The 110,927-nt window shown below is 66.8% G+C and carries 104 protein-coding genes and 1 riboswitch (2 of these 105 only partly in view); of the genes, 37 read left to right on the forward strand and 67 right to left on the reverse strand.

Annotated features, from left to right (window positions below; all coding sequences use genetic code 11):
* From QFZ83_RS28275 to QFZ83_RS28320, 10 genes are all read right to left on the reverse strand, one after another.
* Positions 1 to 785, reverse strand: the 5' portion of a protein-coding gene (locus QFZ83_RS28275) for an FAD-binding oxidoreductase (protein ID WP_307511697.1). 319 nt of this gene lie to the left of the window's left edge; only the first 785 of its 1,104 coding nucleotides appear in the window; it begins with the start codon at positions 783 to 785; its stop codon lies beyond the left edge, outside the window.
* Between the two features lie 10 nt (positions 786 to 795).
* A complete protein-coding gene (locus QFZ83_RS28280) occupies positions 796 to 1,731 on the reverse strand; it encodes a 4-hydroxyproline epimerase (protein WP_307511698.1) in 936 nt (311 codons plus the stop codon).
* Between the two features lie 17 nt (positions 1,732 to 1,748).
* Positions 1,749 to 2,891 (reverse strand): branched-chain amino acid ABC transporter substrate-binding protein, encoded by a 1,143-nt coding sequence (locus QFZ83_RS28285; RefSeq protein WP_013544294.1) that lies wholly within the window; start codon positions 2,889 to 2,891, stop codon positions 1,749 to 1,751.
* 37 nt (positions 2,892 to 2,928) lie between these two features.
* Complete coding sequence (locus QFZ83_RS28290) at positions 2,929 to 3,843, reverse strand: dihydrodipicolinate synthase family protein (protein ID WP_013544295.1); 915 nt, start codon at positions 3,841 to 3,843, stop codon at positions 2,929 to 2,931.
* Positions 3,844 to 3,971: 128 nt separating this feature from the next.
* Positions 3,972 to 5,300: a type II toxin-antitoxin system HipA family toxin gene (locus QFZ83_RS28295; RefSeq protein ID WP_307511699.1), complete on the reverse strand. Its 1,329-nt coding sequence runs from the start codon at positions 5,298 to 5,300 to the stop codon at positions 3,972 to 3,974.
* Entirely contained in the window at positions 5,300 to 5,827 is a 528-nt protein-coding gene (locus QFZ83_RS28300) for a helix-turn-helix domain-containing protein (protein ID WP_307511700.1), read from the reverse strand. Before QFZ83_RS28300 ends, QFZ83_RS28295 begins: the two co-directional genes overlap by 1 nt.
* A 120-nt stretch (positions 5,828 to 5,947) precedes the next feature.
* Positions 5,948 to 6,925, reverse strand: coding sequence for a tripartite tricarboxylate transporter substrate-binding protein (locus QFZ83_RS28305; RefSeq protein ID WP_307511701.1), 978 nt, complete (start codon positions 6,923 to 6,925; stop codon positions 5,948 to 5,950).
* Between the two features lie 41 nt (positions 6,926 to 6,966).
* Positions 6,967 to 8,172, reverse strand: a complete 1,206-nt coding sequence (locus QFZ83_RS28310; protein WP_307511702.1) for a M20 aminoacylase family protein — start codon at positions 8,170 to 8,172, stop codon at positions 6,967 to 6,969.
* A 97-nt stretch (positions 8,173 to 8,269) separates the two neighbouring features.
* Positions 8,270 to 9,115: a pirin family protein gene (locus tag QFZ83_RS28315; protein ID WP_307511703.1), complete on the reverse strand. Its 846-nt coding sequence runs from the start codon at positions 9,113 to 9,115 to the stop codon at positions 8,270 to 8,272.
* Complete coding sequence (locus QFZ83_RS28320; RefSeq protein ID WP_307511704.1) at positions 9,112 to 9,699, reverse strand: NADPH-dependent FMN reductase; 588 nt, start codon at positions 9,697 to 9,699, stop codon at positions 9,112 to 9,114. Before QFZ83_RS28320 ends, QFZ83_RS28315 begins: the two co-directional genes overlap by 4 nt.
* A gap of 126 nt (positions 9,700 to 9,825) precedes the next feature.
* Here QFZ83_RS28320 and QFZ83_RS28325 point away from each other — a divergent pair, with 126 nt between their 5' ends.
* On the forward strand, positions 9,826 to 10,755 hold the full coding sequence (locus QFZ83_RS28325) for a LysR family transcriptional regulator (protein WP_307511706.1): 930 nt from the start codon (positions 9,826 to 9,828) through the stop codon (positions 10,753 to 10,755).
* A gap of 37 nt (positions 10,756 to 10,792) precedes the next feature.
* On the forward strand, positions 10,793 to 11,269 hold the full coding sequence (locus tag QFZ83_RS28330; protein WP_280808967.1) for a peptidylprolyl isomerase: 477 nt from the start codon (positions 10,793 to 10,795) through the stop codon (positions 11,267 to 11,269).
* A 9-nt stretch (positions 11,270 to 11,278) separates the two neighbouring features.
* Here the strand turns inward: QFZ83_RS28330 and QFZ83_RS28335 are convergent, their stop codons facing one another.
* Complete coding sequence (locus QFZ83_RS28335; RefSeq protein ID WP_307511708.1) at positions 11,279 to 12,904, reverse strand: CYTH and CHAD domain-containing protein; 1,626 nt, start codon at positions 12,902 to 12,904, stop codon at positions 11,279 to 11,281.
* Positions 12,905 to 13,078: 174 nt separating this feature from the next.
* Here QFZ83_RS28335 and QFZ83_RS28340 point away from each other — a divergent pair, with 174 nt between their 5' ends.
* Complete coding sequence (locus QFZ83_RS28340; RefSeq protein ID WP_013544305.1) at positions 13,079 to 13,501, forward strand: VOC family protein; 423 nt, start codon at positions 13,079 to 13,081, stop codon at positions 13,499 to 13,501.
* 163 nt (positions 13,502 to 13,664) lie between these two features.
* Positions 13,665 to 14,726: a pirin family protein gene (locus tag QFZ83_RS28345; protein WP_307511709.1), complete on the forward strand. Its 1,062-nt coding sequence runs from the start codon at positions 13,665 to 13,667 to the stop codon at positions 14,724 to 14,726.
* Positions 14,727 to 14,850: 124 nt separating this feature from the next.
* On the opposite strand, the gene QFZ83_RS28350 is transcribed toward QFZ83_RS28345, so the two are convergent.
* The 3 genes from QFZ83_RS28350 to QFZ83_RS28360 form a co-directional block, all read right to left on the reverse strand.
* Positions 14,851 to 15,141, reverse strand: a complete 291-nt coding sequence (locus QFZ83_RS28350; RefSeq protein WP_306881284.1) for a YciI family protein — start codon at positions 15,139 to 15,141, stop codon at positions 14,851 to 14,853.
* Positions 15,142 to 15,240: 99 nt separating this feature from the next.
* Positions 15,241 to 16,251 (reverse strand): Bug family tripartite tricarboxylate transporter substrate binding protein, encoded by a 1,011-nt coding sequence (locus QFZ83_RS28355; RefSeq protein ID WP_373457516.1) that lies wholly within the window; start codon positions 16,249 to 16,251, stop codon positions 15,241 to 15,243.
* A 77-nt stretch (positions 16,252 to 16,328) separates the two neighbouring features.
* A complete protein-coding gene (locus QFZ83_RS28360; RefSeq protein WP_307511711.1) occupies positions 16,329 to 17,420 on the reverse strand; it encodes a tartrate dehydrogenase in 1,092 nt (363 codons plus the stop codon).
* A 116-nt stretch (positions 17,421 to 17,536) separates the two neighbouring features.
* Between QFZ83_RS28360 and QFZ83_RS28365 the strand changes: the two genes are divergently transcribed.
* The 3 genes from QFZ83_RS28365 (at position 17,537) to QFZ83_RS28375 (ending at position 19,943) form a co-directional block, all read left to right on the forward strand.
* Entirely contained in the window at positions 17,537 to 18,457 is a 921-nt protein-coding gene (locus tag QFZ83_RS28365; protein WP_013544310.1) for a LysR family transcriptional regulator, read from the forward strand.
* Positions 18,458 to 18,543: 86 nt separating this feature from the next.
* The gene (locus tag QFZ83_RS28370) at positions 18,544 to 19,611 is read left to right on the forward strand and encodes a M4 family metallopeptidase (RefSeq protein ID WP_307511713.1); all 1,068 of its coding nucleotides are present in this window, start codon (positions 18,544 to 18,546) and stop codon (positions 19,609 to 19,611) included.
* Positions 19,608 to 19,943 (forward strand): protealysin inhibitor emfourin, encoded by a 336-nt coding sequence (locus QFZ83_RS28375; protein ID WP_013544312.1) that lies wholly within the window; start codon positions 19,608 to 19,610, stop codon positions 19,941 to 19,943. The genes QFZ83_RS28370 and QFZ83_RS28375 overlap by 4 nt, the downstream gene beginning before the upstream one ends.
* A gap of 3 nt (positions 19,944 to 19,946) precedes the next feature.
* Here the strand turns inward: QFZ83_RS28375 and QFZ83_RS28380 are convergent, their stop codons facing one another.
* A complete protein-coding gene (locus tag QFZ83_RS28380) occupies positions 19,947 to 21,275 on the reverse strand; it encodes an Nramp family divalent metal transporter (protein ID WP_307512832.1) in 1,329 nt (442 codons plus the stop codon).
* 125 nt (positions 21,276 to 21,400) lie between these two features.
* Here QFZ83_RS28380 and QFZ83_RS28385 point away from each other — a divergent pair, with 125 nt between their 5' ends.
* From QFZ83_RS28385 to QFZ83_RS28395, 3 genes are all read left to right on the forward strand, one after another.
* Entirely contained in the window at positions 21,401 to 21,709 is a 309-nt protein-coding gene (locus QFZ83_RS28385) for a putative quinol monooxygenase (protein WP_013544314.1), read from the forward strand.
* A gap of 89 nt (positions 21,710 to 21,798) precedes the next feature.
* Positions 21,799 to 22,404 (forward strand): hypothetical protein, encoded by a 606-nt coding sequence (locus tag QFZ83_RS28390; protein ID WP_307511714.1) that lies wholly within the window; start codon positions 21,799 to 21,801, stop codon positions 22,402 to 22,404.
* A 14-nt stretch (positions 22,405 to 22,418) separates the two neighbouring features.
* A complete protein-coding gene (locus tag QFZ83_RS28395; protein WP_307511715.1) occupies positions 22,419 to 23,021 on the forward strand; it encodes a hypothetical protein in 603 nt (200 codons plus the stop codon).
* Between the two features lie 75 nt (positions 23,022 to 23,096).
* Here QFZ83_RS28395 and gap read toward each other — a convergent pair whose 3' ends face one another.
* Together gap and QFZ83_RS28405 are read right to left on the reverse strand one after the other, a co-directional pair.
* Positions 23,097 to 24,098 (reverse strand): type I glyceraldehyde-3-phosphate dehydrogenase, encoded by a 1,002-nt coding sequence (gene gap, locus QFZ83_RS28400; protein ID WP_307511716.1) that lies wholly within the window; start codon positions 24,096 to 24,098, stop codon positions 23,097 to 23,099.
* A 63-nt stretch (positions 24,099 to 24,161) separates the two neighbouring features.
* A complete protein-coding gene (locus tag QFZ83_RS28405; protein ID WP_307511717.1) occupies positions 24,162 to 26,264 on the reverse strand; it encodes a transketolase in 2,103 nt (700 codons plus the stop codon).
* Between the two features lie 147 nt (positions 26,265 to 26,411).
* On the opposite strand from QFZ83_RS28405, the gene speD reads away from it, so the two are divergent.
* The 3 genes from speD to QFZ83_RS28420 all read left to right on the forward strand — a co-directional run bounded on the left by speD (position 26,412) and on the right by QFZ83_RS28420 (position 29,046).
* The gene (speD, locus tag QFZ83_RS28410; protein ID WP_307511718.1) at positions 26,412 to 26,792 is read left to right on the forward strand and encodes an adenosylmethionine decarboxylase; all 381 of its coding nucleotides are present in this window, start codon (positions 26,412 to 26,414) and stop codon (positions 26,790 to 26,792) included.
* Positions 26,793 to 26,938: 146 nt separating this feature from the next.
* Entirely contained in the window at positions 26,939 to 27,652 is a 714-nt protein-coding gene (locus QFZ83_RS28415; RefSeq protein WP_307512834.1) for a nucleotidyltransferase family protein, read from the forward strand.
* Positions 27,649 to 29,046: an aminopeptidase P N-terminal domain-containing protein gene (locus QFZ83_RS28420; RefSeq protein WP_307511720.1), complete on the forward strand. Its 1,398-nt coding sequence runs from the start codon at positions 27,649 to 27,651 to the stop codon at positions 29,044 to 29,046. The genes QFZ83_RS28415 and QFZ83_RS28420 overlap by 4 nt, the downstream gene beginning before the upstream one ends.
* A 19-nt stretch (positions 29,047 to 29,065) precedes the next feature.
* On the opposite strand, the gene QFZ83_RS28425 is transcribed toward QFZ83_RS28420, so the two are convergent.
* From QFZ83_RS28425 to QFZ83_RS28490, 14 genes are all read right to left on the reverse strand, one after another.
* Entirely contained in the window at positions 29,066 to 29,431 is a 366-nt protein-coding gene (locus tag QFZ83_RS28425) for a DUF3325 domain-containing protein (RefSeq protein WP_306881296.1), read from the reverse strand.
* Between the two features lies 1 nt (position 29,432).
* Positions 29,433 to 31,082, reverse strand: a complete 1,650-nt coding sequence (locus QFZ83_RS28430) for a PepSY domain-containing protein (protein ID WP_307511722.1) — start codon at positions 31,080 to 31,082, stop codon at positions 29,433 to 29,435.
* Positions 31,079 to 31,477 carry a DUF3649 domain-containing protein gene (locus QFZ83_RS28435; protein ID WP_307511724.1) on the reverse strand — a complete coding sequence of 133 codons (399 nt, stop codon included), beginning with the start codon at positions 31,475 to 31,477 and terminating at the stop codon, positions 31,079 to 31,081. The genes QFZ83_RS28430 and QFZ83_RS28435 overlap by 4 nt, the downstream gene beginning before the upstream one ends.
* Positions 31,478 to 31,542: 65 nt before the next feature.
* A complete protein-coding gene (locus tag QFZ83_RS28440) occupies positions 31,543 to 32,895 on the reverse strand; it encodes an esterase-like activity of phytase family protein (protein ID WP_307511726.1) in 1,353 nt (450 codons plus the stop codon).
* A 75-nt stretch (positions 32,896 to 32,970) separates the two neighbouring features.
* Entirely contained in the window at positions 32,971 to 35,292 is a 2,322-nt protein-coding gene (gene pbpC, locus QFZ83_RS28445; protein WP_307511727.1) for a penicillin-binding protein 1C, read from the reverse strand.
* Between the two features lie 20 nt (positions 35,293 to 35,312).
* Positions 35,313 to 41,324 (reverse strand): alpha-2-macroglobulin, encoded by a 6,012-nt coding sequence (locus QFZ83_RS28450; RefSeq protein ID WP_307511730.1) that lies wholly within the window; start codon positions 41,322 to 41,324, stop codon positions 35,313 to 35,315.
* A gap of 121 nt (positions 41,325 to 41,445) precedes the next feature.
* Positions 41,446 to 41,922 carry a DUF2269 domain-containing protein gene (locus QFZ83_RS28455; protein ID WP_307511731.1) on the reverse strand — a complete coding sequence of 159 codons (477 nt, stop codon included), beginning with the start codon at positions 41,920 to 41,922 and terminating at the stop codon, positions 41,446 to 41,448.
* Positions 41,919 to 42,296, reverse strand: coding sequence for a DoxX-like family protein (locus tag QFZ83_RS28460; RefSeq protein WP_307511732.1), 378 nt, complete (start codon positions 42,294 to 42,296; stop codon positions 41,919 to 41,921). Before QFZ83_RS28460 ends, QFZ83_RS28455 begins: the two co-directional genes overlap by 4 nt.
* On the reverse strand, positions 42,293 to 43,411 hold the full coding sequence (locus QFZ83_RS28465; protein WP_307511735.1) for a saccharopine dehydrogenase family protein: 1,119 nt from the start codon (positions 43,409 to 43,411) through the stop codon (positions 42,293 to 42,295). Before QFZ83_RS28465 ends, QFZ83_RS28460 begins: the two co-directional genes overlap by 4 nt.
* Positions 43,408 to 45,039, reverse strand: coding sequence for an FAD-dependent oxidoreductase (locus tag QFZ83_RS28470; RefSeq protein ID WP_307511738.1), 1,632 nt, complete (start codon positions 45,037 to 45,039; stop codon positions 43,408 to 43,410). Before QFZ83_RS28470 ends, QFZ83_RS28465 begins: the two co-directional genes overlap by 4 nt.
* 8 nt (positions 45,040 to 45,047) lie before the next feature.
* The gene (locus QFZ83_RS28475; RefSeq protein ID WP_307512835.1) at positions 45,048 to 46,589 is read right to left on the reverse strand and encodes a polyamine aminopropyltransferase; all 1,542 of its coding nucleotides are present in this window, start codon (positions 46,587 to 46,589) and stop codon (positions 45,048 to 45,050) included.
* A gap of 14 nt (positions 46,590 to 46,603) precedes the next feature.
* Positions 46,604 to 46,822, reverse strand: coding sequence for a DUF350 domain-containing protein (locus tag QFZ83_RS28480; protein ID WP_013544332.1), 219 nt, complete (start codon positions 46,820 to 46,822; stop codon positions 46,604 to 46,606).
* Positions 46,823 to 46,867: 45 nt separating this feature from the next.
* Positions 46,868 to 48,355 (reverse strand): DUF4178 domain-containing protein, encoded by a 1,488-nt coding sequence (locus QFZ83_RS28485; RefSeq protein ID WP_307511740.1) that lies wholly within the window; start codon positions 48,353 to 48,355, stop codon positions 46,868 to 46,870.
* 127 nt (positions 48,356 to 48,482) lie between these two features.
* Positions 48,483 to 49,532 carry an SPFH domain-containing protein gene (locus QFZ83_RS28490; protein ID WP_013544334.1) on the reverse strand — a complete coding sequence of 350 codons (1,050 nt, stop codon included), beginning with the start codon at positions 49,530 to 49,532 and terminating at the stop codon, positions 48,483 to 48,485.
* A 171-nt stretch (positions 49,533 to 49,703) separates the two neighbouring features.
* On the opposite strand from QFZ83_RS28490, the gene QFZ83_RS28495 reads away from it, so the two are divergent.
* The 4 genes from QFZ83_RS28495 to QFZ83_RS28510 all read left to right on the forward strand — a co-directional run bounded on the left by QFZ83_RS28495 (position 49,704) and on the right by QFZ83_RS28510 (position 53,352).
* Positions 49,704 to 52,052 (forward strand): NADP-dependent malic enzyme, encoded by a 2,349-nt coding sequence (locus tag QFZ83_RS28495; RefSeq protein ID WP_013544335.1) that lies wholly within the window; start codon positions 49,704 to 49,706, stop codon positions 52,050 to 52,052.
* A gap of 183 nt (positions 52,053 to 52,235) precedes the next feature.
* On the forward strand, positions 52,236 to 52,649 hold the full coding sequence (locus tag QFZ83_RS28500) for a ribonuclease domain-containing protein (RefSeq protein ID WP_307511742.1): 414 nt from the start codon (positions 52,236 to 52,238) through the stop codon (positions 52,647 to 52,649).
* Positions 52,650 to 52,699: 50 nt separating this feature from the next.
* Positions 52,700 to 53,125: a barstar family protein gene (locus QFZ83_RS28505; RefSeq protein ID WP_086011111.1), complete on the forward strand. Its 426-nt coding sequence runs from the start codon at positions 52,700 to 52,702 to the stop codon at positions 53,123 to 53,125.
* 77 nt (positions 53,126 to 53,202) lie between these two features.
* Positions 53,203 to 53,352 carry a hypothetical protein gene (locus QFZ83_RS28510; protein WP_306881309.1) on the forward strand — a complete coding sequence of 50 codons (150 nt, stop codon included), beginning with the start codon at positions 53,203 to 53,205 and terminating at the stop codon, positions 53,350 to 53,352.
* Between the two features lie 48 nt (positions 53,353 to 53,400).
* On the opposite strand, the gene rsmA is transcribed toward QFZ83_RS28510, so the two are convergent.
* Genes rsmA through QFZ83_RS28525 form a run of 3 tightly spaced genes read right to left on the reverse strand, consistent with a single transcriptional unit; the run spans position 53,401 to position 58,215 of the window.
* A complete protein-coding gene (gene rsmA / locus QFZ83_RS28515) occupies positions 53,401 to 54,165 on the reverse strand; it encodes a 16S rRNA (adenine(1518)-N(6)/adenine(1519)-N(6))-dimethyltransferase RsmA (RefSeq protein WP_307511744.1) in 765 nt (254 codons plus the stop codon).
* A gap of 3 nt (positions 54,166 to 54,168) precedes the next feature.
* Positions 54,169 to 55,578 (reverse strand): peptidylprolyl isomerase, encoded by a 1,410-nt coding sequence (locus QFZ83_RS28520; RefSeq protein WP_307511746.1) that lies wholly within the window; start codon positions 55,576 to 55,578, stop codon positions 54,169 to 54,171.
* A gap of 21 nt (positions 55,579 to 55,599) precedes the next feature.
* Positions 55,600 to 58,215, reverse strand: coding sequence for an LPS-assembly protein LptD (locus tag QFZ83_RS28525; protein ID WP_306881311.1), 2,616 nt, complete (start codon positions 58,213 to 58,215; stop codon positions 55,600 to 55,602).
* A 237-nt stretch (positions 58,216 to 58,452) separates the two neighbouring features.
* Between QFZ83_RS28525 and QFZ83_RS28530 the strand changes: the two genes are divergently transcribed.
* The 5 genes from QFZ83_RS28530 (at position 58,453) to QFZ83_RS28550 (ending at position 63,631) form a co-directional block, all read left to right on the forward strand.
* On the forward strand, positions 58,453 to 59,550 hold the full coding sequence (locus QFZ83_RS28530) for an aminoglycoside phosphotransferase family protein (RefSeq protein ID WP_306881312.1): 1,098 nt from the start codon (positions 58,453 to 58,455) through the stop codon (positions 59,548 to 59,550).
* Between the two features lie 69 nt (positions 59,551 to 59,619).
* Positions 59,620 to 60,360, forward strand: coding sequence for a 16S rRNA (uracil(1498)-N(3))-methyltransferase (locus tag QFZ83_RS28535; protein WP_307511749.1), 741 nt, complete (start codon positions 59,620 to 59,622; stop codon positions 60,358 to 60,360).
* Between the two features lie 96 nt (positions 60,361 to 60,456).
* Positions 60,457 to 61,812, forward strand: a complete 1,356-nt coding sequence (locus QFZ83_RS28540; RefSeq protein WP_307511751.1) for a M20/M25/M40 family metallo-hydrolase — start codon at positions 60,457 to 60,459, stop codon at positions 61,810 to 61,812.
* Positions 61,813 to 61,910: 98 nt separating this feature from the next.
* Entirely contained in the window at positions 61,911 to 62,372 is a 462-nt protein-coding gene (locus QFZ83_RS28545) for a YidB family protein (RefSeq protein ID WP_198785438.1), read from the forward strand.
* Between the two features lie 89 nt (positions 62,373 to 62,461).
* A complete protein-coding gene (locus QFZ83_RS28550) occupies positions 62,462 to 63,631 on the forward strand; it encodes an MFS transporter (RefSeq protein ID WP_307511753.1) in 1,170 nt (389 codons plus the stop codon).
* Here QFZ83_RS28550 and QFZ83_RS28555 read toward each other — a convergent pair.
* Positions 63,617 to 64,495 (reverse strand): alpha/beta hydrolase, encoded by an 879-nt coding sequence (locus tag QFZ83_RS28555; protein ID WP_307511754.1) that lies wholly within the window; start codon positions 64,493 to 64,495, stop codon positions 63,617 to 63,619. The two genes, QFZ83_RS28550 and QFZ83_RS28555, sit on opposite strands and share 15 nt — an antisense overlap.
* Positions 64,496 to 64,568: 73 nt before the next feature.
* Positions 64,569 to 66,080, reverse strand: coding sequence for a M20 family metallopeptidase (locus QFZ83_RS28560; protein ID WP_307511755.1), 1,512 nt, complete (start codon positions 66,078 to 66,080; stop codon positions 64,569 to 64,571).
* Between the two features lie 90 nt (positions 66,081 to 66,170).
* On the opposite strand from QFZ83_RS28560, the gene QFZ83_RS28565 reads away from it, so the two are divergent.
* Positions 66,171 to 66,965, forward strand: a complete 795-nt coding sequence (locus tag QFZ83_RS28565; RefSeq protein ID WP_307511756.1) for a DUF72 domain-containing protein — start codon at positions 66,171 to 66,173, stop codon at positions 66,963 to 66,965.
* Here the strand turns inward: QFZ83_RS28565 and QFZ83_RS28570 are convergent.
* A complete protein-coding gene (locus QFZ83_RS28570) occupies positions 66,962 to 67,483 on the reverse strand; it encodes a polymer-forming cytoskeletal protein (protein WP_307511757.1) in 522 nt (173 codons plus the stop codon). The genes QFZ83_RS28565 and QFZ83_RS28570 overlap by 4 nt on opposite strands.
* Positions 67,484 to 67,617: 134 nt before the next feature.
* On the opposite strand from QFZ83_RS28570, the gene QFZ83_RS28575 reads away from it, so the two are divergent.
* A complete protein-coding gene (locus QFZ83_RS28575) occupies positions 67,618 to 68,541 on the forward strand; it encodes an ion transporter (protein ID WP_307511758.1) in 924 nt (307 codons plus the stop codon).
* On the opposite strand, the gene QFZ83_RS28580 is transcribed toward QFZ83_RS28575, so the two are convergent.
* The 4 genes from QFZ83_RS28580 to QFZ83_RS28595 all read right to left on the reverse strand — a co-directional run bounded on the left by QFZ83_RS28580 (position 68,486) and on the right by QFZ83_RS28595 (position 71,522).
* Positions 68,486 to 69,073: a YigZ family protein gene (locus QFZ83_RS28580; protein ID WP_307511759.1), complete on the reverse strand. Its 588-nt coding sequence runs from the start codon at positions 69,071 to 69,073 to the stop codon at positions 68,486 to 68,488. The genes QFZ83_RS28575 and QFZ83_RS28580 overlap by 56 nt on opposite strands.
* 22 nt (positions 69,074 to 69,095) lie before the next feature.
* Positions 69,096 to 69,683, reverse strand: a complete 588-nt coding sequence (gene metW, locus QFZ83_RS28585) for a methionine biosynthesis protein MetW (RefSeq protein WP_176661142.1) — start codon at positions 69,681 to 69,683, stop codon at positions 69,096 to 69,098.
* Complete coding sequence (locus QFZ83_RS28590) at positions 69,680 to 70,837, reverse strand: homoserine O-acetyltransferase (protein ID WP_307511763.1); 1,158 nt, start codon at positions 70,835 to 70,837, stop codon at positions 69,680 to 69,682. The genes metW and QFZ83_RS28590 overlap by 4 nt, the downstream gene beginning before the upstream one ends.
* A 121-nt stretch (positions 70,838 to 70,958) precedes the next feature.
* On the reverse strand, positions 70,959 to 71,522 hold the full coding sequence (locus QFZ83_RS28595; RefSeq protein WP_013544354.1) for a TMEM165/GDT1 family protein: 564 nt from the start codon (positions 71,520 to 71,522) through the stop codon (positions 70,959 to 70,961).
* Between the two features lie 17 nt (positions 71,523 to 71,539).
* Positions 71,540 to 71,717: riboswitch (yybP-ykoY riboswitch) on the reverse strand.
* 260 nt (positions 71,718 to 71,977) lie between these two features.
* Between QFZ83_RS28595 and QFZ83_RS28600 the strand changes: the two genes are divergently transcribed.
* Entirely contained in the window at positions 71,978 to 72,544 is a 567-nt protein-coding gene (locus QFZ83_RS28600; RefSeq protein WP_307511765.1) for an RNA-binding protein, read from the forward strand.
* Positions 72,545 to 72,612: 68 nt separating this feature from the next.
* Here QFZ83_RS28600 and QFZ83_RS28605 read toward each other — a convergent pair whose 3' ends face one another.
* From QFZ83_RS28605 to QFZ83_RS28620, 4 genes are read right to left on the reverse strand one after another with little or no spacing between them, the layout of a single operon-like run.
* Positions 72,613 to 73,401, reverse strand: a complete 789-nt coding sequence (locus QFZ83_RS28605) for an SDR family oxidoreductase (protein WP_307511767.1) — start codon at positions 73,399 to 73,401, stop codon at positions 72,613 to 72,615.
* 24 nt (positions 73,402 to 73,425) lie between these two features.
* Positions 73,426 to 74,079, reverse strand: a complete 654-nt coding sequence (lptC, locus tag QFZ83_RS28610; protein WP_306881325.1) for an LPS export ABC transporter periplasmic protein LptC — start codon at positions 74,077 to 74,079, stop codon at positions 73,426 to 73,428.
* Positions 74,076 to 74,624 carry an HAD family hydrolase gene (locus QFZ83_RS28615; RefSeq protein WP_013544358.1) on the reverse strand — a complete coding sequence of 183 codons (549 nt, stop codon included), beginning with the start codon at positions 74,622 to 74,624 and terminating at the stop codon, positions 74,076 to 74,078. The genes lptC and QFZ83_RS28615 overlap by 4 nt, the downstream gene beginning before the upstream one ends.
* A complete protein-coding gene (locus QFZ83_RS28620) occupies positions 74,624 to 75,625 on the reverse strand; it encodes an SIS domain-containing protein (protein WP_306881326.1) in 1,002 nt (333 codons plus the stop codon). Before QFZ83_RS28620 ends, QFZ83_RS28615 begins: the two co-directional genes overlap by 1 nt.
* 87 nt (positions 75,626 to 75,712) lie before the next feature.
* Here QFZ83_RS28620 and QFZ83_RS28625 point away from each other — a divergent pair, with 87 nt between their 5' ends.
* Complete coding sequence (locus QFZ83_RS28625; RefSeq protein ID WP_307511768.1) at positions 75,713 to 77,704, forward strand: monovalent cation:proton antiporter family protein; 1,992 nt, start codon at positions 75,713 to 75,715, stop codon at positions 77,702 to 77,704.
* 120 nt (positions 77,705 to 77,824) lie between these two features.
* On the opposite strand, the gene QFZ83_RS28630 is transcribed toward QFZ83_RS28625, so the two are convergent.
* From QFZ83_RS28630 to rpmH, 7 genes are all read right to left on the reverse strand, one after another.
* Positions 77,825 to 78,751: a zinc-ribbon domain-containing protein gene (locus QFZ83_RS28630; RefSeq protein WP_307511769.1), complete on the reverse strand. Its 927-nt coding sequence runs from the start codon at positions 78,749 to 78,751 to the stop codon at positions 77,825 to 77,827.
* A gap of 106 nt (positions 78,752 to 78,857) precedes the next feature.
* Positions 78,858 to 79,319, reverse strand: a complete 462-nt coding sequence (locus QFZ83_RS28635) for a Crp/Fnr family transcriptional regulator (RefSeq protein WP_013544362.1) — start codon at positions 79,317 to 79,319, stop codon at positions 78,858 to 78,860.
* A gap of 101 nt (positions 79,320 to 79,420) precedes the next feature.
* Positions 79,421 to 80,830, reverse strand: a complete 1,410-nt coding sequence (mnmE, locus tag QFZ83_RS28640; RefSeq protein ID WP_307511771.1) for a tRNA uridine-5-carboxymethylaminomethyl(34) synthesis GTPase MnmE — start codon at positions 80,828 to 80,830, stop codon at positions 79,421 to 79,423.
* Between the two features lie 77 nt (positions 80,831 to 80,907).
* Positions 80,908 to 82,599, reverse strand: a complete 1,692-nt coding sequence (gene yidC / locus QFZ83_RS28645; protein ID WP_307511772.1) for a membrane protein insertase YidC — start codon at positions 82,597 to 82,599, stop codon at positions 80,908 to 80,910.
* Positions 82,596 to 82,883 carry a membrane protein insertion efficiency factor YidD gene (gene yidD / locus QFZ83_RS28650; RefSeq protein WP_013544365.1) on the reverse strand — a complete coding sequence of 96 codons (288 nt, stop codon included), beginning with the start codon at positions 82,881 to 82,883 and terminating at the stop codon, positions 82,596 to 82,598. Before yidD ends, yidC begins: the two co-directional genes overlap by 4 nt.
* The gene (locus QFZ83_RS28655) at positions 82,880 to 83,299 is read right to left on the reverse strand and encodes a ribonuclease P protein component (protein ID WP_307511775.1); all 420 of its coding nucleotides are present in this window, start codon (positions 83,297 to 83,299) and stop codon (positions 82,880 to 82,882) included. Before QFZ83_RS28655 ends, yidD begins: the two co-directional genes overlap by 4 nt.
* 86 nt (positions 83,300 to 83,385) lie before the next feature.
* Positions 83,386 to 83,520 (reverse strand): 50S ribosomal protein L34, encoded by a 135-nt coding sequence (gene rpmH / locus QFZ83_RS28660; RefSeq protein WP_007834827.1) that lies wholly within the window; start codon positions 83,518 to 83,520, stop codon positions 83,386 to 83,388.
* Positions 83,521 to 83,807: 287 nt separating this feature from the next.
* Between rpmH and dnaA the strand changes: the two genes are divergently transcribed.
* The 4 genes from dnaA (at position 83,808) to QFZ83_RS28680 (ending at position 89,753) form a co-directional block, all read left to right on the forward strand.
* The gene (gene dnaA / locus QFZ83_RS28665) at positions 83,808 to 85,187 is read left to right on the forward strand and encodes a chromosomal replication initiator protein DnaA (RefSeq protein WP_013538471.1); all 1,380 of its coding nucleotides are present in this window, start codon (positions 83,808 to 83,810) and stop codon (positions 85,185 to 85,187) included.
* Positions 85,188 to 85,275: 88 nt separating this feature from the next.
* A complete protein-coding gene (dnaN, locus tag QFZ83_RS28670) occupies positions 85,276 to 86,382 on the forward strand; it encodes a DNA polymerase III subunit beta (RefSeq protein ID WP_013538472.1) in 1,107 nt (368 codons plus the stop codon).
* A gap of 135 nt (positions 86,383 to 86,517) precedes the next feature.
* Positions 86,518 to 89,139: a DNA topoisomerase (ATP-hydrolyzing) subunit B gene (gene gyrB, locus QFZ83_RS28675; protein ID WP_013538473.1), complete on the forward strand. Its 2,622-nt coding sequence runs from the start codon at positions 86,518 to 86,520 to the stop codon at positions 89,137 to 89,139.
* 182 nt (positions 89,140 to 89,321) lie between these two features.
* The gene (locus tag QFZ83_RS28680) at positions 89,322 to 89,753 is read left to right on the forward strand and encodes a hypothetical protein (RefSeq protein WP_307511777.1); all 432 of its coding nucleotides are present in this window, start codon (positions 89,322 to 89,324) and stop codon (positions 89,751 to 89,753) included.
* Positions 89,754 to 89,801: 48 nt separating this feature from the next.
* Here the strand turns inward: QFZ83_RS28680 and QFZ83_RS28685 are convergent, their stop codons facing one another.
* Both QFZ83_RS28685 and QFZ83_RS28690 read right to left on the reverse strand, forming a co-directional pair.
* Positions 89,802 to 90,452, reverse strand: a complete 651-nt coding sequence (locus QFZ83_RS28685; protein WP_307511778.1) for a hypothetical protein — start codon at positions 90,450 to 90,452, stop codon at positions 89,802 to 89,804.
* Between the two features lie 49 nt (positions 90,453 to 90,501).
* Positions 90,502 to 90,762: a hypothetical protein gene (locus tag QFZ83_RS28690; protein ID WP_307511779.1), complete on the reverse strand. Its 261-nt coding sequence runs from the start codon at positions 90,760 to 90,762 to the stop codon at positions 90,502 to 90,504.
* Between the two features lie 298 nt (positions 90,763 to 91,060).
* Here QFZ83_RS28690 and QFZ83_RS28695 point away from each other — a divergent pair, with 298 nt between their 5' ends.
* From QFZ83_RS28695 to QFZ83_RS28705, 3 genes are all read left to right on the forward strand, one after another.
* A complete protein-coding gene (locus tag QFZ83_RS28695) occupies positions 91,061 to 91,579 on the forward strand; it encodes a hypothetical protein (RefSeq protein ID WP_013538476.1) in 519 nt (172 codons plus the stop codon).
* A 136-nt stretch (positions 91,580 to 91,715) separates the two neighbouring features.
* Entirely contained in the window at positions 91,716 to 92,216 is a 501-nt protein-coding gene (locus QFZ83_RS28700) for a hypothetical protein (RefSeq protein ID WP_307511780.1), read from the forward strand.
* Positions 92,217 to 92,349: 133 nt separating this feature from the next.
* Positions 92,350 to 93,597 carry a metallophosphoesterase gene (locus tag QFZ83_RS28705; RefSeq protein WP_307511782.1) on the forward strand — a complete coding sequence of 416 codons (1,248 nt, stop codon included), beginning with the start codon at positions 92,350 to 92,352 and terminating at the stop codon, positions 93,595 to 93,597.
* Positions 93,598 to 93,615: 18 nt separating this feature from the next.
* Here QFZ83_RS28705 and QFZ83_RS28710 read toward each other — a convergent pair whose 3' ends face one another.
* Positions 93,616 to 94,113 carry a polyhydroxyalkanoate granule-associated phasin gene (locus QFZ83_RS28710; RefSeq protein ID WP_307511783.1) on the reverse strand — a complete coding sequence of 166 codons (498 nt, stop codon included), beginning with the start codon at positions 94,111 to 94,113 and terminating at the stop codon, positions 93,616 to 93,618.
* 201 nt (positions 94,114 to 94,314) lie between these two features.
* Here QFZ83_RS28710 and QFZ83_RS28715 point away from each other — a divergent pair, with 201 nt between their 5' ends.
* A complete protein-coding gene (locus tag QFZ83_RS28715; protein ID WP_306881337.1) occupies positions 94,315 to 94,890 on the forward strand; it encodes an acyloxyacyl hydrolase in 576 nt (191 codons plus the stop codon).
* Here the strand turns inward: QFZ83_RS28715 and QFZ83_RS28720 are convergent.
* The 3 genes from QFZ83_RS28720 to QFZ83_RS28730 are packed head-to-tail and all read right to left on the reverse strand — an operon-like array spanning position 94,887 to position 97,957.
* Complete coding sequence (locus QFZ83_RS28720) at positions 94,887 to 95,867, reverse strand: lysylphosphatidylglycerol synthase domain-containing protein (RefSeq protein WP_307511784.1); 981 nt, start codon at positions 95,865 to 95,867, stop codon at positions 94,887 to 94,889. The two genes, QFZ83_RS28715 and QFZ83_RS28720, sit on opposite strands and share 4 nt — an antisense overlap.
* A gap of 16 nt (positions 95,868 to 95,883) precedes the next feature.
* Entirely contained in the window at positions 95,884 to 97,155 is a 1,272-nt protein-coding gene (clsB, locus tag QFZ83_RS28725; protein ID WP_307511786.1) for a cardiolipin synthase ClsB, read from the reverse strand.
* Between the two features lie 13 nt (positions 97,156 to 97,168).
* Entirely contained in the window at positions 97,169 to 97,957 is a 789-nt protein-coding gene (locus tag QFZ83_RS28730) for an endonuclease/exonuclease/phosphatase family protein (RefSeq protein ID WP_307511787.1), read from the reverse strand.
* 220 nt (positions 97,958 to 98,177) lie between these two features.
* On the opposite strand from QFZ83_RS28730, the gene QFZ83_RS28735 reads away from it, so the two are divergent.
* Complete coding sequence (locus QFZ83_RS28735; protein WP_306881341.1) at positions 98,178 to 98,612, forward strand: serine/threonine protein kinase; 435 nt, start codon at positions 98,178 to 98,180, stop codon at positions 98,610 to 98,612.
* 90 nt (positions 98,613 to 98,702) lie between these two features.
* Here QFZ83_RS28735 and QFZ83_RS28740 read toward each other — a convergent pair whose 3' ends face one another.
* From QFZ83_RS28740 to QFZ83_RS28780, 9 genes are all read right to left on the reverse strand, one after another.
* On the reverse strand, positions 98,703 to 99,281 hold the full coding sequence (locus tag QFZ83_RS28740) for a Spy/CpxP family protein refolding chaperone (RefSeq protein WP_306881342.1): 579 nt from the start codon (positions 99,279 to 99,281) through the stop codon (positions 98,703 to 98,705).
* Positions 99,282 to 99,431: 150 nt separating this feature from the next.
* Complete coding sequence (locus tag QFZ83_RS28745) at positions 99,432 to 100,505, reverse strand: flavodoxin family protein (RefSeq protein WP_306881343.1); 1,074 nt, start codon at positions 100,503 to 100,505, stop codon at positions 99,432 to 99,434.
* A 91-nt stretch (positions 100,506 to 100,596) separates the two neighbouring features.
* Positions 100,597 to 101,493 (reverse strand): pirin family protein, encoded by an 897-nt coding sequence (locus tag QFZ83_RS28750; protein WP_307511788.1) that lies wholly within the window; start codon positions 101,491 to 101,493, stop codon positions 100,597 to 100,599.
* Positions 101,494 to 101,580: 87 nt separating this feature from the next.
* The gene (locus tag QFZ83_RS28755; RefSeq protein ID WP_307511789.1) at positions 101,581 to 102,999 is read right to left on the reverse strand and encodes a carotenoid oxygenase family protein; all 1,419 of its coding nucleotides are present in this window, start codon (positions 102,997 to 102,999) and stop codon (positions 101,581 to 101,583) included.
* A gap of 200 nt (positions 103,000 to 103,199) precedes the next feature.
* Complete coding sequence (locus QFZ83_RS28760; RefSeq protein WP_306881346.1) at positions 103,200 to 103,985, reverse strand: GNAT family N-acetyltransferase; 786 nt, start codon at positions 103,983 to 103,985, stop codon at positions 103,200 to 103,202.
* Positions 103,982 to 105,178 (reverse strand): biosynthetic peptidoglycan transglycosylase, encoded by a 1,197-nt coding sequence (locus QFZ83_RS28765; RefSeq protein ID WP_307511791.1) that lies wholly within the window; start codon positions 105,176 to 105,178, stop codon positions 103,982 to 103,984. The genes QFZ83_RS28760 and QFZ83_RS28765 overlap by 4 nt, the downstream gene beginning before the upstream one ends.
* An 82-nt stretch (positions 105,179 to 105,260) precedes the next feature.
* Positions 105,261 to 105,830, reverse strand: a complete 570-nt coding sequence (locus QFZ83_RS28770; RefSeq protein ID WP_307511793.1) for a hypothetical protein — start codon at positions 105,828 to 105,830, stop codon at positions 105,261 to 105,263.
* A complete protein-coding gene (gene xrtQ / locus QFZ83_RS28775; RefSeq protein WP_307511795.1) occupies positions 105,811 to 106,740 on the reverse strand; it encodes an exosortase Q in 930 nt (309 codons plus the stop codon). Before xrtQ ends, QFZ83_RS28770 begins: the two co-directional genes overlap by 20 nt.
* Before the next feature lie 18 nt (positions 106,741 to 106,758).
* Positions 106,759 to 108,819: a VIT and VWA domain-containing protein gene (locus tag QFZ83_RS28780; protein ID WP_307511797.1), complete on the reverse strand. Its 2,061-nt coding sequence runs from the start codon at positions 108,817 to 108,819 to the stop codon at positions 106,759 to 106,761.
* Between the two features lie 205 nt (positions 108,820 to 109,024).
* Between QFZ83_RS28780 and creD the strand changes: the two genes are divergently transcribed.
* Together creD and QFZ83_RS28790 are read left to right on the forward strand one after the other, a co-directional pair.
* Positions 109,025 to 110,488, forward strand: coding sequence for a cell envelope integrity protein CreD (gene creD / locus QFZ83_RS28785; RefSeq protein WP_307511798.1), 1,464 nt, complete (start codon positions 109,025 to 109,027; stop codon positions 110,486 to 110,488).
* Positions 110,485 to 110,927: the start of a glycoside hydrolase family 3 N-terminal domain-containing protein gene (locus QFZ83_RS28790; RefSeq protein WP_307511800.1), read on the forward strand. Its footprint extends 850 nt past the window's final position; the window shows 443 of its 1,293 coding nt (coding positions 1-443); its start codon is at positions 110,485 to 110,487; its stop codon lies off the right edge, out of view. The genes creD and QFZ83_RS28790 overlap by 4 nt, the downstream gene beginning before the upstream one ends.

A 110,927-nucleotide genomic window follows, 5' to 3' on the forward strand; every position in this document is an offset into this window, starting at 1 on the left:
TGGCGCGAGGAGCCGACCAGCAACTGCCCCGTGGGCCGCGGCTGCACGTTGAACGCGACCGAGTCGCCGTCGCTGTGGTGCGCGCTGGTCACGTAGCCGAGCTCGACGAGCTGGTGATGCACCGTGCCCGGATAGCGGTCGGTGATCAGCAGGTGGCCCTTCTTCGGGCGGATCGGGAGTTCGGGGCAGAGCGTCGTCGCCTCGATGCCGTTGGCCAGCACGATCTGCGGCGCGCTGCGGCGGGTGCCGTCGGCGAGACGCAGCGTGCCGTCGTCTTCGATGGCATCGACCTTCGCGTGTTCGATGCGGATTGCATTGCCGCCTTGCGCGAGCAGCCAGCGCGCGGCATTCGGCGCGTAGAGGATGCCGTCGCCCGGCACTTCGAGCGCGCCCGCGAGGCCTTTGCGCAGCGCAGGTTCGGCGCGTGCCAATGCGGTTGCGTCGAGTAGCCGGCTTTCGACGCCATCCGCGCGCAATCGTTGCTGCTTGCGTTCGGCCTCGGCCATTTCTTCTTCGTTCGCGGCGATCCAGAGCGTGCCGCAAGCGCTGTACGCGCAGTCTTCGGGCATGTGCGGCGCGAGGGCGCACCATCGCGCCGTCGAATCGCGGCTCAACGCGAGCTCGGCCGGGTTGTCGTCCATCACCACGAGGTGACCCATGCCGGCGCCGGTGGCACCGCCGATGCGCGCATCGAGCACCAGCACGTTGCGGCCGGCCTGCGCCAGCGCGTGCGCGCAGGCGGCGCCGACGATGCCGGCACCGATGACGATCACGTCCGCGTTCATGCCAGCGGCTTCAGAGCCGGATGCCCCATCCGAACGGGTCTTCGTCGTCGACCAGCAGCGTGGCCTCGGCGCTGATGTGCGCGCGGCCACGCAGGGTAGGGATGACCTTGTCGCCGTCCATCATGTAGCTCGCCTCGAAGCGGCTGCCGATCACGCTGGCCTGCGTCCACGTCTCGCCCGGCGCGAGCTTGCCGTCGGCCGCGAGGCAGGCGATCTTGGCGCTGGTGCCGGTGCCGCAGGGCGATCGGTCGTAGGCGTTGCCGGGGCAGAGCACGAAGTTGCGGCTGTCCGCGCCGTCGTCATCGTTCGCGAAGAGTTCGATGTGATCGATCTCCGCGCCTTCCGCGCCGGTAATGCCCTGCGCTGCAAGCGCCTTGCGCAGGGCGGCTGTGTAGTCGGTCAGCGCGGCGAGGTTGTCGCTCGCCACGCGCTGGCCATGTTCGTTCACCAGGAAGAACCAGTTGCCGCCATACGCCACATCGCCGCGCACGGTGCCGTGGCCCGGCAGCTCGACCGCCACCTGATGCAGATGCCGGTACGCCGGCACGTTGCGCACGCTCACCGAGCCGTCGGCATGCAGCGTGGTCGTGACCGTGCCGACCGGCGTCTCGATGCGGTGCTCGCCCACGCCGATGCGCCCCATGTGCGCCAGGCTCGCGACCAGCCCGATGGTGCCGTGGCCGCACATGCCCAGATACCCGGCGTTGTTGAAGAAGATCACGCCCGCAGCGGCGTCGGGCGACACCGGCTCGCACAAGAGCGCGCCGACCACCACGTCGCTGCCGCGCGGCTCCAGCACGGTGGCTGCGCGCCACTTGTCGTGCTGGTCGGCCAGCAACGCGCGGCGCTCGGCCATGCTGCCGCCACCCAGGTCGGGAAACCCGCCGATCACAAGGCGCGTGGGCTCGCCGCCCGTGTGCGAGTCGACGATCTGGATGCGTTGCATGTCGTGGCGTCTTTCTTTCAGTAGCTGGCGATAGGGACGGGGGCTGCGTTCTTGAAGGTGAACACCGTGATCGGCGCCTGCTTCATGTTGCCCTTGTCGTCGTACGAATAGGTCGCGGCCACGCCCTTGTAGGTGTCCTTGTAGAGCTGCGCGCCCACCTTGTCGGGGTCGATCGAGTTGGCCTTCTTCATCGATTCGCCGATGAACAGCACCTGGTCGTAGTACGAGGCGGCGTACGCATCGGCATCGGCGTTGAAGCGCTTCTTGAACTTCTCCTTGAAGGCCGGGCCGCTCTGCGCCTTCTCGAGGATCGAGCCGCCCTGCGCGCAGTACACGAGGTCGTTGACCGCATCGCCGCCGAGCTTGCCGGTGGCGGGGCTGCAGACGGTGTCGCCGCCCAGGAGCTTGCCGGGCACGGCGAGCTGCTTCATCTGGCGCGCCATCGGTGCGGCCTGCGGTGCATAGCCGCCGAAGAAGATCGCCTCGGGCGCCTTGGCCTTCATGTTGGTCAGGATGGCGGTGAAGTCCACGGCCTTGTCGGTGGTGAATTCCTTGCCGACCACGGTGAGGCCCTGCTTCTGCGCTTCCTTGGTGAACTCTTCGGCGAGACCCTGGCCGAAGGCGGTGCGGTCGTCGATGACGCCGACCTTCTTGACCTTCAGCTCCTTGGCCGCGTACACGGCCATGCTGGAGCCGATCTGGTTGTCGCTCGCGATGATGCGATAGAGGTTCTTGTAGCCGCCTTGCGTCACCTTCGGGTTGGTGCCCACTGTCGAGACCATGGTGCCGCCGTCGCTGTAGATGCGCGAGGCCGGAATCGCCACGCCCGAGCAGTACGGGCCCATGACGAACTTGACGCCGTCGTCCACGAACTTCTGCGCCACGCTCACGCCGGTCTTGGCGTCGCACTGGTCGTCTTCGGAGACCAGCTCGAACTTCAGCGTCTTGCCGCCGACGCTGAGCTTCTTGGCGTTGAGCTCCTCGATGGCCAGGCGCACGCCGTTTTCATTGTCCTTGCCCGCGAACGCGTTGGGACCCGAGAGGGGACCGCTGTGGCCGATCTTCACGACCTGCTCCTGCGCGCTGGCCTGGCCTGCGACGGCGAGTGCCACCAGGCCGATGCCGCCGATGAATGGAACCATGCTTGCTTTTGTCTTCATGCTTCTTCCTAGGTTGGGACAATGAAAAGGGCGGTTATTACACAACCGACTGGTACTGCGCCGGCCGCGTCGCGAGCGCCTTCTTCACGATGTTCTCGATGAAGGCGCGTTCCTCGCCGATGAGCGGCAGACGCGGACGCCGCATGTGCTCCGTGCCTACGCCGACCAGCACGTCGATGAGCTTCAGGTTCTGCACCAGCTTGGTCGATACATCCAGGTGCAGCATCGGCGTCATCCACTGGTAGAGCTTGAGCGCTTCGGCGAACTTGCCGGCCTTCATCAGGTCGTACAGCGCCACCGTCTCGCGCGGGAACGCGCAGCCCACGCCCGCGAGCAGGCCGTCGCAGCCGAGCGCCAGGCCTTCATAGGCGAGATCGTCCACGCCGAGGAAGAGTTGGTAGCGGTCGCCCACCGTGTTGCGCAGGTCCGTGATGCGGCGGATGTTGTCGGTGCTCTCCTTGATGGCGGCGATCCATTCGCAATCGGCCAGCTCGACCATGTGCTCGGGCTTCAAGTCCACGCGGTAGGCCACCGGGTTGTTGTAGACCATGATGGGTTTCTGCGCCGCGTTCGCGATGGTGCGCACGTTGAGCATCGCCTCGCGCGCGTCGGCCACGTAGATCACCGAGGGCATCACCATGAAGCCGGCCACGCCGAGCTTGTTGGCACCGTCCACGTAGCGCAGCGCTTCGCGGGTGCTCGTTTCCGACACGTTGGCCAGCACCGGGATGCGGCCGTCGGCGGCTTCGAGCGCGATCTTGGCGACCTGCAGCTTTTCTTCGAGCGTCAGCGTGCTGGCTTCGCCGAGCGAGCCGCAGGTGACGAGGCCGTGGATGCCGTTGCGGATCTGGAAGTCGATGTGGCGCGCGGTGCCCTCGGCATCGATGCTTTCGTCGGCGTGGAACTTGGTGGTGATGGCGGGAAAGATGCCTTGCCAGCGGGGATTGCTCACGGGTCGCTCCTTGGGTGTGCGGTGGAAATCAGGCGCACTTTAAATATATTAAGAACATATCGTCAAGATATTTTTCTGCGCCCAGCCGTCGGCCAACGTCGCGGCACCCGCGCCCTTTCCGGCCTGATTTATCCGACGCGCGGCGTGCCGACAGCGCCCGCAAGGAAGCGCGCAGCCTCGCTTCGCATTCCCCGCGAAATGGCTTCCCAGGTCGATGCGGGGAAATCGGGCGGCAGCAATGCCTCGACTTCGCCCAGCGCTTCCTCCAGCGACGCCACCATGTCCAGCATGGCGTTCCACACGTCGATGCCGCCGTTCTTCATCGCCAGCTGGTGCCAATGGCGCGCCTGGATGGTGTGAAAAAGGTAGTGCTTGCTTTTGGAGCGAACCGCCATGGCCAGGCCCGCCTTGCGCTGCTGGAACTGGTGGGGTCCGTTGCCGAAGTAGGGCCACATCGAAATGATGTCGTAGAGCGGCGTCATGTCGTAGACGTCGCCCTGGTACAGGCGGACAGAGAAGTTCTTGGCGTGGCCGTCCGTCGCGGCGAGAAGAAAGAACGCCAGCTGGGTCAGCAGGAACCGGGTGCGGTCGTCAGCGCTCCGGCTTCCCTGCAGCAGCTGCAGGCAATTGGCCATGCCGGGGCCTTCGTCGTGCTCGTACTTCCGCGTCGACGGCAGCCCCATGGCCTGGCAGAAATCTTCTTGCGGCAGGCGTGCGATCCATGTGCCGCCGTCCATCCATTCGCGATCGAAACGCTCCACCACCAGGACCGTCTGGCCCTCGAAGGTCGCCATGGATGTTGGCGCCACAAGTAGGCCGAGCGCCTCGACGATCTGCGCGCAAACCCATTCGTTCTGCACCGAGTCGGATGCGTCCACGCGCCTGGAGCCGCCGATGAGTCCGAGCGGCAATTTGATGATGTGCGTGGTCGGCGTGGCGCCGTGCGGGCGGCACCACGCGCCGTTCCAGCGGGTCAGGGCGGTCTTTTCCTGTGCGCCGGCAAGCGAGATGCGAAACAGGTGTTCGTCGCGCACGCTTTCGGGGGTGGCGTCGGACGGAACGGCCCGCAGCAGCTCGGCGATTTCCTTGTCGCCGATGGGCTCGCAGTTCATCGCGTTCCAGCCGTCGGGTTCCGCGCCTTCAGGCAGCAATTGCACGGCGCCGACGCAGTCACGCCCGATGGCTTCGAGCAGGTCGAAGGTGTTGATGCCCTTGAGCCTGAAACGGTGGCCCAGGCGCACCCGGATCGCGATGTTGTCGGGCAGCAGGTTGTCGAAGTAGTTCCGGACAACGTCGCCCCGGACTTCGAGCGTGCTGTTGATCGGGATCGACAGCGACAACGAACGCCGTCGCGGCGAATCCAGCCATCCGGGGTGATACCTGAACGCGTGGGAATCGCGATCGACAGACCAGGTGCCGACCAGCTCTCCGTTCATCCACGCATTCAGCGCCTGCATCACCAGGAGTCCGCCTTCGGCCGGATGACGAAGCTGCGGCGCGATGTCGGCTTGACGTCCTTGCCCGGGTTCAGGGCTTGAAGCTGCCGGAGCAATGCACCCGGTGCGGTCGATCCGACCTGGGCTGCCCCGTCCTCGTCGGACGATTGAGCTGCCGCGGCGTCAGGCTCTTGCGCGGACAGCGTCACCAGCACGGACCCGCCGTTCATCTTTCGGGTCGTCCACCCCTCGGGGACCTTCACGTCCGTGTCCTGGGACGACGTGTATTCCGGGCCCTCTTCCATGGCGTACACGGGGCCGCTCGAAGGCGGCGCATCGTCCCGCAGGTAGAAGGACGCCCCCAGCGCCGACAGAAGCTTCGCCAGGTGCTCGAGACCGACGGCACCGGGATTCGCCTCGATCTCCGCGATCCGGGCCTGGCTGACGCCGACGAGCGCGCCTGCTTGCGCCTGCGTCAGGCCACGTTTTTTTCGCAGCGCCTTCAGGTGGGGCCGCAGTTGGTCGACGAAGCGAAGGGGATAGTCCATCTTGCAAGCAAGATATCGGCCCTGGCTTATTTTGTCAACATACAAGCTTGGGCTTATTGTTGCTGATTACAAGCTTTGGCTTGTACGAGCTAAAAACAAGCTTAGGCTTGTAATTCACACCTAGTCGATCTTCGCGCCCGACGCCTTCACCACCGCGCCCATCGCATCCCAGTCAGACCGCAGCAGCTTCTGGAACTCTTCCGCGCTCTGGCTGCGCGGCTCCACGCCCAGGCGCTTGAAGCGCTCCTGGATCGCCGGATCGGCCAGCACCTTGTTGGCCGCTGCGTTGATCCGCTCGACCTCGGCCTTCGGCGTGCCGGCCGGTGCCAGCAGCCCGATCCACGAATCGAAGGCGTAGCCCGACAGGCCGCTCTCGGCCACGGTCGGCAGCTTCGGCAGGAAGGGGCTGCGCGACTGGCCGGTGGAGGCCAGCAGCTTCATGCGCGCGTCGTCCTGAAAGCCCATCACGCCGATGCTCGAGGAGATGACCGCCTGCACCCGCCCCGCGAGCACTTCGTTGACGGCTTCGCCGGTCGACTTGGTCGGGATGTGCGTCATCTGCAGCCCCGCCTTAGCGAGGAACGACGCCATCGCCAGATGCGTCGCGCTGCCATTGCCCGCCGAGGCGTAGTTGTACTTGCCCGGGTTGGCCTTCACCTCCTTGATGAAGTCGGCCGTATTCGACACGTTCATCCCGCTCGCCACCGCCAGCACATAGCCCGCGTTGCCCACATTCGCCACGCCGACGAAATCCTTCAACGGGTCATAGGACAGCTTGCTGTACAGAAAGGCCGCGATGTTGTGGCTCGCGGCCGCGAGCACCAGCGTGCTGCCATCGGCCGGCGCCTTGGCCGCGACGGCCGCGCCCACGGTGCCGCCCGCGCCCGCGCGGTTCTCGACGATGGCGCTCGCGTTGAGCGCCGCACCCAGCTCGTTGTTGAACGCGCGCGCCACCGTGTCCTGCACGGCGCCGGTGCCGAAGGGCACGATGATGTGGATCACGCGCTGCTGTGCGTGGGCGCCGAAGCCGAAGCTGCAGAACGCCACGGCGGCTGCAACCGCAGCCAGCGAACGTCGGGTGAACAGGGTGGAGGTCATCGTTGTGGCCGCTTTCATCATCGTCAACAGGAAAGAAAAACTCAGGTGCCCGACGGCAGCCAGCGCTGCACCAGCTTCACGAAGTAGCTGGCACCGATCGGGATGATCTCGTCGTTGAAATCGAACGAGGTGTTGTGAATGATGCAAGGGCCGGGCCCGTGGCCGTCGAGCCGGTGGTCGCCGTCGCCATTGCCGAGAAACGCGTAGCAGCCGGGCCGCGCGAGCAGCATGTGCGCGAAGTCCTCGGCGCCCATCACGGCGGGGAAATCGTCGGTGACCATGTCGTCGCCCACCACCTCGCGCATCACGCCGGCGGCAAAGCGCGCTTCGGCCGGATGGTTCACCGTCGGCGGCGACGAGCGGTTGAAGTACACCTCGGCCGTGCAGCCATGCGCCGCCGACACGCCGGCCGCCACTTCGCGCAGTTGCGCCTCGATCTTGTCGATGGCCTCGATGGAGAAGGTGCGGATCGTGCCGCCGACCGTCGCCACATCGGGAATCACATTCGGCGCATCCGAGCCCTGCAGTTGCGTGACCGCGAGCAGTGCGCGCTCGGTGCTCGGAATGGTGCGCGCCACGATGGTCTGCAGCTGCTGCGCAAGCGTGACCACCGCGGCCACCGGGTCGATGCCCGTGTGCGGCATCGAGGCGTGCGTGCCGCGCCCGCGCACGGTGATCTTGTAGGTGTTGCTCGACGCCATCAGCGCGCCTTCGTTGAGCGCGAAGCGGCCCACGTCGCCGACCGGAAAGTTGTGCAGCCCGAAGACCGCATCGCACGGGAAGCGCTCGAAGAGGCCCTCGTCGATCATCTTCTTGGCGCCGGCCTTGCCCATCTCCTCGGCGGGCTGGAAGATGAAATGCACGGTGCCGTCGAAATCGTCAGGCCCTTGCTGCGACAGATGCCAGGCGGCAGCCAGCAGCATCGTCGTGTGGCCGTCGTGGCCGCAGGCGTGCATGCGGCCGGGGTTGGTCGATTTGTGGGCGAAGTCGTTGGCTTCGTGCAGCGGCAGCGCGTCCATGTCGGCGCGCAGGCCGATGGTGCGCGAGCCCGTGCCCTTGCGCAGCACGCCGACGAGGCCCGTGCCCGCGATGCCGCGGTGCACCTCGATGCCCCATTCCGTGAGCAGGTTCGCGACCTTCTCGGAAGTGCGGTGTTCCTCGAAGCCCAGTTCGGGATGCGCGTGGATGTCGCGTCGGATGTCTACGAAGCGGGCGGCGTTGCTGGCGAAAGCGTCGACGATGTTCATGGCGGGTGGGGGCTGCGGGAGTCGTTCGAAGCGAACGATTCTGTCGCAGCCGCCCGCCGGGCGCACGCTGGTTTGCTCTGGGTCTGCGGTGCGCGGATCAGCCCAGCCGGCCTTCCTTTCGCAGCGTCGCGCCGATGCGCCGGATTTCCGCCTCGCCCAGGTCCAGCGTCGCGCGGCTCGTGTGCACCGAGTAGTGGCCCATCACGAGTTCGTGCGGATGCTTCACCGCCGAGCCGAGCACGAACGAGGTGTCGCCGCGCGCCGTGAAATCGATGGCCTCGCCGGACTCCTCGAACACCGCGAGCTCGCCGGTGTCGACGGGCCCACCCGCATCGAGCCGCCCCGCGTTCACCGCGACCCAGCCGATCGTGTGGCCAGCCGGCGGCGTGTAGCGCCAGCGTTCGCCGTCCTTCAATTCCACCGCCAGATAGTTCATCGGCGCCGGTGCGGGAATGGCGCTCTGCGCCGCACCGTAGCGACCGAGCAGCACGCGCGCCGGGCCCTCCTGCGGCACCTGCGAAGGCGCGAGGTAGATGCTTTGCGCCGGCGCGTTTTCTTCCGACGCCGGCAGCGCCACCCAGAGCTGGAAGCCGCGCACGCGCTTCACGCCCGGCGCGGGCGCGCCGGTGTGCCACACGCCGTTGCCCGCGCGCATCCACTCGACGCCGCCGCCGTGCAGCACGCCCTGTTCGCCGGTCGTGTCTTCGTAGAGCGTGTCGCCTTCGATCAGCCAGGTCAGCGTCGCGATGCCCGAGTGCGGGTGCATGCCGAAGCCCTTGTGGCCGCCGCCGACGTCGAAGCCGAACAGGTCCAGGAACACGAAGGGTTTCAGGAATTCGCCCAGATCGCCCGGGCTCATGAGCCGCGTGATCGGCCCGTGCTGCGCGCCGCGCGTGCGGTAGACGATGGCGCGGGCTTCGGTGGCAACAACAGCGGCGGTCATGCGGCCTCCCTCGCTGTCTTCAGCGCACGGGTCCACCACGCGAGATCGTCCAGCATGCCGGTGGCGGCTTGCGCGAGATGCGGGAAGTCGTCGAAGCTCTTGCCCTGCTGCCAGATGCCGAGGAACTCGACCATGCCGATGTGCACGGCATTGCGCACCGGCGCCATCTGCATCTCGACCGCGACCAGCCGCAGCTGCTCCACCGCGCGCGCCGCGCCCACGCCGCCGTAGCCGACGAAGCCGATCGGCTTGCGGATGAATTCCTTGTAGGCCCAGTCGATCGCGTTCTTCAGCACCGCGCTCGGGCCGTGGTTGTATTCGGGCGTGACGACGATCAGGCCGTCGAAGGTGGCGAGCTTGGCCTGCCAGCGCTGCGCGGCCTCGTTCTTCACCGGGCCCCAGGCGGGCGCGCCGGCTTCGTTGAAGAAGGGCAGCGGGTGGTCGCGCAGGTCGACCAGTTCGAAGGCGAGGTCGGTGCGCTGCTTGGCGAGGTCGTGGATCCACTGCGCGGGCTTCTCGCCGAAACGGCCTTCGCGGGTCGAGCCGAGGACGATGCCGATGAGGGGTTTTTGCTGTGGGGTCATGGGGTACTCCTGAATGGGTGGGAAGGCGGCTGCAAGGCCATGACCTGAAGGGTAGGGTCGCCCCCATTGATCGACTAGACGGTAGAGTCGGATTGCACTCGTCCATCAATCGAAGGAATCAGCCCCATGCTCGACCTCAACCACATCGCCATGTTTGTGCAGGTGGTGCGCCACGGCAGCTTTGCCGAAGCCGGCCGCCGGCTCGGCCTGCCGCCCAACACGGTGAGCCGGCGCATCCAGGAGCTCGAGGCGCAGTTGGGCACGCGGCTGATGCAGCGCTCGACCCGCAAGCTGACGCTCACGAGCGCCGGGCAGGCTTTTCACGAACGCTGCGCGGGGTCGGTGGACGGGCTGGTCGAGGCCGGGCAGGCGCTGATCACCGGCAGCCAGGAACCGAGCGGGCTCGTGCGCGTGGCGGCGACGGCGGATTTCTTCGACTTCTTCCCGATGGAGTGGGTGGCGGAGTTCCTGGCGGCGAATCCGCTGGTGCGCGTCGATTTCGTGCTGAGCGACGCGAAGGCCGACCTGATCGCCGATCAGATCGACGTGGCGTTCCGCGGCGGCGAGCTGCCGGATTCAGGCTATGTCGGCCGCAAGTTGTTGGGGCCGCGCACGGACGGCTTGGTGGCGAGCCCCGCGTACATCGCCGCGCGCGGGGTGCCTGCGACGTTGCGGGATCTGACGGATCACGACTGCGTGACGGCGGCGCATCCGAGCGGGCGGGCGACCTGGCGGATGACCGGGCCGGACGGGGTGGAGGAAGAAGTGCAGGTCAGCGGGCGCTTCAGCGGGAATACGGCGCAGGCGCTGAGAAGGGCGGCAGTGGCCGGTCTGGGGGTCGCGCTGCTGCCGCCGTCGATGGGGCGGCTGGATGTGGAAGCGGGGCGGCTGGTGCCGGTGCTGCCGCAGTACCAGCGGACGGGGCAGGGGTTGAGCGTGCTGTATCCAAGTCGGAAGCATTTGCCGTTGGCGGTTTCGGCGTTTATCGGGATGGTGATGGAGAGGCTCAGTACCGAAGAGACGCTTCCGGCAGCGTTCAAGTCGTGGAAGACCTAGCTTCAACGGCGAATCGATTTCCACAGAAAATGCCCCGATGAAAATCGAAAAAGACACCGTCGTCACCATCAAGTACAAAGTCTCCGACGCCCAGGGCAAGCTCATCGAAGCCAGCCCCGAGCCGATGGCCTACCTGCATGGCGGCTACGAGAACACCCTGCCCAAGATCGAGGAAGCCCTCGACGGCAAGGAAAAGGGTTTCCAGACCGTTCTGAACCTCTCCCCTGAAGACGCCTTCGGCCAGCGCGACGAGGCGCTGGTTCGCACCATCCCCAAGACCGAATTTCCACCGGGCGTGAAAGTGGGCGGGCAGCTTCAGGGCCGGCTCGACGACGGCACCGAGCACGTCTTTACCGTGACCAAGATCAAGGGTCCGGTCGTGCTGCTCGACGGCAACCATCCGTGGGCCGGCAAGGCGCTGAAGTTCAGCCTGCAGGTGACGGACGTGCGTGCGGCGCTGCCGGTGGAAATCGAGCACCGGCATGTGCATGGTGCGCACGGGCACCATCACTGAGATCGAAAGTCAGCGAGGGCGCGCCGCCTTCTTCCAGAACCGCGGCGCCTCTTCGATCCCGCCCAGCGCCTTGCGGCATGCCTTCGCATGGACCGCATGCCTCGCACTGAACCACCCCACCGCGAACCACGCGCGCCCATCGCGCGCCGTGGCTTCGCGGTAGAGCGCGAGCGCGACGGCTTCGTCGTTGAATTCGCCCAGCGCGTCCTGCGCGGGGCGCAGGTGCTTCAGGTAGCGCTCGGCGGCTGATGACGACGTCGACTTTCCCTCCGCATCGAACAGCGGCGCGACGAACTCGGCGAGGTAGCGCAGGCGCTTGAGTCGCTTGCGCAAGCGGTGCTGGCTTTCGGTGTCGAGCGATTCAAAGCGCTTGCCGTCGCGCACCGCCTGTTTGTGCAGGTGCTGGAGGCGCTTGCGCAGGAGGCGGCGGGCGTCGTTGATGCTCAATGGGGTCGGCGTCGGAGGGGTTTCGGCGTCTTCGGCCTTCGGCGCAATTTCTAGCGACGGCGCTGCCGCGGTGAACCCGATCAGCGGAACCAGCACCGACTGAAACGCCGGCGCACGCACGACATCGCCGGACGACCGCACATCAGCCACCGCGTCGCTGCCACCCGCCAGCGGATCGAACTCCGGCGCGCCCGCTTCGCGCAGTTGCGGCTGCGCCAGCTTCACCACCTGTTCGCGGTCGCGCAGGTCGCCGAGCGCGCGGAAGGCGTCGACCAGCGGCGGCTCCCATGCGGCCGCATCGAAAAGACCGCTGCCCGCATCGAGCTCCGCCAGTTCGCGCAGCGCGGTGCGCAGGCGCCGGATGCCGATGCGCAGCTGGTGGATCTGCTCTTCATCGGTGCTGCCCGCGGCGATCTCGCTGGCGTTGGGCAGCATCTGCGCGAGGCACGACGCGACGATGGCCTGCTGGATCGCGCGGCCGTCGAGCTTGTCCTTGCCTTCGGGAAAGCGCGGCGTCTCGGCCTTCACCGCGGGCACGACCTCGACCTTCGCCAGCAGCCGCGCGCCGCGCTCGGCCTTGGACACGGTGCTGAACCACAGCCCGTGCTGCTGTGACCACCGGCGCGCGAGCGACACGAGCCCCTGCACGTCGCCGCGCTTGAGTTCGAGCTCCAGCTCGCACACGGGCGATTCGCACTGCTCGGGCGTGCCCGCATAAGCCACGACCTTGCCGACATCGAGCGCCATTTCCACGACCGCGCCGCCGGGACCGGTGACGCGCACGTCGCGCGTGAGCCGCACGATGTCGGTGGACTGCCGCTCGACCAGCGGCGCAGCACCGCTCGCGGCCAGCACCTTGGCGAGGCGGTCGCCCACGGGCGTGCCCTGGTGGCGCTGCGGGTCGATGGCCGGCAACGCACCGCTTGTGGCGGCGGTGCCGAGGTCGACGTTGTGCTCCAGCCGGTGCAGCGCGTTGTCGCCCGTCGCCTTGACGGTCTGCACCCAGCGCCGGCCTTCCTTGCGCAGCCGCAGCACGATGCCCTCGGCGGCGAGCGCCTGGTCGGCGGTGTCGAAATAGCGTGCCTGCAGGCGGGTGCGCACGACGGTGCCGCGCCGCAGCGCGGTCTCGACGGCCTTCAGCCGGTCGGACGGGATCTGAAACTTGAACTCGATTTCCATGGCGGCCATGATGCCCGCCTCCTTCGGGCCCAGACGCAATCCCCTGAGGGCCGGACCGGGCAAAAACAAAGATCTGAAAAATTATGTGGACGCCGTCCATTTTCTTTGATATCTTTTGTGGACGGCGTACACAAGACGCCGGCAAACCTCCAGATCCAACCCTTCATCGACACAGGAAACACCATGGCCAACAAGCAGATCTTCGTGAACCTCCCCGTCAAGAACCTCGAGAAGACCAAGGCGTTCTTCGCCGCGCTGGGCTACACCTTCAACGCGCAGTTCACCGATGCGAATGCCGCGTGCATGGTGATCGAGAAGGACAGCATCTTCGCGATGCTGCTGGTCGAAGACTTCTTCAAGACCTTCACGACCAAGAGCATCACCGACACGAGCACGAGCACCGAGGTGCTGGTGTGCCTCTCGTGCGAGAGCCGCGCCGAGGTCGACGCGCTGGTCGCCAAGGCGGTGGCCGCCGGCGGCACCACGCCGCGCGAACCGCAGGACTACGGCTTCATGTACGGCCACGGCTTCCAGGACATCGACGGCCACCTCTGGGAACTGATGTACATGGACCCCAACGCCGTCGTGACGCACCAGAACGCCTGATGCGCTGAAGAAGAAAGAAGAACAGGAAAGAGCGATGCCCATCGTTCCATACGCGCTCTTCACTGTTGCAGGCAAGGCCCCTACCGGAAGGCGGCGGCGGCCCGATATTCCTGGCACTGGCACGGCATCATCGGCCGAGCTCCCCATGAAAAGGAATTTCGACATGTCCGACAACAACAACAAGGGCCCCATCGTCCAGGTCCAGCCGCTCGGCTTCCCCTGGCAGACGATCGACCCGTTCCTGTTCTGCGTCTATCACGACGACGCCTACCCCAAGGCCAACGGCCGCATGGGTCCCGAAGCCTCGCTGGCCGGCCGCCAGATCGGCCAGGACTTCAGCCGCAAGGACGGCTGGAGCATGTACCACGGCGACACGGTGCCGGGCTTTCCCTCGCACCCGCACCGCGGCTTCGAGACGGTGACCATCGTCCGCAAGGGCCTGGTCGACCACTCCGACTCGCTGGGCGCCACCGCGCGCTTCGGCGGCGGGGACGTGCAGTGGCTCACGGCAGGCAAGGGCATCGTGCATTCCGAGATGTTCCCGCTGCTCGATGCGGGCGCGCCGAATCCGCTGGAGCTGTTCCAGATCTGGCTCAACCTGCCGGCCAAGAACAAGATGGCCGAGCCGCACTTCACGATGTTCTGGTCGGATGCGATTCCGCGCTTCGCCTCGGACGACGCGAAGGGCGGCCGCACCGAGGTGGCCGTCATCGCGGGCCGGCTCGGCGACGCGGCCAACGGTCAGGACCCGATCCAGCCGCTCGCGCCGCCGCCCGCCTCATGGGCTGCAGAGCTCGATGCCGACGTGGCGATCTGGACGATCAAGATGACGCCCGGCGCGCAATGGACGCTGCCGGCCGCCACGGGCGAAGGCACGCGGCGGATGCTCTATTTCTTCAAGGGCGCGGCCGCGCAGATCGGCGGGGAGCGCATCGAAGGGCCGGTGGCGATCGAGCTGCGCGCGGATGCGGCCGTCGAGCTGGTCAACGGCGACGACGAGAGCGAATTCCTTGTGCTGCAAGGCCGCCCGATCGCCGAGCCGGTGGCCCAGTACGGTCCCTTCGTGATGAACACACAGGCCGAGATCAGCCAGACCATGGCCGACTACCGCCGCACGCAGTTCGGCGGCTGGCCGTGGGACGACTCGGCGCCGGTGCATGACGCCCAGGCCGCGCGCTTTGCGCGGCATCCGGGTGGGCGCGAAGAAGTCCCGGCAGCGAAATAGAAGAACCAGTGGGTCTTTTCGCGGAACACCGCGGAACCGGCTTCGCCGGGCCGCAGGTGTTGCCCCCGGTAGGGGGTTGGCGAAGCGACACGAAGTGCGCGCAGACTGGGGGCGAGCCCTGAAATCAGAACGTCTTGAGGGCCTCGATGCTGGGGGCGGTCATGCTGGGGACGAATTCCGTGATGTCCACGTGCGCCACGCCGCCCTGCACGAACGGGTCGCGCGCCAGCACCGCTTCCAGCGCCTCGCGGTCGCCCGAGCGCGTGAGGATCACGCCACCCGTGCGCGGCACCTGCCGACCCGAGGCCACGAACAGGCCGCTCTCGTAGTGCTTCTTGAGCCACACCATGTGCGGGTCCATCAGCGCATCGACTTCTGCGAGGGGACGGGTGTAGGTGAGGGTGACGATGAACATGTGCAGGATGGCGGGTGAGTACGGAAGCCCCGATCCTATGGCCTCGGCGGGGTGTCCGAACCACCAGTGTGTGCGCGCGCGTAACGGCGCGCCGGCACCCTATTCGATGGCCACGCCACCTTCTTTCACCAACTTCGCGAATCTCGCGGTTTCCTCGCGGATCTGACGCGCCATGTCGTCCGGCGAGCCGCCCAATGGCTCCGCGCCGATGGCCTGCATGCGTTGCGCAAAGTCGGGCGACTTGATGATCTTGACCATCTCGGCGTTCAGGCGCGCCACGATGTCCTTGGGCGTCGCAGCCGGCGCGAGCACGCCGAACCACGTGCCGATGTCGAAGCCCTTCAAGCCCGCCTCTTCGAGCGTGGGCACATCGGGCAGCACCGACGAGCGGCGCGCCGTCGTCACGGCCAGCGCGCGCAGCTTGCCGCCCTTGATGTGCTGCAGCACCGGCGTGATGGTGTCGAAGGACATCGCCACCTGCCCGCCGAGCAGGTCGGTGGTGAGCGGGCCGCTGCCCTTGTAGGGCACGTGGAGCAGCGTGGTGCCGGTGCTGGCCTGGAACTGCGTGCCGATCAGGTGCTGCGCGGTGCCGTTGCCGTTGGAGCCGTAGGCCAGCTTGTCGGGCGCGGCCTTGGCGAGAGCGACCAGCTCGGCCACGTTCTTCGCGGGCGTGTTGGCGGGGTTGATGACCAGCACGTTCGGAACCATCGCCACGACGGTGATCGGTGCCAGGTCTTTCTGGAAGTCGTAGGGCAGCTTCTTGTAGACGCTGGTGGCGATGGTGTGGTGCACGGCACCCATCAGCAGCGTGTAGCCGTCGGGCTTGGCCTTCGCGACGTAGTCGGCGCCGAGCGTGGCGCCAGCGCCGGGCTTGCTCTCGACCACCACGGGCTGGCCGAGCGACTGCGAGAGCTTGTCGGCCAGCGCGCGCGCCAGCACGTCGGTGGTGCCGCCGGCCGGGAACGGCACGACGAGGCTGATCGGCCGCGTGGGCCATGCAGCCGGTTGCGCGAAGGCCAGCCCGGCGACGCCGAGGCCCAGCGCCATCGCGCCGGCCTGCAGCATCGTGCGACGGCGCGGACTCTTCTGGGTGAAAGTAAAAGCTGCCATGTCTTGTCTCCGGCTCGTTGTGGTCGTGAGGTCCGCGCGCATCGAGGCGCGCTGTGACGGCGGTGAAGAAGAAGGAATCAGGCTGCGAGGCGCTGCCGCACACCGGCGATGTGCTCGCACACGGCGCGCGTCACCTGCTCGGTAGTCGCAGTGCCGCCGAGGTCGCGCGTGTGCAGCGATGCGTTGGCGGTCACGTGCTCGACCGCCTCCATCACGCGGCGCGCCGCCTCCGCTTCGCCGAGATGCTCGAGCAGCATCACGACCGACCAGAAAGTGCCGACCGGATTGGCCAGGCCCTTGCCCATGATGTCGAAGGCCGAGCCGTGGATGGGCTCGAACATCGACGGGTAGCGGCGCTCCGGATCGATGTTGCCGGTGGGCGCGATGCCCAGGCTGCCGGCCAGCGCAGCGGCGAGGTCGCTGAGGATGTCGGCATGCAGGTTGGTCGCGACGATGGTGTCGAGCGACGCGGGCCGGTTGACCATGCGCGCGGTGCAGGCGTCGACCAATTCCTTGTCCCAGCTCACGTCCGGGAATTCCTTGGAGATCTGCAACGCGATCTCGTCCCACATCACCATCGCATGGCGCTGCGCGTTGCTCTTGGTGACCACGGTGAGCAGCTTGCGCGGCCGCGAGCGTGCGAGCTTGAAGGCGAACCGCATGATGCGTTCGACGCCCGCGCGGGTCATCATGCTCACGTCGGTCGCGGCCTCGATCGGGTGGCCCTGGTGCACGCGGCCGCCGACGCCGGCGTACTCGCCCTCGGAGTTCTCGCGCACGATCACCCAGTCGAGCTGCCCCGGTGCGCAGCGCTTGAGCGGACCGTCGATGCCCGGCAGGATGCGCGTGGGCCGCACGTTGGCGTACTGGTCGAAGCCCTGGCAGATCTTCAGGCGCAGGCCCCACAGCGTGATGTGGTCGGGGATGTGCGGATCGCCCGCGGAGCCGAAGAGGATGGCGTCCTTGTTGCGCAGCGCCTCGAGGCCGTCGGCCGGCATCATCTCGCCGTGCGCGCGGTACCAGTCGCCGCCCCAGCCGAAGTCTTCGAAGGCGAAATGCAACGCGCCGCCGGAAGCCGCAGCCAGCGCCTCCATCACTTCGCGTCCGGCCGGGATCACTTCCTTGCCGATGCCGTCGCCGGGAATGGTGGCAATGCTGTAGCTGCTCATCGTCGTCCTTCGATATGGAATGCTTCTGGAAGCCGCCACTGTAGGATTCGAAGCGCCGAACGATTCACGCCCGAAGTGAATCCATCCTTAACCTCAGTTCAACAATCGGATCGCCCATGGTTTCTCCGATCCAGCCTGCCGAACTCGGCTTCTTCTCCACGCTCGCGGCCTGCGGCAGCCTGAGCGCCGCGGCACGCGAGCTCGGCATCAGCACGCCGGCCGTGAGCAAACGGCTTGCGCAGATGGAGGCGCGCATCGGCGTCACGCTGCTGAACCGCACCACGCGGCGCATGAGCCTCACGCCCGAGGGCGAGCTCTATGTGGAACATGCGCGCGGCATCCTCGGCGCGATCGACGACATGGCGCAGCTGCTGGGCGAAGCGAAGGCCGAGCCGCGCGGCCTGCTGCGCGTGAACGCGACGCTGGGCTTCGGACGCAGCCACGTCGCGGCACTGATCTCGAAGTTCGCGCGCAAGCATCCGGAAGTCGAGGTGCAGTTGCAGCTTTCGGTGAACCCGCCGCCGCTCACGGACGATGCCTTCGACGTCTGCATCCGCTTCGGCGCGCCGCCCGAATCGCGCGTGATCGCTCGGCGCATCGCGTCGAACCGGCGCCTCTTGTGCGCGTCGCCCGCGTACCTTGCGCGGGCCGGCCATCCCAAGGTGCCCAACGATCTCACACGCCATCGCTGCATCGGCATCCGGCAGGGCGACGAGGCTTACGGCGTGTGGCGCCTGAGTTCGGGCCGCGGTGCGGCGCAGCACACCGAGGCCATCAAGACGCGCGGTGCGCTCAGCACCAACGACGGCGAGATCGCGGTCAACTGGGCGCTCGACGGACACGGCATCCTGATGCGCGCCGAATGGGACATTGCGCGCTACCTGCGCAGCGGCCGGCTGGTGCAGGTGCTGGCCAACTACCGCACGCCCGATGCCGACATCTACGCGGTGTACCCCCAACGTCATCAGCTGTCGGCGCGCGTGAGAGCTTTCGTTGACTTCATCGCAACCGCGCTCGAAAACGGCAGCATCCGGTGACACCTGCAGAGGGACTGCAGCGACACGGATCAACGGCTTTCTGCTACCGTATTTTTCATCGCTGACAGCTCACCGGAGAACCGCTCATGCCGCTTCGCCCGCCACCGATCCTGCCACCCAGCTTCGTACCGCCGTACCTGCTGGACCGGCTCGCGGCGCATGCCGATGCGCCCGTCAGTGCGCGCGCGGCCAACACGCTGATGATCGACCGCGAGCATCGCGGACTGCGCGAATTTCTCGCGCCCCAGATCTCGTCGGCGCCCTCGCCGCCATACGCGAAGCGCGGCTCGCCGGAACGCAAGATCCATGACGCGGGCAACACCACGCAATTGCCCGGCAAGCTGGTCCGCTCCGAGGGCCAGGCCGCGAGCAAGGACCTCGCGGTCGACGAGGCCTACGACGCCCTCGGTGCCACATGGTGCCTGTACCACGACATCTACGAGCGCAACTCCATCGACGGCGCGGGCATGCCATTGCTGGGCAGCGTGCACTACGGCAACGACTACGACAACGCCTTCTGGAATGGCACGCAGATGGTGTTCGGCGATGGCGACGGCGAGGTGTTCAACCGCTTCACCATCGCCGTGGACATCATCGGCCACGAACTCACGCACGGCGTGATCGATCACGAGTCGGGCCTGACCTATCAAGGCCAGTCGGGCGCGCTCAACGAATCGATCTGCGACGTGTTCGGCGCGCTCGTCAAGCAGCATGTGCTCAAGCAGACGGCACAGCAGGCCGACTGGCTGGTGGGCGCGGGGCTTTTCATGGAAACGGTGAAGGCGCGCGCGCTGCGCTCGATGGCCGAGCCCGGCACCGCCTACGACGACCCGGTGCTCGGCAAGGACCCGCAGCCCGCGCACATGAAAGACATCGTCCTCACGCGGCAGGACAATGGCGGCGTGCACATCAATTCCGGCATTCCGAACCGCGCCTTCTACCTGGCCGCAACCGCCATCGACGGTCCGGCGTGGGAGACGGCCGGGCGCATCTGGTACGACACCGTGTGCGACCGCCGGTTTAAGCAGGATGCGGATTTCGCCGCCTTCGCCGAACTGACCGTGAGCGCCGCCGCCAAGCGCTTCAGTGCCGGCGGCGCGGCGCACAAGGCGGTCATCGCCGCATGGAACACCGTGGGAGTCACCGCATCATGATCCAGCTGCCGCCGCTCAATGAAGCCACCATCGTGCGCGTGACGCGCGAGGGCGGCATTGCCTACATGCCGGGCCTTGCGCGTCCGCGCAGCTTTCAACTGGGCGACTGCACCGAGGAGTTGCGCCAGCAGATCGACGACGCGCTGCAAAGCGCCGTGCCGCATGCCGAGGAAAGCAGCGCCACGTCGCCGGGCGGCGACCAGCGCGTCTACCGCGTGGAAGTGGTGATGGAGAACACGGCCACCGCGAACTCGGTCAGTTTCGACGTGCCCGAGACCGAGGCGCCCGCGGCGCTGGTGCATCTTTGGAAGGACGCGGGCAAGCGCCGCTGACCTTCATCCTTTGCCAAGGATCACGGAGCCGATCAGCCACACATTCGCCGCGCTGATCACGCCGAACAGGCCCCAGGCCAGGAGCTTCACCACAGTGCCGTTGGCAAAGCCGCCCATCATGTCGCGGCTGCTCGTGAAGCGAATCAACGGCCACATCGCAAAGGGCAACTGGAAGCTCAGCACCACCTGGCTCAGCACCAGCATCTTGCCGACGCCGCCGTCGCCGAACCACCAGACGCCGAGGAACGCCGGCCCCAACGCGAGCGCGCGCGTGAGCAGGCGGCGCTGCCAGCAGGGGATCTTCAGATCCAGAAACCCTTCCATGATGATCTGGCCCGCGATGGTGCCGGTGAAGGTCGAACTCTGGCCCGAAGCCAGCAGCGCGATGCCGAACAGCGTGGCCGCGAATGCGCTGCCGACGATGGGTTCGATGAGCCGGTAGGCATCGTCGATCTCGGTCACCTCCTGGTGGCCGGTCGCGTGAAAGGCGCTGGCCGCGAGCACCATGATGGCCGCGTTGACGAGCAGCGCGAGCGACAGCGACACCACAGCATCGAGAGTGCAGAAGCGCACCGCCTCGCGGCGCGCCGCATCGGTGTCGGCGATGAGCCGCGTCTGCACGATGGACGAATGCAGGTACAGGTTGTGTGGCATCACGGTGGCGCCGACCACGCCGATGGCGAGGTACAGCGCACCGGGCTGCTGCAGCCGCTCGAAGCTGGGCGCAAAGCCCATCGCCACGCCGAACCAGTTGGGCTGCGACATCGCAAGCTCGACGATGAAGCAGCCCGCGATGGTGCCGACCAGCCCGAGCACGATGGCTTCCACGCGCCGGAAGCCCGCGCCCTGCAGGCCGAGCACGAGCAGCGTGTCGAAGGCCGTGATCGCAATGCCCACCGGAATCGACACACCGAACAGCAGGTGCAGCGCAAGCGCGCTGCCCAGCACCTCGGCGAGATCGCAAGCGACGATGGCCAGCTCGGCGCCGAGCCACAGGAAGCGGTTCACGCGCGGCGAATAATGTTCGCGGCAGGCGCGCGCCAGGTCCTTCTGCGCGACCAGCCCGAGGCGCACGCACAGCGTCTGCAGCAACATCGCCGCGAGGCTCGCTAGCAGCACCACGAAGAGCAGGCCGTAGCCGAAACGCGAGCCCGCCTCGATGTCGGTCGCCCAGTTGCCCGGGTCCATGTAGCCCACAGAGACAAGCAGGCCCGGCCCCGCGTAGCGCAGCAGTTTCTTGCCGAAAGGCAGGTCTTGCGGAACCGCCACACTGCCCTTGACCTCGGACGGACAGAAGGGCGCGGTGGCCGTGCGGGGGAGCGGAAAGAACATGCGCGCGATGATAGGGTGGGGCATCGGGTCTCGTGCGAGACCAGCACCGCGGCGCCGGATCTTTTAGATTCGACGCTCGCCATCCAATCAACGTCACCCTTCACATCACCCTGGAGTTCATTCCAATGATTCACGTAGTCGCTGTCCTCACCGCCAAGCCCGGCCAACGCGCCAAGCTGCTCGAAGCCTTTGCCGAAAACCGCGCGGCCGTGCTGGCCGAAGAGGGCTGCATCGAGTACGGCGCAACGATCGATGCGCAAGGCGTTCCCACCTCGAAAGCGAGCTTCGGCCCCGACACCTTCGTGGTGATCGAGAAGTGGGAAACGCTCGCGCACCTGCAGGCCCACGCCGTCGCGCCGCACATGAAAGCGCATGGCGAGAAGACCAGGGAGCTGGTCGAGAGCAAGCTGATCCACGTGCTCGAACCGGTCTGAGGTTCTTCCCTTAGCAGCCTTCGCGCGCGGCGCGGGGCGTGCTACCTTCGCGCCGGGGAGCAGACAACTCGGACGAGGGGACTCAAGACATGGCGATCTTCTTCAGACCGCATGGTTTCCAACTGCACGCTTTCGCCGCAAGGCTCGGTGCGCTGGCCGCAGTGCTGCTCGCGGCCGGTTGCGCACAGCTCGGCGCACCGCCTTACGCCGCCGACTACGAGGCGCTCGATCGCCTCGAGGCGAACAACCCCGGCAAGGTGGCGGTCGCCAAGGTGCAGCCGACCGACCCCAACGACAAGATCAACACCCTGAGCCTGCGCCGCGCCAAGCTGGTCTCGCCCAGCGGCACCTTCGCGCAGTACCTCGAAGACGCGCTGATGCGCGATCTGAGCGAGATTGCAGCCTACGACCCGAAGGCGCCGACCCGCATCTCAGCGCGCATCGTCGTCAACGAACTCGATCTCGGCGTGATCAACGGCACCGGCCGCATGGACGTGGAGGTCACCGTCACGCGCGATGCGGCGCAGAAGCTGCGCAAGACCTACCGCGGCGAGATCGCCTTCGACTCGAGCTACGCGAACATCGTGGCCGTGCCCGCCGGGCAGGCCGCCTACCCGCGGCTGGTGCGTGCACTGCTGCGGCAGGTGTATGCCGATCCGCAATTCGTTGCGGCCATTGCCGCGTCTGCACAGTAGACCGGAGAAGCACCATGTCGTTTTCTTCATCCTGCGCCTGCGTCCTTCGCCTCGCCGCGGCTTCGGCGCTGGTCGCCCTGGTGGCCGGCTGCTCCCATCCGATCACGATGATCACGGAGACCGCACCGCCGCGATCGACAGCCCACCTCATCCCGAAGAAGGTGGCCTACGTGATGACCGACGCGCAGCGCGACCTGCAGGTCACGACCGCCGGCGGCAGCGGCGACCGCGTGAGCTACTACCCGTACCGCGACCTGGAGAAGTCGATTCGCGATGCGCTGCGCGGCGTCTACCGCAACGTGATCGTGCTGCGCACCGCCAGCGATGCGAAAGCGAACGAAGCAGCGGGCGTGTCGCTGGTGTTCACGCCGCAGATCAAGACGGATTCGAGCTCGTCGTCATGGATCACCTGGCCACCCACCGCGTTCACGGCCGAGGTGTCGTGCGTGGTGACGAACGCGGCAGGCGCCGAAGTCACGCGCGTGCGCGCTGTCGGCAACGGCGCGGCGGAGTTCGGGGAGTTCAATGGCGACTACGGGCTGGCTGCCCGGCGCGCGGCCAGGCAGATGACGTCGCAGCTCAGCAGCGAGATTCGCAGGAACGAGAAGCTGCAGTGAGCGGGTGTCGCCGAGCTGGCGCGCCCATAAAAAAAACGCGCCTTCCGGCGCGTTTTTCATTGAAGCCGCGAAGTCTTACTTCGACACGACCTTCACCATCTCCAGGCACTTGTTCGAGTAACCCCATTCGTTGTCGTACCAGCTCACGAGCTTCACGAAGGTGCTGTCCAGGGCAATGCCGGCTTCGGCGTCGAAGATCGAGGTGCGCGGGTCGCCGCGGAAATCGGTGGCCACCACCTTGTCTTCGGTGTAGCCCAGCACGCCCTTGAGCGCGCCTTCGCTCTGTGCCTTCATCTCGGCGCAGATTTCCTTGTACGAGGCTTCCTTCTCCAGCTCGACCACGAGGTCGACCACCGACACGTCGGAGGTCGGCACGCGGAAGCTCATGCCGGTGAGCTTCTTGTTGAGCTCGGGGATCACCACGCCCACGGCCTTGGCCGCGCCCGTCGACGACGGAATGATGTTTTCCAGGATGCCGCGGCCGCCGCGCCAGTCCTTGTTGCTCGGGCCGTCCACGGTCTTCTGCGTGGCGGTGGCGGCGTGCACGGTGGTCATCAGGCCGCGCTTGATGCCCCACTTGTCGTGCAGCACCTTGGCCAGCGGGGCCAGGCAGTTGGTGGTGCAGCTGGCGTTGCTGATGATGGCTTCGCCGGCGTACTTCTTGTCGTTCACGCCGTAGACGAACATGGGGGTGTCGTCCTTGGATGGAGCCGAAAGAATCACCTTCTTCGCGCCCGCATCGATGTGCTTCTGCGCCGTTTCCTTCGTGAGGAAGAGGCCGGTCGATTCGAGCACGATGTCGGCGCCGACCTCGTTCCACTTGAGCTGCGACGGGTCGCGCTCTTGCGTGAGGCGGATCTTCTTGCCGGCGACGATCAGCGTGTTGCCTTCGACCGAGACTTCACCCTTGAAGCGGCCATGCACCGAGTCGTACTGGAGCATGTAGGCCAGGTAGTCGGGCTCGAGCAAGTCGTTGATGGCAACGATCTCGATGTCGTTCTTGAAGTTCTGCACCGCTGCGCGCAGCACGTTGCGACCGATGCGGCCGAAGCCGTTGATACCGAGTTTGATAGCCATCTGACTTGCTCCTAAGGTTGAAAAATTGGTGATCGGACGAGAAGAAGAAACGCCTGGGAACGATCAGTCCCGCAGCGCCGCTTCCACGGTGGCGGCAACGTTCTCCGCCGTGAATCCGAAATGCTTGAACAGCTCCGGCGCCGGTGCCGATTCGCCGTACGTGTCGATGCCGACGACGGCCGCGCAGCCGTACTTCCACCAGCCGCCGGTGCAGCCCATCTCGACGGCGATGCGCGGAATCTTCTTCGGCAGCACGGCCTTCTTGTAGGCGAGGTCCTGGCGGTCGAAGGTGGTCGTCGAGGGCATCGACACCACGCGCACGGCGATCTTCTTGGCGGCCAGGAGCTTCTGGGCAGCCAGCGCGAGCGGCACTTCGGAACCGGTGGCGATGATGACGGCGGCCGTCTTCTTGCTCTTGAGGCCCACGGTCTCGGGCTCGGACAGCACGTAGGCGCCGCGGCTGATGTCGCCCAGTTCGCTCTTCGGTGCGTAAGCGATGTTCTGGCGGCTCAAGAGCAGCGCGGTCGGGCGCGACTGGTTCTGCAGGGCCACGGCCCAGGCCACAGCCGTTTCGGCCGTGTCGCCCGGACGCCAGACGTCCAGGTTCGGAATCAGGCGCAGCGACGCGGCGTGCTCGATCGACTGGTGGGTCGGGCCGTCTTCGCCGAGGCCGATGGAGTCGTGCGTGAACACGTGGATCACGCGGCGCTTCATGAGCGCGGCCATGCGGATGGCGTTGCGGCTGTAGTCACTGAAGGTGAGGAAGGTGCCGCCGTAGGGGATGTAGCCGCCATGCAGCGCCACGCCGTTCATGATGGCCGCCATGCCGAACTCGCGCACGCCGTAGTTGATGTGGCGGCCGATGGTGCCGTGCGGCACTTCGGCGGGGGCTTCGGGCTTGGCTTCGTCTTCGGCGCCTTGCTTGGCTTCGACAGCCGGCACGTTCATGACAACGGCACCGGTCTTCGCATCGAAGCGCAGGGCCGCGGTGCTCTTGGTGTTGGTGAGGTTCGAGCCGGTCAGGTCGGCGCTGCCGCCGAGCATTTCGGGCAGCGCGGCCGTGAAGGCTTCCAGCGCGAGCTGGCTGGCCTTGCGGCTGGCGACGGTCTCGCCCTTGGTGTGGGCGGCGACCACGGTGTCGAAGGCGACCTGGTGGAAGTTCTTGGGCAGTTCGCCCTTCATGCGGCGGGTGAACTCGCCGGCCAGGTCGGGGAAGGCCACGGCGTAGGCGGCGAACTTCTCGTTCCAGGCGGCTTCGGTCTTGGCACCGGCGTCCTTGTGGTCCCAGTCGGCGTACACCTCGGCCGGGATTTCGAAGGCCGGGTACGGCCAGCCGATGGCTTCGCGGGTGAGGGTGATTTCCTCGGCGCCGAGCGCCTCGCCGTGCGCCTTGGCGGTGCCCGCGCGGTTCGGGCTGCCCTTGCCGATGGTCGTCTTGCAGATGATCAGCGTGGGCTTGGATTCTTCCTTCTTCGCCTTGGCGATGGCCTTGGACACGTCCTTGGCGTCGTTGCCGTCGATCGGGCCGATGACGTTCCAGCCGTAGGCCTTGAAGCGCTCTTCGGTGTTGTCGATGAACCAGGGCTTCACCTGGCCGTCGATGCTGATGCCGTTGTCGTCGTACAGCGCGATCAGCTTGTTCAGGTGCCAGGCGCCGGCCAGGGCGCAGGCTTCGTGGCTGATGCCTTCCATCATGCAACCATCGCCGAGGAAGGCGTAGGTGTGGTGGTCGACGATGTCATGGCTCTTGCGGTTGAACTCGGCGGCGAGCAGCTTTTCAGCCAGCGCGAAGCCCACGGCGTTGGTGATGCCCTGGCCCAGCGGGCCGGTGGTGGTTTCCACGCCGGGGGTCACGTCGACTTCGGGGTGGCCGGCGGTCTTGCTGTGGAGCTTGCGGAAGTTCTTGATCTCGCCGATCGGGAGGTCGTAGCCCGTGAGGTGCAGCACCGAATACAGCAGCATCGAGGCGTGGCCGTTGGAGAGCACGAAGCGGTCGCGGTCGAACCAGTGCGGGTTGGCCGGGTTGTAGCGAAGGTGATCGCCCCAGAGTGCGACGGCCATGTCGGCCATGCCCATCGGTGCACCGGGATGGCCGGAATTTGCTTGTTGGACGGCATCCATAGCCAGAGCGCGGATTGCGTTGGCCATCAGGGCGTGGTTTGCCATGTGCGGTGGACTTTCGGAGGGAAAAGGAAAGGGTTGGGGTCGGGAGAACCCGCGATTTTACCGGGCGAGCCCCAACCCGCCTCGATACGGGCCGAACACCCGACTGATGTTCTCTTGTGCACCGGCCGGCTGCTAGAGTTGCCACCCATGCACGGGCTGCACCTCACCGCCGATCTCCACGACTGCCGATGCGGTCTTCAATGGCTCACCGACGGGCCCGCGCTGGGCGCGGTATGCATCAAGGCGGTGACAGCCGCAGGGCTGCAGGCGGTGGGCAAGATCGTCCATTCCTTTCCCGCCACGCCCGAGGGGCCGGGCGGGGTGACGGCCACGGTGCTGCTGGCCGAATCGCACCTGTGCATCCACACCTGGCCCGAGCAGCGCGGCGTGACGCTCGACGTGTACGTCTGCAACTTCGGCGGGGACCATTCGGCAAAAGCGCATGCGCTGATGGAGTGCCTGGTGTCGCTGTTCCAGCCGACCCACAGCGAACGCAACGAGCTGCAGCGCGGCCGCATCGCAGCGTAAATGAAGCTCGCCCCCAGGCTCCGCGCACTTCGTGTCGCTTCTCCTACCCCCTACCGGGGGCAACACCTGAGGCCCGGCAAAGCCGGTTCCTCGGTGTTTCACGAAAAGACCGATCCGTGAACATGGCTTCGACTTCCGTGCGGGCGATGATCCTGGCCGCCGGCCGCGGCGAGCGCATGCGGCCGCTGACCGACGCCACGCCCAAGCCCCTGCTCGAAGTGCTCGGCAAGCCGTTGATGCAGTGGCCGATGGAAGCGCTGGCCGCGGGCGGGTTCACCGAGCTGGTGGTCAACACCGACTGGCTGGGCGCGCAGATTTCATCCCGCTTCGGCGCGAATCCCTTGCTGGACGGGCAGGGTGCGCTATCGATTTCATACTCCGACGAGGGCCGCGACTTCGGCGGCGCGCTGGAGACGGCCGGCGGCATCGTCCGCGCGCTGCCGCTCTTGGGCGAGGTGTTCTGGATCGCGGCAGGCGACGTTTTCGCACCCGATTTCCGCTTCACGCAAGCTTCGGTCGACCGCTTCCTGGACAGCGGCAAGCTGGCGCACCTGTGGCTGGTGCCGAATCCGGCGCACAACCTCAAGGGCGATTTCGGCCTCTCCGCCGAAGGCCTGGCGCTCAACACGGCCCCCGAGAAATACACCTTCTCGACCATCGGCCTCTACCGCGCTGCGCTGTTCGCGCCGCCGTACTGCGCCATCCCGCCCGGCAACCCGGCCGGCGTCAAAGCCCCATTGGCGCCGATCCTGCGGGCCGCCATGGACAATGAACTCGTGAGCGCCGAGCTCTACACCGGCCCCTGGACCGATGTGGGAACCCCCGAACGGCTTGCCCAACTGAACACCACGCCAAGATGACCTCCGCAGACACCACCACGATCTACGCCGAGCGCCGCGCGCGCCTCGCCTCGCACCTGGGCAAGGACGGCATCGCCATCATCCCGACCGCCCCCGAGCGCCCGCGCAACCGCGACACCGACTTCCTGTACCGGCACGACAGCTACTTCTATTACCTGACCGGCTTCACCGAGCCGAACGCCTGGCTGGTGCTGGCCGGCGACGGCCGCGCCACGCTGTTCTGCGCGCCCAAGGACCTGGAGCGCGAGATCTGGGACGGCTACCGCCTCGGCCCCGAGGCGGCCCCTGCGGCACTCGGCGTCGACGAGGCCTTCTCGGCCGCCGACCTCGACGCGAAGCTGCCCAAGCTGCTGGAGAACCGCTCGACCGTGTGGTTTCCGTTTGCGATCCACAAGGGGCTGGAAACCCGCATCGACGGCTGGCTGCAATCGGTGCGCGCGCGCGTGCGCTACGGCGCACTGTGCCCCGAGGAGCAGCGCGACCTGTGCGGCCCGCTCGACGAGATGCGCCTCGTGAAGGACGCGCACGAGCAGGACATCATGCGGCGCGCCGCGCAGATCAGCGCCCGCGCCCATGTGCGTGCGATGCAGCTGTCGTCCCGCATGCTGCGCGAGGGCAAGGACGTGCGCGAGTACCACCTCGATGCCGAGCTGCTGCACGAATTCCGCTTCGGCGGCTCGCAGTACCCGGCGTACTACTCCATCGTCGCGGCCGGTGCCAACGCCTGCGTGCTGCACTATCGCGCCGACGCGGCGCCGCTGCGCTCAGGCGAGCTGGTGCTCATCGACGCGGGCTGCGAACTCGACGGCTACGCGAGCGACATCACCCGCACCTTCCCGGCCGACGGCAAGTTCACCGGCCCACAGCGCGCGCTGTATGACCTGGTGCTCGCGAGCCAGGACGCATCGGCCGCCGCCACCAAGGCCGGCAACCGCTTCACCGACCCGCACGACGCCGCGGTGCGCGTGCTCGCGCAGGGCATGCTCGACTTCGGCCTGCTCGACAAGAACAAGGTCGGCAGCGTCGACGACGTGATCGACTCGCGCGCCTACTTCCAGTTCTACATGCACCGCACCGGCCACTGGCTCGGCATGGACGTGCACGACTGCGGCAGCTACGTGGAGCCCACGCAAGTCGGCGAAGTGAGCGAGCGCAAGGACCCGCTCTCGAACGAAGTCATCAAGAACCGCCCGAGCCGCATCCTGCAGCCAGGCATGGTGCTGACGCTGGAGCCGGGCATCTACGTGCGGCCGGCCGACGGCGTGCCTGAGCAGTTCCACAACATCGGCATTCGCATCGAGGACGACGCGATCGTCACGGCGACGGGCTGCGAACTCATTTCGCGTGGTGTGCCGGTGAAGGCGGATGAGATCGAGGCGTTGATGCGGGGATGATCGCGCACCGAGCTGCTTGCTACGCCCCTGACGCGGCAATCAGCAGGCAGACCAGCAGCCCGAGCAGCGCAGCGACTGCTGCTGCAATCGCGATCCAGTGAAAGCGCCGCGGCGCGCATCCCAGCAACCCCACGGTCGCCAACGCGGCCGCTGTGAGCACACCCAGCCAGAGCACCCAGCCGATCGCGCTGCCCGCCGCCTGCAGGCTCGCGCCCAGCGACACGCACAGCAGCGCCGTGCCTCCGAGCTGCAGCCAGCGGCGCCATGGGCCCGGCGTGCTGCCGCGGCCGAAGACGTCTTCGCTGTGCCGGTCCATCGCGAGGCTCAGCGCGCAGAAGCCGGCGAGCGAGGCGGCGAACACCAGGGCGAGAAGCAGGGCGCCCATCTCAGGAACCCTGGCCCGATGCGGCGAGCCCCGGCGGCGGCGGCTGCGTGCTGGCCGCCTGCCTGGAAACCGCCTTGCGGCGCTTGCGCTCGACGAGCCAGGCCGCGCCAGCGAGCCCCATTCCCAATGCGATCGCAACCAGATCGAAACCCGCCACCGCACTCGGCCCCGAGCGCAGGCTCACCGTCAGCGGCGCGGGGCCGGTGAACGCATTGAGCACCGGCAGCAGCACGAACAGCAGCGCGCCGAGCGCGAGCTGCGCCTGCCACATGCGCAGCGTCGGGCGCAGCAGGCCCAGCACGGCGGCCGCGCCCCAGACGATGAAGAACCAGCCGATCTCCGCCTCGCCGCGGTCGGCCACGTCGAGCGGCAGCAAGCGGTTGGCCCAGAAGAAGGCCGCCATCGCCATCGGCAGGCCGGCAATCGCGCCGAGGTTCAGGCCGTCGACCAGGCGCAGGCCCCAGCCGATGCGGCCGCCCTGCTTCAGCGTCTTCGCGAATTTCTGGCGCTCCTTCACGGCCCAGAGCAGCAGGCCGGTCGCCACCATCAGGCAACCCGCGAGCCCCGAGAGGAAGAACAGGCCGCGCAGCAGCGGATCGGCAAAGCGGCCGATGTGCAGGCCGTAGAGCACGCCGCGCGTCTCGGCCGCGGCCTTGGGCACGTCACCGAAAGTGCCGATCTGCGCGCCGGTGACGCCGTTGAACTGCATCGAGGGCTGGTCGGACGAAAGCCGCTGGGTGCCGGCGCGGGCGATGGACACCACCGCATTCGCGTCGTTGGGAAAGTGCACGGTGATGCGGCCGACGGGTGCGCCGTTCCAGTGGGAGGACGCCGCTGCCACCATCGGTGCGATGGGCGCCAGCGGTGCCTTGGTGCCGGAGGCCTTGAACTGGGTGCGGCCGCCGCCGGGGAAGGCCTCGGCGAAGAAGGCCTCGGTGCCGCCGTGGTCCTTGTAGGCGGCCTGCGGCGCCCAGGGCATGTACATGAACATCAGCGTGACCAGCCCGGTGTAGGTGATCATGGCGTGATAGGGCAGTGCGAGCACCGCCGTCACGTTGTGCGCATCGAGCCACGAGCGCTGGCCCTTCTTCGGGCGGAAGGTGAAGAAGTCCTTGAAGATGCGCCGGTGCGTGACGATGCCGCTGAAGATCGCGACCAGCATGAACATCGCGCAAAAGCCGACGATCCAGCGCGCCCAGATCGCGGGCATGTAGTGCAGGTCGAAATGCAGGCGGTAGAAGAACTCGCCGCCGCGCGTCTCGCGCGGTGCGGTGACCGCCTGGCCCGTGGCGGGGTCGAGCAGCGCCTGGTCGAAGCGGCGGCGCCGCTCGACGGGCGCGGCGCCGGCCGGCGGGGGCGGCTTCAGGTACAGCACGCTGGTCGACGGCTCGCGCTCGGTCGGCAGCGTGATGAACCAACGGGGCGCATTGGCGCCGCGTTGCTGCAGGAAAGCGACCGCCGTTTCCGCGGCCTTCGCCTGCGGCGCGGCGTTGGGCGACACGGCGTGCAGCTCCGGCTTCATCCAGAAGGTGATCTCGTCCTTGAAGTACGACGCGGTGCCGGCCGCGAACACCATGAAGAGCACCCAGCCGACCAGCAGGCCCGACCAAGTGTGCAGCCAGGCCATCGACTGGCGAAAGCCCTCCTTCATGCGCCACCTCCGCCGGCCCGGGTGAGCACCAGCAGCACCAGCAGGCCCGGCAGCAAAGCCGCGATGGCAAGGCCCGACCACGCACGCCAGGCGGTGCGCGCGGCAAAGACCCACATCACGGCGAGTGCAAAAACGATGAAGGAAGCGAGCGTGCCGGTCATCACGGCTTCACTGCGTGCCATGCCGAAGGCGGCGGGCAGGCACAGGGCCAGGGCGGCGGCAGAAAGGGCTGCCACGCCGTAGCCGCCGACGATAGCGGCGACCGCGCGCGAGGCCACGCCGATGCGATAGCGAAAGCTGGCGCTCACAACGTGCGCCGGACGGCGGGCGAAGTCGTTCGGGAATTCATGGAAAGAGGGGGAGAAGAAACCGGTCCAGATGAGAATCATACGCATCTGGACCGGTTTCCCCCTCAACGCCCGGCCCTGAACCGGGGATATCGCAGCCCGGCCGGTTGGCGTTATTTCGCCTGCAGCAGCGCGCCCGCTTCAAGCAGCACCAACTCGTTGTCGTCCGCCTTGTTCGGCTCGCGGCTGCTGGAGAACGGCAGGTTGTTGTCGTTGCCGACCACGATGTGCGTGGCATCGACCACGTCGACGTTCTCGATCGTGAAGAACGGGAACTTGAGCACGCCGTCGTCCAGCGGCTTGCGCGCGAGCTTGTCGGGGTCGGCGATGTTCAGCAAGTCGATGTAGCCGATCTTGCGCACCGCGCTGCCTGCGTTCGCGTCGCTCAGCTCGACCTTGTAGACGCGCTTGAACTTCGCGATGTCGTGAAAGCAGTCGGTGCGCTTCTGGCCTTCGGGGCAGGCCTTGTCGCTGGTGCCTTCGCCGTTGTCGCGCTCGATGATCAAACCGGTGGTGCCGTCGATCATGTTGAAGTCGCCGATGGCGTTGCCATTGGCTTCGAGCACGTACTTCCAGTGGCGGCCCGTCCATTTTTCCGAAGCCACGTCGAACTCCAGCACGCGCAGCGCTTCCTTGCCTTCGACGCGTTCGTAGTCCTTGGCCTCGGCGTTCCACACCGGGCCTTCGAGCAGCCCGTAGAGCTTGCTGCCGTCCTTGGAAGACGCCATGCCTTCGAAGCCCTTGGAGCGCTTGATCTGGAAGTCGACCGCGCCGCCCGGTGCGCCCGGCGTGGTGACTGCGGGGTGATCGGGCGAGCGCACAGCCTTGCCGTCGACCTGGGTGTCGAACACCGCGAGCACCTTGCCCTTCAGGTCGGCCTTGATGAGGAACGGGCCGAACTCCTCGCCGATCCACAGCGCGCCGCCGGCGAACTGGAAGCTCTCGGGGTCGAAATCCGAACCCGTCAGGTAGCGCTGCTTCGTGCCTTCGTGGACGATGCGGAACGGCACCTTCTTGTCGGGGTCGTGCAGGAAGATGGTGTTCAGTCGATTGAACTTGCCGCTCTTGAAGTCCACCTTGTAGTGGTTCAGGTAGAGCATGAAGTCGGGCGAGTTGGCTTTCGCGCCAGCGCCGTTGTCGGTGAGGATCCAGAACGAGCCGTCGTCCATCTTCTTGATGCCCGAGTGGCCCTGCAGCGGCTGGCCCTTGAAAGGCACCGAGACGCCCGTGCCGCGGCCACCCGAAAGGCCTTCGACCGTGCCCAGCGCCTCGACGCGCTTGCCCGAGGTGAACTTGCCGCTGACCTGCAGGTCGGCGGGTGCATCTTTCGGTGCAGCGACGAAGCTCTGCGCGGGCAGCACGGCGTGGCCGGCGAGCGTGGCGGGGAAGGCGGTCTGTGCGGCCGCGCTGCCGCAGGCGAACGCGGTGGCAAGGGCGATGAAAGAGTGGGAGACGAGACGCGTCATGGGCAGAAGAAAGGTTTCAGTCGAAACGCGAGACCATGCCGAGCGCGCGTGACGGCGCCGTGACATCCACCGGGCTCAAGGTGCGATGTCGACCGTCACTTCGCGCGATTCGGCGCGGCCCTGGTCATCGACTGCGCGCAGCACATAACGCCGGCCCGAGTCGGCCATGTCCGGCATCCACGTGATGCCTTCGCCAGGCGACGCCTTGCCGATCAGCGCGTCGTCGGCAAACCAGTAGATCGTCTGCGTACCCGCCGCCGCTTCGGCCCGCAGCACGATCGGCTCCGGCTTCTTCACGCGCAGCGTGTGCCGCACGCCGCGCAGGGGCGAGGTGATGAGCGGTGCGGTTTCCGAGGTCTCGCCCTTCTCGCAGCCATCGGTCGGCAGGCTCGCGCGCGGCAGGCCGGCCTGGCGGAACAGCCGCCGCATGTCGCTGCCCCATTGCTCGACCACCTGCTGCCGCGCATTCGGTTGCGGCCCGCACACCACCTTGCCGGTCGTCTCGTCGACCCACACGGCGCGGTGCAGGTTGCTGACCTGGATCGGCGACTTGCCCGCGATGAACCATGTCGTGGTGCGCACCGGGCACAGCGCGTCAGGCAGTCCGCCCGTCGCGGTGCACACCTCGACCTGCCGCAGATCGGCCGGCTGCCGCGTCGCGATCTCGCCGGGGTCCAGCCGCTCGGCGCGCAACGCGTCGACCATGCGCAGAAACAACGGCGCAGCCGCATCGACGCCCACTAGTGCAGGGTTGCTCGTGCCGTCGAAATTGCCGACCCACACCACGAGCACATGGCGACCGAACACGCCCGCGGTCCACGCATCGCGAAAACCCCACGAGGTGCCCGTCTTCCATGCGATGGCGGGGCGCGCGGGCAGCGTGGTATCGGGGCGCGGCGTGTGGCGCAGCATGTCGAGCGTGATGAACGACGCCTCCTCGCTCAAGAGGCGCAGCGGCTGTGTGGGCCGCTCGTCGGGCGCGGGCTGCGTGTAGCGCAACGGCTGCGAGATACCGCCGTTCGCCAGCGTCGCGTAGAGACCCGCGAGCTCCTCGGGCGTGACCTCGCCGCCGCCCAGCACCAGCGCGAGGCCGTAGTGCGATTCGCTCTGCAGCTTCTGCACGCCCGCAAGCCGCATGAAGTCGTAGAGCCCGGGCTTGGAGAGCTTCGCGGCCACGGAAACCGCCGGGATGTTGCGGCTGCGGATCAGCGCCTCCTGCGCGGGCAGCGGACCGGCGAAGCGGTGGTCGAAGTTCTCTGGCGTGTACGGCCCGAAGGAAGTCGGCGCATCCTTCAGCATCGTCTTCGGATGCAGCAGCCCCTGGTCGAGCGCGAGCGCATAGATGAAGGGCTTGAGCGTGGACCCCGGCGAGCGCTTGGCCTGCGTGCCGTTGACCTGCCCCGCGATCGCGTCGTTGTGCCAGTCGGCCGAACCGATCAGCGCGCGCACCTGCATGGTCGAGGCATCGAGCAGCAGCGCGCTCGCGTTGGTCATGCCCACGTCGGCATGCGTGCGCAGGTACTGGCCCATCACGCGTTCGAGCGTGGCCTGCATGCGCAGGTCGATGGTGGTGCGCACCTCCTGCACGCCGCGCTCCTGCGCGAGCAGCATGTCGGTGACGTGCGGCGCGAGAAAGGGGAGGCTGCCGCGCGACTGCGCCGAGAGCGCGAGCTGCGCGTCGGGCGCATGCTGCTTCGCGGTCGGATCACGCTCGGCCCACAGCGCCCACAGCCGCTCGCGCGCCGACTGCAGTTCGGCATTGCGGCCGCGTTCGGCGATGCGCTTGACGGGGTTCTGCGGAATCACCGCGAGCGTCAGTGCTTCGGGCAGGCTGAGCTTGGCGGCGTCCTTGCGGAAGTAGATGAGGCTCGCGGCCTGCACGCCTTCGATGTTGCCGCCGTACGGCGCGGTGTTGAGGTACGCCTCGAGAATCTCGCGCTTGCCGAAGCGTGCCTCCAGCCAGAGCGCCGCGCCGATCTGCGCGATCTTGCCCAGCGCCGTGCGGCTGTCGATGCCGTAGACGCGCCGCGCGAGTTGCATCGTGAGCGTCGAGCCGCCCTGCCTGCGCTCGCCGCTCGCGATGCGCCATGCGCTGCGAACCAGCGCGGCGGGATTGACGCCGGGGTGCGCGTAGAAGCGGCGGTCTTCGTAGAGCAGGACGGCATCGACCAGCCTCGGAGAGATGCGGTCGAGCGGCACCCAGAGGCGGTATTGCTCGTCGCCTGCGAGCGTGAGGCGCAGCAACTCGCCGCCTTGCGCGTACACGGCGCGCGAGCTGCCGACGGTTTCGCTCAGGGGCGCATGCGGCCACAGGCGCAGCAGTGCGAGCAGGAAGGCCACCGCCAGCGCCCACAGCGCGGGCTTGCGGAGCCTTCCCAACGTCACGCTGAAGCGCATGGCGGCCTCGCTACCTTGCGTCAGTTCGCGACGACCTGGAAGCGCGCACCCGCCGAGCGCGAATACACGCGCCGGTCGTACATCGCTTCGCCGTACGCGGCCGGCACCACGAAGTCGCCGACGTTGGTCGCGCGCGCCTTGTAGGTCACTTCGAGCAGGTTCTTGTCGACAGCGCCGTAGAACACGACGCGGTCTTCGCGGATGTCGGCGTACTGCACCTTCCACGAGCCACCGCCGCCCAGGCGCTTCTTCCAGATCGGCGCATCGGCGTTGGCCTCCTCGTCGTCGCCCACGGCCTGCAGTACCGGCTCCAGGCCACCAGGCAGCAGGTCGACCAGCGCCACGTCGTTGAGTTGCGCGCGCTCCAGGCTGCGCACGCGCACCCGCACCGTGACCTCTTCGCCGAGCCTGGCCTTGGTGATCGGATTGCCCTTGGCATCGAGCACTTCATGGAAGATCTCGAGGCCCTGGTTCACCGGCGTGGTGGGCACGTTGCGCTCGAAGCCCTGTTCGGCCCAGCTGTAGTACAGGTTGAAGTCGCTGTCGTTCGACAGCTTGAGCTTCGCCGTACCAGCCGGCACCGCGGCACGCGTGATCGGGTTCACCGAGCCCAGAGCGAGCGCCGCCGCCTGACCCTGCGCATTCACGCTCTGCGCCGTCAGCTTGCCCTCGGCGTTCTGCGCCACCGCTTCGAAGTACGCATCGACCGCGAGCAGCATCGAGGCCGACGACAGGCTGTTGTACCAACCGTCGCGCACCATCGCACCCATGCCTTCCCACACTTCCGGCTTCAGCGTCTTCAGGCGCGAAGGGAAGTGACGGCCCACCAGGTGCAGCGTCATGCTGTCGTGCACCAGCGGGTCGTAGTAGGCACCCCAGACGTTTCGGCGCTGCTTCTTCTCGGTGCGCGCGAGCAGGTCCGACCACACCGGGTTGAGCAACTCGTTCGCCACCTGCTCCTGCTTCACGAGCTGGTAGCTCGCGGCGAGGTACACGGCGCCCAGGTCGTCGCTCCAGCCTTGCGTCTGCTTGTTGCGCCAGGCTTCGCGCAGGTTGGCCAATGCGGCCGGCGCGATGATGCCCTGGCGCGTGAGCAGGTAGGCCGCCTGCGTGCGCTGGCGCCAGCCGTCCAGCGAGGTGTCGCCGCTGCCGAGCCAACCCTGCAGGTAGGTGTTCGCCTTCTGCAGCAGGTCTTGCGGCACGGGCAGCTTGTGGTCCTTGGCTTCGATGAGCAAATGCACCGCATAGAGCGTGGCAAACGGATCGGTGCCCGCGCCGGGCCACAGCGAGAAGCCGCCGTCGGCCGTCTGCCGCGCGCGCAGTTGCACGAGGTAGCGATCGAAGGTCTTGCGCGCCTCGGGCATCGGACCCTGTTCCGGGGTGCGGCCGCGCGCCATTTCCTTCACCAGCTCAGGGCGGCCCGACAGCAGCACGGCCGGGAAGGTCTGGCTCGTGATCTGCTCGGTGCAGCCGTGCGGGTAGACCTCCAGGTACTGCATGAGACCGGTCGCGAACGCCCACGGCGCCGCCGACACCGCCACATCGCTCTTGCGGAAGTTCGGGTACAGGTCGGCCTTGCTGCTCAGTTCGCCCGCACGCTGGAAGCTGCCTGCCTGCACCAGCGTGACGAACGGGGACGCGGGCCGCACGCTCACTTCGGTCGAGAGGCGCGCGCTGAAGGTCTTGTGCGTGGAGGTGAACACCAGCGCCGACGAACCCAGCACCGCCTGCTCGCCCGGCTTGGCGCGCACGTTGAACTTGGTGCTCGCTTCGCCGCGCTCATTGACCTTGAGCGTCTGTGTCGCATCGCCCACCACTTCGAGCCCGCCCGAGGCGGTGAGTGTGAGCGCGATGGGCACCTCCTTGCCCGAACCCACGATGTTGTTCGCGAGGCCCACGCCCACTTCGACCGTGTCGCCGGGCGCCATTGCGAGCGGCGCGTTCGGCAGGATCACCATGTCGCCGCGCACCACGGTGCGGGTGCTCTTGGCGGCGGTGGTCTCGTCGTTCACCGCGACGGCCATCACGCGCAGGCTGCCGTTGAAGCTCTCGGGCACGGTGTAGCTGAACTCGCGGCTGCCGTTCACATCGACCAGGCCCGACCAGTAGGCCACCGGCTTGTCGCGCTTGCGCTTGAACGGGTTCAGGTGCTTGCCGAGCTCGCCTTCGCCGTCGCCGCCGGGCGCTGCGCCCTGCATGAGCTTCTTGAACTCCGGCAGGATCAGGTCGAGCGTCTGCAAGGTGCCCACTTCGAGCGCGCGCTTCTGGAAGAAGTGCTTGAGCGGATCGGGCGTCTTGTAGCGCGCCACCTGCAGGATTCCTTCGTCCACCGCGAACAGCACGGCGCGCGTGGGCTTGTCGCTGGTGAGCTTCATCTTCACTGTCTGGCCCGGCTTCACCAGTTCGCTGCTGGTGAGCTGCAGGTTGGCGGTGCGCTTCGCGAGGCTGGTGGCGAAGGGGATGACGCCGTACGACAGCGGGCTCATGTAGACCTCGTCCGAGGCCGGGTCGCGCACGAAGTGCACGTTGATGTAGCCGGTGCCCTCGAAGTCCTTGGGCAGCGTGATCTTCTGCACCGAGGCGGTCTTGTCGGTCTTGAACCACGCGTGGGCATAGACCTTGTCGCGCTCGATGGTGATGAGGCCGGCACCGACGTACGGCGCGCGGATGCTCACCTCGATCTCCTGGCCCGGCTCGTAGTCCTTGCGGTCGAGCGTGAGCTGCAGTTCGGCGTTGCGGTCCAGCGAGCGCGAGACGTTCGCGTTGCCCGCCACGCTGTACTCGACGCGGTTGAGCTCCAGCCCGCCCGCATTGCGCACCACGTAGGCGAAGTTGCCGGGCGTGGCGGTGTTCAGCGCGATGGTGTTGCCGGCTGCGACGATGGCCAGCGGCTTCTCGTCGATCACGATTTCCTTCTTGCGCGATTCGTAGCGGTAGAGGCCGTTGTCCTGCTTCACGAGCACCGACAGCACCTTGCGCTCCACGCGCTCGATCTTCAGGTCGTCCACGGCCGTCTTCTTGGCCTGCGCGTCGATTGCGATCACGGTCGCGTTGCGCGCGGCGCCCTTGCTCACATAGCTGGTGTCGCCATCGACCTTCACGCCCACGAGGTAGGGCATGTCGCTCACCAGCGTCTGTGCCTCTGCCGAGACGCTGCGCCCGCCCTCGGGCTCGAAGGCCTTGGCGAGCACGTGCACCTGGTAGGTGGCGGCATCGAAGCGCGAGAGACGCAGGTCGAACTCGGCCTTGCCCTCGGCACTGGTCTGCACGCTGCCCAGGTCATCGACCTGTTTCTCGGTGGCGCGCTGCGGATCGAAAAAGGCGTAGTCGGCGAACGCGCGGAACACCGGGAAGGCCGGGCTCAGCGTGAGCGTGCCTTCGACCTTGCGGTCGGGCGCGGGCGTGCCGAAGAGGTTCTGCACGTCGATGAGCGCCTTCAGGTCCTTGGGCTTGACCCAGCCTTCGGCGACTTCGCTGCTGAGCTTGGCGACGACCTTGGTGCGGTCGGGCAAGAACTCCTGCACTTTCACCGTGGTGCTGCCGATCAGGAGGCCCTCCACCTCGGGGTTGCCGGGCGATGACTCGCGCGGCAGGTAGAGATTGACGGTGTAGTTGCCGGTGGGCGAGGTGTCCTGCGTGGTGTGGGCGATTTCCGCCGCGCCGCCGGGGCCGAGCTTGAGCTTCTCGCGGCGCACGCTGAGGCCGCGTGCATCGATGATCTCGGCCTCCAGCGGCAGGTCGCGCAGCGACGTGGCCCAGTTGCCGGCCTTGACCATCATCGCGATGTGCATGGTGTCGCCCGGGCGGTAGATGCCGCGGTCACTGAACACATAGGCGGTCATCTGGTTCGGCACGCCGGCCGCGCGCAGGCCGCCGACGTCGAAGCGCGAGATGTCGAGCGTGCGGTCGGTGCGGTTGAAGGGCAGGAAGCTCAGGTCGCCGTCCTTGCGCACCACAAGCACCACGGGCGCTTTCTCGCGCTGGTAGCCGGCGAGGTTCGGCAGCTTGGCGGCGCCCGTGGCATCGGTGGATTGCGACGCGACGATCATGCCGTTGCGGCCCCACACCTCGACCAGCGCACCGGCCACGGGCTGGCCGTTGGCGATGCTCTGCACGAACACGTCGCGCGTGCCGTCGAGCGACTTCTTCGCGACGATGCCCAGATCCGTGACCAGCACCAGGCGCTGGTCCTTCTGGTCTTCGGGGTTGCCGCTCTCGGGATCGCCTTCCGACTGTTGTTCTTCTTGTTGCTCTTCTTCGGGCTGCGCCTGCGCGGCTTCACCCTCGGCCGCTTCCGGCTTCTTCTTGGCCTTGGGGTCGTAGCCCTGCACCTTGAGCAGGAACACGCCGCGGCGGTCCGCCACATCGCTGCGCAGGTACTCGGCGAAGTCGACGGTTTCGTAGTGCGCCTTGCCGGCGGGGATGCTGAGCGGAATCTCCTTCTGGAAGCGGTCCACGAGGTTGTCCGACTGCAGGCCGCCGTAGAACTGCGGATGCGCGAAGTCGCCGTTGGTCTGCGTGACCAGGTGCTGCAGCTGCTGCGGCAGCAGTCGGCCAATTTCGAGGCGGATGCCGGGCAGGTCGCGCACCAGGATCGGCAGCTTGCGTTCGCCCGAGAGCGCGAGCAGCGAGCCCTGGCTCATGATGGTGAGCTCGGGCGCGAAGGTCTTGAGCAATCGGATGTCCTGCCGCGCGGCGCCAAGCTGGTAGCCGCCCGGTGTCTTCAAGCCCTTGGCCACGCGCACCAAGAGGTAGCGGCCGCCCTCGGCTTGCGGAAGGCGGAAGCTGACCATCTCGGTCACTTCACGCTCGCTGGCGATGGGCTGCAAGGTGAGCTTCTTCGCGCGGCGCAGCACGGCGTCGGTGACCTTCGCCGGATCGGCGGACCAATCGAACTTCTCGTCCGGGTCGCCCTTGGCTTCTTCCGTGACGGGCAAGAGCCAGGCCTGCACCACGCGCGCCATTTCGCGCTCGTGCACCGGCATCGAGGCGGTGACGTGCATCACATGCTCCGGCTCGCCGTTCTCGCCCGTGACGATGGTCGGGTCGATGCTGGAGATGTCGAGGCTGAAGAGGCCGGGGATGTCGACCGCGCGCGAGATGTCGTTGCGCTGGGCCGGGCCGCCCTTCTGTGCAACGGCGCCGGCAGTGAGGCTCAGCACGACGGGGCGCGTCTTCTCGGGAATGGGCAGCGGCTCGGACTGCAGCGTGGCAGTGAGGCGCAGCTTGTCGTAGCTGACGGTGAACTTCTCGCTCGCGCACTTGCCCACGCTGAAGATGGAGGTGCCGCAGGCCTGGTCATAGGTCAGCACCAGGCGCTTTTCGAATTCGCCCGTGTTGACGGGGTGCGAGAAGCGCACCTGGAAGAGCGCACGCCGCACGTTGGCCTGCACCGGGTCTTGATAGAACTCCGCGCCCGCGATGCGCGCGTTGAATTCGGGCGAGGTGAACTCGTACTTGCGCTGTTCGATCTCGATGTGCGGCGCGAGGGCGTCTTTCCCAAGCTGCACTTTGTAGGGCTGGCCGACCGGCCAATCCTGCGTGGGCAGGAATTCGAGCTTCTTCTGGCTGCTCCACGTCCAGCGCCCGGCAATGGCGGGTTCGATGCTGACGCCGGCCGCCTCCTGGCCGATGCGCGCGATCGGCGCGACCGAGGCGGAGAAGTTGATGACGACCGGATTCGGCCCCTTGTCGTTTTCGATCTGCGTGCGCGGCGGCGGCACGATCTGCGCGGTGGAAACGACCGGCTCGACGCGGTCGGGCGTAAGGCCGTGCCACCACTTCATCACATGCGGGCTGGCGAACCAACCGGCGAGCACCAGAAGCGCCAGCACCAATACCCAAGCTAGTCGCTGCTGCAACCACTGCAGCCCGAAAAGAAGAAACGCCCCCACGATGCGCAGCCACCCCGGGGGTCGCCAGGAACCGACGATTCCGCGTGCCAGAGGACGCAGAAAACCGAGCGCACGGCTGAGGCCGGTGAAGAGCACGTCGCTGAGCGACGCGAGTTTTCGATTGGCAACTTGAAGCATGGAAGCTCCCCCGATGTTTTTGTTGGCGCCTGGCAGTCTCTTGCCGGCGTGTGAAACCACGGCGCTGTGTGTGAAGTCTGCGTGAAAACTGCACAGGGCCCGCGCACCGGCCCGGTTCCGATCAGAAAGAAAGAGCGGGCTTGTTCACCATCAGCCAGAACACGATGGCCATGGCGACGAAGGCCGGATAGCCGAGCCACTCCCAATAACGTTGATAACGCGCATACAGCGGCGGCAGCGGCGCGGCATCGCGATGCGCCTGCCCGGCCATCGCCGCCATGCGGATCTGCAGCCACACCACCGGCAGCCAACAGATGCCGGCCAACACGAAGAGCCCGAGCGACACCGAAAGCCATGGCGTCGAAAGCGGCCAGCCCGCCATGTGCGCCAGCGCGAAACCGGTGGCCGGCTGCAGGATGACCGTGGGCGTGGTGAACCACCAGTCCGCGCGCACCACCAGCCGGCTCACCACCGCCTGCGCCGGCACGCTGCCGCTGCGGTTGGCAAAGAACATGTAGAACGCCGACCCCAGCCCCGTGCCGACCATCAGCACGCTGGAGACGATGTGCAGCCACTTGAGGACGAGGTAGGTGTTCATGGCGTGGTGCGCCGGTACAGGTGCCAGAGCAATGCAGCGATGGGCAGGTTCTTGAGCAGCGGGCCGAGCGGGTGCAGCCACAGGCTGGGCTGCAGAAAGGTCGCGACGGCCGTCATGAGCAGCATCAGGCCGAGGGCCGCGAGATAGCTGGCGCGGCCGGGCCGCAGCCAGAGCGCTAGGCCGATGGCGAGGTCCGCAGCCGCGCCGCCAACGATCAGCAACTGCACCAGCCACGGCGGCGATGCGATGCCGGCCTCGGCCAGCACCTCGCGGCTCTGCCCGTTCAGCTCGACGATGCTGGCGAAGGCGGTGAACAGCCAGACCGTGACGAGGCTCAGGCGCAGCAGGCGGTCGTCGTCGGCCGGGCGGGTCATAGGGCGGGTGACGTCTCGTCGATCACATCGGTCACCATGCCCCAACGTGCAAATTCGGGCTCGAATTCCGGCAGCGTGAGCAGACCGGCGCAGGCGTGTGCGCCGACAGGAAGTGCGTCGCCGCGTGCGAGCCGGCGGGCCAACAGGATCGCTGCCATGCACGGAATCTCGGGGCCATGGTTATCGTCGGCCGCGATATGCCAGGCGCGGCGCGCTGCGACACCTTGCGCATCGATGCCCTCGACCCGCACCACCATGCCGCCCAGCGCGGTGCCGAGCGCATCGAACACGCCTCCCGTCGAATGCAACAACGGCGCAAGCTTCTGCGGCGCGCGCAGCAAGCCCACGCGGTGCATGAACGCCATGAAAGCAAAGGCCTGCTGCGCGATGCCGACTTCGAGCGCCGCGCGGAACATGACCGACTGCACGCCGGCATAGCGCGCCGGAAAGAGTTCGAGATCGGGGATGTCGCACAGCGCGCCCCGGCGCGGCCGCATGCGCGCGAACTGCACCTTCACCGGGTTCGCCCAGCCGGGCTGCTCGGTCCATCGGCCGTGCTGCCAGACACGGATCGGCTCGCCGCAGTAGGCGAGCACGCCCGCGAGCGTGGCCTCGCCGCGCGGTGCGCCTTGCGCGGGCGCGATGCAGATGTCGATGCTGCGGATGCCTTGCCAGCCCGCCGCGAGATGGTCGACCACCGCCGACGAGAGCGCAGGCACCGTGCTGGCGCCTGCAACGGCCGTTCGGCCCGCACCGCGGAAGACAGCATCCATCGCGGCGGGAAAGTCGCAGACGAAACGGCGGCCATCGGCCAGGTCGATGTAGTGCGCGCCAGCCGCCGCCACGGCCTGCGGCACGCGATAGTCCTGGTTCTGGAACGGGCCTGCGGTGTGGATGACGAGATCGACACCCAGGTACCCCAACCCCTGCGCGAGATCGGGCGACTGTGCATCGACACGAACGCCGCGCCCCCCGCCGCCCAGCAATTGCGCAAACGCCGTCGCCCGCTCCAGGTCGCGTCCGCCGACCAGCAGCTCGATGCCCGCATCCGCAGCCAGCGCACGGCAGATGCGCGCGCCGAAATTGCCGTAGCCACCGAGCACCAGCGTCTTCATGCGAGGCTCGCCCCCGCGACGTGCCCGCGCGTGAATGCTTCTTCAAAGATCGAGTAGCCCGACCAGTCCGCATGCGCGAACGACAGGCGCCCCGCAATGACGCTGCCGCGGTGCGCATCGTCCGGCGCCGTGCGCTGCGAGCCGATCTGCGCCATCAACCCGGGCCGCGGGATCGACATGGCATGGCCGTAGCGCGTGATCTCGATGCGCGTGGCGAGCGCGGGCAAGTCTGGGTGCGGCACCGACAGCTCGGCGAGCAGGTCGTCGCGCCAGCCGGTCCAGGGGCGTTCCAGCAGCAGCTTGCGGCCGTCGGCGGTGTCGTAGCTGCTCGGACCCAGCGGGCGGTACCAGCTCAGCACGGTGCCGCGCGGCGTGGGGTCGAGCGTCTGGTGACGCGCATCGACATAGCCGAGTCCGCGCGTGCCGTAGATCACGTTGTCCCAGCTCGGCGCAGCGCCCATGCGGTCGGCCAACGGGCCGCGCAGGTGCACGTTCGCCACCAGCCACGGTGCGTAGCGCACATGCGCGGCGGCGTGCTTCAGCACCTCGGGCGCGTTCTCGACCACGCGCGCAGCAATGAACACCGGCAGCGCGACGATGCAGCGCTCGGCCTGCCAGCGCACCAGCGATTTCGATGCGGCATCCCACGCATCGACCTCGACGCCGCCGCGCAACTCAGCGATGCGCGTGACGACCTGCCCGGTGCGCAGGCGCTCGCCGAGCGGCGCGGCCAGCTGCTTGGTGAGCCAGCCATTGCCTTCGGGCCAGGTGAGCACGCCGTCGCGCTCGGGGTTCGCATCGTTGGCGCTGCCGCTCGGATCGCCGGGCGCATGGAAGCCGTGCCGGCTCGCGAAGTAATGGATGCCGGCCCAGGCCGACACCTGTTCGATGCCCGCGCCGTAGTCGTCGCGGCAGCAGTATTCGAGGTACCAGCGCAACTGCGCGTCGCTGAAACCTTCGCTGTCGAGCCAGCGCGAAAAGGCGATGGCGTCGAGCGCCAGCAGTTCAGGCGTGACCGCCACCTTGAGCGTCGGAATGGCGAAGTGCGCCGCGTGCTGCAGCGCGTCGATGCGCTGCGCGAACTTGCGGTACTGCGCCAACGTGTCGACGCTCGCGCCGTGCACGGGCAGCAGGCCGTCCTGCCATTCGCCCTGGAAGAACAAGCGCTCCTGCGGGCTGTGGCAAAGAGTGCGCTCGTCGTATTCCCAGCGGCCTGCCACGCGCTGGCGAAGACCCAGTTCCTCCAGCAGGTCCTGCACCTCGCGCGCATCGTCACCGGGCACCGGCAGGTAGTGCGCGCCCAACGGACAGGCGATGCCGTTGACCATGCCGCCGCGCGCGTTGCCGCCGGCGGTGTCTTCGAGTTCGAGCACAGTGAAGTCTTCGATGCCCGCGAGCCGCAAGGCACGCGCGGCGGCAAGACCGGCGACACCGCCACCGGCGATCACCACCCGCGTCCGCTTCACGGTCGAGGGCGCCTGGCTCTTGAGTGCGCCATCGCGCATCGCATGGCCGCGTGTGACGTCGATGCCGGTGAAGCCGCCTTCGATGGGCGGCGGCACCTCGCATCCGGCCAGCGCCAGGGCGCCCGCCGCACCTGCCACGCCGAGAAAGTTGCGCCGTTGCATGACGAAGGCTAGTGCGCCATGACCTTGCCCCACTCTTGTTCGTAAGTGGTGACCAAGGTCTGGTTCGACAGGCGATTCACTTCTGTCGGCACGCGCGCCATGTCGAGCGGAAAGTCGAACATCAGCGGCAGCGTCGAAGGCGAGAGGAAGCGCAGCCCCGCAGGCAGTGCATCGGGCATCCGATACGGCCGGCGGCTCGCGATGATGTAGCCCCATTCGCCGAAGCTGGGCACATGCGCGTGATAGGGCGTCGCGCGCAGGCCGACCGATTCGATGGTGGTCGCCACGGTCCAGTAGCTCTTGCGCGCCACCAGCGGCGAAGTGGTCTGGACCACCGCGTAGCCGCTGGCCGACAGTCGCTTTTCGAGCAGCGAATAAAAACTGTTGGTGTAGAGCTTGCCGATCGCGAAGTTGGTCGGATCGGGAAAGTCGACCACGATCACGTCGAACATGTCGCCGGGTTGCTGCAGCCACTGGAAGGCATCGGTATTGACGATCTTCACCTTGGGCGACGACAGCGAATGACCGTTGAGCGCGGCCAGCGTTTCGTGCTCGGTGAAGAGCTTCGTCATGTTCGGATCGAGCTCCACGAGAGTGACCGATTCGACCGAGGGGTACTTGAGTATTTCGCGCACCGCCATGCCGTCGCCGCCGCCGAGCACCGCGACCTTTTTCGGCGCGCCCTGCGCAGCCATCACCGGATGCACGAGCGCCTCGTGATAGCGGTATTCGTCGCGCTCGGCGAACTGCAGGTTGCCGTTCAGAAACAGGCGGTGGCCGAGCTGTCCGCGCGTGACCACGATGCGCTGGTAGGGCGAGGTGGCGCTGAAGACGATGCGGTCTTGATAGAACTTGTCTTCGGCCAGCGTGGTGATGTGGTCGGCCCAGACGAAGGCGGCGAGCAGCGCGGCCAGCGCCAGGAAACACGCCATCGCGTGCGCGCCGATGCGCCGCAGCTCATGGCGAAAGAGCCACAGCGCCCACACCGCGACCGCCGCGTTCATGAAGCCGAACAGCAAGCCGGTGCGGATCATGCCGAGCTGCGGCACGAGGATCAGCGGAAACGCCACCGACACCGCGAGTGCGCCGAGGTAATCGAAGGTCAGCACCTGCGACACCAGGTCCTTGAGCACGATGTTGCGCTTCAGGATGCGCATGACCAACGGGATCTCGAGCCCGACGAGCGTGCCGACGACCATCACAAGGCCGTAAAGCAGCAGGCGGAAAGCGCCCGGCACGTAGGCATTGGCCAGGAACAGGATCGCCGGCAGCGCGCCGCCGATCAGCGCCACCAGGAGTTCGATGCGAAGGAAGTGCGCCGGCAGCTGGCGGTCGAAATAGCGCGAGAGCCATGAGCCCACGCCCATCGCGAACAGGTAGGTGCCGATGATGGTGCTGAACTGCAGCACAGAATCGCCGAGCAGGTAGGAGCTCAGCGCCGCCGCGCTCAGTTCGTAGACCAGCCCGCAGGCCGCGACCACGAACACGCTGGCGAGCAGGGCGATCTCGACGGGCTGCGGCCCGCGCGCATCGGCTGGGCGCGCGGACAGGGCCGCCTCCTCGTTCAATGGATTGCTGCGGCGACGATGATGCAGATGCCGAGGCTCATCGCTGCGACCACGAGGCCCAGCGCCACGTTCTGCTTCTCGACGATCTCGCCCCACAAGTCATAGGGCGTGATCTTGTCGATGATGAGAAAGCACAGCCAGAAGATGATCACGCCGATGAGCGCGTACACGAGCGATCCGAGGACCACGCCCGGTTTCAGCCATTCAAATCCCATGGGGACCTCCAGTCGTAGTAATAAGAGACATCACGCGAAACTTCGTCATTTGTGGCCGCCGCCGCTCGAAGAGCCGCCGTACGAGCCGCCCGAGCTGCGGTAGCCGCTCGAGGAGCCACCGCGGCCGCTGCAGGTGCTCAGGATGATCAAGAGGATGATGATCACCACGATGATCAGGATGATCGTGCCGCAGCCCATGCCCGAGGCGGCGCTCACCGGCAGCGCGTCGCCGCGCTTGAACATGTCCTTCTTCGCATCGAGCTTGAACGCGGTCGCGACCACGCCGCTGTCCAGCTTGATGCCGGACGACCAGGTGAGCTCGTTGGCCGAGCGCTCCATCGACAGCAGCGCGGGGCCGCTGGCGAAGTCGCGGTTGAAGGTTTTTTGTCCGCGCTCGACCTGCCAGTAAAACTCGCCCGCCACGTAGGTGGTCTCGGCGTTGTAGGCGTACTGCTGCTGGTAGCTCTTGCTGAGGTAGGTGGCGGTGCTGCCGTTCTCGGCCATCACCGGCGCGCCGGTGGTCGGCTTGACCATGCTCCAGCCATCCTCGGCATCCACCAGGAAGCTGAAGCCGCGCTTCTTGTTGTAGAGCAGGTATTCGTCCCAGCCGAAGTACTCGTCGTCGCCGGGCTCCACGCCCATGCGGTGCTGGAAGCCCACGACCTGCCACTGCGCACCCTGCAGCTGGCCCATGGTGCCGAGCGCGATGAGCGGGCGCACCGGTTCGTCCTGCGCCGCATGCTTGAGCTCGCCGCCGATGCCCTGCGACAGGTCGATGATGCTGTTGCACGAGCGGCAGGTGATGCTCTTGCTGTCGGCTAGGTTGACGGTGACCGGCGAGCCGCAGTTGGGGCAGTTGAAGCTGCGGCCCTTTTCGTCCTTGGCCGATTCGTCGCGCAGGCCGGAGAGCTGCAGGTCTTCGAGCTGCACTGAGCGGCCGAGGTACGCGCTGGGCTTGGCGGTGCCGTAGTCGATGCTGAGCACCAGCCCCTTGTCGTTGCGCAGCTCGACCATCGCGAACGGCCGGCCGAGATCGGGCAGGTGCGGCAGCTCGCCTTGTGCGGAAGTCAGCGCGACCTGCTCGTTCGAGGTGACGGTGTAGCTCTGGCCCGCGAAGGCGCTGGTGGCGCCCACGCGCAGGTCGACCGGTGGCGGCGCGGTGCGCTGCAGATCGAAGGGCAGCGCGAAGACGTAGGCGCCGTTGTCCTCGCTGAGGATCGCGGTGCGTTCGTCGTCGAGCGCGGCGATCCATTCGGTCCAGCGGCCGCCGGGGTAGGTGTATTGCAGCCGGCCGATCAGCGTGAAGGGCTTGTCCTGGATGCGGCCGGTGGCAAAGAGCTGCAGCGGGCTGAAGTCGTCGAACAGCTCCGCCATCTTGCCGGTGCGCGCGAGCGTCTCGCCCTGGCGCACGACGGTGCTCTGGCAATAGGGACAGACTGCGTGCGTCGATTGCGCCGAACGGAATTCGACCGGTGCGCCGCAGCCGGGGCAGGGCGCGCGGTAGTAGCGTTGGTTGCCGGTTTCCTCAGCCATGGCAAACCACGGCAACAGCGGCAGATGCAGCTATGGGAAATGCCGCGGAGCCGGCTCTGCCGGACCACAGGCATTGCCCCCTGCAAGGGGGGAGGAGAAGCGACACGGAGTGCGCGAAGCCTGGGGGTTAGACCAGCTTCTTGAGCAGTTCGGCCTTCTTGGCGTCGAACTCTTCCTGCGTGAGGATGCCCTTGGTCTTGAGCTCGCCGAGCTTCTCGAGCGTGGTCATCACGTCGACGGGGCTCACCACGGCCACGGCGGGCTGCTGCTGCGTTGCCGCGGCCTGGGCAGCCGCGTTCGGGCTCAGGCCCTGCGCGAGGTTCTGTGCCAGCACCTGGCCGAGCGCCACGCCGGCACCCAGGCCCATCGCGTCGCCCGCGATGCCGCCACCGCCCGCCGCACCTTCGGCGAATTTCGGAATCGCCTGTGCCGTCTGGTACTGCATGAACTTGCCCATGTCGTTGCCGACCATGCCCATGCCGATCTTCTGGTCGAGGATCTTCTGCAGCTCTTCGGGCAGCGAGACGTTCTGCACCGTGATGTTCTCGAGCTTGATGCCGATCTTCTCGAACTCGGGCACGAGCTGCGCCGCGAGCGCCTGCGCAAACTGGATCTGGTTGGCCGCAAGGTCGAGGAACGGAACGCCGCTCGAAGCGATGGCATTGCTGATGTTCTGCAGCACCAGGCCGCGCAGCTGGCCGTCGAGGTCGGCCACGCTGTAGATGTCGCGCGTGCCCGAAATTTCGGTGTGGAACAGCTTGGCATCGCCGATGCGGAAGCTGTAGTTGCCGAAGGCCCGCAGGCGCACGGCGCCGAAGTCCTTGTCGCGAATCGTGATCGGCTGGGGCGTGCCCCACTTCTGGTCGACCTGCTGGCGGGTGCTGAAGAAATAGACGTCGCTCTTGAAGGGGGACTCGAAGAGCTTGTCCCAGTTCTTCAGGTACGTGAGCACGGGCAGCGTCTGCGTCGTGAGCTTGTACATGCCGGGGCCGAACACGTCGGCCACCTTGCCTTCGTTGACGAACACGGCCACCTGCGATTCGCGAACGGTGAGCGAGGCGCCGTTCTGGATTTCCATCTCCGCCATCGGGAAGCGCCAGGCCAGCGTGCCATCGCCGGTCTCGGTCCACTGGATGATGTCGATGAACTGTTTCTTGATGAAATCCATCAGGGCCATGGTTGCTCCTCGTCTTCAGGTGTTTTGTCCGGACCGAGCATATTGCCACATCGTCTTGACAAAGCCCCGTGCTTTTGGTCATGCCGCGCCCTGGCCATGCGGCGTATGGCCCGCACGACCGAGGTCTACAATCGGCGCCCCCAGAAGAAGCGCCACCAGGAGCTACGGCACATGTCAGATTCGACCCCCTCGACCTCATCGACTCCCACGCCCGAAGACAAGCGCGCAGAACTGCGCCGTGCCGCCCTCGAGTACCACGAGTTTCCCGTTCCCGGCAAGATCGCCATCGCGGCGACCAAGCAGATGGTCAACCAGCGCGACCTGTCGCTGGCCTACTCGCCCGGCGTGGCCGCTCCCTGCGAGGAAATCGTCAAGGACCCGGCCAACGCATTCAAGTACACCTCGCGCGGCAACCTCGTGGGCGTCATCAGCAACGGCACCGCGGTGCTGGGCCTCGGCGACATCGGCCCGCTGGCCTCCAAGCCGGTGATGGAAGGCAAGGGCGTTCTCTTCAAGAAATTCGCGGGCGTCGATGTGTTCGACATCGAGATCGACGAGAAGGACCCGGTCAAGCTGGTCGAGATCATCGCCGCGCTGGAGCCGACCTTCGGCGCCATCAACCTGGAAGACATCAAGGCCCCGGACTGCTTCTACGTCGAGCGCGAACTGCGCAAGCGCATGAAGATCCCGGTGTTCCACGACGACCAGCACGGCACGGCCATCACGGTGGCGGCCGCCATGCTCAACGGCCTGAAGGTGGCGGGCAAGAACATCGCCGAGGTCAAGCTGGTCACCTCGGGCGCGGGCGCCGCGGCGCTGGCCTGCCTGAACCTGCTGCTCAAGGTGGGCCTCAAGCGCGAGAACGTGTTCGTCACCGACTTGGCCGGCGTGGTCTACGAAGGCCGTGAAGAGCTGATGGACGACGACAAGCGCCAGTACATGCAGAAGACCGACATGCGCAAGCTGGCGGAAGTGATCGCCGGTGCCGACGTTTTCCTCGGCCTCTCGGCCGGCGGCGTGCTCAAGCCCGAGATGGTCGCCAAGATGGCGCCGCGCCCGGTGATCTTCGCGCTGGCCAACCCCAACCCCGAGATCAACCCCGAAGACGCCCGCGCGGTGCGCGACGACGTGATCATGGCCACGGGCCGAACCGACTACCCGAACCAGGTCAACAACGTCCTGTGCTTCCCGTACATCTTCCGCGGTGCACTCGACTCGGGCGCGACCACGATCACCGACGAGATGGAAATCGCCGCGGTGCACGCCATCGCCGACCTGGCACAGGCCGAGCAGAGCGAGCGTGTCGCTGCCGCCTACGTCGGTGAAAAGCTGTCCTTCGGCCCCGAATACCTGATCCCGAAGCCCTTCGATCCGCGTCTGATGATGAAGATCGCGCCGGCGGTGGCCAAGGCGGCCGAGGAAAGCGGCGTGGCGCTGCGTCCGATCAAGGACATGGACGCCTACCGCGACAAGCTGCAGAACTTCGTCTATGCCTCGGGCACGACGATGAAGCCGATCTTCGAAGCGGCCCGCCGCGCCTCGAAGAAACGCGTGGCGTACTGCGAAGGCGAGGAAGAACGCGTGCTGCGCGCCGCGCAGATCGTGGTCGACGAAGGCATCGCCCGCCCGACGCTGATCGGCCGTCCGGCCATCATCGCCCAGCGCATCGAGAAATTTGGCCTCCGCCTGAAGGAAGAGCTCGACTACGACATCGTCAACGTCGAGCAGGACCACCGCTACCGCGACTTCTGGCAGACCTACCACCGCATGACCGAGCGCAAGGGCCAGACGGTGCAGACCGCCAAGATCGAGATGCGCCGCCGCCTCACGCTGATCGGCGCGATGCTGCTGCACAAGGACGAGGTCGACGGCATGATCTGCGGCACCTGGGGCACCACGCTGATCCACCTGCACTACATCGACCAGGTGATCGGCAAGCGGCCCGGCGGCTGCGAAAGCACCCCGCAAGATGTGCCGGTGTATGCCTGCATGAACGGCTTGCTGCTGCCCGATCGCCAGGTGTTCCTGGTCGACACGCACGTCAACTACGACCCCTCGCCCGAGGAACTGGCCGAGATCACGACGATGGCGGCCGAGGAAATGATGCGCTTCGGCCTGAAACCGAAGGCAGCGTTGCTGTCGCATTCGAACTTCGGCACCAGCAACGAGCCAAGCGCCATCAAGATGCGCAAGACGCTCGACCTGCTGCGCGTCCAGGCGCCCTGGCTCGAAGTGGACGGCGAAATGCACGGCGACGTGGCTCTGGACAGCAAGCAGCGCGCGGTCGTCATGCCGCACAGCGCGCTGGCGGGCGACGCCAATCTGTTGGTTTTTCCGAACATCGACGCAGCCAATATTTCGTACAACCTGCTCAAGACAGCGGCTGGCGGCAACATCGCGATCGGGCCGGTGCTGCTCGGCGCGGCCAAACCTGTGCACATTCTCACGGCCAGCGCGACCGTTCGCCGCATCGTGAACATGACAGCCTTGACAGTGGCTGACGCAAACGCAGAGAGATAGGCTATTTGGCGAGAGTGGTCGCCAACTTAAGGCGCCACTTTCGCCCCTTGCGACTGCTCAAACTTTGGGCAGTCGCTTGCTATTTCGGCCAGCGTGGTGCACACTCGCGGGCTTGAATTTGCGGGTTAACCCCAAGGTTGAGCGCAATTCGAAACCCCCCGCTCTTTTCTCCTGTGGTGTCCCATGGCGGCTTACGCCTCGATCACGTCCTCTACCTCAAAGTTTGCGCTCACCAGCCTCATGCTGTTGGCGTTGACGACCGGGGCCGAGGCCCGCGGATGGTTCGGCGCAGGAAAAACGTCCGCTGAGGAATCGATTGCACTGACCGATCTCCCGGTCCAGGGCCAGCGAACCTATCAGGCCATCTTGAACGGTGGCCCCTTCCGGTACGAAAAGGACGGCACTGTATTTGGCAACCGCGAGCGTCTCCTGCCGCCGGCACGGCGCGGCCACTACCGCGAGTACACGGTGACGACACCGGGTTCTCGCAACCGGGGTGCCCAGCGAATCGTCTGCGGTGGCGAGCAGCGCACGACGCCCGAGGCCTGCTGGTACACGGCAGACCACTATGCAAGTTTCAGACGGATTGCGCCATGAGCGATGAAAACGACCTGAGCGGCGCCCCGAAGCGCCCCGAAGAAATGATGATGACTATGGAAAGACCAGCGGAGATGACCTTATCCCTTCGTGCCGTACGCCCGAACATCGTGCAATCGATCCGCGCGTTCCGCGTGAACGACCTGCAGGACGCCGCCAACGCGGCCGGCCAGCACTTCCTGTACGCGAACCTGGGCAACGCCCAGACCAAGCAGGACGTGCTCGACCTGATCGCCCAGCAGTTCACCTTCCCGGCGCACTTCGGCAAGAACTTCGACGCGCTGTACGACTGCATGACCGACCCGTTGCATAAATCGGGCCCGCAGCCCGGTTTTGTCATCGTGCTCGAACAGATCCCGGCTAACGCCAAGTTCGACAAGGAAGCGCGCGAGCAGCTGCTCGACATCTTCCGGGACGCTTCGGATTACTGGGGCGACCGCAAGGTGCCCTTCCGGTGCTTCTATTCTTTTCTGTAGCCCGTTCTGCATCTACCAGCCAAGCAGAACGGGCGAACGAGGCTCAGCCGAACGCTGAAACCCTCGATGGCATCGAAGTGAATCCCAACGCCGCAGCAGCAGCGGGCGCCGCCAGCACCGAGCCGGCCGGCGAAAAAATGCCGACCGACAAACTGGTCGACGTGTCGCCCCTGGCGCTGCGCATGAGCAGCCCCTTCAACGCGGGGTACTGGCTGGCCGCCGCTTAACCGCAGCCTTCAGCTCCAACGAAAAAGCCCGTCGTCGACGGGCTTTTTTCATGGGGGAACGGCTTGGGCCAATGCGACGTATTCGGCCACCGGCACCTCCTCGGCGCGGCGCTGGGGATCGAACTCCCCTTCGAAGCCGTGTGTCTCCAGCCATTTGCCCAGCGTGTGGCGCAGGATCTTGCGGCGCTGGCTGAAGGCCACCTGCACGATCTCGCCAAGCCGCGCGGCATCGACCACCGGCGGCTGCGCCAGCGGCACCATCCGCACCACGGCGCTGTCCACGCGGGGCGGCGGATCGAAGCTCCCGGGCGGCACGAACAGCACGTTCTGCATGTCGTAGCGCCACTGCAGCATCACGCTCAGGCGGCTGTAGTCCGAGGTGGCGGGCCTGGCCACCATGCGGTCGATCACTTCCTTTTGCAGCATGAAGTGCTGGTCGGTGATCAGGTGGGCAAAGCCCAGCAGGTGGAACAGGATCGGCGTGGAGATGTTGTAGGGCAGGTTGCCCACCACGCGCAGCGGCTTCGGTGCGGCTTTGGCCGCGAGTTCGGCGAAGTCCACCCTCAGCACATCGGACTCGATGACCTCCAGTTGCGGATGCTCGCGCAGCCGCTTGGCCAGGTCGCGGTCGAGCTCGATGACCGTCAGGCGCCCGAGCCGCTCGACCAGCGGCTGCGTCAGCGCCGCGAGCCCCGGGCCGATCTCGACCATCGCATCGCCGGGCTGCGGTGCGATCTCATGCACGATCGCATCGATGATCCCGCCGTCGGACAGAAAGTGCTGCCCGAACCGCTTCCTGGCGATGTGTGCCATGGATCAGGACTGCGGCGGGTCGCGGTATTCGACGTAGGCGCGTGCGCGCACTTCCTGCACCCAGGTGGTGAAGGCTTCCTCGATGCGCTGTTCGCGCAGCACGTTGCGCGCGGCTTCGCGCTGCTCCGACTGGGTCAGCTTGGAGTCGCGGCGGCCGACCACCTGGATCAGGTGCACGCCGAAGCGCGACACGACCGGATCACTGATCTGGCCTGGCGACAGCCGGTCCATGGCTTCCTCGAACTCGGGCACGAACTGGCCGGGGCGCGACCAGCCGAGGTCGCCGCCTTCCTTGGCGCTCGCGTCCTGCGAGTTGTCGCGCGCAAGGCCGGCGAAATCGGCCGTGCCGGCCTGCACGCGGCGCTTGAATTCAGCGAGCTGCGCCACCGCCTGCGCCGTGGTGCGCTTGGGGTCGTTGAGCAGCAGGATGTGGCGCACCTGGGTCTGCGTCACGGTCGCGTCGAGCGAGCCGATCTGCGCCTTCGCCAGGACCTTGAGCACATGGAAACCGGCGCTGGAGCGGACCGGTCCGGCAATGCCGTTCACCGCCGTCGATTGCACAGCGTCGACGAACAGCGGCGGGTAGCGGTCGGCGCTGCGCATGCCAATGGCGCCGCCGTTGGCGCGATCAGGCGAATCGGAGTTCTCGCGCACCAGCTTCTCGAAGTCTTCGCCAGCGCGGGCGCGCTCGGCGAGACCCTGGGCCTTCTTCTGCGCCGCGGCCACCTGGGCGTCGGTGGCGTTCTCGGGCAGGGCGACGAGCACTTGCGCGAGGTTGAGGTTCTGCAGGGCTGCGTTCTTGGTGTTCGAGTTGCGCTGGTCGCGCAGGTACTCGTCGGCCTCGCTGTCGCTGATCTTGACCTTCGACTCGACTTCGCGGTCGCGCAGGCGCGTGAGCAGCAACTGGTCGCGCAGGTCCTTGCGGAAGTCCGCCTGCGCAATGCCTTCGGCGGCCACGCGGCGGCGCAGCTCGACCAGGCTGATCTCGTTCTGGCGCGCCACGGTCTGCTCGGCCTGGTCGATCGCCACGTCGTCGACCTTGATGCCGTTTTCCTTGGCAAGCTGAAGCTGCGCGCGCTCGACGATCAGGCGCTCGAGCACGAGGCGCGTGAGCTCGCCGCGCGGCACGCGTTCGGCGTCGGGGTTCTCCTTGATGAGGCGCGTCACCCGCGACTGCACGTCGGTGTTGGTGATCGGCTCGGAGTTGACCAGCGCGACGATGAATTCAGCCGCCCGCTGCACGGGCGCCGCCGACGGCGAGGCGGGAGCGCGCTGCACCGGCGGGGGGCCGAGGCGCGGACCGGCGCGCATGATGTCCGTGATGCCGCTGCCAGAGCGGAAGCCCTGCGCACCCGACGTTGCAGCCATTGCCGCGAGGCAGCCCAGGGTGATGATGGAACGGATGTGTTTCATGGCGGTGCTCAATCAGTCGTCTCAGTCGTAATTAGTGAAGCGGCTCGGCGCCTCGCCAGGTTGGCGCAGGGGTTCGTAGCGCTGGATGTTCTGCCGCAAGGCCTGCATCGGGCTGGAGCCGATGCTGGAGAAGCCGACGAATTCGAGCTGGAACATGATGCGGGTGTTTGCCGTCACCTGGCCGGTGGTGATGCGCTGCAGCACCACGCGTCCGATCCAGCAGCAGCCGTCGTACTCGAAGCCGAGCACGCCGTCCGTGAGTTTCTTGTCCTGCAGGTCGTAGTTGAGACGGCCCACCGCATACCAGCGGCCACCGCCCTGGCCCTTGCCGGGCCCGAGGTTCTTGCCCTTGTCGCCCCACAGGTCGTTCAGCGGCCATTGCCAGCCCACGTCGATCGACTTGTTGCCGTCGTTGGTTGCCGTGGTGTTCGGGTTGGCCAGCAACGCGGCCTGGTAAGCCGCGCTCGGTGCCTGGTAGCGGAACGCCACGCTGAGGTTGTGGTACGGCTCGGGGTTGTAGCGCGCGCTGAGCGCCGCGCGGGTCGACTTGCGCGTGTCGGGGTTGTACTGCACGAGCGCGTCGGTGCTCCACTTCGGCGTCCAGTTGATCTGGCCGCCGACGAGGAAGTCGCTCGCCCGGTCGGTCACCGGCAAGCCGCCGGGCAACACGACCTTCTGGTCGGCAAAGCGCAGCCGCTGCGCAATGCCGATGCGCGCCGCCTCGACGCCGGTGGCGGGGTCGATCAGACGCGAACTCACGCCGAGCGTGAGCGCGTTGGTGTCGGAGATGCGGTCACCGCCCGAGAACGCGTTCTCGGTGTAGATCGTCGCAAAGCTGAAGTCGTTGGCGGCCGAGTCGTAGTTCGGCAGCATGCTCTGGTTGCGGTACGGCGTGTAGACGTAGTAGGCGCGCGGCTCCAGGGTCTGGCGGAAGGCGCGGCCGAAGTAGCTCGCGTCACGCTCGAAGATCAGGCCGCTGTCCAGGCTGAAGGTCGGCACGGTGCGGTTGGACGACGTGCCGAAGAAGTACAGCGAATTCGCGTTGTAGGGCACGCCGTTGACGTACTGCACGCCGTTGAGCGTGAGCTTCGGAATGTCCGTCTGCGGCAGGTAGTAGTTGTACGACGCCGTGTTCAGCTGCACCTTGGGAATGACGAACGAACTCGGCGTGATGAACGGCCGGCTGATCGCGAGGTTCGCCATGGCGCGGTCGCCATCGGGCTGCGACTGCTGTACCGCGTCGAAGCCCGGCTGGCCGCTCAGGATCGTGTTGACCCGAAAGCGCGTGTAGTCGAGGTTCAGCGCAACGTCGAAGCCGTGCCAGTCGTACTTGTTGTAGTTGGCCGTGATCTGCGGCATGCGGTCGTACGACGGCACGATCGGCGACAGGTTGTACTGCAGCGTCTGGTAGCGCAGCGTGCGGATCGCGCCGCTCCAGTCGTCCTTGCTCCAGTTGAGCGCGGCCTCGTTCGGCAACTGGCGCTGCGCCAGCGTCGGCGTGCGGGTGAAATCGCGCCAGTAATCGTTGTCGCTGACGCGGTTGATGTTGATGTTGGCCGACAGCGAATCCAGGCCGAGCGCCTTCGCGTCGAAGTCCTGGTGGTGGTTCGCCCAGATGCCCCAGCGCTTGGTGCTGCCGGGCGGCGCGGTCAGGTCTTTCGCCTGGATTTCTCCATTGGCCAGCTGCTGCAGCTGCGAGGCGCGCAGCTCGTTGTAGCGCTGGCCCACCAGGCGGTCGGCACCCATCAGGTCCAGGCGGATGCTGCCGCTGTATTCCTTCTCCATGTACCGGAATTCGGTACCCAGGTCGAGGCCCCGCTTGCTCATGATCGTCGGCGTGATCGTGGCGTCGCGGTTGGGCGCGATGTTCCAGTAGTACGGCTGCGCGATCCCGATGCCGTCAGTATTGTCGGTAATAAGCGTGGGCGGCAGCAGGCCGCTCTTACGCGCGTTCGACAGCGGGAAGCTCACGCTCGGAATTGGCGGCGTGCTGATACCCATGAAGCTCAGGCGCGCATTGGTGGCCACGCCCTCGTTCTCTTCGGTGTCGGTGGTGATCGTGGCCGCGGTCAGGAGCCACGCCGGCATCCAGCCTGGAAAGTCTTCGCGGCGGCAGGTGGTGTAGGTGGCGCGCCGCGCGACCGAGATGTTGGCGTCGACGAAATCGATGCGCTCCGCATCGCCGTGGCCGCCGTTCGCGAGGAACCGGTAGCGCACGTTGTTGAAGAAGCCTTCGAAGGTCTCGAGCTTGAGCTCCAGCTCGGGTCCTTCATAGACGTTGCCGGCCTGGTTGACCCGCACGTTGCCCGTGGCCTTCATCTTGTCGTCGGGCTGGTAGTACTCGAGCCGGTCGGCGGTGATGGCGACCGGCCCGCGCCGCAGCGTCGCATTGCCTTCGACCACGGTCTCCAGGTCGGGGCGGCCGGACATCCGGTCGCCGGTGATGAGGCTGGGCAACTGGCCGCGCTCGGTGGGCGGCACGATTTCGGTGAGCAGCGGGGTGCGCTTGAGCGTGAGCGGGCCGTCGAGGCCGGCCGCGGACTGCGCGAAGGCGCCGTGCGCCTGGAGCAGCGCCAGCGACAGCATGGCCAGCTTGAGCGGCGGGCCGGCGCGTCGCAGGGCAACACGTCGGCTCATCAAGCCTCCCGCCAGGCCGTTCCGAGGAAAGCCTGCGGCTCCCCCGAGGAGAGCAGCGAGCGCACAAGGTGCCAAGCGTGAGGGCTTTGGGTCGTAGGCATCGGTTCGGAACGAAAGATCGTCGGGGAGACGGCGCGGCAGGCCGGCGGGTTGCAGGGGCCGGCAGCAACCTTTGCTCGATCGGTGGCCGACCGGAGGGGGTTGCCGCGCCAGGCGGATTTGTAGAATCGATTATCCATGACAGCACCCCCGCCCCCGGCCGCATTGGCCCCAAGCCCCGCCGAGACCATTCTCTGGACAGATCCGCAACGGGCCGAAGTGTTCCGGGCCTGGCTGACCGGCATCGCCGCAGCCCAGCAGCTCCTGCCCGACACCGTGCGCCTCGCCTCGGCCGATGCGAGCTTTCGCCGCTACTTCCGCGTCGACACGAGCATCCCCGGCACCCCGACGCGCATCGTGATGGACGCCCCGCCGGACAAGGAGAACAGCGATCCTTTCGTGCAGGTGGCCAAGCTCATGGCCGAGGCCGGCGTCACCGCGCCGCAGGTGCTCGAATGGGACCGCCCGAACGGCTTCCTGCTGCTGGACGACCTGGGCCGCCAGACCATGCTGGACGTGATCGACCCGGCCCAGCCCGACGCCAGCCGTCCGCTCTACGACCAGGCCATCGACGCGCTGATCCGCTGGCAGCTGGCCTCCCAACCCGGCGTGCTGCCGCCCTACGACCGGGCGCTGCTCGAGCGTGAACTGGCGCTCTTTCCCGAGTGGTACATCGGCCGCCACCGCGGCGTCGCCATCGGGGGCAAGCTGAAGGAGCGGCTCGACCGCAGCTTCAAGCTGATCGTGGAGAGCAACCTCGCCTCGCCCAGCGTCTACGTGCACCGCGACTTCATGCCGCGCAACTTGATGGTCGGCCACGGCTCCACATTGGGCGTGCTCGACTTCCAGGACGCTGTCTACGGCCCCATCACCTACGACATCGCCAGCCTGATGCGCGACGCGTTCCTCAGCTGGGACGAGGAGTTCGTGCTCGACATCACCGTGCGCTACTGGCAGGCGGCACGCAAGGCCGGGCTGCCGGTCGACGAGGATTTCGGCGCCTTCTACCGCGCCGTCGAATGGATGGGCCTGCAGCGCCACCTGAAGGTCGCCGGCATCTTCGCGCGCCTCACGCTGCGCGACGGCAAGCCCCGCTACCTGGCCGACACGCCGCGTTTCATCGCCTACATCCGCGCCACCGCCAGCCGCTACATGGAGCTCACGCCGCTCGTGCGGGTGATCGACGAGGTCGAGGGCACCTCCCCGCTCACGGGCTTTGCCTACGGCCGGGTCTGAAGCGAAATCTACAAAAACCGCTTGGGATGCCCGCACCACGGCTGCATCTCTTGCTTCTTATTTCATAGCATGCCCCGTTTCCACTGTTCCGTGCCACTGAGCGCCGGCACCGCTTTCGCGCTGCCGCCCGGTGCTGCGCGCCACGTGCAGGTGCTGCGGATGCAGCCCGGCGATGCGCTGACCCTGTTCGATGGCGCGGGCGGCGAATACGAGGCCACGATCGAGCGCATGGGCCGCAGCGACGTCTCGGTGACGGTCGGTGCCCACCACCCGGTCGAGCGCGAGGCGACGCGCGCGGTGCACCTGGCCGTCGGCATGCCGGCCAACGAGCGCATGGACTGGCTGGTCGAGAAAGCCACGGAACTGGGCGTCGCGAGCATCCAGCCATTGGCCACGGCGCATGGCGTGCTGCGTCTTTCGGGCGAGCGCGCCGAGAAGAAGCGGGCGCACTGGGAGGCGATTGCCATCGCGGCGTGCGAGCAATGCGGCCGCAATCGCGTGCCGGTGATTCATCCGGTGCGGTCGTTCTCGGGCAATTCGGGATGGATCGACGCGCAGCGGGACGATAGCGCCGCAGCCCGCTTCGTGCTGAGCTTGGCCGAGGGCACGCAAGGCATTGCCACAGCCGCTGCGGCACACGCCCCCGACAACCGCGATGTGCGCGTGCTGAGCGGCCCCGAAGGCGGTCTCAGCGCCGCCGAGGAGCAGGAAGCCATCGCGCGCGGCTTCGCGCCGGTCACGCTCGGGCTGCGCGTGCTGCGTGCCGAAACCGCCGCGCTCGCGGCTCTGGTGTCTCTCGGCGGCGCCTGAGAAGGTGGGTGTTTTCCGCGACGCGCGCGCGGAAAGGCTGCGGAAGAATGGGTACCTCATTACCCATTCATCACGACAAAGAAGGACCTTCCGCCCATGTCCCGTTCGCTCCGTCCCGCGCCTCTCGCCTCTCTTGTTCTGGCCGCGCTGTGCGCCGCGCATGGCGTCCACGCCCAGAGCAACGCCGTCGCGCCCACGCCGGCGCAGGTCAGCCCTGAAGTCGACCGGACCTACACCCAGCTGATGGCATCGCCCACGATCCAGAAGCTGCTGGACGCGGTCAAGGCCGACCACGAGCGAGCGGTCGAGGACCTGAAGATGCTGACCGAGATCGAAGCGCCTCCATTCAAGGAACAGAAGCGCGCCGAGGCTTTCCTCGCACGCATGAAGGCCCTGGGCCTCACCGACGCGAAGATCGATGCCGAAGGCAACGTGGTCGGCCTGCGCAAGGGCGTGGGCAACGGCCCAAAGCTGTTGATCTCCGCGCACCTGGACACGGTCTTTCCCGCCGGCACCGATGTGAAGGTGAAGGAGCGCGACGGCCGGCTCCATGCGCCTGGCATCGGGGACGACACGCGCGGGCTCACGGTGCTGCTGTCGTGGCTCAAGGCGCTCAACGACAACAAGGTGCAGACGGCGGGCGACCTGCTCATCGTCGGCAACGTCGGCGAGGAAGAACTGGGCAACCTGCGCGGCATCAAGGCGATCTTTCGCGACCACCTCGACATCGATGGCATGGTCGGGCTGGAGCCCTCGCCGGACGGTCACGTGCTGGTGCTCGGCACCGCGAGCCATCGCTACGAGGTCACCTTCAAGGGCCCGGGCGGCCACAGCTTCGGCGCATTCGGGCAGGTGCCCAGCGCGATCCACGGCATGGGCCGCGCGATCGCCAAGATCGCCGACGTGCGCACACCGAGCTTCCCCAAGACCACCTTCACCGTCGGCACGGTGGGCGGCGGCACCTCGGTCAACACCATCGCGCCCGATGCGCGCATGGCCATCGACATCCGCTCGGACGACATGGCCTCGCTGCTGGAGACCGAGAAAAAAATCCTCGCGGCCATCGACGAAGCGGTGGTAGAGGAGAACAAGCGCTGGAACGTGACGACGCTAAGCGCGAGCCACAAACTGATCGGCGACCGGCCCGGCGGCCGCACCCCGACCGACTCGGTGATCGTGGAGGCAGCCACGCGCTCGAACACCGCCTTCGGCCAGAAGACGCTGCTGCGCGGCGGCAGCACCGATGCCAACGTGCCGATCTCGTTGGGCATCCCGGCCATCATCATCGGGGGCGGCGGCAAGTCCTCCGGCTCCCATGCGTTGAGCGAGTCGATCGACGTGACAGATGCATGGAAAGGCGCGCAGAATTCGCTGGTGACTGTGCTCGGACTCGTCGGCGTGCAAGGGGTGACCCCCGCATTGCTGCCCAAACGCCCGGCACGCATCAAGTAATTTGTCACGTTGCAAGTTCCAAAAGTGGGACTCCACTTACGGCTTGCGGTCCGTCGCACGGAAAATGCGTCGGTTCTGTCACACACCAAGGAAACGCCATGGGATTGCTCGATTCAGTACTCGGTCAAGTGCTCGGAGGCGCTGGCCAACAGCAGCAACCACAAGGCGGAGGCATCGGGGGATTGGGAGATCTCGGCGGCCTGGCCGGCGCACTGGGTGGCCTGCTCGCCAACAACGGCGGTCAAGGCGGCCTGGGCGGTCTGGTTTCCAAGTTCGAGCAGGCCGGCATGGGCGATGTCATCGGCTCGTGGATCGGCAAGGGGGACAACCAGCCGGTCTCGGGCGACCAGCTGCAAAACGCACTCGGTGGCGACACCATCGCGAACATTGCAGCCAAGCTCGGCATCAACGCGCAAACGCTGCTGCCCATGCTCGCCACCATGCTGCCGGCGCTCATCGACCAGCTCACGCCCCATGGCAAGGTGCCGGACCAAGGTCTGGGCAACCACGACGATCTGCTGGGTTCGCTCAGCGGCTTGCTGCAAGGCAAGCAGTCCTGACGAGGCCTGCCTCATCAAGATTTCCGGCGCCCGCGAGGGCGCTTTTTTTTGGCTGGCGCCAAGGCAATGAATCCCGTAGAACCCTCGCCATGAACCGCAACCTCTGGCTCCTGGCCATCTGTCAGGGCCTCTTCCTGACCAACAACGTCACCTTCATCGCCATCAACGGGTTGGTGGGTCTGGGCATCGCGCCGCGCGGCTGGATGGCGACGCTGCCGGTGATGGGCTATGTGGTCGGCGGTGCGCTCACCACCGGGCTGGTGGCGCGCACGCAGCAGCGCTTCGGCCGTCGCGGTTCGTTCCAGATCGGGCTGGCCGTGGCGCTGTGCTCGGCGCTGTTGTGCGCATACGCGGCGATGACGAAGAACTTCTGGCTGCTGTGCTTCGCAACGGTGGTAGCCGGCTACTACAACGCCAACGCCAATCTCTACCGCTTTGCAGCCGCCGAGCTTGCGGCGCCGGAATGGCGCGAGAAGGCGGTGTCGCTGGTGATGGCCGGTGGGCTGATCGGCGCGGTGGCGGGCCCCAACCTGGCCTCCGCCACGCGCGAGCTCTTCGCCGTGCCTTTCGCCGGCGCCTACATTGCGCTCGCGGCGGTGGCGCTGCTCTCGATGGCGGTGATGCGCTTCATCGACTTCCCCGCCCCGCTGACCCGCCAGCAGGCTCTGGGCGGACGGCCACTCTCCGAAATCATGCGGCAGCCGGTGTTCATCGTGGCCGCGGCCGCGGGCGCGCTCGGCTTCGGCGTGATGAACCTGCTGATGGCCGCCACGCCGATCGCGATGCAGATCTGCAGCCTGCCGTTTTCCGACGCCGCGCTGGTGCTCGAATGGCACGTGATCGGCATGTTCGCGCCGGGCTTCTTCACCGGCCACCTGATCCGCCGCTTCGGCGCGCTGCCCGTGATGGGCGTGGGGCTCGCGCTCAACTTGGGCTGCATCGCCGTCGCCCTGTCGGGGGTCGAACTGCACCACTTCCTCGTGGCGCTGTGCCTGCTGGGCGTGGGCTGGAATTTTTTGTTCACCGGGAGCACAACGCTTTCGCTCACCGCCTACACGGCCGAGGAGCGCGACCGGGCCCAGGGCGCGCTCAACTTCTGCGTGTTCGCGACGCTGGCGCTGACCTCGTTCGCCTCGGGCGTGCTGGTCACGACGCAAGGCTGGCAGCTGTTGAACTACGGCTCGCTGGTGCCGGTGGTGCTCACGGGCGCGGCGCTGCTGTGGCTGGCGCAGAGGCGGCGGCGCTCAGCCGCGGTCTGACGCGTTCGACCCGTTCGCCGGGAACCGCTTGTCGAGCCAGCGCTGCAGCGCGGCGAACACGGGCTCGGCGTCCAGCTCGTTGAATATCTCGTGGTACAGGGTCTCGAAGCACTGCGCTTCGACCTTGCCGCTGAGCGCGGCGGCCGCTGCAAATGCACGGCTCGCCTCGGGCCTCACGAGCCGGTCGTCGCCCGCATAGATCAGCAACGTGGAGACGGGCCATCGCGCCGCCGCCTGCTGCACCGTGGCGCCTTCGTAGGCGAGGAAACGCGCGAGCCGGCTGCCGATGCGATCGTGCGTGAGCGGATCGTCGCGGTAAGCCTGCACGACAGCGCGGTCGTGCGAAAGAAAGTTGTCGTCAAGCCCGTTGCCCACGCGCAGGTTCGGCGCGATGCGCGGCAGCACCGCAAGCAGCGCTTTCTGGAATCCGCTCAGGCCCGGATCGAGCCCCGGCGACGAGAGCACCAAGCCATCGACAGGCCGCACGCCGCGTGCCACCAGGCTCGCCGCGACCAATCCGCCAAGGCTGTGCCCCAGCAACACGATCGGCACGCCGGGGTTTTCGCGGCGCGCATCGTCGATCACCAGCGCGAGGTCGTCGACCAACCGCAGCTCGCTCGGCAATCCGCCGCGCGCGCCGGAGGATTCGCCATGGCCGAAATGGTCATGCGCCCAGACCGCGAAGCCCCATTCGTGGAGCCGCTTCGCGAGCCCGTGATAGCGCCCCGCATGCTCACCCAATCCGTGCACCACGACCACCACTGCGCGCGGCGTTCCGGCAACGGGCAACCGGCGCAGCGCTAGCGTCTCGCCGTCCGGCGTGGACAGCGGCACGCGCCGTGGCAACGGCAGCGCGTCGGTCATTGGTGCACCCTTGGCGCTGCGCGCCTTCCCGCCAAGCGGGAGCGAGCTCGCTGGGGGCGGCCCGGCGCAGCGCTCAAGCGCTCACCGGCTCCGCAGCGGCGGCGCGGTGCGCGACCGGCAGGGCGGCGATCACCTCGGCCACGGCGGCCGTCAGCTTCTTGGCGTAGGGCACATGCAGGAACTCGTTGGGCCCGTGGGCATTGCTCTTCGGGCCGAGCACGCCGCAGACCATCATCTGCGCCTTCGGGAAGCCGGCGCTCAGCATGTTCATCAACGGGATCGTGCCGCCCTGGCCGATGTAGCCGCAGGACGCGCCGAAGTGCGCCTGCGAGGCCTTGTTGAGCGCGTCCTCGAACCACGGCGTGATCGTCGGCGCGTTCCAGCCGGTGGCGCCGCCGTTGCTCTCGAAGGTGACGCGCGCCTGGTAGGGCGCGTTGTCTTCGAGCAGCGCCTTGAGCTTCTGCACCGTCTCGGCCGCATCGACCAGCGGCGGCAGGCGCAGCGAGAGCTTGAAGGCGGTGTACGGACGCAGCACGTTGCCCGCGTCCTTCAGCGCCGGAAAGCCTTCGGCGCCTGTGACCGACAGCGTGGGCTTCCAGGTGCGGTTGAGCAGCGCCTCCACCGGGTCGGTGGTGGTGGGCAGCGCGAACATCGTCGAGCCGCCGCAGTCGTAGTGCGCCCACGGAAAGCGCTTGTAGACCTCTTCGCCGAGGATCGCGGCGGTGGCCTTGGCCTGCGCGAGTCGGTCGGCCGGCACTTCGCAATGGAAGCTCGCGGGCAGCAGGCGGCCGGTGGCGCTGTCCTCGAGGCGGTCGAGCACCTGCCGCATGATGCGGAAGCTCGAGGGCACGAGGCCGGATGCGTCGCCCGAGTGGATGCCTTCGGTCAGCACCTCGACCTTGAGCGTGCCGCTGGCCATGCCGCGCAGCGAGGTGGTGAGCCACAGCTGGTCGTAGTTGCCGGCGCCGGAATCCAGGCAGATCACCAGCTCGACATTGCCCAGACGCGGACGCAGCGCGTCGACGTACGGCAGCAGGTCGTAGGAGCCGCTTTCCTCGCAGGTCTCGATCAGGCCGACGATGCGCGGATGCGCCACGCCCTGGGCCTTGAGCGCCTGCAGCGCAGCGACGCTCGCGTACACCGCGTAGCCGTCGTCGGCGCCGCCGCGACCGTAGAGCAGGCCGTTCTCGTACTTGGGCGTCCAGGGGCCGAGGTCGTTGCGCCAGCCGGTGAATTCGGGTTGCTTGTCCAGGTGGCCGTACATCAGCACGGTTTCGCCCATGTCGGTACCGGTGGCCGGCACTTCGAAGAACAGCACCGGGGTGCGGCCTTCGAGGCGAACGATCTCCAGCTTCAGGCCTTCGACCTTCTGGGCCTCGACCCAGGCGGCCGCGTTGCGCAGCACGGTCTCCAGGTAGCCATTGGCCGACCAGTCCTTGTCGAAGCCGGGCGACTTGGCCGGAATGGCGATGTAGTCGGTGAGCTGCTTGACGATGTCGCCATCCCACTGGGCGGTGACATCGGAGAGGGCGCGCGTCGCGTCGAGCGTGCCGGCAGGCATTTCGCGGTACAGGGGGGCGTTCATCGGTGGGTTCTCCGCGGGGACGAAAAATCGCATTTTGCGCCTCGCGGCGACCGCGCGTAGAGTGCGGGCGATCTCAACCCGGAGCGCAATGTGAGCAAGGCAACATCGACTCGGAGCAAGACGAACATCAAGGTCGGCATCGGCGGCTGGACCTACGAACCCTGGCGCGACAACTTCTATCCCAAGGGCCTCGCGCAGGCCAAGGAGTTGAACTACGCGAGCCGCCACGTGAGCGCCATCGAGATCAACGGCACCTACTACAGCACCTTCAAGCCCGAGACCTTCCGCAAGTGGCATGACGACACGCCGGAAGACTTCATGTTTTCGATGAAGGCCTCCCGCTTCACCACCAACCGCAAGGTGCTGGCAACCGCGGGCGAATCGATCCAGCGCTTCATCGACAGCGGCGTTGCCGAACTCGGCGACAAGCTCGGGCCGATCGTCTGGCAGTTCATGCCGACCAAGCAGTTCGATGCGGAAGACTTCGAGGCATTTCTCGAATTGCTGCCGAAGAAGGAAGGCAGCCGCGTGCTGCGCCACGTGATGGACGTGCGGCACGAGAGCTTCATCACACCCGCCTACAAGGCGCTCGCCAAGAAGCACAAGGTCTCGACCGTGTTCACCGACGCGGACAAGTTTCCGTCGTTCGAGGAGCCCGAGGGCGACGTCGCCTATGCGCGGCTCATGATGGCCGACGCGAAGCTCAAGACGGGGTATGGACCGAAGGCGCTCGATACCTGGGCCGAGCGTGCGCAAGGCTGGACCGAATCGCCGAAGAAGCGGGACGTGTTCGTCTACTTCATCAATGGCGCCAAAGAAAGAGCACCGGCCGCGGCCGGTGCTTTGCTGGAGCGCTTGGGGTGGGAGCCCCCCGTGGGGGCTTAGGCTGCCGCTTGCAGGGCAGGCTTGGCGCCGAAGCTGATCTCGCCGGACAGCTGGCCGCCTTCCTCGATCACGATCTTGCCGTAGCGGATCTTGCCGGTGACCTTGCCGGTCGAGTGAATGACGAGCTTCTCGCGTACCGTGAGGTTGCCGTCGAAGACGCCGCGGATTTCGGCGATGTCTATTTCGGCCGAGCCCTTGAACTCGCCCTGTTCGGCGATCTGCATCAGGCGCGAGTCCATGGTCGCTTCGACCAGGCCTTCGACCACAAGCGTGTCGCAATCGGTGATCTCGACGCCCTTGAGCTTGATGTTCGGGCCGACGGTGAGTTTGCTGCCGCCTTCCTTGGCGACGGGGGCTGCCGCTGCGGCGGCGAGGCCGCCTTGCTGCGCGGTCAACGAGGAGGGATTGACGGGCGTGCCCGACAGATTGGTGCCCGAACCGACGAGCGGTGCGGGGCGGGATGTCAACGAGTCGGTGTCACGATCGCGCTTGCCGAAGAAGGGGGACTGTGTAGCCAATGGGGAGCTCCTCAAGAAAGGGACTATCGTAAGAACGCACTTACGGCTTACCGCACTTCATTGCGCAAGAGGCGTAACCGGATAAAACCACCCGCCTCGACAATGGCGCTCCAGTAGACCCGAAACAACGGAAGATGACGACCCCCTTGCAAAGCACCGCCGCATCCCCCGCCCCTTCGATCGCTGACCTGGCCGGCGACGCCCGCTTCGGCAAGCCCGACGGAGGCTGGCAGCGCGCGCTGTTCTCGGTGATCTTCGAATCCGAATCGCGGCTGGGCCGTTTGTTCGACCTGATCCTGATCGCCGTGATCGTGACCAGCGTGGCGGTGGTGATCCTCGACAGCGTGCAGGCGATCCATCTGCGCGCAGGCCATGTGTTCGGCGTGCTCGAATGGGTCTTCACCGGCCTCTTCACGCTTGAGTACATCGGGCGGCTGGCCTGCGTGAAGCAGCCCCTGCGCTATGCCACCAGCTTCTATGGCGTGATCGATCTCCTCGCGCTGCTGCCGACCTTTCTCGTGGCGCTCGCGCCGGAGTTCGCCTATCTGATCGACGTGCGCATCCTGCGGCTCCTGCGCGTGTTCCGGATCTTCAAGCTGTCGCGCTATTCGGCGGAGTACCGCGCGCTGGTGTCGGCCGTCGCGGCGAGCCGCCGGAAGATCACCGTGTTCGTCGGCTTCGTGATGCTCGTGGTGCTGGTGATGGGCACGCTGATGTACGTGGTCGAAGGCCCGGTGCACGGGTTCACGAGCATTCCGGTGGCGATCTACTGGGCCATCTCGACGATGGCCACCGTGGGCTTCGGCGACCTCGTGCCCAAGACCGACCTGGGCCGCGCGATCGCCTCGGTGATGATGCTGCTGGGCTGGGGCGTGCTGGCCGTGCCCACCGGCATCGTGACCGCCGAAATGGCGCGCCGCGGACCCGACGATGAAGCCGTGCCGCTGACCGGACGCGGCATCCTCGCGATGACGCCGCCGCCCGCCGTACCGCCGCGGCGGCTTACGCCGGCTGCCAGACGACGCGCCCTTGCGCAGCATCGTCGAGGCGGGCGATGAAGGCATTCGCCTCGGGTTCGGGAAGCGTGAAGGCGAAGAGCACATCGTCGGCATGCTGCACGGCTTCGAGCACCGCGCCGACAGCCGCCAACTCGCGCCGCACCAGTCCTTCGAGCGCATAGGGCACGGCACAACGCAGGCTGCGCTGGCGTACCAGCGGCACGAGCGCGGCGCCGAGCAGGGCCTGCGCGATGGCGTCGGTGTACGCGCGCACGAGACCGCCTGCGCCGAGCTTCACGCCGCCGAAATAGCGCACCACGGTCGCAAGCGAGCCCTCGATCTGTTGATGGCGCAGCACTTCCAGCATGGGCCGCCCGGCCGTGCCGCCGGGTTCGCCGTCGTCGTTGGCGGCCGATTGCCCGCCGGCCATCAACGCCCAGCACACATGCGCGGCCGCGGGGTGCTCGGCGCGCAGCGAGGCAACAACGGTCAATGCGGCCGCGCGGTCCGCCACCGGCTGCACGCAGCCGATGAACCGGCTCTTCTTGATGACCAGTTCGCTGTGAACCGGTTGCGCCAGCGTGAAGCTCATCCGGTGCGCTCCGGCGCGGTGTTCAGCCGCCCCGCTCGAACTTGAAAACCGCGGTGCTGGCGCGCGCGTTGGGCAGCCAGCGCACGTCGCGCCCATCTTGCAGGCCGAAGGCATCGAGCACGCGCAGGTTGTTCTTGCCGGCCAGCACCTCGAAGTCCTTGAAGGTGCCCACGCGGATGTTGGGCGTGTCGTACCACTGGTAGGGCAGGCGGCGCGTCACCGGCATGCGGCCGCGCGCCACGCTCAGGCGGTTGGGCCAGTGCGCGAAATTGGGGAAGGCCACGATGCCGATGCGGCCGACGCGCGCGGTTTCGCGCAGCATCACCTCGGCATTGCGCAGGTGCTGCAAGGTGTCGATCTGCAGCACGACGTCGAAGGAGGCGTCGTCGAACATCGCGAGACCTTCGTCGAGGTTCAGCTGGATCACGTCGACGCCGCGGCGGATGCACTGCAGCACGTTGCCGTCGGCGATCTCCACGCCGTAGCCGGTACAGCCGCGCTCGCGCTGCAAGAGGTCGAGCAGGGCGCCGTCGCCGCAGCCGAGGTCGAGCACGCGCGAACCTTCGGGCACGAGGGCGGCGATCAATTTCTGGTTGTCGAGGTCGCTCATTGGAGTTCCTTGGCGACGCGTTCGAAGTACGAGCGCACCACGCCGATGTAGCGCACGTCGTCGAGCAGGAAGGCGTCGTGGCCATGCGGCGCGTCGATCTCGGCGTAGCTCACGTTGCGGCGGTTGTCGAGCAGCGCCTTCACGAGCTCGCGGCTGCGAGCGGGCGAGAAGCGCCAGTCGGTCTTGAAGCTCACGAGCAGGAACTTGGCCGTGGCCTTCGCGAGCGCGGTGCTGAGTTGGCCGCCGTGGCTGCGCGCGGGGTCGAAGTAGTCGAGCGCGCGGGTGATCAGCAGGTAGGTGTTGGCATCGAAGTACTCGCTGAACTTGTCGCCCTGGTAGCGCAGGTAGCTCTCGATCTGGAACTCGACGTCCTGCGTGGAATAGCGGTAGTCGAGCCCCGCCGCCTCGCCTTCGACGGCGCTGCGCAGGATGCGCCCGAACTTCTCGTTCATCACGTCGTCGCTCAGGTACGTGATGTGGCCGATCATCCGCGCGATGCGCAGGCCCCGCTTGGGGATCACGCCATGTTCGTAGAAGTGGCCGCCGTGGAAGTCGGGGTCGGTCACGATGGCGCGACGCGCGACTTCATTGAAGGCAATGTTCTCGGCCGTGAGGTTGGGCGCACTGGCTACCACCACGGCGTGGCGCACGCGGTCGGGGTACTGCAGCGTCCACGACAGCGCCTGCATGCCGCCGAGGCTGCCGCCCATCACGGCGGCGAGCGTCTTGATGCCCAAAGCATCGAGCAGCACGGCTTGCGCATCGACCCAGTCTTCGACGGTGACCACCGGGAAGTCGGCGCCATAGACGCGGCCGGTGGCGGGGTTGACGTGCATCGGGCCGGTCGAGCCGAAGCAGGAGCCGAGGTTGTTGACGCCGATCACGAAGAAGCGGTCGGTGTCGACCGGCTTTCCGGGGCCGACCATGTTGTCCCACCAACCTTCGGAGCGGGCCTGGCCTTCGTAGACGCCCGCGACGTGGTGCGAGGCGTTGAGCGCGTGGCACACAAGCACCGCGTTGCTGCGGTCGGCATTGAGGGTGCCGTAGGTTTCGTAGGCGAGCGTGTAGTCGCTGATCGATGCGCCGCTGCGCAGCGCCAGCGGACCTGCGAACTGCATCGACTGCGGACTGACGACCAAAGGAGGTGACGACATGAATGAAAAACCCGGCCTCGCCAAAAACGAGCCGGGTTCCGGTGCCGTCTTTAGCTGAATTTATAAAGCGCCCGCAAGCTGTAGCAAATCGGCGCGGGGGGCAGTATATCGCCCCATCGAATTACCAGCCGACGATCATCACGATGCCCAGCACCAGGAAGATCGCCGCCGAAATACCGTGCACCAGCTTGATCGGTACGCGTCGCACGATCTTTTCGCCCAGCCACACCACCGGCGCATTGGCCAGCATCATCCCGAGCGTGGTGCCGGTGACGACCCAGAAGTAATCCTGCGTGAAGCGGGCGGCAAGCATGACGGTGGCGATCTGGGTCTTGTCGCCCATCTCGGCGAGGAAGAAGGCAATCAGCGTGGTTCCGAAGACGCCGAAATGCGAGGCGCCGGGGGCATCGTCGTCGTCGAGCTTGTCGGGAATCAGCATCCAGACGGCCATCGCGATGAACGAGCCGCCAAGAATCCAGCGCAGCACCTCGGGGCCGAGCCAGCGCGTGATGTAGTTGCCGACGGCGCCCGCCAGGGCATGGTTGACGATGGTGGCGGCAAAGATGCCGAGGACGATCGGCCAGGGTTTCCTGAAACGGGCCGCGAGAAGAAGGGCCAGGAGTTGAGTCTTGTCGCCCATTTCCGCGAGCGCGACAACGCCCGTTGCTACGAGAAAAGCTTCCATGATGAACGTGGGTTCCTTGGGCCGAAGGACGCAATTGACCGTGCAACACCTTCGGCCATATTCCCGAAGTTGCACGGTCAAAGGTCTCGCCAGGTGTGTTCACTGCACGCGCCATGTCCTGTGTGGGGCAGGACAAGTCTGTTGACGCGGGCCCTTCTCGAAAACGGAAGGCGGCTACTCCCCAATGACGGGGCGGATTCTACCTGTAGCGCCAATCGCCTCATTCCGCTCGGTAAGCGTGCGCTAGCTTTCCAAGCTTTTGACAAGTGCTACTCCAAGAAGCAATTTCTCGCTTGCTTTTTGAATATTTCACCCATAATGCACGAGCCTCCCTCTTCATTTTGGTCGGGGGGTAGTTCGGTGATCGGTCAGTTTCGCGCGACTCGACGGCTCTCGTTTGAGTGATGCTTTCGGGACTCCATCGCTTTTCTTGATGTGTTTATAGGAGTCCCTCGATGGGCAACAAACTGTACGTCGGCAACCTGCCTTACTCGGTGCGCGACGGTGATCTCGAACAGGCATTCGGGCAGTTCGGCGCAGTGACCAGCGCCAAAGTCATGATGGAACGCGACACCGGTCGCTCGAAGGGCTTCGGCTTCGTCGAGATGGGCAGTGACGCCGAAGCGCAAGCTGCCATCAACGGCATGAACGGCCAACCCCTGGGCGGCCGCAGCGTCGTCGTCAACGAAGCACGTCCGATGGAAGCACGTCCCCCGCGCAGCGGTGGTGGCGGCTACGGCGGCGGCGGTGGTGGTTATGGCGGCGGTGGTGGCGGAGGCTACGGCGGCGGCGGTGGTGGTGGCGGCTACGGTGGTGGTGGCGGCGGCGATCGCAGCGGTGGCGGTGGTGGCCGTTCCGGTGGTGGCGGCTACGGCGGCGGTGGTGGCCGCAGCGGTGGCGGCGGCGGTGGTGGTGATGGCGGTTTCCGCAGCCCCTACGGCGCAGGCCCTCGTGGCGGTGGCGGCGGTGGTCGCTCCGGCGGTGGTGGCGGCTACGGCGGCGGTGGCAACAGCGGCTACTGAACCCTGCGCACATAAAGACAAAGGCTCCTTCGGGAGCCTTTTTCATTGAGGAATCGCCGAGCCTGGCTTCAGCTTTCGCCGCTGCGCTTCTTGCGCTCGCGGCCTTGCACGGCGCGATCGAGCAGGGCGTTCGGCAGCATGCGCATGATCTTGGCGATCACGCCCATCTGCCACGGAATCACGCGATAGCTCGTGCCGGCCTCGATGGCGCGCAGCGCCTGGTCGGCAAAGTCCTCTGCCTTCATGAGAAAAGGCATGCCGTAGCGGTTGCCCTGCGTGAGCGGCGTGTCGATATAGCCCGGGCAGAGCGTGACGACCTTGACGCCGCTCTTATGCAGCTCGCCGCGCAGGCTTTCGCAGTAGGCGACGACACCGGCCTTGCTCGCGCAGTAAGCCCCGTGCCCCGGCAGTCCGCGGATGGCCGCGACGCTCGCGATGCCGACCAGCCGCCCGCTGCCGCGCTGCCGCATCGCCGCCACGAACGGATGGAAGGTGGCCATCAAGCCGACGTTGTTGGTCGCGAAGGTCCGCGTCATCACCTCGATGTCTTCGCGCTCCGTCGTGTCGATGCCGACGCTGATGCCGGCATTGGCGATCACCACGTCGGGCAGGCCCTGGCGTTCGATGCAGGCGGTGCCGGCGGCCACGATGCTGTCTGTCTGCGCCACGTCGGCGCTGTAGATCTGAAAACGGCTCGCGTCCAGCTGGCGCCCCGCTGCCCAGGCTTCGATCTCTCCGGTACGCCGTGCAACCAGCGCGAGGCGATAGCCCGCGTCGTAGAAACTCGCCGCCAGCGCCTGGCCGATGCCGCTCGATGCGCCGGTGATGAAGACCAGCGGGGACGACGGAGTGTTCATGCGTGAAGTTTTTTCTTTTGTTCTTCAGCGCGGCTTGCCGCCCGGGGCGGCGGCCGACGGCACCAGCAGCCCGCGCACCCGGCCGGTCAGGTTGGCGACGCCGCTCAGGTTGTCGTAGTCGAGGTTGTCGGCGGTGAACTGGTCGGTGCCGCGGATCAGCGTGACCGGCTTGTTCGACGTCACTCGCTCAGTGTCGAGGAAGGCATGCAGGAATTCGCCGCGGAACTCCAGGCGCGGCGTCGGCTTGCCGTTCGCACCCACCGAAGGATCGCGAATGACGACTGCGTTGCCGAACAACTGGATCTCGCTGCCGTCCGAATTCGAGATCCCTCGATTGGCCGTCGAGCGCGTGGTGTAGCCCTGCGGCGAGACCGAACGCATGTTCACCTCGTCGACCTCGACCGTGTCGGTGTCCGGGTAGTGCCGGCCTTCCTTGCCGTGCAGTTCGCTGCGGAGGTCTCCGTTGGGCAGGAAGTTCTTGATCACGAAGTCGCGCATGAAGTAGTCGGGCTCGTGCGTGGGCGCCGCCTTGGCGGTGGGCTCCAGCAGCTTGGGCGCGTTGCGCACCAGCCAGTAGGTGCCGAGCGCCACGGCCGCCGTCAGGATGATCGGCAGATAGATCGTTGCGCGGTCGAGCACGTCGCGCACCCGGCCCCATGCGCTTTTCAGGTTGTTCATGGGTTCGGGCCTCGCGCGGCGTCGAGCAGGTGCCGGTACTGGCCGCAGGCCGTGAGCAGCAGGTCGCAGAATTCGCGCGCCGCACCTTCACCGCCGCGCGCCTGGGTGACGTAGCGCGCAATGCCGCGCACCTCGACGTGCGCGTTGGCCGGCGCCGCGGCAAAGCCCACGCGCGTGAGCACCGGCAGGTCGGGCCAGTCGTCGCCGATGGCCGCGGCCTGCGCCCAAGTAAAGCCGAGTTGCTCGAGCATGGCTTCGGCCGCGGGCAATTTGTCTTCGGTGCCGTAGCGCACGTGCTCGATGCCGAGCGCCTCGAGCCGCACGCGCAGCGGCTTGGAATCGCGCCCGGTGATCACGGCCGGCACGATGCCCGCCAGCTTCAGCAGCTTGAGGCCGTAGCCGTCCAGGATGCTGAATCGCTTGAGCGTTTCGCCGTGTTCGGTGAAGTAGACGCCGCCGTCGGTCAGCACGCCGTCGATGTCGAAGAAGACGATGCGGACATCCTGAGCGGCAAGCAATGTTTCGGCCTGGAACGCGAGCGGCATCAGATGACTTTCGCGCGCATCAGGTCGTTGATGCTCAGCGCGCCGATCAAGAGGCCCGCCGCGTCGACCACCAGCACGCTGGTGATGCGGTGGTTTTCCATCAGGTCGGCCGCCTCGACAGCCAGCGCGTCGGCGCGCAGCGTGCGGGGGCCGCGGTGCATGACGTCGGCGGCCGTGAGCGCGCGCAGGTCGGCGCCGGTCTCGACCTTCCGGCGCAGATCGCCGTCGGTGAAGATGCCTATCGCGCGGCCTTCGGCATCGACCACGGCGGTGGCGCCGAGCCCCTTGGAGCTCATCTCTCGCATCAGCTCGCTCAAGGTGGCGGTGGGCGCGACGCGCGGCACGTCGGCGTCCGAGCGCATCACGTCGCTCACGTGGGTCAGGAGCTTGCGGCCCAACGCGCCACCGGGATGCGAACGCGCGAAATCCTCCGACCCGAAACCGCGCGCATCGAGCAGCGCCACGGCCAGCGCATCGCCCATCGCCATCTGGGCGGTGGTGCTCGCGGTGGGGGCGAGGTTGAGGGGGCAGGCTTCCTTGGAGACGCCCGCGTCGAGCGTGATGTCAGCATGGCGCCCGAGCGTCGAATCGGCGCGGCCGGTGATCGCGATCAGCGGCACGCCCTGGCGCTTGACCACGGGCAGGATCACGGTCAGTTCCTCGACCTCGCCGCTGTTGGAAATCGCCAGCACCAGGTCGACCGACTTGATCATTCCGAGGTCGCCGTGGCTGGCCTCGGCCGGGTGCACGAACATCGCGGGCGTGCCGGTGGAGGCGAGGGTGGCGGCGATCTTGCGGCCGACATGGCCGCTCTTGCCCATGCCCATCACGACCACGCGGCCGCGCACGTCGAGGATCTTGCGCACGGCGTCGACGAAGCTGGGACCGACGCGGGTCTTCAGACCGAGGACGGCTTCGGCTTCGATGTCGAAGGTCAGGCGTGCCCGAGCGAGGATGGCTTCGGGGTCGACCACGGGGGCCGGGGCTGGGCGGGAACTCATCGGCCGATTTTACGGGCGGGCCAGAGTCGACTGGCGGGTTGTCCCGGGGAAGCCCGGGGCACGGACATTGCTCTAGCATCGGCGCCCATGTCTTCCTTCGATCTCACGCTGTTGTACCTGCTGGCCGCGGTGATCGGCGTGGTGGTCTGCCGGTCGCTCAAGCTGCCGCCGATGCTGGGCTATCTCTCGGCGGGCGTGCTGATCGGACCGCACGCGTTGGCATTGACGGGAAGCACAGAGACCGAGGGCATCCGGCACCTGGGCGAATTCGGCGTGGTGTTCCTCATGTTCGTGATCGGGCTTGAGTTCAGCCTGCCCAAGCTGCGGGCGATGCGCAAACATGTGTTCGGGCTGGGCCTGCTGCAAGTGCTGCTCACCATGGCCATCGCCACGGCCGGCGCCCTCGTCATCGCCACGCAGCTGCCGCCGGCCTGGCGCCTGGGCTGGCAGACGGCGCTGGCGCTGTCGGGCGCGCTCACCATGAGCAGCACCGCCATCGTGGTCAAGCTGATGGCCGAGCGGCTCGAGCTCGAGAGCGAGCACGGCAGGCGCGTGATGGGCGTGCTGCTGTTCCAGGACTTGGCCGTGGTGCCGCTGCTGGTGCTGATTCCCGCGCTCGGCGCACCGCCCGAGGCGCTGGCCAAGGCGCTCGGCTTCGCATTGTTGAAGGCTACCTTCCTGATCGGCCTCCTGCTCTACGGCGGCCCGCGCGTGATGCGCTGGTGGCTCACGCTCGTCGCGCGGCGACGCAGCGAAGAGCTCTTCATCCTGAACGTGCTGCTGATCACGTTGGGCCTGGCCTGGCTGACCGAGCTGGCCGGCCTCAGCCTCGCGCTGGGTGCCTTCATCGCCGGCATGCTGGTGTCGGAAACCGAATACAAGCACCAGGTCGAAACCGACATCCGCCCGTTCCACGACGTGCTGCTGGGACTCTTCTTCATCACCGTGGGCATGTCGCTCGACTGGCACATCGTGGTCGACCGCTGGCTGCTGGTGGGCGTGCTGCTGCTGGTGCCGCTGTTCTTCAAGCTGGCGCTGGTGACGCTGCTGGCGCGAGTGCTGGGCGCGACTTCGGGCGTGTCGCTGCGCACCGGTCTTTATCTTGCGCAGGCCGGCGAGTTCGGCTTCGTGCTGCTGACGCTCGCGCAGGACAAGAGCCTGCTGCCGCCCTGGCTAGCGAACCCGGTGCTGGCCTCGATGGTGCTGTCGATGCTTGCGACCCCGTTCATCATCATGTACAGCAACGCCATCGTACGAAAGCTGGTGGCCAGCGACTGGCTCCAGCAGTCGCTGCAGATGACGAGCATCGCGCGCAAGACCATCAACACCGCCCGGCACGTGATCATCTGCGGCTACGGGCGCTGCGGCCAGAACCTCGCGCGCATCCTGGAGCGCGAGGGCATTCCGTACATGGCGCTGGACCTCGACCCCGACCGCGTGCGCCAGGCCGCCGCCGCCGGCGACTCGGTGGTGTTCGGCGACGCGGCGCGGCTGCAGGCGCTGATGGCCGCGGGCCTCGCCCGCGCCAGCGCGGTGGTCGTCACGTACCTCGACGTGCCCGGCGCGATGAAGGTGCTGGCCAATACGCGCGCCCACGCAGCCCATGTGCCGGTGATCGTGCGCACGCAGGACGATCACGATCTTGAGAAGCTGCAGGCGGCAGGCGCGACCGAGGTGGTGCCAGAGGCCATCGAAGGCTCGCTGATGCTCGCGAGCCATGCGCTGGCGCTGGTCGGCGTGCCGATGCGGCGCGTGATCCGCGTGGTGCAGGACCAACGCGACGCGCGCTACAACCTGCTGCGCGGCTATTTCCACGGCGCCGACGACGACAACGCCGACGAGATCGACCACGAGCGGCTCAACAGCTTCACCCTGACCCCCGGCGCCCGCGCCATCGGCCACACCCTGGAGCAGCTGGCGCTGGACACGCTGGGCGTGCGCGTCGCCACCCTGCGCCGCCAGGACGGCCAGGCCCGCGTGCCCACCGGCGAGACCGTGCTGACGGATGGCGACACGCTGGTGCTGTCAGGCAAACCCACGGCCCTGGCCATCGCGATCGAGCGCCTCCAAAAAGGCTGACGTCTCTCTTCAGGAACACCGAGGAACCGGCTTCGCCAAGCCTCAGGTATTACCCCCGGTAGGGAGTAGGCGAAGCGGCACGGAATGCCGATCAGCCCGGGAGCGAACTCAGTGCCCGAGCTAATTGACCAGAGTGGGGTTGCGCTTTTCTTCTTCGATGCGCTGCTGGCGCCGCACCGCTTCGCACTGCGCGTGGGCCTTGAACTCGGGCTTGAGGCACTGCGTCGCCATGCACTGGGCCTTGGCGATGAAGTTGCGGTCGCCGCACAGAGCCTGCGGCTCGGAAGGCGCGGCGGGGGCCGGTGGCGGCGGTGCCGCTGGCGCAGCAGGCGCTGGCGCTTCCGGGGCTGCGGCCTGGGGCACAACGGTCGCCTGCTTGCGTGGCTTGGCAGCCGGCTTGGGCACAGCGAGCGTCGCTTCTGCTGCGGGCGCCTCTGCGGCCGGCGTCTCCGGTATCACAGCAGGCTCGGCAGGCGGAGGTTCGGCGGCTGGCGGTGCGGCGACGACCGGCGCCGGTGCGGGCGCAGCAACGGGCGGCGGCGGAATTTCGACCGGCTCGGCCGTCTTGCGGCTGCCGTAGCCATACCAGCCCGCAACGACCATCACCACCGCGAGCGCCAGCAGACCCAGCCACAGCGCGAGGCCGCGTCGGCGCAGCGGCGGTTCGGGGGGCTCGGGCGGCCGGGGCACCTTGACCCGCGAGCGCTTCCGCTCGGACCGCTCGCTGCGGGAGGACGATGCCGACGCGGCCGGCTGGCCGGGCGCGAGGATCACAGTGCGCTCATCCCCCGGCGCAGCAGCGGGTGCCCTGCCGAAAAAGCTGCGCGAGGACGGCGCAGGCTCGGGCAGATCGAACAGCGGCGCTGGAATCGTCGGAGCCCGCAACTGGGCGGGCGCGGTGGTGGCCCATTCGCGGTCGGCCTGGCTGTCCGGACTGGGGGGAGGAGGAATACGGCTGGCCGTTGCGGACAGCGTCGTGCCACAGCTCTTGCAGAAATTCGCGCTCTCGCGGTTTTCCGTGCTGCAGACCGGACAGATCGAGGCCATGGCTTACTTACTGACTACTCTCGGGATCGAAAACAAGAACTTGCTGCGGATGCGGCCTGCGGATCTGGGCTCGGGCTTTGCCGGGCACCGAAGACGCCTCAGCCTCTCAGGTCACCGCCACACGCTTGGTGCGGTGCGCCATGCGCTTGGCGATCACGGCGCCGAGCGCCATCGCGATCTCCAGCGCCATGTTCGGCTGACGGTTCGACATTTCCGCAAAGCGGATCGCCGTGAGGCGCCAGACGCGTCCCGCGCCGGTCACGACCACGTTGGCCGCGTGCGGTTGGCGCGAGAAGAAAGCACCTTCACCCACCACCGAACCCGGCGAGAGCACGGCCAGGCGCATCTGTTCCTTGCTGCTGACGCGGTGCACGCTGATGGCGCCGCTCTCGACGAAGAACACGGAGCGGTCGGGCGTGTTCTGCTCGATGAGCACGTCGCCCACGCCGGTGTCGATGGGCTGCAGGTAACCGGCCACCGTGTCCCATTGCTGGACGGTGAACGTCAACGCAAAAGCGTCGGTGCTCGTGTTTTCCGCGATGGCGCGGCTCAGGTTCTGGATGGACATTTTTTCTTCGGCCCCCGCATGTGGGTTGAAGTATCCGCGAAGGCCGCGACTTTCGGCTACAAGTGTTTACGTTTCACCGGGCGACGCGTTGCCATGTGTCGCTATTTCCCGATACAGAAACGCGAAAAGATGACACCCAGCAGATCGTCGGCGCCGAACTCCCCGGTGATCTCGTTGAGCGCGTTCTGCGCCAGGCGCAGCTCCTCGGCCAGCAGGTCGAGCAACTGGGCCTGGGCCGCCAGGTGGCTCGCGGCCAGAGCCAGGTGCGTCTCGACCTTGCCCAATGCCTGCACATGGCGCGCCCGTGCGAGGTAGACGCCTTCGGGCACCGACTGCCAGCCGGCCATCGCCAGCAATTGTTCGCGCAAAGCCTCGATACCGAGACCGGTCTTCGCGGACAGCGCGATGCCTTCGGCCGGGGCGGCAGTCGGCGCGGCGTCCTGCTTGTTCCAGACATCGAGCACCGGCACGCTCGCGGGCAGCTTGCCCTGGAGCCCGCGCAGGATCTCGGCATCGGCGGCGGCGTAGTCCGGCTGGGCGGCGCGCGTCAGGTCGTGCAGGAACAGCACGGCATCGGCGCTTTCGATCTGGCCCCAGGCGCGCGCCACGCCGATCCGCTCGACCTCGTCGCTGCTTTCGCGCAGGCCCGCGGTGTCGGCCACGTGCAGCGGCACGCCGTGGATCTGGATCGTCTGCGAGACCACGTCGCGCGTAGTGCCCGCCACCGCGCTCACGATGGCCAGCTCGGCGCCGGCCAGTGCATTGAGCAGCGAACTCTTGCCCGCATTCGGCTGGCCCGCAATGACGACCTTGATGCCTTCGCGCAGCAGGGCGCCCTGTTTGGCGCGCTGCTGAACGGCGGCGAGTTGCGTCTGCAGCCTGGCGAGTTGCCCTGTGGCATCGGCCTTCTGCAGGAAGTCGATTTCTTCCTCTGGAAAGTCGAGCGTTGCCTCGACCAGCATCCGCAGGTGGATCAGCGCATCGCGCAGCGTGTGGATCTCGCGCGAGAACGCGCCCGACAGCGAACGCCCCGCGCTGCGTGCGGCCGCCTCGGTGCTGGCGTCGATCAGGTCGGCGATCGCTTCGGCTTGCGCCAGATCGATCTTGCCGTTGAGAAAAGCACGCTGACTGAATTCACCCGGCTCCGCCACGCGCAGGCCCGGGAGGCGCGGGCGCCCGGTGACCGGATCGGCTTCCGCCGCCGCTTCGAGGCAACGCGCCAGCAGCAGTTGCAGCACGACCGTGCCGCCGTGGGCCTGCAGCTCCAGCACGTCTTCGCCGGTGAAGGAGTTCGGCGAAGGAAAGTGGATCGCCAGCCCGTGATCGACCGGCTCGTCGTCGGCATCCCGGAACGGCAGGTACGTCGCCTCGCGCGGCTTGAGCGCTCGCCCGCAGATCGCCTCGATCAGCGGCGCCAGCCGCGCGCCGGACACCCGCACGATGCCCACCGCCCCGCGCCCCGAGGCGGTGGCGATGGCGACGATGGGATCGGTGGTGCGGGCGAAGGTCATGGCAAGAGCGCGATTCTTTCAGCAAAAAGGAAAAGGGCCGCGGATGCGGCCCTTTGCGGTCACGGTGGTGGTGCGGCTTACTTGCCCAGCACGCCCAGCCGCTTGTTGATGAACCACTGCTGCGCGATCGACAGCACGTTGTTCGTGATCCAGTACAGCACCAGGCCGGCCGGGAAGAAGATGAACATCACGCTGAACGCGAGCGGCATGATCCACATCAGCTTGGCTTGCATCGGATCGGGCGGCGTCGGGTTGAGCCAGGTCTGGAACAGCGACGTGGCCGTCATCACGACCGGCAGGATGTACCAGGGGTCCGGTGCCGAGAGGTCGGTGATCCAGCCGATCCACGGTGCGTGGCGCATTTCGACCGACGACAGCAGCACCCAGTAGAGCGCGATGAACACCGGGATCTGGATCACGATCGGGAAGCAGCCGCCCATCGGATTGACCTTCTCGGTCTTGTAGATCCGCATCATCTCTTGCTGCATTTCTTGCGGCTTGTCTTTGAGCCGCTCGCGCATTTCCATGATCTTGGGGTTGATGGCCTTCATCTTGGCCATGCTGGCGTAGGCCTTGGCGTTGAGCCAGTAGAAAGCCGCCTTCAGCAGCACCACCAGTGCCACGATCGCCCAGCCCCAGTTGCCCAGGATGCCGTGCAGTTGCGTGAGCAGCCAATACAGCGGCTTGGAGATGATCGCGAAGATGCCGTAGTCCTTCACCAGGTCCAGGCCGGGGGCGATGGCTTCGAGCTTCCGTTCTTCTTCGGGACCGGCGAACAGCACGCTGTTCACGGTCTGCGTCGCGCCCGGAGCGATCTTCGGCAGCGTGGCCACCATGGCGACGGTGAAGAGGTTGTCGCCCAGGTCCTTCACGCGGAATTCGCGGCGCAGTTGCTCGCTGGCGGGGTCGCCCTTGAGCAGCCAGGCCGACGCGAAGTAGTGCTGCACCATCGCGATCCAGCCGTCGTTGGCGGGCGGCGGCGGTTCGATCTTGCCCTTGGCGATGTCCTTGAAGTCGAGCTTGTGGAACTTCTTCTCGTTGGTGTACGCGGCGGGACCGGTGAAGGTGTTGGTGCCGAACATCGTGCCGGCGGCCACCGTGCCGTGGCGCAGGAGCTGCATGTAGAGCTGCGCGTCGCGCGGCTGGTCGCTCACGTTGGCGACTTCGTGGCGCACGCCGATGGCGTAGTCGCCGCGGTGGAACACGTAGGTCTTGGTGTACTTGAGGCCGCCGACTGGGGCGCTTTCGAAGCTCACTTCCAGCGTGTTCTGGCCGTCGGCCATTTCGCGCGGGCCGGCCTTCGGCGTCATCGGCGTCAGGTGGTTGGGGAAGCGGTCACCGGTATCGATCGTATTCAGCAGGCCGGTCTGCGCCACGTAGCGGGTGGCGGGCGAGCCGTTTTCGAACAGCACGACGCGCTTGGTGCGGTCGGCTTCGTCGTACTTCTGCAGTTCGAGGTGGTTGACCGTGCCGCCTTCGCTGTCGATCGTGGCCTTGAACAGGTCGGTGGTCACGACGACCTGCTCGCGGGGCGCGGCGGCCGCAGCCTGCGTGGGCACAGCGCCCGCGTTGCCGCTGGTACCGGATGCCGTCGGCACGCCATTGCTGGCCGCGGGCGTGGTGCCAGCCGGAGCGGTGGCAACAGCAGCGGGCTTGCTCGACGGCAGGAAGGTCGGCTTGTTGCCGTTGAAGACCTGCCATTGGTCCCACAGCAACACCAGCGAGAACCCAAAAATCACCCACAGGATCGTGCGGCGGATATCGTTCATGACGAAGACTTCTTGTCGGAGGAGAGAAGAGACGAAAACAGCGAGCCTGACTTGTCAGTGCGACACGGTGATTTCGGTGGAACCGGATCGTGGCCGCCCTGGCACCAGGGCTGGCAGCGCGCGATGCGGTGCAGAGTGAGGTAGCTGCCCTTGAGCGCGCCGTGCACTTCCAGCGCCTCGATCGAATACACCGAGCAGGTCGGCGTGAAGCGGCACGACTGGCCGAGCCAGGGGCTCAGCAGCAGGCGGTAGCCCTTCACGAGGCCGATCAGCAGGCGTTTCATGAGGAGGAGGGGGAAGAAGGTGCAGGTGCCGGTGCGGGCGAACGCGCGGCGCGCGCCAGCAACTGCTGGAGTTCGGCGCGCACGGCGCCCTTGAGCTTGTCCGAGGACGCGCTCACGAATTCCTTGCGGTCGAAACCCGCCCGCAGCCGCACCACGTGCGCAGCACGGGGCAGGGCGACGTCGGGTGCGGCGCTCACGGTGTAGATCTGGCGCTTGATGGCATTGCGCGTGACGGCACGGCGCGCCCAGCGCTTGGGCACCATGGCGCCCAGCCAGACATCGTCAGACGCGAACAGCGGAGCCGCGCTCGATGCGAGATCGAGCGCACAGCGATGCAATGCGAAATGAGCAGTGCGCGCCACGGTGGCACCTGCGAGGACGGCCTGGAATTGCGCGCGGGTCTTGAGCCGCTGCATGGAAACCGAGCCTGACACGCCGTGTGCGCTAGCTGAGGGAGCTGGCGCTGGCGGGTCGGCTGCTGGCAACGGCAGGTGAGTTGCCGTCAGACGGCCAGGCGCTTGCGGCCCTTGGCGCGGCGTGCGTTGATGACGGCACGGCCGCCGCGGGTCTTCATGCGGACCAGAAAGCCGTGGGTACGGGCGCGGCGGACTTTGGATGCTTGGTATGTGCGTTTCATGATGGTTCCTGATTCCCTGATTTCCGCATGCGAAAAGCAGCGGGCGCTGGGGAGCGTGTTTCGGATGGCCCCCGAAAGACGCAATGAGGTTTTCAGGGAAACCCGCAATTATCGCAAACATTCGGCCCGGGAACAATCTTCGACTGGATTTGCGGGCCTTTCGCAGCCGTCCACAGCGTGTGGATAAGGTTTTGACAAGTTAGAATGCCCGGCGCCTTCCAGCAGAGAATATCCACAATACCTATACCAAGAAATGCCCGAGGGTTCCACCACTTTTCAAAGCGCCCATGTCGACTGACGGCATCGGCGAAAGCCTCTGGCAGGCCTGCGTCGACCAGCTCGCGCAGGAGCTGTCCGAGCAGCAGTTCAACACCTGGATCAAGCCCCTGACCGCACAGGTTGCGGACGACCTGTCGCGCATGACGGTGTTCGTGGCAAACCGCTTCAAGCTCGACTGGATCCGCGCCCAGTACGCCGGCAAGATCGCCGCCATGGCCGAGAAGATGTACGGCCAGCCGGTGGCCGTCGAGTTAGCGCTCGCTCCTCGCGAAGCGCCCGTGCGCTCTGCGCCCATCGCCGTGATGACCGAGACCGATGTGCCGCGCGACGTGGCCGGTCCGGGCGAAGAGCCGGCCGCTGCCGGCTTCAAGAATCGTCTCAATTCGGGCCTCACTTTCGACACCCTCGTCGAAGGCACGGCCAACCGCATGGCGCGCGCCGCCGCGATGCACGTGGCCGGCATGCCGGGCCATCTGTACAACCCACTTTTCATCTACGGCGGCGTCGGCCTGGGCAAGACCCACCTGATGCACGCTGTGGGTAACCGGCTCTTGGCCGATCGCCCCGATTCCAAAGTTCTCTACATCCACGCCGAGCAATTCGTGTCGGATGTGGTCAAAGCCTATCAGCGCAAGACTTTCGATGAGTTCAAGGAGCGGTATCACTCGCTCGACCTGCTGCTGATCGACGATGTGCAGTTCTTCGCCAACAAGGACCGCACGCAGGAAGAATTCTTCAACGCGTTCGAGGCCCTGCTCGCCAAGAAGTCGCACATCGTGATGACCAGCGACACCTACCCCAAGGGCCTGGCTGACATCCACGAGCGGCTGGTTTCGCGCTTCGATTCCGGCCTCACGGTGGCCATCGAGCCGCCCGAGCTCGAGATGCGCGTGGCCATTCTTATCAACAAGGCGCGCGCCGAATCGGCCGAGATGCCGGAAGAGGTGGCTTTCTTCGTTGCCAAGAACGTGCGCTCCAACGTGCGCGAGCTCGAAGGGGCGCTGCGCAAGATCCTGGCTTACTCGCGCTTCAACCAGAAGGAGATCTCGATCGCCCTGGCGCGCGAGGCGCTGCGCGACCTGCTGTCGATCCAGAACCGGCAGATCTCGGTCGAAAATATCCAGAAGACGGTGGCCGACTACTACAAGATCAAGGTCGCCGACATGTACAGCAAGAAACGCCCGGCCAGCATTGCGCGGCCGCGGCAGATCGCGATGTACCTGGCCAAGGAGCTCACGCAAAAAAGCCTGCCGGAAATCGGCGAGCTGTTCGGCGGGCGCGACCACACGACGGTGCTGCACGCGGTGCGAAAGATCTCGGGCGAGCGCCAGCAGCTCACCGAGCTCAACCAGCAGCTGCACGTCCTCGAACAGACGCTCAAGGGCTGAAGCCGGATGTCATCAGAAATGCCCCTCGCGACAGCGGAGAATGGCGTCTTACAAGCTGATTCAAAGAGATAGAGAAGAGGAAGAAGACATGATCGTTTTGAAGGCAACCCAAGACAAGGTTCTTGCAGCGCTGCAGTCGGTGTCGGGCATCGTCGAGCGGCGCCACACGCTGCCGATCCTGGCGAACGTGCTGATCCGCAAGACCGGCGGCCAGCTCCAGCTGACCACCAGCGACCTCGAGATCCAGATCCGCACCACGGCCGAGCTCGGCGGCGACGAAGGCAACTTCACCACCACCATCGGCGCGCGCAAGCTCATCGACATCCTGCGCACCATGCCCGCCGACCAGACCGTGAGCCTCGAGTCGAGCGCGAGCAAGCTGGTGCTCAAGGGCGGCAAGAGCCGTTTCACGCTGCAGTCGCTGCCCGCCGAAGACTTTCCGCTGGTGCAGGAAGCCGCCAATTTCGGTCCCGTGTTCAGCGTGCCGCAAAAGACGCTGAAGGACCTGCTCTCGCAGGTCTCGTTCGCGATGGCCGTGCATGACATCCGCTACTACCTGAACGGCATCTTGTTCGTTGCCGAAGGCAAGCAACTGAGCCTCGTGGCCACCGACGGCCACCGCCTGGCGTTCTCCTCGGCCATGCTCGACGTCGAAGTGCCGCGGCAAGAAGTGATCCTTCCGCGCAAGACCGTGCTCGAAATGCAGCGCCTCCTGTCCGACGCCGAAGGCGCCATCGAGATGCAGTTCGCGAACAACCAGGCCAAGTTCAGCTTCGGCGGCATGGAGTTCGTCACCAAGCTGGTCGAGGGCAAGTTCCCCGACTACAACCGCGTGATCCCGAAGAACCACAAGAACACCGTCACGCTCGGCCGCGCGCCGCTCCTGGCCAGCCTGCAGCGCACCGCCATCCTGACCAGCGAGAAGTTCAAGGGCGTGCGCCTGAACATCGAGCCCGGCACGCTGCGCATCGCATCGAACAACGCCGAGCAGGAAGAAGCCCAGGACGAGCTCGACATCGACTACGGCGGCGACGCCATCGAGATCGGCTTCAACGTCACCTACCTGATCGACGCGCTGTCCAACATGGACCAGGACATGGTCAAGCTGGACCTGGCCGACTCCAACAGCTCGGCCTTGTTAACCATCCCCGAGAACGCATCTTTCAAGTACGTCGTGATGCCGATGCGTATCTAGCAGACGAACCACACAGCGCCTTGCGCAGACAACCCGCGGCCCTCCGCGGGTTTGCGCTTTCAAGAGGCGGCGAATTGAGTTCTTGAGAGCCCGAAAAATCACGTCGATGACGTGAGAGAGATAGAGGAATATCGAATGAGTGCAGAAGAAAACAAGCCCGAAGTCCCGCACACCGAGCCGGTCTACACGCCTGAAGTGCAGGTCGTCGCGCCCGAAGTCATCCTGGCCGACACCAGCTACGGCGAAGGCTCGATCACGATCCTGGAAGGGCTTGAAGCCGTGCGCAAGCGCCCCGGCATGTACATCGGCGATACCTCCGACGGCACGGGCCTGCACCACCTCGTGTTCGAAGTCGTGGACAACTCCATCGACGAAGCGCTGGCCGGCCATTGCGACGACATCGTCGTGACCATCCACAGCGACAACTCCATCTCGGTCACCGACAACGGCCGCGGCATCCCGACCGGCGTGAAGATGGACGACAAGCACGAGCCCAAGCGCTCGGCCGCCGAAATCGCGCTCACCGAACTGCACGCGGGCGGCAAGTTCAACCAGAACAGCTACAAGGTCTCGGGCGGCCTGCACGGCGTGGGCGTGTCCTGCGTGAACGCACTGAGCATCAAGCTGCGCCTGATCGTGCGCCGCGAAGGCAAGATCCACGAACTCGAATTCAGCCGCGGCTTCGTGCAGAACCGCCTGCTCGAAACGGTGAACGGCTTCGAGGTCTCGCCCATGAAGATCATCGGCGACACCGACAAGCGCGGCACCGAAGTGCACTTCCTGCCGGACACGGAAATCTTCAAGGAAAACAACGATTTCCACTACGAGATCCTCTCCAAGCGCCTGCGCGAGCTGAGCTTCCTGAACAACGGCGTGCGCATCCGCCTGCTCGATGAGCGCACCGGCAAGGAAGACGACTTCTCGGGCGCCGGCGGCGTGCGCGGTTTTGTGGAATTCATCAACAAGGGCAAGACCGTCCTGCATCCGAACTCGTTCTATGCAGCGGGCGAGAAGCCGGCCGACACCTACGGCGGCATCCCCGGCACGCACATCGGCGTGGAAGTGGCGATGCAATGGAACAGCGGCTACAACGAGCAGGTCCTCTGTTTCACCAACAACATCCCCCAGCGTGACGGCGGCACCCACCTGACCGGCCTGCGCGCCGCGATGACCCGCGTCATCAACAAGTACATCGAAGAGAACGAGTTCGCGAAAAAAGCGAAGGTCGAGGTCACCGGCGACGACATGCGCGAAGGCCTGTGCTGCGTGCTGAGCGTGAAGGTGCCCGAGCCCAAGTTCTCGAGCCAGACCAAGGACAAGCTGGTGTCCAGCGAAGTGCGTGCGCCGGTGGAAGACATCGTCGGCCGCCTGCTCACCGACTACCTGCAGGAGCGCCCGAACGACGCCAAGATCATCTGCGGCAAGATCGTCGAAGCCGCCCGCGCCCGCGAAGCCGCCCGCAAGGCCCGCGAAATGACGCGCCGCAAGGGCGTGCTCGACGGCATGGGCCTGCCCGGCAAGCTGGCCGACTGCCAGGAGAAAGATCCTGCCCTGTGCGAGGTCTACCTGGTGGAGGGCGACTCCGCCGGCGGCTCCGCCAAGCAGGGCCGCGACCGGAAGTTCCAGGCCATCCTGCCGCTGCGCGGCAAGATCCTGAACGTCGAAAAAGCGCGCTACGAGAAGCTGCTCACCAGCAATGAAATTCTCACGATGATCACCGCGCTGGGCACCGGCATCGGCCGCGCCGGCGCGACGACTGCGGGTGGCGGGGCCGACGACTTCAACGTCGCCAAGCTGCGCTACCACCGCATCATCATCATGACCGACGCCGACGTCGACGGCGCCCACATCCGCACGCTGCTGCTCACCTTCTTCTACCGGCAGATGCCGGAGCTGGTCGAGCGCGGCCACATCTACATCGCGCAGCCGCCGCTCTACAAGGTGAAGGTCGGCAAGGAAGAGCAGTACCTGAAGGACGGCCCCGCGCTCGACGCCTTCCTGCTCAAGGTGGCGCTGAAGGACGCGCGCATCGAGACCGGCGGCGCGAGCTCGACCACGCTCACCGGCGACACCCTGGCCGAGCTGGCGCGCAAGCACCAGGTGGCCGAGTCCGTGATTGCGCGCCTGCGCAACTTCATGGACGCCGAAGCGCTGCGCGCCATCGCCGACGGCGTGGCGCTCGACCTGGACACCACGCCCGCCGCCGAAGCCTCGGCCGTCGCGCTGCAGGCCAAGCTGCGCGAACTCAACACGACCGGCATTCCGGCCGAGGTGAGCAACGAGTTCGACGCCCGCACCGACAAGCCGCTCCTGCGCATCAGCCGCCGCCACCACGGCAACATCAAGAGCAGCGTGATCACCCAGGACTTCGTGCACGGCGCCGATTACGCAGCGTTGGCCGAAGCAGCCAACACCTTCCGTGGCCTCCTGAGCACCGAAGGCGCGCTGGTCAAGCGCGGCGAGGGCGAACGCGCCAAGGAAGAAAAGGTCGACGACTTCCGCCAGGCCATGAAGTGGCTCATCAGCGAAGCCGAACGCGCCACCTCGCGCCAGCGCTACAAGGGCCTGGGCGAAATGAACCCCGAGCAGCTGTGGGAAACCACCATGGACCCGACCGTGCGCCGCCTCCTGCGCGTGCAGATCGACGACGCGATCGAAGCGGATCGTGTGTTCACGATGCTGATGGGCGATGAGGTGGAGCCGCGGCGCGAGTTCATCGAGCAGAACGCATTGCGGGCGGCGAATATCGACGTTTGAGCGAGCGTCGCACGCATTTCCAGCGCAATTGCCGCAATCCCCTGCCGGGGATTGCGGCAATTTTTATTGCGGCAACGCTTCGCTTGAGACGATCGGCAAATCGTCACTTATTGGGGAAATTTTCCCCGAGAATTTCAGCCCCCGGCCTCGGAATTGCATGACGGCACGTTCGCCAATTGCCAATGATCCGTAAAGCTAGATCGAGTTTGAGTTGTTGCCTTCATAAATTACAGGTAGATTTCGAATGCCGGCTCAATTCTTATTGGCGTTCCGCGGATGACCAACAGCAGAATTCACGTAATTATTTCAGCAATGAAGCCAGTGTATGGTTTGGCGTTCCTGGCTTTTCTGAGCGTCTTCTTCGACCATTCAGGCTAGGTTTTCTGCAATTTTTAATTTCAGCGCTAAATACAAAAAGCTCAACTGTGGCGAGCCTGCCTGATTTTTTTCACAGTTTTTATAGTGTGATCACCCTCGACCTCAAGCTAAAAAGGATTGAAAGTTTTTCAATTGCTTGGAAATTCATTTCCGCACAAGCAGAGTCTCCCCAATTGATCAGGCGCCCGGTTTCGATTACCGGCCATGTGCTTCTTTTATTTCTCGATTTTTATTGATCCGAGAAATTCGAATCCACCGGTGCTGCAATTCGGCAAGCCACCACGCTATTGGCAACCCAACCGGAACCGCTTGTCGCGCGCTGCATGTCTTTCGCTGCGCAGCCGATCCTGTGAATACATGTCCTGCGGCTGCCGTGCGGCGGCATCGAGCCGTTTGACGTATTCATCCAGCTGGCTGCATTCAGCCATCGCGCTGTCGACATTGCGAGCCACCTGCCGCTCGTATTGCTGTTGCTGCTCGGCGATGGCGGTGTTGTTCCGGTTCGAAGCCTCTCGTTCCGCGACGCTCATCCCATCCGCAATGTTCACGTCGCGTCGGAGGCGAACCGTCGTGGCGCGTGAGCCCGGTGGGCAGGGTCCATCCGAGTAAGCGGCCTTGCCCGAAGACGTGAGGCACTTGGTCACCTCGAAAGTGTCGGGTGGGGCGGGGACGGGGGCGGGAGATGGCGACGGCGGCACGGGCGCAGCACGGCCGATCGGCGCTGGTTGCGCTGTCGGGCGCTGTTGCGCAGGCTGGGAAGAAGCGCGCTGCGCCAGCAACCATTCCGCGCCCCGAAATAGCAGGAACACGAGCAACGCGGCGAGCGCCAGCCACAACGCCCAGTGGCGATCCCGCTTCGGCCTCAAACCACGCTCCCATGCCGTCATCGCCTCTCGGCGTTCGCGCAGGGGGTCGTGGTCGTCGGTGCCGTTCATCGGAGACGCAGTATCTCCGCGAAGGCGCAACAGGCGGGCGTCGGACCTGCTAGCTTTTCACGCGACCAGGTTGCCCACGGCCCTGAACCGCAGCCGCCACACGCGCGATCCCGCCCGTCCCGCTCGCAGCCCGCCCGATCAGCGCCCCGCCGGCCGCACCGGCCACCAGGCGCGCAATGAAAGACCGGCTGCGCCCCGAAATCAGCAGCAGCAACACACCCGCCCCGAGCACGGCCAGGTGCTCGCCCGGAAAGTCGGCCCGTTGGGCATCGACACGCTTGAATTCGTTGATCGTCGACTGGATGGTCATTCGAAAGCTCCTTCTGTAGTCATGCCTCGTTGTTAGCCGGCGCTGCCGTGCACCGCTGTAGGCGCGAACCATGCACCCGTGCGGGCCGGCCTCAAAAGCGTTGCGTCTCAGGGTTTCCGTGAGGTCGGAGTCCGGAAACGGCCGCGATGCCCGTCACACAGCCGTCATCAGCTATTAAAACAATAGCGTTCAACTTCGATTCGAGGATCGTTCCTCGTAAACGCTATATCTAGCCCGACTCTTGCTAAGCAAAATCCTCGACGGATTTCACGTCATGCAAGATCGAGGACAACAAGCAATGAACCCTATGCGTCTCCGGCGGCCACTGGCCGCTTTGGTACTGGGCGGTACAGCAGCATTCCTCGGCGCCGTCTTGCCGGCGCACGCTTTCTCGAACCCGCCCATCCAGGTGGCGCAAGGCGTCGAGTACATGTGCGGCGGCGCAGCCAAGGGCGAGGCCGAGTTCATGGAAATGGTGGCGCCGCGCTGGGCCGCGACGATCGAGCTGGGCGTGAGCGACGGCAAGGGCGCGCAGTTCGCGGGCTTCCCGGCCAAGGCCTCGGTCGAGATCCGCCAGAAATACACCGGCCAGACGGTGATGGATGTGCAAACGCAGGCGCCCTACATGCTTGCGCGCCTCGACCCGGGCGCCTACGACGTGAACGTCACGCTGGGCGGGCTCACGCTGACGCAGACGCTGATCGTGATTGCCGGCGTGCCGGGCCGCGCCTCCTTCCTCTGGCCGTCGAACTTCGACATGGCCTCGGTCACGCCACCGATGCCGCAGGCACTGGCGCAGACCTCCGCCGCTCGCTGAGCCCCAGCATCGGCCGCACGACGGCCGCATGCCCGGCCTGTGGTGGCCATCGACAGGTCAGTCAGCCTTTTCTAAGTCGTGCGCCGCACATTGGCGGCGTGGCTTCGCCATCACGACCTGGAAAGGATTCAAGACCATGACCTCCCGTTTTTCTTCCTCTTCTTCTTCGCGCATGCGGCCGCTGGCGGCCGCCATGCTGTGCGGCGCTGTCCTGCTGGGGGCGCTGTCGTCGGCGCACGCGGCGGTGAATCCGCCGATCTACATGACGCACGGCGTCGAATACATGAGCGGCGGCATCGGCAGCGACGAGGCGCAATTGATGGAAACGGTGTCGCCGCGCTGGCCCGCGACCTTCGAATTCGCGGTCAAGGACCACAAGGGCAGCGCCGATTTCGCGGCCGGCGTGCACGTCACGGTGCGCGACAGCAGCGGCACCAAGCTGCTGGACAACGTGGTGTCGGGCGGCCCGTTCATGGTGGCGCGGCTGGAGCCGGGCACCTACGAGGTCGAGGCGCGCATCGGCAGCCAGACGCTCAAGCAATCGCTCACTGTGCCGACCGGCGCGTCCGCCAAGGCCATCTTCGAATGGCCGGCAGGCACCGACATGGCCTCGGCCGGCACGCGCACGGTGCAGTGACGCGGCGGCAGCGGTTGCCGGTGCAGCTTGCCGGCGTCGCGGAAATCTGATGCTCGTCAACCCACAGCGCCCGCTATCCGGGCGTCGCGCGCTATAGAAAAAATAGCGAATGCGGCGCCTTGGGGCGTCTTGAATGCGCGGCATGCGCCTTGCAGGTGGTGTATCCCGGGCAATGCCCGAACCCATTGCCCCGATGCCGATCCGCCCCCTGAGCGCCCTGACCGCGCTGTTGCACGTCTACATCGCGCTGCGCCTCGTGCCTGCGCTGGCCACGCTCACGCCCGCGTGGCCGCTGGCGTTGCTGCTGCTCGCGGTGTCGGCGCTCACGATCCCGCTGCCTTTCGTCTCGCGCCGCATTGCGTCCAATGCCTCGATGGGCGAGGTGCTCAAGTGGGTCGGGCTGATCAGCATGGGCTGGTTCTCGTCGATGTTCGTGCTGACGCTGCTGCGCGATGCCGGCCTGCTGCTCGCCTGGCTGGCGGGCGCGCTGGGCTTGGTGCAGGTGCGCTGGAATGCGCTCTTGCCGTGGAGCGCGCTGGCGGTGCTGGCGATGGCCACGGGCACGTCGCTCGTCGGCTTCCTCAACGCGCGGCGCACGGCGAGCGTGAAACGCGTGGAGGTGCCGATCCGCGGGCTGCCGGCGGCGCTCGAGGGCTTCACGATCGCGCAACTGAGCGACATCCACGTCGGGCCGACGATCAGGAGCGCCTACATCCAGCGCATCGTCGACGCGGTGAACCGGCTGGGCGCCGACGCGATCGCGATCACCGGCGACCTCGTGGACGGCACCGTGCCCGAATTGCGCGAGCACATCGCGCCGCTCGCGGGACTGCGCGCGCGCCACGGCACCTTCGTCGTCACCGGCAATCACGAGTACTACGCGGGCGCGCATGCGTGGATCGACGAGCTGCGGCGGCTCGGCCTGAAAGTGCTGCTCAACGAGCACGTGGTGCTGCAGACGCGCAATGTGCGCGGCGCGCAGACCGATGAAGAACTCTTCGAAAGCGCGCTGGTGCTGGCCGGCGTGACCGACTTCACCGCCGGGCATTTCGACGCGTCGCATGCGAGCGATCCGCACCTGGCGCTGTTCGATGCGCCGCCGCTGGTGCACACGCGCGTGCTGCTGGCGCACCAGCCGCGCAGCGCGACGGTGGCGGCTGCGGCGGGCTACCAGCTTCAGCTGTCGGGCCACACGCACGGCGGGCAGTTCTTTCCGTGGAACCTGTTCGTGCCGATGCAGCAGCCCTTCACGGCCGGCCTGCACCGGCTGCACGACATGTGGATCTATGTGAGCCGGGGCACCGGCTACTGGGGGCCGCCGAAGCGCTTTGGCGCGCCTTCGGAAATCACGCTGCTGACCTTGGTGCCGGCTCGGCCCTGAGCCGGGCCTTTTCCTTTTTCAGGATTGCAGTTCGGCCAGCCGGCGCGCGTTGGACGTTGCGGCCGCGTGGATCGGCTTGAGCCCTTCGCGCGCGATGCGGACGGCAACGCCGGTGAACTGGCTGGCCGCGCTCGCCGTGCGGGCCGCCGTCTGCACGAACGCATCGCTGCGTGCGGCCGCCTGTGCGGGGGTGACGCTGCCGGCCATCGAGAAGAAGGCGGTCGTGCCCTGGAGCCATTGCTGCAGCGCCTTGTTGGCCAGCGAGAAATGGCTGCTGTGCCACTGCTTGACCATCGCCATGCCCGATTCGCTCGCCGCGGCGAGCTTCTCGTGCCCCATGAGCTGGAATTCCGCGAGATCGGCCGCGCTGGGCGTGAGGCCGGCTTTGGCGATTCGCTCGGTCCGCATGCGGATCACCGAGCCTGAGGACAGCAGCATCTCATTGGTCTTCTGAGCCAAATCGAGCCACTGCATGAGCGGATTGGCCAGACGGGCGGTGGAACTGAGAGATGACATGTGAGGGGCCAATGCGTGGGGGAGGAGAACCCACTATAGGCCTCGACCGTTTCGAATTGCTGCGGCGCAGCAATTTCAAACTGCATTCTTGTTGAACAAGTCCTACCTTCGGATGTGGAAATTACGTGCGACGGCACCGGGGCCCTGCGCTGGAAAGTAAACATGCGTTTTCTTCCGTTATCCGCACTGGACACCCATCACATGAAATCACATCCTTGCGCGCCCCTTCGGGCCGCCGTGTTCGCAGGCCTTTTCGGCTTGCTGGGCACGGCGGCCCATGCTTTTGGCGACGACACCCGCGGCTTCTACATCGACGGCGGCCATGCGCGGCACGGCGAGAAGGGCGACACCAACTCGGTCAGCGTCGGCATGACGGTGCCGTGGTCGTTCAACGAGAGGCGACCGGGAAGTCCGTTCTCCTCGTACCTCGACTTCTACATAAGCAACTGGCATGCGCGTCCCTTGGACGACGGCCCGCGCAATTTCGTCCAGATCGGCGCGATCTACACCTTGCGCTACCGCTTCGGCGACGGCGCGTCGCCCTGGTTCGCCGAAGGCGGCGTCGGCGCGACCTTGATGGACCATGTCTACCGCACGCCCGACCGCAGCTTCAGCACGGCCTTCCAGTTCACCGAGGTGCTCGGCATCGGGCGCAGCTTCGGCGACAACGGAGCGCATGAAGTCTCGCTGCGGGTGCAGCACGTTTCGAATGGCGGCATCAAGAAGCCCAACCCGGGCGAGACCTTCCTGCGCCTGCGCTACACCTATCACTTCTAGGCGCCGGGGGCGCGACCAGGCAAGCGACGACGGCGGCTGCGGCGCATGCGCATCTCGGTGACGAGGTAGGCGCCCAACGCAACCGCCAGCGGCAGCAGGTAATACAGGCCGCGATAGGCCAGCAGCGCACCCAGCAGCGTCGTCTCGGCCACCTGGTAGGACAGCAGCGCGACGAACACCGCTTCCAGCACGCCGAGTCCCGCCGGCACGTGCGTGACGACACCGGCCACCGCCGCCACCAGCAGCACCGCGAGCACATGCGGATAGCCGACCTGGCCCTGCAGCAGCAGCCAGATCACCCCGCCCATCAGCGACCAGTTCAGGCACGACATCGCGAGCTGCAGCAGCGCCATCGCGAGCCCCGGCGTCTTGAACGTGTGGCCGCGCACGCGCCACACGCGCCCCGCCGAGAAAGCGCACAGCGCGAGGTAGCCCACCGACAACGCCAGCAGCACGGCGCCGAGCACCCGCAGCCCGCCGCTGCCGATCTTCCATTCGGGCGGCAGCGCCATCGGCCAGAAAAAGAAAGCCGCGCCGGCCACCACCAGGTAGCCCAGCCAGTTGGTCAGCATGCTGAAGCCCAGCACGCGGGTGATGGTCGCGCTGCCCAGGCCCAGGCGCGAATAGAGCCGGTAGCGAAACGCCACGCCGCCGACCAGCGAGCCGAAGTTCAGGTTGAAGGCATAGCTGATGAAGGTCACGCCCATCACCGTGCCGGCGCCGAGCTTGTGCCGCGTGAGGTGCCGGCCGAGCAGGTCGTAGGTGCTGTAGAGCACGAAGCTGCTTGCGGCCAATGCGCCGGCTGCGAGCAGCGTGGCGGCGGGCAGCGCGCGGATCGCCTGGAACACCTCGCTCCAGTCGATGGCCCGCGCCTGGGTCACAAGCAGCCACGCGACGAGCCCGAAGAAGCCCCACACCACCACGCGGCGGGCCCAGGGCCACCAGGACTGGCGAGCGAGGGCCATCGTCGTGCTCATGCTTTTGCTCACGGACTCATGCCGCTTCCGTAGGCGTCGCGCCGCCGGTGTTGTTGCTGTTCTTCTCGTTCTTCTGCCGCTCGGCCAGATCGGTCGCCTCGGCCGGCGTCAGACGCGGCGCGTGGCGCGGCAGGCGGTCCAGCCATGCGGGATACCAGCGCAGGAAGTGAAAGATGAAGAAGCTGCGCACCAGCCGCCATCCGCTCCATTCGCTCGCGAGGTCTGTCGTTTCGATGCGCTTGCAGCTCTCCTGCATGAGCTGGTCCATGCGCTTCCACAGCACCTCGTTGAAGGCCTTGTCGCGCACCACCACGTTGGCTTCGAGATTGAGCGACAGGCTCAGCGGATCGAGGTTGCTCGAGCCGACCGTGCTCCAGCGGTCGTCCATCAGCGCGATCTTGCCGTGCAGCGGCCGGTCGCAGTACTCGTAGATGCGCACGCCCGCGTGCAGCAGGTGGTGGTACAGCATGCTCGCGGCCGTCTTCACGATCGGCATGTCGGGCTCGCCCTGCAGGATGAGCCGCACATCGACGCCGCGGCGCGCGGCGCGCCGCAGTTCCTTGATGAGCCGGTAGCCCGGAAAGAAATACGCGTTGGCGATCACGATGCGCTCGCGCGCCGCGCGGATCGCCGCGCGGTAGTGGCGCTCGATGTCGTTGGTGTGGCGGCGGTTGTCGCGTGTGACGAACATCGCGTCGGCTTCGCCGGCCGTAGTCTGGCGCACCGGCGGCGCCTGCTTGAGCCGGCGGCGAAACCACCCCGCGCCCTTGCCGCCGACGGCGATGGCGCGCAGCACGAACTGGTGGATCTCCGCGACGATCGGGCCCGCGAGTTCCACCGCCCAGTCCTGCTTGGCCTTCGGACCGAAGTCGAGCAGGTGGTCCGCGGAATAGTTGATGCCGCCGACGAAGGCGCGTTCGCCGTCGACCACCACGATCTTGCGGTGCATGCGGCGGAACACGTTGAGCCGCTGTCCCATGAAACGATGGCCGGGGTCGAACACCCGCACCTTCACGCCGACCGAGGTCAGGCCCTCGATGAACTCGCGTGAGAGGTCGGGCGAGCCGAAGCCGTCGATCATCAGGTCGACCTTGGCACCACGCTGCGCCGCTTCGCGCAGCGCCGCGTGCAGCCCGAGGCCGACCTTGTCCTCGAACAGGATGAAAGTCTCGACGATCACTTCGCGCTCTGCCGCGCGGATCGCATCGAACACGCGCGGAAAGAATTCCTCACCGTTCTCGAGCAGCTCGATGCGGTTCCCGCCGACCCAATGGTTGCCGTGGCTCATGGTGCGACCCGTCTCAAAGATCGATGTCCGCCACCAGCGGCGCGTGGTCCGACAGGTGCGACCACGGCCGGCGCGGCAGCACCACCGGGGCGTGCACGCCGGCGTTGCGCACATAGATGCGGTCCAGCGGCAGCAGGGGAAAACGCGAGGGAAAGGTCTTGGCGGCGCGACCATTCGCATGCACGAACACCTCGCGCAAGTCAGCGCCTTTTTCCAGCACCTCGTGCGCGCGGCCGCGCCAATCGTTGAAGTCGCCCGCAACGATCAGCGGCGCATCGGCCGGCACTTCGTCGCGCACGATGTGGCAGAGCAGTTCGAGCTGCTGCTGGCGATGCGCTTCGGCCAGCCCCAGGTGCGCGCAGATCACATGCACATCGACCGTGCGGCCCGGCAGGCGCAGCACGCAGTGCAGGAGGCCGCGCTTCTCGGGCCCGCTCACCGACACATCGTGGTTGCGGAAATGCACGATCGGAAACTTCGACAGCACCGCGTTGCCGTGGTGGCCCTTCGGGTACACGGCGTTGCGGCCATAGGCGAACTGCGGCCACATGGTGTCGGCCAGGAATTCGTAGTGCGGCGCGTCCGGCCAATTGCTCACCTTGCGCGAATGGCGCGAGTGCGTGCCCAGCACTTCCTGCAGGAAGACCACGTCGGCGCCCACCGTGCGCACCGCGTCGCGCAATTCGGGAAGGATGAACTTGCGGTTGAGCGCGGTGAAGCCCTTGTGGGTGTTCACCGTCATGACCTTCAGCGAGGTCGGCGCAGGCGCGGCGGCCACGGTTGGAATCGGGGAGGAAGACATCGGTTCTGGCGTTGTACGTTGCCGCGCCGGGCCTGCCTGTAGGAACGCGCCACCTTCTTCCGTGCCTTTCGCGCGCGGGCGGCGGGCTCCTACAGCCGGGCCTGCCCGACCCCGACACGCCCGGCGCAAAGCGCCTCCTACGGTGATTTCAGGGCTGTGAAAAAGGCAGCCCAAGGTTCTCCATCCATCACTCTCAAGAGACAAGCAAAAGGAACTCACCATGAAGCAGCAGACCACTATTTTTCGAGGCGCGGTGCTTGCCGCGCTGATGGCCGCGGCCGGCGGCGCGATGGCCCAGGCGACGTCGATTCCCGCACAGCCCGATCCGTCGGTGGGCGGCCAGGCCAGCACGATGACGCCGGCGGGCGTGGCCAATCCACCGCAGCGCCCCGACAACTCGATGCCCGCCTCCCGCGAGGCCGTGAAGGCGGAGGCACGCGTGCAGAACCGCAACAACGCCAACAGCATGGTGCCCAAGGGCGAAGCGACGACCACGGTCAACCACCAGCCCAACGCAATGCCGCGGCCGACCGGGGAGCAGTCGCGTGCCGAAGTGAGCCAGCAGGCCCGCAAGGTCAAGCCGCAATTCGGCGAGAGGGGCGAGCGCCCGGAAGTGCCGACCAATCCAACGGAAAAGACCGGCACGCCGAAGTAAGCAGGCGGCCCAACTGAACGGAAAAAGCCCGCAGCGCACAAGGCGCTGCGGGCTTTTTCTCAGAGGCCGCCGTCACCGGCGGCCGACTGCTCAGCTCTTGACGGGCGCTGCGTCGCGCTTGCCGTCGTGGCCGCGGTGACCGTCATGGCCCCGGTGGCCGTGACCGCCGGCATGCACCGTTTCGGCATCGAAGGTCTTCTTCTGGTCAGCCGACAGCGCGGCGTAGAAGGTCTTCGTGGCTTCGGCGCGCTTGGCGAACATCGCGCTGCGCTCGGCCTGACGGGTCTGCATGCGTTCCAGGCGCTCGGGCGTGGTCAGCTTGGCGAACTCGGCGCGGTCCATGCGCTGCGGGCGGGCACCGGCCGGCGGCTGGTTGGCCGTGGTGTAGGTGGTCCACGCGCTTTCCTGGGCGGCGGTCAGCTTGAGCTTGTCCTTCAGCGCGGCGAGGCGCTTGGCACGGTGCTCCTTCATGCGCTCCATGCGCTGGGCCGGGTCCATGCGCTTGTGCTGCGCCTTGGGGGCGGCGGTGGTGTCGGCCTGGGCCACGGCAGCGGCGGGCGCCGCGGGCGTGGTGGTTGCGGCCGGCGCTTGAGCGAAGGCACCCGAAGAGGCGAGGGCTGCGGAGCCCAGGAGGCTGGCCCAGACGATGCGTTGGCGAAGAGAAATCATGAAAAGTGCTTCCTTTCGAAGAAGCCCGCCACCGAGGGGCAGCAGGTGAAGCGAAGTGTGGAAGACCTCTGTATCGCCTCCGTTAGCCCGGCGTGAGCTTGCGTAAAGAATGATGAATCGCACGCGCATCGCTGCGCTGTGCGACGCCGCTTATTTGGGCCGCGGCTGCTTCAGGCCCCGGTCCGGCGACTGCAGCTTTCCGGCGCGCAGTTCGCCGACCGCGCGGGCAACGGCACGCGCGACATTGCGCACTTCTTCCTGCACGTCGGTGTCTTCGTCCAGCGCATCGTGGCTGGTGGCATACGGTTCGTAGTACCCGATGTAGCGGTCCAGCCGCGCTTGCGCGCCCGCGTCGACGAGCCCCATCCAGTCGAGCCAGTCGGTGAGGTTGCGGCGCACGCTCTCGACGCCGGCCACGTCGCCGTGCACCACGACGCCATAGACGCGGCCCTCCAGGTGCTTGGGATAGCCCCAACCCTCGAGCTCGAGCGCCTTGGCTTCTTCGGGTTTCTTGCCGTGCGTGCTCGTGGGGTCGGGGTTGCCGCCGTCCGCACAGACCAGGCGATCGATCATCAGCTTGAGGGGACTGGTGGCCTGGTACCAGTGCGTGGGCGTGAGCAGGATCACGCCGTGCGCAGCAACCCAGCGTTCGTAGATCTCGTTCATCCAGTCGCCGGTCTGGCGCAGCGAATGGTTGGGATAGCAACTGCAGGGCCAGTGGCACAGTGGCATGGCGGTCGAGACGCAGCCCTTGCAGGGATGGATGTGCCGGCCGTACTCCGAGGTGAGATGGCTCAGGTCGAGCACGTCGGCTTCGACGCCGCTGCCTTCGAGCACCTCGCGCGCCAGTTCGGTCAGGCGCCATGTCTTGGAGATTTCGCCGGGACAGGTGCCGTCGTTGCGCGGCGAGCCGTTCACCAGCAGCACGCGCGAGCGCGTCTGCGGCTGGCCCCAGACAGCCTGCGCTGCATCGATGCGCGCCTTGGCTTCGAGCCAGTCCACCGACAGGTCGTAGTCGGGGTCCGCATAGCCGGGCCCGGCCTTGCGCGTGACCGGCGCCTTGCGGCCTTCTTGGTACGCCTCCCACGCAATCAGTTCGATGCGCTGGAGCGAATCGGACTCGGCCTTGAACGCCGGGTCCTGGAACGGCTGCATGAAGCGGTCGTGGAACTGGGCGCGCTGCAGCGTCTCGGGCGCCTGTCCTTTGCGGATCGTGGGGGGCATGGCCGGAATCTATGCGGCCGCGCGCCGGCACAGAACCACGCGCGATGCCGACTTCCGGTAGGCGCGCGACTACAGATCAGCTCCGCTCAACTCAGCCGAGCTGGCCGTTCTGGAAGTCGTGCACGGCCTGTTTCACTTCCTCCTGCGTGTTCATCACGAACGGCCCGTACTGCGCGATGGGTTCGTGCAGCGGCCGGCCCGCGATGAGCAGCGCGCGCGCCGGGCTGTGGTTGGTGGCGCCCGCGCGCAGCAACACGCCGTCGCTGCTGGCGTCGTTGGCGAGGATCGCCATGCGGCGCGTCGGCACTTCGCTCCCGGCGATCCAGAGCGATTCGCGGAACACGTAGACCAGCACGTTGTGGTCCGCCGGCAGCGGCTGCGCGAACTCGGCGCCGGGCGGCAGCGTGATGTCCAGGTAGAGCGGCTCGGTGTGCGCGCGCAGCACCGCGCCTTCGATGCCGTGGCTGGTGCCGGCGATCACCCGCACGTGCACGCCTTCGGCGGTGGTGTATTCGGGAATCTCCTCGCTCTGGATGTCGCGATACCAGGGCTCGCGCATCTTGTCCTTGGCCGGCAGGTTGAGCCAGAGCTGGAAGCCTTCCATGAGGCCTTCTTCCTGCTCGGGCAGCTCGCTGTGCACGAGGCCGCGGCCGGCGGTCATCCATTGCACGCCGCCGTTCTCGAGCAGGCCTTCGTGGCCCGCACTGTCGCGGTGGCGCATGCGGCCCGCGATCATGTAGGTGACGGTTTCGAAGCCCCGGTGCGGATGGTTCGGAAAGCCGCCGATGTAGTCGCCCTGGTTGTCGCTGCCGAAGGCATCGAGCATCAGGTACGGATCGAGCCGTTTCTGCAGCGGCTGCTGCAGCACGCGGGTGAGCTTGACGCCGTCCCCGTCGCTGGTGGAGACACCGGCCACGATGTGGTCGAGGCCGCGGGGCGTGGCGACGGGTTCGGTGGGGTGGTTGGCGTTCTTGGTCATGCGGCCCATGGTGTCACCAACCCGCTGACCGCACCACCGGTGGGGATGAGCGCAGGCTCCGCGGGAACGATCAAGGGCGCAAGGCCCGCCGCCCGCTCACGCGTGCTCTTCTCCAAACCAGTTGCCATGAAAGCCGACCGGCACGCGGTGCGGCAGCGACACCGTGCAGACCGGGCCCTTCGCGAGCGCGCGGGCATCGAAGATCACGAGATCGCTGGTGTTCGTCGCGCCGCGCCACACGGTCGCGAGCAGCCAGCCGTCGCCTTCTTCCGCATCGGGCGAGCGGGGGACGAAGACGCCTTCGGACACCACTTCGGGCGCGGGGAACATGTACATGTCGCGCTCGGTCCCGGGTTTGGCGTGGTCGATGTGGGCCAGGCCTGCATAGAGGCGCGGCGGCCCGCCAGACGTCGTTTCCGCATGGCACGTGTACCAGCCGTGGCGGTAGGGCAGGCCGGCGAAGCGGTCGTCGATGCGCGGGAATTCGCCCGGGACGTCCGCAATCCGCGTCTGCGTGAATTCGCGCGACGGGTTCGACAGGTCGAACTGCCAGCGCACCAGCCAGCTCTGCGGCGTGATCTCGCTGGCGGGCGAGCCGTCGGGCTTGGGAAAGAGGGGCGGCGTCGCGAACTGCATCACGTCGGCGAACAGGCTGCCGTCGGCCTCCCAGGCGTTCATGACGTGGAACGCATAGCAGCTCGGGCCGCGCCACCAGACGATGTCGGCCGTGCCGCCGTCGCGCGGCATCAGGCCGACGCGGGTGCCGTAGTCGGGTTCCCAGGCATAGGGCGGGCGGCCGCTCTGGGCGCGCTCCATGCTGGCGGTGAGCGGCATGACGGGGAACATCACGTGGCGGTCGGTCGCCATGAAGTCGTGGACCATGCTGGCGTAGGGCGCCTCGAAATGTTCGAAGCGCGTCACGCGGCCCTCGCGCGAGATCACGCCGAAGCTCATGCTGTTGGACAGCTTCGCCGGCGTGCCGTAGCCGAAGAACAGCAACTCGCCGGTGCGCGGATCGGTCTTCGGGTGGGCGGTGAAGGCGCCGCTCAGCGCGCCGTCGAAATCGGTGGCGCCGAGGGTGGCGAGCGTGGGTAGCTCGAAGCCGATCGGCAGATGCGCCTCCTCGAGCGCCAGCAGCCGGCCGGCGTGGGCGATCACGTTGGTGTTGCCGGTGCCGTCGTGCGTGGGCGGAGGTCCGTCGCTGACCCTCGCCTTCTGGAAGCTGCTGGTCAGGTCCCGCCCTTCGGTGGCGGCGCGCCAGAGATCGGTGCGCAGCCAGCGGTTGCGGTAGTGCACCTGCCCATCAGCCAGGGTGAACGAATGCAGCATGCCGTCGCCCGCGAACCAGTGCGCCTTGGGGTCGGGCACCACCGGATTCGGGCCATTGCGCACCAGCGTGCCCCGAAGGCCTTCGGGCAAGACGCCCTGCAGCGGCAGCGGCCCGAGTTCCGTTTCGAAGTCGATCGGCGCCATGTTGGGCGGCGGGGCGTTGCGAGGCAGGGTGGCATCGTTCATCGGGGGCTCCTGGGTTCGAAGGGAGATCGCCCGATATCTTGCGGCATCCGCGCTCGGCTTCGAACCCGGCAAAACAGCCAGGGAAGAGCCGGGCCGTTTTTTCGTGAAACACCTCGGAACCGACTCTGCCGGGCCACAGGTATTGCCCCGGCAGGGGAAAGGCGACGCAGCACGAAGTGCGCGCGGCCTCGGGACGAAACTTACCTAGGCCACTGCTGGCGTTGCCAGTAGCGGTATTGCCAATGCGTTTGAAAGCCGGCGCGCCGGTAAAGCGAGAGCGCCGGATGATTCTGCGCATCGACCTGCAGGAATACGCGCTCGAAACCCTTCGTCAGTGCCGCTTGAGCGAGCCCCGCCAGCACGCGCCCCGCGAGGCCCCGGCCACGGTGCGCCTTGTCGGTCCGCATGCCGTGCACGCTGGCCCAGCCGTGTCCGAAAGCCATCGCGCCCGCGGCCACCGTGCGGCCGTTCTCGCGCACGCTGGCATAGAGCGAGCCCTTGGCGCGGGCCAGCGCGCGCACGCGATGCGCGCCATCTACTGGATCGAATCCCTCGCCGAGGAACAGCGCCGCCCAGGCGTCGTCGGGTGCGCGATCGACATCGGCCAATGCGCCAGCACCCGCACCGGTTCCCGCAGCCGCGACCTGCCGCATCTCCCGCACCGTTCCGATCTGCACGCAGGTGGGGTGGTCTTCGACGTAGTGCCGCCGCTCCAGCTCGGCCCGCAAGCTGTCGAAGCAGTCGGCGTCAGCCAGCCGCAGCGCCGGCACGACCTGGCGGCTGTCGTAGCGGTCCTCGATGCGATCGAGCGTGCCGGCGTCCACCGCGCTGCGGTGCAGGGGAACCGCCGATCGCGCGCGCTTGACGGTGCCGCCGTCGAAGGGCAGCAGCCAACCGTCCAGCTCTTCGGACGCTTCGGGCGACACCGCCGCGACGGTGGCGCGCTCGATGGCTTCGATGTCGGCAACGCTCGGCATTGAGCTCATTGTGTGTTGGCCTCCGGGGCGACGTACTTGGCCGCCGCCACGCTCTTGAGCAGCGCCTCCCGCTGATTGCGGCTGATGCCGCGCACGCTGTCGGCGACCCACTTGGTGCGGTCGGGATCGATGCGTCCGTCGCGCCGCCATTGCTCGAGCACGGCCTGCGGCTTGTGCAGCATCGCGGCGAGCCAGACGGCCTGTGCGGGCTCCAGCGTGCGCGCGCTGCGCTTGAAGTAGCGCCGCGCCGCCGCCTCGGCGCCGCAGAGGTTGCCGCCCCAGGGCGCGTTGTCGAGATACAGCTGCAGGATGCGGGCCTTGCCCAGCGTCTGTTCCATCTCGACCGCATAGAGCATTTCGCGCAGCTTGCGCTCGGCCGTGCGGTCGCTGCCGGTCACCAGCAGCTTGGCGAGCTGCTGCGTGAGCGTGCTGCCGCCGCGCTTGGTCTGGCCTTCCTTCTGGTTGTTGTCGATCGACGCGAGGATCTCGGTGATGTCGTAGCCCGCGTGCGTGAAAAAGCGCTGGTCTTCGGCCGCGATGACGGCGCGCGCCAGCCAGCTGTCGTTGGCCAGCTTGGCGGACGGGCCGCAACTGGTGCGCGCCCCGAGCATCGCCTCGGTGCCGAGCCCCTCGACGGTGAACTGGCTGATGACGGGCTGCACCGCGAACGTGGCTTCGGGCAGCACCATCTGGGCGCTCACGGCGAGCGTGCCGCCGATGCGCGCGCGCTGCAGCTCGGGCAGCGCGGGCACCAGCACCGCGTACCAGCGCGCGATGGGCGCATCCTGGACCTTGGCGCTCAAGTGCAGGTTCTTGGGGGCGAGGCGGCCTTCCCATGTGCCCTGGAGCATCTCCGTCTCGGTGGTCCCGGGCGTGGCTTCGAACGTGCCGGTCAGCGTGTTGCCGTCGCGCCGCACGGTGGCGACCAGGCGCTCGACCTTGATCGGCTGCGTGCCGAGCGCCGGCACCTCGACGCTGCAGGGCTCGCAGCGCAGCTCCTGCAGGCCGGCCGCCTCTTTCCAGCTGAAGCGCACGGTGCCGAAACGGGTGTCGAGCGAATGGCCGTCCAGTCGCGGCGCGAACCAGGGCGAAGTGGCCAGGCGCATCGCCGTCGGGACACCGATCTCGAAGTTGAGCGGACCCGCCTTCACCGGCGTGCTCCATTCGCCCGCCGCCGGTGCCAGCGCGATCTTGACTATCAAAAAGATAGCTACAAGCGCTGTCAACACAAGGGCCAGCAGCCCGAAAAGCACAAATCGCAGGGTCTTCTTCACAAACACGTTCTCACATCGGTCTCGCCACCGTGACGGCTTGCCACGGACCGGTCGACTGTCCACTGGCCGCCGACCAATACCAGGCTGAAGTGTCGGTGAAAGCCGTGCCTTGGGCATCGACGATGCGCTCGCAAACGCGGATCTTTTGCGCGCCGTGCCGTTGCGCAACAAAACAGCGCCACAAACGTGCCTCCGCATCGCGTTCGAGGCGTGCCTGTTCGATGCGGTAGCCCAGCGCGCGGTAGCAGTCCGCGGCCGGATGGAGCATGCGCGTGGGCTGTTTCACCTCGCGCATCACGAGCGTCTGGGTGCCGTCGGTCATGCGGCCGATGGCGCCGGGGAAGCGGTCGGCGAAGCGCTGCTCGACCTCGCTCAATGCGAGTGGGCGCAATGGAACGCCGTCCCACTGGCTCGGCCACTCGTGCGATGCGGCCATCGCTTCAGGGGCAGCCGGTGCCCGCAGCGCCGCAGCAGTCGACCAAAGCATGCACAGCAGCATCGCTAACGCAAAGGCTGTCTTGTGGCCGATGCGGTTGATGAAATGGTTGGCGAACCAGCGCTCAAAGAACGGTGTCGACATGGCGGCCTCCTTGCGTGGTGATCAGGCCCGGAACGGGGTGGTCGGCGGGTTCCGGCATGGCGCGCGCAGGCACCATCAGGCGGCCGATGCAGCCGCACACGGCCGCCAGCACAACGAGGCCCAGCGCGTTGTGCGCCCACGGCGCCAGCGCGTGGCCCGTGCCTTCGAAGGCGATCAGCACGCTGTTGCGCACGATGTTGCCGGCCAGCACCAGCACGCCGACCATCGGCAGGCGCCGCAGGAACGCCTTGTCGCTGCGGCGCGCCCACAGCGCGACGGCACAGGCGGTGAAGTAGCCCAGCCACACCATCTGCACGCCGGAGCAGGGCGCATCGACGATCACCAGGCGGCCGTCCACCATCAGGCTCGTGCCCTCGCGCGCCACGTCGAAGCCCGGCGCGAGCAGCCAGCGGCTGGCCTCCGCCGTCAACACGCGCAGCGGATAGCCCGCATAGAACTGCAGCGATGACAACAGCGGCAGCGCGAGCACCGCGAGACCCGTCACCGGCAATGCAGCCACGCGCCTCGGCAGAAAAGCCAGCAGGCCGCAGGCCAGTGCCAGCACCGCCACCAGTCCCGCTGCCAGCGGCGGCAGCGCCGGCATGACGCCGAGCCCCGAGCGCAGTACCGTGGCGAGCACGGTGCCTGCCCCCGCGAGCGCCAGCCAGCCCAGCCGCGGGGAAGCGCGCAATTCACGCCGGCATTGCCAGGCCAATGCAGCCAGTGCGACCAATGCCACGAGGCCCAGCGGATCGTCGGAGCCGTCGCGCATACGCTGGACCATCCACGCCCAGGTGGGCGCGAGCGCGGCGAACTGCAGCCCGAGCCAGCCGGCGGCCGGCGTGCGGTCGATGTGAATGCCCCAATCCACGATGCGCGGATGACGGTGGGCGAGCGTTGCCAGAGACATGTTGTTCTTCCCGCGGCTTCAGGAGGTGAACCGGCGCGCGTCGTTGCGGCGCGCACGGCGGCGCAGCATGGCGAGCATCGAGAGCACGACGGCGAGGGCGCCGAGCGTTTCGGGCTCGGGCGTGCTGGGCACCTCGGCACCCAGTGCCAGGTCGCTCACGCCTTGCGGCATCGGCAGCGGCTGGTTCACATCCACGCTGTTCTGCGGCGCCGGGTTGCGCACCACCTTGTCGACCGCGATGAAGCTCGTGTACTGCGTGAGCAGGCTGTACTTCAGGCCCAGTTCGGTGATGCGCTCCTTGAAGGCCGCGCTGCCTTCGAGCGATTCCTGGTCGCTCAGGCTCTGGATGCGATGGCGTGCCCACAGCGTGCGCAGCGCGGCGGTGTCCAGGCGCGTGCGGTCGTCGATGCGCACTTCCTGGCGGTACGGGCCGCTGGCGCTCCGGCCTTCGATGATCACGCGGCCTTTGGCCTCGCCACGCCACTTGCCGAACACGATTACCGGGCGTTCGCCGAGCACGTCGGGCAGGGCTTGCGGTTCCACGTCGTACACGTCGAGACCGCCGAAAGTGGCCTTCACGCTGGTGAGCACCGGCGACTCCACCATGCGGCGAAAGCGCGCGGCCTGCTCGGGCGCCTGCACCGGGTCGGTGATGATGAACGGCTCGCCCATGCCGGCACGTGCGATGCCTTCCATCAGGCTGCGATTCACCGAAGAGCCGATGCCGAAGGCGAACACGTTGGCTTTGGAGAGGTTGCTGCGCACCAGGTCGAAGGCTTCGCGCTCGACCGTCACGTAGCCGTCGGTCACCACGACCACGGTGCGCGACACGTTCTCTTCCTTCGGTTCGGCATAGACGCGCTTCAAAGCCGGAATCAGCTCGGTGCTGCCGCTGCCGCTGTAGTTCTTGATCGTCGCGAGCGCCTGCTCGATGTTGGCGCGCGTGGCCGGCACCGACTTCGGCGAGAGCATCTTGTTGCTGCCCGAGAACAGCAGCACGTTGAAGGTGTCGCTCGGGCGCAGGCCGCCGATCAGGCGTTCGAGCACCGTCTTGGCCGTGTCCAGCGGAAAGCCGTGCATCGAGCCCGAGATGTCGACCACGAAGATGTAGTCGCGCGGAGAGATCGCGCTGGCGGCCACGGCCTTGGGCGGCTCGATCATCGCGAGGAAGAAGTTCTCGGCGTTCTCACCCTGGCCCTTGTAGAGCATCAGGCCCGATTCGATTTTTTCACCAGCGAGGCGGTAGTCGAGCACGAAGTCGCGGTTGTCGGCAGGGCGCCCATCGGCCGTGAGCGTGATGTCGGCGTGCTGGTCCTCGTCGCTCTTCTTCACGTCGATGGCGTGGGTGGTCGAGCGCACTTCCTTCAGGCCCATCGGCGTGTCGATGGTGGCCTTCAGCTTGAAGCTGGTGCTCGGCGCGACGCCTGCGTGCAGCGTGGGTTGTGAAGCCCACTTGGCTTGCGCGTTGTCCGATTGCGGGCTGTTGTAGCGGGGGCCGACCACGGTCGGGAACACGAACTCGTAGTTGCCCGATTGCGGCACCAGGAGCTCGGTGTAGCGCAGCTCCACCTTCACATCGTCGCCCGGCAGGATATTGGCGACGTTCATCTGGAACACGTTGGGCAGGTGCTGCTCGAGCAGTGCGGCGGTCTTGCCTTCTTTCTTGGCGGTGTCGTATTCGATCTGCGCCTGTTGCTTCTCGCGGATCTGCGCGGTGATCAGGCGATCGGCCAACCGGACGTTGAGGCCGCTCACGGCAGCCTTGGTCGAACCGGGGAACACGTACTTGGCCTCGATCGCGCGCTGGCCTTCGTTGCGGTAGGTCTGCGTGACCGTGACATCGGCGATGACGCCCGAGATCTTCACGGCGACCTCGGTGCCCTTGAGCGGCAGGCGATCGACCGAAGGGTCGTCGCTCTTGACGAAGAAGTACGGGCTTTCTGTCTTGAGTCTTGGCCCGGCGGGCGCTTCTTGCGCATGCACCGGGCGCACGCCCATGGCGATGAAGCCCGCGGTCGCCAGGCTCACGGTGGCGAGCCAGAGCCAGCGGCCGGGACGTGGGGTGGTGGTGGCATCCATGGCGGGGGGTCCTTGTCCGTGCGAACTTGCACGGACGCAACTTTCTCTGCCGCACGAGAAGGCAGTTGGAAGGCTCTTTGAAGTCGCCGGCCACGAACGCCGCGCTGTGTGAAGCCTGTGTGAAGTGACCCGGCACCGGTGCTTCACACAAGCTTCGGGTCGCGCAGGGAGCATCGCCGCTTCGCTACAGACGAGGAGAAAAACCATGCTTCAGTTTCTGAAGGCACTTCAGACATCCGTGCTGGCCAAGGTGGCCGGCCTGTTCTTCCTGACGTTGCTGCTTTGCATTCCGCTCGCGGAGATCGACTCGATCAACAACGCACGCGGCGAGAGCCAGCGCGAAGCCGCCCAGGAACTCGCCGCCACCTATGCCAGCAGCCAGACCATGATCGGCCCGCTGTTGCTGGTTCCGTATGTCGAGCGCTGGATGGAGCCGCTGCGCGATGCGCAAGGCAAGGTGATCGGCCAGGAGCAGCGCAGCAAGGAAATGGTCCACGCGGTGTTTCCCGACAAGCTGCACATCGAAGGCTCGATGACGCCGCAGGAGCGGTATCGCGGCATCTTCAAGATTCCGTTCTACACACTCAACGCCACGCTGACCGGCGGCTTCACGGCCTTCGACCCCAAGGTCCTGCCTCACAGCGAAAACGATTCGAAAATCGAGTTCAAGGCGGCTTTCATTGCCTTCAACGTGAGCGACCTGCGCGGCCTCGACGGTTCGCCGGCGCTGGTGATGGGCGGCGAGGCACTGCGTTTCAAGCAGCGCGTGCCGGGCCTTGCCGACAACGCCTGGTTCGCCGATGGCATCCACGCGCCGGTCACCGGTGCCGCACTCGCTGCATGGCAGGCCAACACGCCACTCGCCTTCGAGATGAAGCTCGGCCTCGTCGGCCAGGACACCCTCGCGATCGCGCCCATCGCCGACGACACCACCGCACACCTCACCTCGCCCTGGGCGCACCCCAGCTTCGGTGGCCGCTTTCTCGCGGCGCAGCGCAACGTGACGCCGCAGGGCTTCGATGCGCAATGGCGCATCTCGTCGCTGGTGACCTCGGCGCGCGAACAGGTGCGCGCCGGACTCTCCGGCCGCGTCGATGGCAACGATGCAGCCGCAGTGGCAACGGCAAGCAGCGCGCGCCCGCAGCGCAACCTCGGTCCGCTGCAGACCTTCGACGTGTCGCTCGCGCAGCCGATCAACGTCTATTCGATGAGCACGCGCGCCGGCAAGTACGGCGTGCTCTTCATCGGCCTGGTGCTGATGGCGGCCTTCATGTTCGAGCTCTTCCGCAAGCTGCGCCTGCACCCGATCCAGTACGGCCTGGTCGGCCTTTCGATCGCGCTGTTCTTTCTTTTGCTGCTCGCGCTGTCCGAGAAGTTCGCGTTCTGGATCGCCTATGCGGCTGCAGCCAGCGCCAGCGTTGCACTGCTTGCCGTGTACTTCAGCGCCGTGCTCGGTGGCTGGAAACGCGGCCTGTCGTTCGGTGCCTTCATCGCGCTGTTGTATGGCGCGCTCTATGGGCTGCTCGCCTCCGAAAGCAATGCGCTGCTGCTCGGTGCGCTGCTGATCTTCGGCATGCTGGCCACGCTGATGCTGGTGACTCGCAAGGTCGACTGGTATGCACTGTCGCGCCGCGCGGAACCCACAGCACCCGCTGCACAAGGCGCATGAAATTCCTGCGATCCGCGCTCGGCGCCCTGGGCTGGCTGGCCCTGGCAGCGCTGTGGTTCTGGGCCTGGCACCTGAAGGACCCGCATCTGCGCTTCGTGCGTGCATGGGAGTTGCCGATGTTGCTGAGTGCGCTGGGCGTAAGCGCGGTGATTGCATGGCGCTTCGGGCGTCGCGCGCTACGGCCCGTGTCGCTCGGCCTGGTGTTCGCGGCGCTGCTCACGGCCCTCGGCAACGAAGCGGCGAGCCTGCATCACCGTGCCGCAGTGCCCGCCTCATCCGGCCCCGTGGCGCGGATGCTCGGCGCGCACTTCGTGGTCGGCTACGACGATGCGAAGGACCTGCACGAACTCGCACGCAAGGGCTTGATCGGCGGCGTGTTCATCACCGGCCGCAACGTGAAAGGACGCACGGCCATCGAACTGCGCAAGGAGATCGATGA

The organism is Variovorax sp. W1I1, from assembly GCF_030815625.1.
Classification (GTDB): Bacteria; Pseudomonadota; Gammaproteobacteria; order Burkholderiales; family Burkholderiaceae_C; genus Variovorax; species Variovorax paradoxus_C.

Excerpts from the sequence above, each read along its gene's own strand:
- QFZ83_RS28280 (WP_307511698.1), bottom strand. The coding sequence starts at position 1,731 with ATGCAACGCATCCAGATCGTCGACTCGCACACGGGCGGCGAGCCCACG.
- QFZ83_RS28285 (WP_013544294.1), bottom strand. The coding sequence starts at position 2,891 with ATGAAGACAAAAGCAAGCATGGTTCCATTCATCGGCGGCATCGGCCTG.
- QFZ83_RS28295 (WP_307511699.1), bottom strand. The coding sequence starts at position 5,300 with ATGCAGGCGCTGAATGCGTGGATGAACGGAGAGCTGGTCGGCACCTGG.
- QFZ83_RS28300 (WP_307511700.1), bottom strand. The coding sequence starts at position 5,827 with ATGGACTATCCCCTTCGCTTCGTCGACCAACTGCGGCCCCACCTGAAG.
- QFZ83_RS28305 (WP_307511701.1), bottom strand. The coding sequence starts at position 6,925 with ATGACCTCCACCCTGTTCACCCGACGTTCGCTGGCTGCGGTTGCAGCC.
- QFZ83_RS28310 (WP_307511702.1), bottom strand. The coding sequence starts at position 8,172 with ATGAACATCGTCGACGCTTTCGCCAGCAACGCCGCCCGCTTCGTAGAC.
- QFZ83_RS28315 (WP_307511703.1), bottom strand. The coding sequence starts at position 9,115 with ATGACCGCCGCTGTTGTTGCCACCGAAGCCCGCGCCATCGTCTACCGC.
- QFZ83_RS28320 (WP_307511704.1), bottom strand. The coding sequence starts at position 9,699 with ATGACCCCACAGCAAAAACCCCTCATCGGCATCGTCCTCGGCTCGACC.
- QFZ83_RS28325 (WP_307511706.1), top strand. The coding sequence starts at position 9,826 with ATGCTCGACCTCAACCACATCGCCATGTTTGTGCAGGTGGTGCGCCAC.
- QFZ83_RS28330 (WP_280808967.1), top strand. The coding sequence starts at position 10,793 with ATGAAAATCGAAAAAGACACCGTCGTCACCATCAAGTACAAAGTCTCC.
- QFZ83_RS28335 (WP_307511708.1), bottom strand. The coding sequence starts at position 12,904 with ATGGCCGCCATGGAAATCGAGTTCAAGTTTCAGATCCCGTCCGACCGG.
- QFZ83_RS28340 (WP_013544305.1), top strand. The coding sequence starts at position 13,079 with ATGGCCAACAAGCAGATCTTCGTGAACCTCCCCGTCAAGAACCTCGAG.
- QFZ83_RS28345 (WP_307511709.1), top strand. The coding sequence starts at position 13,665 with ATGTCCGACAACAACAACAAGGGCCCCATCGTCCAGGTCCAGCCGCTC.
- QFZ83_RS28350 (WP_306881284.1), bottom strand. The coding sequence starts at position 15,141 with ATGTTCATCGTCACCCTCACCTACACCCGTCCCCTCGCAGAAGTCGAT.
- QFZ83_RS28355 (WP_373457516.1), bottom strand. The coding sequence starts at position 16,251 with ATGGCAGCTTTTACTTTCACCCAGAAGAGTCCGCGCCGTCGCACGATG.
- QFZ83_RS28360 (WP_307511711.1), bottom strand. The coding sequence starts at position 17,420 with ATGAGCAGCTACAGCATTGCCACCATTCCCGGCGACGGCATCGGCAAG.
- QFZ83_RS28365 (WP_013544310.1), top strand. The coding sequence starts at position 17,537 with ATGGTTTCTCCGATCCAGCCTGCCGAACTCGGCTTCTTCTCCACGCTC.
- QFZ83_RS28370 (WP_307511713.1), top strand. The coding sequence starts at position 18,544 with ATGCCGCTTCGCCCGCCACCGATCCTGCCACCCAGCTTCGTACCGCCG.
- QFZ83_RS28375 (WP_013544312.1), top strand. The coding sequence starts at position 19,608 with ATGATCCAGCTGCCGCCGCTCAATGAAGCCACCATCGTGCGCGTGACG.
- QFZ83_RS28380 (WP_307512832.1), bottom strand. The coding sequence starts at position 21,275 with ATGTTCTTTCCGCTCCCCCGCACGGCCACCGCGCCCTTCTGTCCGTCC.
- QFZ83_RS28385 (WP_013544314.1), top strand. The coding sequence starts at position 21,401 with ATGATTCACGTAGTCGCTGTCCTCACCGCCAAGCCCGGCCAACGCGCC.
- QFZ83_RS28390 (WP_307511714.1), top strand. The coding sequence starts at position 21,799 with ATGGCGATCTTCTTCAGACCGCATGGTTTCCAACTGCACGCTTTCGCC.
- QFZ83_RS28395 (WP_307511715.1), top strand. The coding sequence starts at position 22,419 with ATGTCGTTTTCTTCATCCTGCGCCTGCGTCCTTCGCCTCGCCGCGGCT.
- gap (WP_307511716.1), bottom strand. The coding sequence starts at position 24,098 with ATGGCTATCAAACTCGGTATCAACGGCTTCGGCCGCATCGGTCGCAAC.
- QFZ83_RS28405 (WP_307511717.1), bottom strand. The coding sequence starts at position 26,264 with ATGGCAAACCACGCCCTGATGGCCAACGCAATCCGCGCTCTGGCTATG.
- speD (WP_307511718.1), top strand. The coding sequence starts at position 26,412 with ATGCACGGGCTGCACCTCACCGCCGATCTCCACGACTGCCGATGCGGT.
- QFZ83_RS28415 (WP_307512834.1), top strand. The coding sequence starts at position 26,939 with ATGATCCTGGCCGCCGGCCGCGGCGAGCGCATGCGGCCGCTGACCGAC.
- QFZ83_RS28420 (WP_307511720.1), top strand. The coding sequence starts at position 27,649 with ATGACCTCCGCAGACACCACCACGATCTACGCCGAGCGCCGCGCGCGC.
- QFZ83_RS28425 (WP_306881296.1), bottom strand. The coding sequence starts at position 29,431 with ATGGGCGCCCTGCTTCTCGCCCTGGTGTTCGCCGCCTCGCTCGCCGGC.
- QFZ83_RS28430 (WP_307511722.1), bottom strand. The coding sequence starts at position 31,082 with ATGAAGGAGGGCTTTCGCCAGTCGATGGCCTGGCTGCACACTTGGTCG.
- QFZ83_RS28435 (WP_307511724.1), bottom strand. The coding sequence starts at position 31,477 with ATGCGTATGATTCTCATCTGGACCGGTTTCTTCTCCCCCTCTTTCCAT.
- QFZ83_RS28440 (WP_307511726.1), bottom strand. The coding sequence starts at position 32,895 with ATGACGCGTCTCGTCTCCCACTCTTTCATCGCCCTTGCCACCGCGTTC.
- pbpC (WP_307511727.1), bottom strand. The coding sequence starts at position 35,292 with ATGCGCTTCAGCGTGACGTTGGGAAGGCTCCGCAAGCCCGCGCTGTGG.
- QFZ83_RS28450 (WP_307511730.1), bottom strand. The coding sequence starts at position 41,324 with ATGCTTCAAGTTGCCAATCGAAAACTCGCGTCGCTCAGCGACGTGCTC.
- QFZ83_RS28455 (WP_307511731.1), bottom strand. The coding sequence starts at position 41,922 with ATGAACACCTACCTCGTCCTCAAGTGGCTGCACATCGTCTCCAGCGTG.
- QFZ83_RS28460 (WP_307511732.1), bottom strand. The coding sequence starts at position 42,296 with ATGACCCGCCCGGCCGACGACGACCGCCTGCTGCGCCTGAGCCTCGTC.
- QFZ83_RS28465 (WP_307511735.1), bottom strand. The coding sequence starts at position 43,411 with ATGAAGACGCTGGTGCTCGGTGGCTACGGCAATTTCGGCGCGCGCATC.
- QFZ83_RS28470 (WP_307511738.1), bottom strand. The coding sequence starts at position 45,039 with ATGCAACGGCGCAACTTTCTCGGCGTGGCAGGTGCGGCGGGCGCCCTG.
- QFZ83_RS28480 (WP_013544332.1), bottom strand. The coding sequence starts at position 46,822 with ATGGGATTTGAATGGCTGAAACCGGGCGTGGTCCTCGGATCGCTCGTG.
- QFZ83_RS28485 (WP_307511740.1), bottom strand. The coding sequence starts at position 48,355 with ATGGCTGAGGAAACCGGCAACCAACGCTACTACCGCGCGCCCTGCCCC.
- QFZ83_RS28490 (WP_013544334.1), bottom strand. The coding sequence starts at position 49,532 with ATGGCCCTGATGGATTTCATCAAGAAACAGTTCATCGACATCATCCAG.
- QFZ83_RS28495 (WP_013544335.1), top strand. The coding sequence starts at position 49,704 with ATGTCAGATTCGACCCCCTCGACCTCATCGACTCCCACGCCCGAAGAC.
- QFZ83_RS28500 (WP_307511742.1), top strand. The coding sequence starts at position 52,236 with ATGGCGGCTTACGCCTCGATCACGTCCTCTACCTCAAAGTTTGCGCTC.
- QFZ83_RS28505 (WP_086011111.1), top strand. The coding sequence starts at position 52,700 with ATGACTATGGAAAGACCAGCGGAGATGACCTTATCCCTTCGTGCCGTA.
- rsmA (WP_307511744.1), bottom strand. The coding sequence starts at position 54,165 with ATGGCACACATCGCCAGGAAGCGGTTCGGGCAGCACTTTCTGTCCGAC.
- QFZ83_RS28520 (WP_307511746.1), bottom strand. The coding sequence starts at position 55,578 with ATGAAACACATCCGTTCCATCATCACCCTGGGCTGCCTCGCGGCAATG.
- QFZ83_RS28525 (WP_306881311.1), bottom strand. The coding sequence starts at position 58,215 with ATGAGCCGACGTGTTGCCCTGCGACGCGCCGGCCCGCCGCTCAAGCTG.
- QFZ83_RS28530 (WP_306881312.1), top strand. The coding sequence starts at position 58,453 with ATGACAGCACCCCCGCCCCCGGCCGCATTGGCCCCAAGCCCCGCCGAG.
- QFZ83_RS28535 (WP_307511749.1), top strand. The coding sequence starts at position 59,620 with ATGCCCCGTTTCCACTGTTCCGTGCCACTGAGCGCCGGCACCGCTTTC.
- QFZ83_RS28540 (WP_307511751.1), top strand. The coding sequence starts at position 60,457 with ATGTCCCGTTCGCTCCGTCCCGCGCCTCTCGCCTCTCTTGTTCTGGCC.
- QFZ83_RS28545 (WP_198785438.1), top strand. The coding sequence starts at position 61,911 with ATGGGATTGCTCGATTCAGTACTCGGTCAAGTGCTCGGAGGCGCTGGC.
- QFZ83_RS28550 (WP_307511753.1), top strand. The coding sequence starts at position 62,462 with ATGAACCGCAACCTCTGGCTCCTGGCCATCTGTCAGGGCCTCTTCCTG.
- QFZ83_RS28555 (WP_307511754.1), bottom strand. The coding sequence starts at position 64,495 with ATGACCGACGCGCTGCCGTTGCCACGGCGCGTGCCGCTGTCCACGCCG.
- QFZ83_RS28560 (WP_307511755.1), bottom strand. The coding sequence starts at position 66,080 with ATGAACGCCCCCCTGTACCGCGAAATGCCTGCCGGCACGCTCGACGCG.
- QFZ83_RS28575 (WP_307511758.1), top strand. The coding sequence starts at position 67,618 with ATGACGACCCCCTTGCAAAGCACCGCCGCATCCCCCGCCCCTTCGATC.
- QFZ83_RS28580 (WP_307511759.1), bottom strand. The coding sequence starts at position 69,073 with ATGAGCTTCACGCTGGCGCAACCGGTTCACAGCGAACTGGTCATCAAG.
- metW (WP_176661142.1), bottom strand. The coding sequence starts at position 69,683 with ATGAGCGACCTCGACAACCAGAAATTGATCGCCGCCCTCGTGCCCGAA.
- QFZ83_RS28590 (WP_307511763.1), bottom strand. The coding sequence starts at position 70,837 with ATGTCGTCACCTCCTTTGGTCGTCAGTCCGCAGTCGATGCAGTTCGCA.
- QFZ83_RS28595 (WP_013544354.1), bottom strand. The coding sequence starts at position 71,522 with ATGGAAGCTTTTCTCGTAGCAACGGGCGTTGTCGCGCTCGCGGAAATG.
- QFZ83_RS28600 (WP_307511765.1), top strand. The coding sequence starts at position 71,978 with ATGGGCAACAAACTGTACGTCGGCAACCTGCCTTACTCGGTGCGCGAC.
- QFZ83_RS28605 (WP_307511767.1), bottom strand. The coding sequence starts at position 73,401 with ATGAACACTCCGTCGTCCCCGCTGGTCTTCATCACCGGCGCATCGAGC.
- lptC (WP_306881325.1), bottom strand. The coding sequence starts at position 74,079 with ATGAACAACCTGAAAAGCGCATGGGGCCGGGTGCGCGACGTGCTCGAC.
- QFZ83_RS28615 (WP_013544358.1), bottom strand. The coding sequence starts at position 74,624 with ATGCCGCTCGCGTTCCAGGCCGAAACATTGCTTGCCGCTCAGGATGTC.
- QFZ83_RS28620 (WP_306881326.1), bottom strand. The coding sequence starts at position 75,625 with ATGAGTTCCCGCCCAGCCCCGGCCCCCGTGGTCGACCCCGAAGCCATC.
- QFZ83_RS28625 (WP_307511768.1), top strand. The coding sequence starts at position 75,713 with ATGTCTTCCTTCGATCTCACGCTGTTGTACCTGCTGGCCGCGGTGATC.
- QFZ83_RS28630 (WP_307511769.1), bottom strand. The coding sequence starts at position 78,751 with ATGGCCTCGATCTGTCCGGTCTGCAGCACGGAAAACCGCGAGAGCGCG.
- QFZ83_RS28635 (WP_013544362.1), bottom strand. The coding sequence starts at position 79,319 with ATGTCCATCCAGAACCTGAGCCGCGCCATCGCGGAAAACACGAGCACC.
- mnmE (WP_307511771.1), bottom strand. The coding sequence starts at position 80,830 with ATGACCTTCGCCCGCACCACCGATCCCATCGTCGCCATCGCCACCGCC.
- yidC (WP_307511772.1), bottom strand. The coding sequence starts at position 82,599 with ATGAACGATATCCGCCGCACGATCCTGTGGGTGATTTTTGGGTTCTCG.
- yidD (WP_013544365.1), bottom strand. The coding sequence starts at position 82,883 with ATGAAACGCCTGCTGATCGGCCTCGTGAAGGGCTACCGCCTGCTGCTG.
- QFZ83_RS28655 (WP_307511775.1), bottom strand. The coding sequence starts at position 83,299 with ATGCAGCGGCTCAAGACCCGCGCGCAATTCCAGGCCGTCCTCGCAGGT.
- rpmH (WP_007834827.1), bottom strand. The coding sequence starts at position 83,520 with ATGAAACGCACATACCAAGCATCCAAAGTCCGCCGCGCCCGTACCCAC.
- dnaA (WP_013538471.1), top strand. The coding sequence starts at position 83,808 with ATGTCGACTGACGGCATCGGCGAAAGCCTCTGGCAGGCCTGCGTCGAC.
- dnaN (WP_013538472.1), top strand. The coding sequence starts at position 85,276 with ATGATCGTTTTGAAGGCAACCCAAGACAAGGTTCTTGCAGCGCTGCAG.
- gyrB (WP_013538473.1), top strand. The coding sequence starts at position 86,518 with ATGAGTGCAGAAGAAAACAAGCCCGAAGTCCCGCACACCGAGCCGGTC.
- QFZ83_RS28680 (WP_307511777.1), top strand. The coding sequence starts at position 89,322 with ATGATCCGTAAAGCTAGATCGAGTTTGAGTTGTTGCCTTCATAAATTA.
- QFZ83_RS28685 (WP_307511778.1), bottom strand. The coding sequence starts at position 90,452 with ATGAACGGCACCGACGACCACGACCCCCTGCGCGAACGCCGAGAGGCG.
- QFZ83_RS28690 (WP_307511779.1), bottom strand. The coding sequence starts at position 90,762 with ATGACCATCCAGTCGACGATCAACGAATTCAAGCGTGTCGATGCCCAA.
- QFZ83_RS28695 (WP_013538476.1), top strand. The coding sequence starts at position 91,061 with ATGAACCCTATGCGTCTCCGGCGGCCACTGGCCGCTTTGGTACTGGGC.
- QFZ83_RS28700 (WP_307511780.1), top strand. The coding sequence starts at position 91,716 with ATGACCTCCCGTTTTTCTTCCTCTTCTTCTTCGCGCATGCGGCCGCTG.
- QFZ83_RS28705 (WP_307511782.1), top strand. The coding sequence starts at position 92,350 with ATGCGCGGCATGCGCCTTGCAGGTGGTGTATCCCGGGCAATGCCCGAA.
- QFZ83_RS28710 (WP_307511783.1), bottom strand. The coding sequence starts at position 94,113 with ATGTCATCTCTCAGTTCCACCGCCCGTCTGGCCAATCCGCTCATGCAG.
- QFZ83_RS28715 (WP_306881337.1), top strand. The coding sequence starts at position 94,315 with ATGAAATCACATCCTTGCGCGCCCCTTCGGGCCGCCGTGTTCGCAGGC.
- QFZ83_RS28720 (WP_307511784.1), bottom strand. The coding sequence starts at position 95,867 with ATGAGCACGACGATGGCCCTCGCTCGCCAGTCCTGGTGGCCCTGGGCC.
- clsB (WP_307511786.1), bottom strand. The coding sequence starts at position 97,155 with ATGAGCCACGGCAACCATTGGGTCGGCGGGAACCGCATCGAGCTGCTC.
- QFZ83_RS28730 (WP_307511787.1), bottom strand. The coding sequence starts at position 97,957 with ATGTCTTCCTCCCCGATTCCAACCGTGGCCGCCGCGCCTGCGCCGACC.
- QFZ83_RS28735 (WP_306881341.1), top strand. The coding sequence starts at position 98,178 with ATGAAGCAGCAGACCACTATTTTTCGAGGCGCGGTGCTTGCCGCGCTG.
- QFZ83_RS28740 (WP_306881342.1), bottom strand. The coding sequence starts at position 99,281 with ATGATTTCTCTTCGCCAACGCATCGTCTGGGCCAGCCTCCTGGGCTCC.
- QFZ83_RS28745 (WP_306881343.1), bottom strand. The coding sequence starts at position 100,505 with ATGCCCCCCACGATCCGCAAAGGACAGGCGCCCGAGACGCTGCAGCGC.
- QFZ83_RS28750 (WP_307511788.1), bottom strand. The coding sequence starts at position 101,493 with ATGGGCCGCATGACCAAGAACGCCAACCACCCCACCGAACCCGTCGCC.
- QFZ83_RS28755 (WP_307511789.1), bottom strand. The coding sequence starts at position 102,999 with ATGAACGATGCCACCCTGCCTCGCAACGCCCCGCCGCCCAACATGGCG.
- QFZ83_RS28760 (WP_306881346.1), bottom strand. The coding sequence starts at position 103,985 with ATGAGCTCAATGCCGAGCGTTGCCGACATCGAAGCCATCGAGCGCGCC.
- QFZ83_RS28770 (WP_307511793.1), bottom strand. The coding sequence starts at position 105,830 with ATGTCGACACCGTTCTTTGAGCGCTGGTTCGCCAACCATTTCATCAAC.
- xrtQ (WP_307511795.1), bottom strand. The coding sequence starts at position 106,740 with ATGTCTCTGGCAACGCTCGCCCACCGTCATCCGCGCATCGTGGATTGG.
- QFZ83_RS28780 (WP_307511797.1), bottom strand. The coding sequence starts at position 108,819 with ATGGATGCCACCACCACCCCACGTCCCGGCCGCTGGCTCTGGCTCGCC.
- creD (WP_307511798.1), top strand. The coding sequence starts at position 109,025 with ATGCTTCAGTTTCTGAAGGCACTTCAGACATCCGTGCTGGCCAAGGTG.